This window comes from Pseudomonas sp. PF05, from assembly GCF_056521845.1.
On record NZ_JBWLPW010000005.1, the window covers coordinates 167,086 to 282,428 of the forward strand.

A 115,343-nucleotide genomic window follows, 5' to 3' on the forward strand; every position below is an offset into this window, starting at 1 on the left:
GCCCTGTAGGAGCTGTCGAGTGCAACGAGGCTGCGATCTTTCTCCCGACACCTGAGTTTCAAGCGAAAGACCAAAGGATCGCAGCCTTCGGCAGCTCCTACAAAAGCTCAGTGGGGCAGTGAGATATTTCGCTAAATCAGCTCGTCACAGTAATTCAGTTGTTTGCGTTGGTGGCAGGGTGCCACAATCGTTTTTTTGGTCGCGTCATAAACCAGGTGGTTCAAATGGATGGCCCAAGACTGCGCAATGGCCAGGATTTTGTCATAGCCGAACAGGTGCGAACCGACCGACTGCAGCAACTGTTCCGCCAATCCGTTTCTGCGGTTTTAGGTAGTTACCTGGCTGCCATCATGCTGATTTGGCTGTGTTGGGATCGGTTTGAGCACAGCGCTATTTTTTGGTGGCTGGCCATCCTGACCGCATCGACGCTGGTGCGTATCGCGATGTTCGTTGCCTATTTCCGCAGCGACGAAAGTCAGCGCACACCTGAACATTGGGAGCGCAAATACTGGGTCACGCTGGTGCTATCCGCCAGCATCTGGGGCGGTGGGGCGTTTGTGCTCATGCCGGCGGACGATCTGTTGTCGCAGGCGTTGGTCATGCTCTTTACGGTTGGTATGTCCGTCAGCGCCGTGTCCTGCTACTCGGCCTATCGCGATATGACATTGGTCTCCATCGGCGTGGTGTTGCTGCCGTGCACCGTCTGGCTGCTGTTTCAACCGTCTGCGATTCAAGTCGGCATGGCACTTTCGATTTTGGTGTTCATGGCATTTGCGGCCCGTGCCACGCACAAAATGTCCCAGGCACTGGAAATCGCCTTTCGACTCACCCGTGAAATGGAACAGGCGAACAGCATTTCAACCCGCGCCGCACAAACCGATGAACTGACCGGCCTGAAGAGTCGACGAGCATTTTTCGAGCATGCCCAGCAGCTTTACAACGAATGCAAGGCCAAGCGGCAAGGGTTGTGCGCGGTCATGTTGGACATGGATCACTTCAAGCACATCAACGACACCTACGGCCATCAGGTGGGCGATCAGGTATTGCGCCAGATGGGGGCAGTCATCAGTTCATCGTTTCGGACAACGGATATCCTCGGTCGGCTCGGTGGTGAAGAGTTCGCCATTTTGCTTCCGGACACGTCCATTGAGGTTGCCACCCAGATAGCGGAACGGCTCATCGATACCATCGCGGGTTTGATGATCGAGCCTGTTCACCATATCTCAGCCAGCCTTGGCGTCGCATCGACGCAGGCTTGTAATAAGGATCTTCACAGCTTGATGAATGATGCGGATAAAGCCCTGTATCGAGCGAAGGCGCAGGGGCGTAATCGGGTGGCTGTTGCTTAGTCGGGTTGGCTTTGCCCAGCGCGAAACCAAAAAAAACGCCAATTCGGCGGTTTTTTTGTATCAGCAGAAAATCAGGTTCTGGCACCAGCCATTCGGCCAACGGGCTCAAGCTCCTTACCTTTGGCGAGGCTTACCGACAAGAATTGGCGCTCTATAGTGGTCGCGCAGCCAGCCAGACGGCGAGCTTCCGCTTGGTACTGAGCTGCAAGCAATGGCTTTGGAGTATGCTTGGAAGCCTTCATAGAAAACTCACAATAGAATTGGGGCTCATGTTATGCCTCGTTCACCGCTATAACAAGGCGCCGCTGGTCGTCGAAATCGAAGCCCAGATACTGGTACCACTGGACAGCGCCAGGGTCAGGCTCAAAAATCTCAATCTCCCGAAGCTTCAGCATTCGCGCATATCGGCTGATCGCGATCAAGACTAAACCGGCCACTTCGCCCTTTAAAGGGTGAGTGGCGTCAGGCTTGCCCTCCAAGAGGACAACCTTGATTGACAAGGTGCTTGATTTTGGCGTGGAAAAGCAAAGCCCACATAACTCTTGGTCATACCACAGAGAAAGGTCAAACGCTTTCCCGTCGCGATTCTTCCAGACAGGTATTTCCTCCCATGGATAAAGTTGGGCTTCTGAGCCCCATAGATTGCATTGGTCGAGTGCCTCTTGGGTTATCGGCTCGTATCTTATCCGCTCAGCATCGATACCTTTCTCTGATAGTGCCTTAGGATCATCCACCAAAAATTCTTTAGCGAGCTGCATTGCGGTCGAGCGGAACACCTGATGCTTGAAGTTGCTAATGCGTGGTCGTTTCATGTGGTGGATACGATGATGGACAGGGCGAAAAAACAATAGAGTCCGGGGGCGAGGCACACAAGCAGGTGGGTTCTGGTGTGGTTGTAGGCAAAGGCGCAAGGATGTGTGGGCTGGCGGAGGCGTAGTGTTCTGCTTATGAATTTCCCTCTCTTTGAAGGCCTGCAATTGCGCTGGTCCTGCTGATCCCCCCTAGCACCTCCTTCCCCTGGCTCACCTCGCAGCTCACCCGGGCTGGCGACATTGCAAATGCCTAAAAATAAATTTCCTTTTAGATCAATTAGTTAATTCGCAATCAGTAAATTTCTCAAAATTTATCTTGCGCGCTAACTATTCATCCGTTAACTTTATCGCAACTGGTTAGTGCGCAAACATTTAGCGCAACCAATCTCGATCCAACCCATCAGCAATAGAGGAAACACCATGAACGTTCTCTACACCGCAGTCGCAACCTCCACCGGTGGCCGTGATGGCCGTGCTGTTTCCAGCGACAAGATTCTCGACGTGAAACTGGCCACTCCAAAAGCCTTGGGCGGTGCGGGTGGTGAAGCCACCAACCCCGAGCAGTTGTTCGCTGCCGGCTACTCCGCCTGCTTCATTGGCGCATTGAAGTTTGTCGCCAGCCAAAGCAAACGCAGCATTCCTGCCGACGCCTCAATCACGGCACACGTTGGCATCGGCCAGATCCCTGGTGGTTTCGGTCTGGACATTGATCTGCACATCAACCTGCCAGGTCTGGATCAAGCCGATGCCCAAGCGCTGGTCGACGCGGCTCACCAGGTTTGCCCGTATTCCAACGCGACACGCGGCAACGTCGACGTCCGTTTGCACGTCACCGTCTAACTCACTTTATCTACGAATAAAAAGGATCAGGACATGAACACGCTCAGCAAAACGCTCATTGGCTCGCTTCTGGCACTGTCGCTCGGTAATGCGTTCGCGACTTCTTCTGTTCAACCTACGTTCGCCGAGGGTGGTTCGGATCGCCTGATCGAAAGCCGCGTAGCCGAAGGCGGCTCGGATCGACTCATCGAAAACCGCGTAGCCGAAGGCGGCTCGGATCGACTCATCGAAAACCGCGTAGCTGAAGGCGGCTCCGATCGACTCATCGAAAACCGCGTAGCTGAAGGCGGTTCGGATCGCCTGATGGAAAACAGGGTGGGCTGAACAATCCCTTCACCACTCCGTAAGCCGGTCGAATCAACCTATGTTGCTTCCAAAACAAAAAATGCCGCTTATCTCTCATGAGGAAGCGGCTTTTTTGCAACGTGTCACGGATCCTAAACGATGCAAAGTGTTCCCCCTCGGTCGCATACTTTTCTGCCGTGCAAACCATGGCCGACTTTTCAACAGAATCGGCAAAACAGCTGACATCAGCCCATCAACTGCATGATATTTCTCCGAACATTATTTTCACGAAAACAGCACCTCATTGTGTCGAGAAGATAAATAGCTTTTAGCCATCAACCGCTAATAGCCAATGACTCTAAGAACTGCATAGCATATTTTTTAAAGCTAACTAATCTCGTAATCGCGCAACGGATGAAGGACGTATCGCGCACCTACTATGATGGATCTATTAAAGGACTATCCCATGGAAAGCTTCGCTATCGCAGCTTCACAAATCAACTGGAATGGCGGCCAACGAATCACTTTGAATCCGGGTGATACCGCTACCTGTACCACTTTGCGCCCTGGTCAGATTTACGGCATTTTCATATATAACTCTGCTAACAGCGACAACAATGCCGCCGTAAGTGTTGTATGGAGCAATAGCCAGCCTCCTGCAACAATTACTGTTCCAGGCACCACGGCCAATGCCGGCTTGGCCTCTCTGGGCTTTGTTTCTGGCAGTGACACTCAGACCGTTTCAGTTTCGCTACCCAGCAACAGTGGCATTGCTCAGGTCGAACTGTGGTTGGGCAGTACCAGCATGCCGACCAACACCAGCGGACTTAGCAATAACGCATTGCAGGCTAACGGAGAGCAGTACCCGTTCAACAAATATAATCGCTATTATGCGGTGCCTCCTTCGAAGTGGATGAATCTGACAATCGTCAGCAAGATCACTCAGTTTATTTCGTGCCAATTCCGAGAAGCTGCTGCTACTGTATTTGTTGTCAATGAAACATCCAACGGCCTGCTGGCTGGCCAAGTCACCAATATTGGACCTACTGCTTCGGAAAAAGGCGCAGTGACCATTGTTGCGACGCAGATTCAGAATATCAGTAACAACTTGCAAGGAGACGGTACGCAGTGGGTCTGGATGGACGCTGATAGTCAACAAGACTCTACGAGCGCCAGCATTTCTCTACAATCACTTTAAAAGGCCAGCCGGCTAAAACAGAAGAGTCACGCGGTGCGTGGCTCTTTTTATTTAATGCAGTAACTTCCTAGCGCCTGGGCGTCATTAATTGCCTTGGTTTCGCATGCTCCCACTTTTCACGATGCTCTCTGCTAAACGATGCTATCCACCACACCACCATCAGTGGCAAAGGAGCTGTTTGCGGTCAATCAACCATCAGGAAGCCGACCACACCGCCAGTTCATAGCCATCCGGGTCGATAAAGTGGAAACGTCGGCCACCCGGGAAAGCGAACACTTCACGGCTGATGGACGCCCCCGCAGCCTTGAGCCGGAGTTGGGTGCCTTCAAGGTCATCGGCATACAAGATAATCAACGGGCCGCCTGGGCGCACAGGTTCGCCGGTCGTGAAGCCACCGGTCAGGCGACCGTCGCTGAACTCGGTATAGGTCGGGCCGTAGTCGACGAAACTCCAACCGAATACGCTTGCATAAAAGGCTTTGCTGCGGGCGATGTCGTTGACATTGAACTCGATGTTATCGATCTGACGGTCTTTACCGCGAATGCCCATTGCGACTTCCTTGGCTGGTTGGGAAGAGGCGAGCTTAGGCCATTCACCCGCCACTACGCTTGGAAAAAATCGATCCGGACGGTAGGGGTTGAGCGCAGAGGAGAAACACAGCCGGCGCCGGTGCCCGAGATGCCTGAGGCATTGCGGGTGCAAAACGGCGCCGTCTCTGCCACGTCTACACTTTAAAGCGTCCTACCAGCCTTTCCAGTTCATGACCCAGCCGTGCGAGTTCGGTACTTGAAGAAGCGGTTTCCTCGCAGGTGCTTGCCGTCTGCTCGGAGATATCGCGAACGTTGATGACACTGCGATTGATTTCCTCGGCGACTGCGCTTTGCTGCTCCGCTGCGGTGGCGATTTGCTGATTCATGGCTTGAATGATCGATACTTTACTCGTGATGTTTTCCAGGGCGATCACCGCGCGATGGGTAAATTCGACGCTGCTCTCGCCCAACAGCTGGCTGCTTTCCATGCCTGAGGCAACGGCATGAGTACCACTCTGTACACCGGCCACCAGACTTTCAATTTCTTCAGTGGAACGCTGGGTGCGTAAGGCAAGACTGCGCACCTCGTCTGCTACCACCGCAAAGCCACGGCCAGCCTCGCCGGCGCGTGCGGCTTCAATGGCCGCGTTCAGCGCCAGCAGATTGGTTTGCTGGGCCACCGCCTTTATCACATCGAGTACCCCGCCGATTTTTTCACTTTGTTCCTGGAGATGGCGTACAGCATCGGCCGACTGATTGAGCTCTTCGGCCAAGCGCTTGATCTGCGCTATGGCCTCATTCACGATTTGCTCTCCCTCAGAGGCTTGCTGATCCGCGGCGGATGCGGCAGTTGAGGCCTCTTCAGCATCGCGAGCGACGTTTTGCACCGTTGCGGTCATTTCGCTCATCGCGGTGGCGACATGATCCGTTTCGGTTTTCTGATTATTGACGCCCGCATTGGTTTGCTCGGTGACCGCCGACAGCTGTTCGGCAGCACTGGCAACCTGAATGACGCCGGATCGAATGCCCTCGATCAGCTCATGAAGGTTGAGCATCATCTGCTGAAGACCTGATTGCAGCTGACCCAACTCATCACGCCGGTTGACCTGCACGGGCTCACTCAAATCCCCCCCGGCAATACGATTCACGGCCTGTAGCGTGTACTGCAGTGGGTTAACGATTTGTTGGGTAATGATCCATGCTGCAAGTGCGCCCAGTAGCAACGTCAAGGCTGCGACAAGCCCCAGCAGAACCTTGGCAGACGCGGCGTCGGCATCGCGCTTGGTATTTTGCGAATCAATGAGTTTTTGCGTCGTATCGAGCAACAGATCACCCAGCTGCCCCATACGTTTATATATGGGCGCTTGGTCAGTATTGGGTTTGGCCAGATCAAGCAGCAGTTGTCCGTATTCTCTGACGGAAGTGTTCTGTTGTTGGATCAGTTGCTGGTCAATCGGGGCAGTGAACTGGGTGTTGATGTTTTGCAAGTGGGCTGCCAGATTGTCCAGAATTTTCTGCAGCGGTTGATAGGCATCTGGTTGAGGGTTTGCACCTAGACGTAAACGACTGATTCGCAGGTCTTTGGTGTAATCGCTGATTTGAGCAATTTTCTCGATTTTAGCGCCGCGGTCGGTCAACGTCGCAATGGCGTACCAACCCGTCGAAGCGAGTAACAACGCAAGCCCCAGTACCAGGCCGAAGCCCAAGCTTAATTTCGCGCTGACACGGATGTTGCTGATCCAGCCAAACATAGAGACTCCAGTCGTAACTCAGATTGATTGAACATGGCGTCCGGAATGTCGACCATGAGCCTGAATGCTTTAGTTCTAGAGTGGCAGCAAAAGTACTCTGGAGGGCAATTAGCCTCATACGAAAAAAAATATACCGTTGTCGAGGGCTATTCGGTTAAGAGGTAGCTGAAAGGATACAGCGCCCAGCCTGCCGGCCATTCCAAGAGCAGTGCGTTCCGAAACTAACGGGGCATTTCAAACACCCCATAAACTGTCTAGTTCTTTAGTCGAATGTTCATGATCGTTCGGTTCTGCTGGGCCCATACTTATAGTGCAAGCACGAAAACAGTGCAGTGTGTGACGGAAGGTTTAAATCTCGATGGCTTGCTTCAGGTAAAAAAATAGCCGGTCTTGGCAGGCTCTGTATCGGGCTTCGAGGCCCTCGACCTCCCACATTCGAGCAAGCCATACCTCATCACATGACGCGTCAATATCATTGACGGCGACGCTCCATACAACCTGAGCGTGTTGTGTGGCACGTAGCAATTGCAATAACTCCTCAGTGATTGGAAGCGCTTTAGTCTTAACTCTTTTTAGCGACATAAACCATCCGTGATTAATTCAAGGTCGAGATTGTTTTTGCGTCGCGCACTATAAGGCTCAGTTTATGAAGGCTGTATTCGACTTATGGCTAGCAAGACAGCGCAGAAATAGGCTGCTCTTGGCAGTAGTTATTCATTGGATTTATGACGCTTTAATTACTGACTGCTTTATGGTGAGCATGAGCATGGCGGGCCTGAATTCAAGGCCGGTCGTCAACGAAACTTATTAATCTTTCACAAGAAGAGCCAGCAGCTATAGCGGGAATACACCGAATTTACGTGAGTCAAATTGAACGCGAACTAAAGTACCTCAATGATGCCCTGTCTAATGAACGAAAGGTTTTGGTCAACGCGTTCAGGAATTTGACGCTTCCTTGGCTGATTTGGGAGTAAGCGAACTTAGGCCATTCAACCCTCACTAAGCTTGGAAAAAACGATCCGGACGGCAGGGGTTGAGGGCAGAGCAAGCCTTGTCGCCGACGATCTCTTCACTGGCAAGACGACCCACAATCGCGGCCAGGGTAACGCCGGGGTGCATGACGCACACGTAGACGCCGCCGACCTGCGGAAGATAACCAATGATGGGGATGTCATCGGCAGGCAGAACCGGCGTTTGAGTGAGCACTTTCGCGCCGTTGGCCTGGTCGCCAGCGATCAGCGCATGGGTTGCTGCTACGGCGTCCAGCGCTCCTTCTTCTGCCGCATACGAAGCTTGTTGAGGAGGGTTCTTGAGGTTTGGCTCAAGTTCACGAATCTGTGATCGGGATATCCGGTTTGCCGAAGCTGTTGAACTCGGGCCGTAAGAGAGGGCGCCAGTCCATTGGATCTTCAGGCCGGGCAGTTGCGTTTCGAGTCGGCGGTATTCCTGGATGGCAGCGCCGCGCAATGGCGCAATGGGGTCGGGTTCGCCATGAGAGCTGTTGATCCAGGCGAATGAGCTGCCGGTCACGCCTGACGCGATGCCTTCGGCCTCGACCACCGTGACTTTCGCGCCTTGGGTCGTCAGATGGTAGGCCAGGGATGCGCCGACGATGCCGGCACAGATGACGATGACGTGCTTGCCTGGAGCGTTATCCATTCGGTCTCCGTCGGGTTTGCCTGGGGGAATACGTTAGCCCGGTTGGGGCTGCTGCGCAGCCCAGCGGGAGCAAGCTCCCTCGCCACGGTGGGTGGTGCAGCAGTTCAATATGCGGCGCCTGTCAGGCCGCTATCGCGAGCAAGCTCGGCTCCCACAGGGGTTCTTGGGTGTTCAAGATCAAGCATTCACCACACCCAAGCAACAGGCCTTTAGTACCACCGCGCCTCGCCCGGCGGGCGTTTCTTGAAGCGTTTCATGCTCCACATGTACTGGCTCGGATAGGCCCGTACGTAGCGCTCCACCACTTGGCTCATGGCAGCGCAGGCGGTTTCGGTGTCGGTGCTGTACATGGCCTGCGGCGCGGCTTCGAGGATGACTTTGTAGCCGGAGCCGTCCGGCAGGCGCAGGGCGTGAAGGAAGACGCCGACCGCTTTGCCGCCAGCGAGCATGTTCGGCACGAACTTGCTGGTCAGGGCCTGGGTGGCGAAGAAGGGCACGAAGATACCGGCGGATTCGGCCGGTTCCGGGTCGGCGGGGATGCCTACTTGGCCGCCCTTGCGCACTTCCTTGATGACGCTGAGGATGCCTTCCTTGGTGGATGCGGCGACTTTGTTGCCCAGTTGCACCCGCTGTTTGCGCAGCAATTCATCCACTGCCTTGAGCTTGGGCGGGCGGTAGAAAATGATCGGTTTGCACTGGCTGCAATAGAAGTGGTTGAGCACTTCCCAGTTGCCCAGGTGACTGGTGATGCCCACCACGCCTTTGCCGGAGGCCAGCGCTTCTTTTAATACTTCCAGGCCTTCGACTTCACGCACCAGGTCGATGGAGCGTTGGGCCGGCCAGATCCAGGCGCAGGCACTTTCGGTCAAGGATTTGCCGATGTCCTTGAGGCTCTGGCCCACCAGGCGTTCGCGCTCGGCCGGGTCCATCTCGGGAAAACATTTGGCGAGGTTGATCCGCACCACATCGCGGGAGCGGTTGGGCAGCTTCCACATGAACCAGCCAATGGCCGAGCCCACCGCTTGCACCGCCCGCCAGGGCAGCAGCGCAAACAACCGCAGAGCGCCGACCAGCAAGGCGCCTTTCAACTTATCCACAGGTCACTCCTGAATGTATGGGCCGTGTTGCGAGCCGGCTATTCTAACCGCCGTTTACCAACTCGGCGTAGCGGTCGCAATCCTGGGTGTGGTCCATGACCATGCCCGAGGCCTGCATCAGCGCATAACAAATGGTCGGTCCGACAAAAGTAAATCCGGCTTTCTTCAGGCCTTTGCTCATCGCCAGCGCCTCGGGCGTGATGGCCGGCACTTCGGTGCGGTCCTTGAAATGATTGATGATGGGTTTGTCGCCCACGAACGACCAGAGAAATGCCACCGGGTCTTCCAACGCCAGCCAGGCCTGGGCGTTGCGGCGGGCGGCCTTGAGCTTGAGGCGGTTGCGGATGATGCCGGGGTCGAGCATCAGCTCATCGATTTCGGCGTCGCTCATCTGCGCCACCCGCTGCACATCGAAGTCGTACAGCACCTCCCGGTAGCGCTCGCGTTTGCGCAAAACGGTGATCCAGGACAGCCCGGCCTGGAACCCTTCGAGCAAAAGCAACTCGAACAAACCCTGCGCATCGCGCAGCGCCGTGCCCCACTCCTGATCGTGATAAGCCATGTACAACGGATCGTCAGAACACCAAAAGCAGCGTGGCATAAGGCTCCAGGGGGCGTGCGCACGAACGAATCGGGTATACTCCCGCTCTTTAAATCGCAGCCCAAGAAACAGGTGAATTTCGTGAGCCAGCCTACGCCAGCCGTGCGTACCTTCCAAGACTTGATCCTCGCCCTCCAGCAATACTGGGCCGAGCAAGGTTGCGTGGTACTTCAGCCCTACGATATGGAAGTAGGCGCCGGCACTTTCCACACTGCCACGTTTCTGCGTGCCATCGGCCCGGAAACCTGGAACGCCGCTTATGTGCAGCCCAGCCGCCGCCCGACTGACGGCCGCTACGGCGAAAACCCGAACCGTCTGCAGCACTACTACCAGTTCCAGGTCGTCCTGAAGCCGAACCCGGAAAACTTCCAGGAGCTGTACCTGGGCTCGCTCAAGCACGTCGGCCTCGACCCGCTGGTGCACGACATTCGCTTCGTCGAAGACAACTGGGAATCGCCAACCCTGGGCGCCTGGGGCCTGGGCTGGGAAGTCTGGCTCAACGGCATGGAAGTGACCCAGTTCACCTACTTCCAGCAAGCGGGCGGCATCGAGTGCTACCCGGTCACCGGCGAAATTACCTACGGTCTGGAACGCCTGGCCATGTACCTGCAGGGTGTGGATTCGGTCTACGATCTGGTGTGGGCCGACGGCCCGTTCGGCAAAGTGACCTATGGCGACGTGTTCCACCAGAACGAAGTGGAACAGTCGACCTACAACTTCGAACACGCCAACGTCGAGAAGCTGTTCGAGCTGTTCGATTTCTACGAAAGCGAAGCCAAGCGCCTGATCGAGCTGGACCAGCCGCTGCCGTTGCCGAGCTATGAAATGGTGTTGAAGGCGTCCCATACCTTCAACCTGCTGGATGCACGCCGGGCGATTTCCGTGACCGCGCGCCAGCAATACATCCTGCGTGTACGCACCCTGGCGCGTTCCGTCGCGCAAGCCTACCTGCTGGCCCGTGCCAAGCTGGGCTTCCCGATGGCGACCCCGGACCTGCGTGATGAAGTGTTGGCTAAGCTGGAGGCTGCACAATGAGTGCTCAAGATTTTCTGGTTGAACTGGGCACCGAAGAACTGCCACCCAAAGCCCTGAACACCCTGGCCGATGCGTTCCTGGCCGGTATCGACAAAGGCCTGCAAGCCGCCGGCCTGAACTACGAAGCCAAACAGGTATACGCTGCGCCGCGCCGCCTGGCCGTGCTGATCACCGCCCTGGCGACCCAGCAGCCAGACCGCAGCATCAACCTCGACGGCCCGCCACGCCAGGCCGCGTTCGACGCCGACGGCAATCCGACCCAAGCCGCCCTGGGCTTCGCCAAGAAGTGCGGCGTGGACCTGAGCGAAATCGACCAGAGCGGCCCGAAGCTGCGCTATAGCCAGAGCATCAAGGGCAAGCCGACCGCCAGCCTGTTGCCGACCATCGTCGAAGACTCCCTCAATGACTTGCCGATTCCCAAGCGCATGCGCTGGGCCGCGCGCAAGGAAGAGTTCGTGCGTCCAACCCAATGGCTGGTGATGTTGCTCGGTGACCAGGTGATCGATTGCACGATCCTGGCCCAGAAGGCCGGTCGCGATTCCCGCGGTCACCGCTTCCATCATCCACAGAGCGTGCGCATCACCTCGCCGGCCAACTACCTGGCCGACCTGCGTGCCGCCTATGTGCTGGCCGACGCCAACGAGCGCCGCGAACTGATCAGCAAGCGCACCGAAGAGCTGGCCACCCTGCAGGAAGGCACCGCCATCGTGCCGGCCAACCTGCTGGACGAAGTGACCGCGTTGGTGGAATGGCCGGTGCCGCTGGTGTGCTCGTTCGAGGAACGTTTCCTTGAAGTACCACAGGAAGCACTGATCACCACCATGCAAGACAACCAGAAATACTTCTGCCTGCTGGACGCTGAAGGCAAGTTGCTGCCGCGCTTCATCACGGTCGCCAACATCGAAAGCAAGGACCCGCAGCAGATCATCGCCGGTAACGAAAAAGTCGTTCGCCCGCGCCTGACCGATGCCGAGTTCTTCTTCAAGCAAGACAAGAAACAGCCCCTGGAAAGCTTCAACGAGCGCCTGCGCAACGTGGTGTTCCAGGAAAAACTCGGCAGCGTCTACGACAAGGCCGAGCGCGTGTCGAAACTGGCGGCGTTCATCGCCCCACGCATCGGCGGCGACGCCCAGCGCGCGGCCCGTGCTGGCATCCTGTCCAAGTGCGACCTGTCCACCGAAATGGTCGGTGAGTTCCCGGAGATGCAAGGCGTCGCCGGTTACTACTACGCCCTCAACGATGGCGAGCCGCAAGACGTGGCCCTGGCACTGAACGAGCAGTACATGCCGCGCGGTGCCGGCGCTGAACTGCCAACCACCCTGACCGGTGCGGCCGTGGCCATCGCCGACAAGCTCGACACCCTGGTCGGTATCTTCGGTATCGGCATGCTGCCCACCGGCAGCAAAGACCCTTATGCCTTGCGTCGCGCGGCGCTGGGCGTGTTGCGGATCCTGATCGACAAACAGCTGGACCTGGACCTGAACGACGCCGTGGCGTTCGCCGTCAACGCGTTCGGCAGCAGGGTCAAGGCTGCCGGCCTGGCCGATGCGGTGCTGGAATTCATCTTCGACCGCCTGCGGGCACGTTATGAAGATGAAGGCGTCGACGTCGCCACCTACTTGTCGGTGCGAGCCCTGAAACCGGGTTCGGCCCTGGACTTCGACCAGCGCGTACAAGCGGTGCAGGCGTTCCGTCAACTGCCGGAAGCGGCAGCGCTGGCGGCGGTGAACAAGCGAGTATCGAACCTGCTGGGCAAGGCCGACGGCAACATCGCGGCCACCGTCGAAGCCAAGTACTTCGACAACGCCAACGAGTTTTCCCTGTATTCGGCGATCCAGCAGGCAGACCAGGCGGTCCAGCCAATGGCGGCGGCGCGTCAGTACAGCGAAACCCTGGCGCGCCTGGCTGCACTGCGCGAACCGGTGGATGCGTTTTTCGAGGCGGTGATGGTCAATGCCGAAGACGCCAAGGTACGCGCCAACCGTTACGCGTTGCTGGCGCGTCTGCGTGGGCTGTTCCTCGGCGTCGCCGATATTTCGTTGCTGGGGTAACGCTTGAAACTGCTGATTCTCGATCGGGACGGGGTGATCAATCACGACTCCGACGCTTACATCAAATCGGTGGAGGAGTGGTTGCCACTGCCCGGTTCGATCGAAGCCATCGCGCAGTTGAGCAAGGCCGGCTGGACGGTGGCGGTTGCCACCAACCAGTCGGGCATTGCCCGCGGTTATTATGACCTCGCCGTCCTGGACGCCATGCATGAGCACTTACGGGCATTGGTGGCGGAGCAGGGCGGGGAAGTCGGCTTGATCGTCTATTGCCCGCACGGGCCGGACGACGGCTGCGATTGCCGCAAACCCAAGCCAGGCATGTTGAAAACCATTGCCGCCCATTACGATGTGGGATTGGCGGGTGTGTGGTTCGTCGGTGACAGCCTCGGTGACCTGGAGGCGGCCAAGGCCGTCGATTGTCAGCCAGTTTTGGTAAAGACCGGGAAAGGCGAAAAGACTCTGGGCAAGACCCTGCCGGTGGGCACCTTGATTTTTGACGACTTGGCGGCGATTGCCGCTGAACTTATCCACAATTAGAGCTCCCAAGACAACCTGATCAAGGATTGTTCGGGAAGCGCTTGAACAGGCGGGCACTGCCCGCAACGGTAAATGCCGCTATGTCTATATTGCAGGCCATCAGAGCCTTTCTCTTTTACCTGCTGTTGGGCACCAGTTCCTTGCTGTGGTGCTCCTTGAGTTTTTTTATCGCGCCTTTCTTGCCGTTCAAGGCGCGCTACCGTTTCATCAATGTGTACTGGTGCCGCTGCGCCCTGTGGTTGAGCAAGGTGTTCCTGGGCATCCGCTATGAAGTCAAAGGTGCCGAGAACGTACCTGACCGGCCCTGCGTGATCCAGTCGAACCACCAGAGCACCTGGGAGACATTCTTTCTCTCGGCCTATTTCGAACCGTTGAGCCAAGTGCTCAAGCGTGAGCTGTTGTTCGTGCCGTTCTTCGGCTGGGCCATGGCGATGCTGCGCCCGATCGCCATCGACCGCGACAATCCCAAGGCGGCCCTCAAGCAGGTCGCGAAGAAGGGCGACGAACTGCTCAGAGATAACGTTTGGGTGCTGATCTTCCCCGAGGGCACCCGTGTCCCTTATGGAACCGTCGGCAAATTTTCCCGCAGCGGTTCGGCATTGGCCGTGAACGCCGATCTGCCCGTGCTGCCGATTGCACACAATGCCGGCAAATTCTGGCCCAAGGCTGGCTGGATCAGGACACCGGGCGTGATCACTGTAGTGATCGGCGCGCCAATGTATGCCGAAGGCACTGGGCCCCGCGCCATCGCCGAGCTCAATGACCGCGTACAAGCCTGGAATGAACAGGCACAACGGGAAATGGGCTCGCTGCCTCCCGGCCCTGTCACCGAAGTCCCCACGGAACAAGCCGCTGTTTGAGATCTGTGGATAACCTGTGTACCGTTTTATCGAAATCCGTCGCTTTTATGTTGTAGGTATTTGTTTTTAATACATATTTCCTAAACACATAAAACCGACGGTTAGGTGCATAAGTTTTTATAGCGATCTTTCAATCTGCCAATAACGCAAAGCGCAGGCTGAACGTCGTGCCTTTACCCATCACGCTGCGGCACTCGATTTTCCCCTCGTGATGGTCCACCACCGCCTTGACCATCGACAGCCCCAAGCCGATGCCATCCACGCCGTGAGCCGAGGAAAACCGTCGGTACTGACTGAACAGGTTTGGTAGCTCTTCGGCGCTGATGCCCTTGCCCTGGTCGGCGATATTGCAGATCAACCAGCCCGGGGTGCAATGAACCTGCAGCGAAATGCAGGTGTCGGGCGCGCTGTACTTGATGGCATTTTCCAGCAGATTGAACAGGGCACGGGTGAGCAACGGCTGATCCGCCCTCACCATCGCCTCTTCATCCTCTATTTCATGAATCAATTGGATGCGCTTGGCCTGGGCGATAGGCAGCGCCTGGTCGAGTACATCCAGCACCAGCATGGCGAATAGCGTCGGCTGGAATTGATACGCCTCGGATTCGGCCTTGGCCAATTGCACGAAGCCCTCGGTCAGGTCCAGGGCGCGACGTACCTGGCGCTCGATCTGGTCGAACAGCGGATTATCCCCACCTCCCTGGTATCGCTGCACATCGAGCAGGGCAAGGATCGCCGAGTGCGGAGCGCGCAAGTCATGGGAAAGGAAACGCAGCATGACGCTGCGCTGTTCTTCAGCCTCACGTTCGGCGCTCAGGTCCGTGAGGCTCAACAACCAGCCAATCGGCGCATCGCCATCAACCGGCAACAAAGCCGCCCGTTCCAGGCGCAAGCTGCGCTCGCGAATGTCGCGAAACTCCACCAGGGGCAATGTGGATAACCGGTGATGCGCCCCATGCTCCAACCCTGGATAACCCAATTGTCCGAGATGCTCCAGCACGTCGCCGCCCGCCAGGTCATGGCCGAACAGCTCGCGTGCCTTGCGATTGCCGAGCAACAGCTTGCCTTGGGGATCGCTGATCATGGTCGCCACCGGCAGGTATTCCAGGCCGTCGGCAATGAAGCGCCGGGTGTCGCGGGTTCGGCTCATGGCTTGTTCCAGGGCCATGATCTGGCCCTGCAAGCGGTCGCTGCCGGTGTAGGAGGGGCGGCGACGTTCCGGGAAGACCTTGGGCTCCGCGTCCAGGCGGGCCAGCTCCCAGCCGAAATAGGCCAATACCACGCTCAGGCGCCGCCAGTTCCAGATCAGGTAGCCGAACATGATGCCCAGCACACTCGCCATGGGTGACCACCACCAACCTCGCGCACCCAGCACGGCACTGATCAACAGGGCCAGGCTCATGCCGCCCACCGTGGTCCAAAGCGCCAGGCGCGGGCGCAACAGCAGCAAGCCCAATACACACCCCACCAGGCCCACCGACAACAACGCGGCGCCCGTACGGTTGCCCGTTGTTTGGCTGCTCAATGACAGCAAGGCTGTCAGCGGCAACAGCAACAGACTTATCCACAACCACTCCCGTACCAACTGTCGAAACAACCGCTGGACCTGGGTTGGCTCACGACTTTCACGGCGACGCTGGTTACTCATAGGCCTCCTGGCCAAACTCAAGGACTGGGGATTTGTTCACAAGCCTGCAAAGCCCACGACTATAACGGACTCGATGGGTGGCGTACTGCTGCCTTTCCCTCTGTGCCGTGAGCCGGTATTGTCGCAGCCAGCGACAGGTCAATGACAACGAATCAGCCACGGGCTGCGTTTCATTGCCACCTGAAGATGTCCGTTACTCTCGAGATCAAGGAATCGCATTTCATGCGTGTCGCCATACTGGACGATGAACCGGCCGAGCTGCGCCGGGTAGAACAGACACTGCAACAAATCCCTGGCAGGGGCGAGCAAGCGTGGACCCTGCACAGCTTTGAGCGAGGCGAAGACTTGCTGCGGCAACTGCGCCGGGAAACCTTCGACCTGTTGATCCTCGACTGGCAACTGCCGGACATCAGCGGACTTTCATTGCTGCGCTGGACCCGCGAGCACATGGATTCGCCACCGGCCGCCATCATGCTGACCAGCCGCGACGGCGAGCACGATATCGTCCAGGCCCTCAACGCCGGCGCTGACGACTATGTGAGCAAACCCTTCCGGCCCAACGAGCTCAAGGCCCGGGTCACCGCCGTGCTGCGCCGTCACAACCTGCAACGCGCGCCCGCCAGCGACGTACTGGTGTTCAACGACCTGGCGTTCGACGACGCCGAGCTGACCATCACCCGCGCCGGCATCCCCATCAGCCTGACCGAGCGGGAATACCGCCTGGCCCGGTGCCTGTTCGCCAACCTGGGCCGGCCGCTGTCCCGGGAGTATTTCTACGAACGCTTCTGGACCCACGAGGAAATGACCTCGTCCCGCCCGCTCGACACCCACATCTATCGCCTGCGCAACAAGCTCGGCCTGACGGCAGACCGGGGTTGGCAATTGCTGACGATTTATGGGTATGGGTATCGGTTGGAAAGTGTGGCGGCGGGAAGCGAAGCGTCTGTGGCGAGTTAAACAACGGTCAGTTTGGATGCATCTGTGGCGAGGGAGCTTGCTCCCGCTTGAGTGCGAAGCACTCACAAAAAGAGGGGCCGCTGCGCAGCCCAGCGGGAGCAAGCTCCCTCGCCACAATAAATATCAACCGATCGTCCGCACCAAGCTTCCCGCTTTGGCGATCCGACGGCGCTGCACCAGCAACCCGGACGCGACGACCAATACGCTGAGCAGACCGGTCGCGAGGATTTCCACACGGTGGGCTTCCTGGAACAGCATGATGGTCAAGGCTCCCACGATGAAGACGATCACCGCGTAGGTCAGGCCGGGGAACAGCCACATGCTGAAGGCGACCTTTTCACCGCGCGCCGTGCGTTGTTTGCGCATGCGCAGCTGGGAAACCGCGATGACCAGGTACACCAGCAACGCAATGGCGCCGGAGCTGGCCAGCAGGAAATCAAACACAGCAGCCGGCGCCACGTAGTTAGCGAATACCGCCAGGAAAGCCGCCCCGGTCGACAGCATCACCGCCCAGTAAGGCGTCCCGCTCTTGTTGGTGCGCTGGGAAACGGCCGGCGCATCGCCGCGCTTGCCCAACGAGAACATCATCCGCGAAGCCGTATACAACGCCGAGTTCAGGCAACTGGTGACCGCCACCAGGACGACGATATCGACGATCAGCTTGGCATTGGGAATGCCCATGCGCTCCAGCACCGTCTGATAGGAACCGACGCTGGCCAGGAGCGGATCGTTCCACGGCACCAGGGCGACAACGATGAAGATGGACACGAGATAGAACAAGCCAATCCGCCAGATAACCGAGTTGGTCGCCTTGGAAATCTGCTGGCCGGGGTTCTTCGATTCTGCGGCCGCGATGGTCACGATCTCGGTACCCATGAACGAAAACATAGTGGTCAGGATCGCCCCCAACACCGCGCCCATACCGTTGGGCAGGAAGCCCTGGGTGTCGAACAAGTGCGAAACACCGCTGACCTGGCTGGTCGGCAGCAAGCCGAAGATCGCCATCACACCCAGGCCGATGAAGCCGATGATTGCCACCACCTTGACCAAGGCGAACCAGAATTCGAACTCACCGTAATTCTTCACGCTGAACAGGTTGGTGACTGTCAGCAGCAGGGTGATGACCAAGGTGAAGGCCCAGATCGCCACGTTCGGAAACCAGGCATGCAGGATCGTCGCGGCGGCGTTGGCCTCCAGCGGAATCACCAGGACCCAGAACCACCAGTAGAGCCAGCCGATGGTGAAACCGGCCCAATGACCGATCGCGCGGTCAGCATAAGTCGAGAAGGAACCGGTGTCCGGCGACGCCACCGCCATTTCGCCCAGCATCCGCATCACCAGCACCACCAAGGCACCAGCGGCAGCGTAGGCCAGCAGCACCGCCGGACCAGCCGCTGCAATAGCGTGGCCGGAGCCAACGAAAAGGCCAGCGCCGATGACGCCGGCGATGGATAGCATCGTCACATGCCGGGGTTTGAGCCCTTGCTCCAGATGGTTGGAAGTTTGCGTACCGCTCATTGAGACTACCCTTGGTATTGGATTTATTCGTGCCACCTCGTACCCACCGCTTCCCTGTCAATTTAAAGAAACGGCGTGTAAGTTATTTAACACGCAAGTTCTGCGCCAGAAAATCTGAGGCCCCGTTATCCGGGGCTTTCACACTATTCCTAACCTATTGAACATGAAGGCTTTGTGCCAAGGTGTTACCGAGTTACCCCATTTTTAACCACAGGCCTTAAAAGGGTGCGTGGTTTTCAAACGTAAAAAAAAACCAACGCATGAGCGTTGGTTTTTTTGGAGCGGACGTTGCTGAAGGATCAGAAATCCAGGTTGGACACCGCCAACGCATTGCTCTCGATGAAGTCACGACGAGGCTCGACCGCATCACCCATCAGGGTGTTGAAGATCTGGTCCGCGCCAATGGCGTCTTCGATGGTGACTTTCAGCATCCGACGCGAACCTGGGTCCATGGTGGTTTCCCACAGCTGATCCGGGTTCATCTCACCCAGACCTTTGTATCGCTGGATGGTGTGGCGCTTGGTGCTTTCGGCCATCAGCCATTCAAGGGCTTCCTTGAACTCGGTCACGGCTTTCTTGCGTTCACCACGTTGGATGTACGCACCTTCGTCCAGCAGCGTGCTCAGTTGCGCGCCGAGGGATACGACGGTCTTGTAGTCGTTACTGCCGAAGAAGTCGCGGTTGAAGGTGACGTAGTTCGACAGACCGTGGGAGATCAGCTCGACCTCTGGCAGCCAGACGTTACGCTCACGGTCTTCGCGCAGGCTGGCTTTGTAGACCAGGCCGGATTTCTCGACAGTGCGCAGGCGTACTTCGTACTGGGCCAGCCAATCTTGCATCGCTGCGTGATCGGACAGTTGCTCCAGGCTTACCGCTGGCAGGTAGATGAAGTGCTCGGTCAGTTCCTGTGGGTACAGGCGCGACAGGCGCTTGAGGGTCTTCATCACCAGGCGGAAGTCGTTGACCAGGCGCTCGAGGGCTTCGCCGGAAATGCCCGGGGCATCTTCGTTCAGGTGCAGGCTCGCGTCTTCCAGGGCCGACTGCGTCATGTACTCTTCCATGGCATCGTCGTCTTTGATGTATTGCTCTTGCTTGCCTTTCTTGACCTTGTACAGCGGCGGTTGGGCGATGTAGATGTAGCCGCGCTCGATCAGCTCCGGCAACTGACGGAAGAAGAATGTCAGCAGCAGGGTACGGATATGCGAACCGTCGACGTCAGCATCGGTCATGATGATGATGTTGTGATAGCGCAGCTTGTCGATGTTGTACTCTTCGCGGCCAATGCCGCAGCCCAACGCCGTGATCAAGGTGCCGACCTCCTGGGAGGAAATCATCTTGTCGAAGCGCGCCTTCTCCACGTTGAGGATCTTGCCCTTGAGCGGCAGGATGGCCTGGGTGCGGCGGTTGCGGCCCTGCTTGGCGGAACCGCCAGCAGAGTCACCTTCCACCAGGTACAGTTCGGACAGGGCAGGGTCCTTTTCCTGGCAGTCAGCCAGTTTGCCCGGCAGGCCGGCGATGTCCAGCGCGCCTTTGCGGCGGGTCATCTCACGGGCCTTGCGCGCCGCTTCACGGGCACGGGCGGCGTCGATCATCTTGCCGACCACCAGCTTGGCTTCGTTCGGGTTCTCCAGCAGGAAGTCGGAGAAGTACTTGCCCATCTCCTGTTCGACTGCGGTCTTCACTTCGGAAGACACCAGCTTGTCCTTGGTTTGGGAACTGAACTTCGGATCCGGCACCTTCACCGAGATGATCGCGGTCAGGCCTTCACGGGCATCGTCACCGGTGGTGGCGACTTTATGCTTCTTCGCCAGGCCTTCCTGTTCGATGTAGTTGTTCAGGTTACGAGTCAGCGCCGAACGGAAGCCCACCAGGTGGGTGCCGCCGTCGCGCTGCGGGATGTTGTTGGTGAAGCACAACAGGTTCTCGTTGAAGCTGTCGTTCCACTGCAGGGCGATTTCCACGCCGATGCCGTCTTCACGCTGCACGTTGAAGTGGAACACTTGGTTGACCGGGGTCTTGTTGGTGTTCAGGTACTCAACGAACGCACGCAGGCCGCCTTCGTACTTGAACAGTTCTTCCTTGCCGCTGCGCTCGTCCTTGAGGACGATGCCAACACCGGAGTTTAGGAAAGACAGTTCACGAATCCGCTTGGCCAGAATGTCCCAGCTGAAGTGGATGTTCTTGAAGGTTTCGCTCGAAGCCTTGAAGTGGATCTGGGTGCCGGTGGTCTCGCTGTCGCCAACGATCGCCATGGGTGCCTGGGGAACACCGTGGATGTAGGTCTGTTCCCAGATCTTGCCGCTGCGGCGAACGGTCAGGACCAGTTCTTCGGACAGTGCGTTCACTACCGAGACACCTACGCCGTGCAGACCGCCGGAGACCTTGTAAGAGTTGTCGTCGAACTTACCGCCAGCATGGAGGACGGTCATGATGACCTCGGCAGCGGAAACGCCTTCCTCTTTATGCACGTCTACCGGGATGCCACGGCCGTTATCACGAACGGTGATGGACTCATCCGGGTGGATGATGATGCTGATGTCATCGCAATGGCCGGCGAGGGCTTCGTCGATGGAGTTGTCGACCACCTCGAACACCATGTGGTGCAGGCCGCTACCATCGTCGGTGTCACCAATGTACATACCGGGACGTTTGCGTACGGCATCCAGGCCTTTCAGCACTTTAATGCTCGTTGAGTCGTACGTATTTTCTTCGCTCAATGCCTTCACTCCCGATGGTCGTGGGTCTGGGTGATACGGCCCTGTTCCACGTGGAACAGGGCGACTGGCGTTTCCGTCTGCCAGCCTTCCCTCAATAATTCGAGATCTACACAGGTGATAAACACCTGGCAGCGTAAGTCTTCCAGCAAGCGGCATAGCGCGCGGCGGTGGGCTTCGTCCAGCTCGGACGGCAAGTCATCCACCAGATAAATACACTGACCGCGGCGGGCCTGGCTGACCAGATGCCCTTGGGCTATGCGCAAGGCACACACCACCAACTTCTGCTGCCCCCGGGACAAGATGTCCGCGGCGTTATGTGCGCCCAATCTGAGACGCAAGTCAGCACGTTGTGGTCCGGCCTGGGTATGGCCCATCTGCTGGTCCCGCTGCAGCGAGCCAGCCAACACGGTGCTCAGTTCCCGGTCTTTGTCCCAGCCTCGGTAATAGCTGAGCGTCAGGCCCTCAAGCTCAACCAGTTCGCTCAAGGTCTGCTCGAAGACCGGTTTCAAGGCTTTGATGTAAGCGCGGCGGTATTCATCGATTTCAGCGCTGGCCTGGCACAGTTCCCTGTCCCAAACCGCTTGCGAAACGGCGTCAAGTGTACCATGTCGCAGCCAAGAGTTTCGCTGGCGCAGCGCCTTCTGCAGGCGCTGCCAAGTCGTCATGAAGCGCGGTTCCACGTGGAACACGCCCCAGTCGAGAAATTGCCGGCGAATCTTCGGTGCGCCCTCCAGCAGACGGAAGCTGTCCGGGTTGATCAACTGCAATGGCAGGATCTCGGCCAGCTGTGCCGCGCTACGAGCGTTCTGCCCATCGATGCGGATCTGGAACTCGCCTTGCCGGTCCCGCGATATCCCCAGGGCGCTATGGCCACCTTCTGCCAGTTCCACCTGCCCGAACACCGTGCACGCCAGTTGATCGTACTGGATGACCGGTAACAGGCGGGTGCTGCGAAACGAACGGGCAAGCCCGAGCAGGTGCACGGCTTCCAGGACGCTGGTTTTGCCGCTGCCGTTGGCGCCGTAAAGGATATTGATGCGGGGGGAAGGGGAGAAGGTCACCGGGTGCAGATTGCGCACCGCGGTGACCGAGACGCGACTTAAGGACATCTAGCTTTTGCTTGGCATGATTACAGACGCATCGGCATGACAACGTAAGCCGAATCGTCGTTATCGGACTCTTGCACCAGCGCACTGCTGTTGGAGTCAGACAGGATCAGACGCACTTGCTCGGTGGTCATCACGCCCAGCACGTCGAGCAGGTAGCTGACGTTGAAGCCGATTTCCAGGGAGCCCCCGTTGTATTCAACGCCCACTTCTTCTTCCGCCTCTTCCTGCTCCGGGTTGTTCGCCTGGATTTTCAGCTGACCATTGGCCAGTTGCAGGCGGATGCCACGGTACTTCTCGTTGGAGAGAATCGCGGTGCGGCTGAAGGCTTCGCGCAGTGCCTGGCGATCGCCCAGTACCAGCTTGTCGCCACCTTTTGGCAGCACGCGCTCGTAGTCAGGGAATTTGCCGTCCACCAGCTTCGACGTGAAGGTGAACTCGCCGGTCGTGGCGCGGATGTGGTGCTGGCCCAGCACAATGCTGACGTTGCCGTCCGGCTCGGTCAGCAGACGGGCCAACTCCAGGATACCTTTGCGCGGCACGATCACCTGGTGGCGATCCGGCTGACCGATATCGGCCTGCATCGAGCACATGGCCAGGCGATGCCCGTCGGTGGCGACGGCGCGGATGACGCCGGCAGACACTTCCAGGAGCATGCCGTTGAGGTAATAACGAACGTCCTGCTGGGCCATGGCGAAACTGGTGCGTTCGATCAGGCGACGCAATTTACTCTGGTCCAGGCTGCAGGTCAGCGAACCCGGGCCTTCTTCAACAGTCGGGAAATCGTTGGCTGGCAGCGTGGACAAGGTGAAACGGCTGCGACCGGCCTTGACCACGAGCTTCTGCTCATCGACCTTGATGTCGATCAGCGCGTCGTTTGGCAGGCTCTTGCAGATGTCCATCAGCTTGCGCGCCGGCACGGTGATTGAACCCGGATCGGCCGGTTCTTCAAGTTGCACACGACCGACCAGCTCGACTTCCAGGTCGGTACCGGTCAGCGACAGTTGCTGGCCTTCGACAACCAGCAGCACGTTGGAAAGTACCGGCAAGGTCTGGCGGCGTTCGACGACGCCTGCGACCAGTTGCAGGGGTTTCAACAGGGCTTCGCGTTGAATGGTGAAATGCATGGTCTAGTCCCTTGCCTTAATAAGCTGCGCTGGTGGTCATCAAGTGGTCAGTGTACGCAGCAGGTTCTTGTAGTCCTCGCGGATGTCCGCGTCGGATTCCTTAAGTTCGTTGATCTTGCGGCAGGCGTGCAGCACGGTGGTGTGGTCGCGTCCACCAAACACATCACCGATTTCCGGCAGGCTGTGGTTGGTCAGTTCCTTGGACAGGGCCATGGCCACCTGACGCGGACGTGCCACCGAACGCGAACGGCGTTTGGACAGCAGGTCGGAAATCTTGATTTTGTAGTATTCAGCAACCGTTCGCTGAATGTTATCCACAGATACCAATTTATCCTGAAGCGCCAACAGGTCCTTCAGGGATTCGCGAATCAACTCGATGGTGATGTCGCGGCCCATGAAGTGCGAGTGAGCGATCACCCGCTTGAGGGCACCTTCGAGTTCACGCACGTTGGAGCGGATACGCTGGGCGATGAAGAACGCGGCGTCGTGAGGCAGCTCGACCTTGGCCTGGTCGGCTTTCTTCATCAAGATCGCCACACGGGTTTCCAGCTCGGGCGGCTCGACGGCCACCGTCAAGCCCCAGCCGAAACGCGACTTGAGGCGTTCTTCAAGGCCCTCGATCTCTTTCGGGTAGCGGTCACTGGTGAGAATGACCTGCTGCCCACCTTCAAGCAATGCGTTGAAGGTGTGGAAAAACTCTTCCTGGGAACGTTCCTTGCGGGCGAAGAACTGGATATCGTCGATCAGCAAGGCGTCCACCGAACGGTAGAAACGCTTGAACTCGTTGATCGCGTTCAGTTGCAGCGCCTTGACCATATCGGCCACGAAACGCTCGGAATGCAGGTACACGACCTTGGCATTCGGGTTCTTCTTTAATAGATGGTTGCCCACCGCGTGCATCAAGTGGGTCTTACCCAAGCCTACGCCACCATAAAGGAAGAGCGGGTTATAGCCATGCTTGGGGTTGTCCGCGACCTGCCAGGCCGCCGCGCGGGCCAGTTGGTTGGATTTACCTTCGACGAAATTCTCGAAGGTAAAGGTCCGGTTCAGATAGCTGGTGTGCTTGAGCGCACCTTCGACCTGGACGGTGCGCTGTTCGGCACGCACCGGAGCCTGTTGGGAGCTGGCGCCGGCCATCGGGTCGAAGCTGTCCCGGGAGGGCTCTTCGCTGACCTCGGCGACCTTTTGCGCATTGCGTTTGCTCGGGGCAGGCGCGGGTGCCGGGGCGGCATGATTGTTAACCGGTGCCGTTACAGCCTGCTGGGCCTGTGACGCGGCGGCTGCCAGCGGCGCGTTGGGTGCGGCGCGCGGTGCCGAGCTGCGCTTGCTGCCTATTAATAAGGACAACGCAGGCGCCATGCCATTGCCATGCTCGTCGAGCAGCTCCATGACCCGGCCCAGGTACTTTTCGTTGACCCAGTCGAGAACGAAACGATTCGGTGCATAGACACGCAACTCGTCGCCTTCGGCTTCGACCTGTAGTGGACGGATCCAAGTGTTGAATTGTTGGGCAGGCAGCTCATCGCGCAAAAGCTCTACGCACTGCTGCCAAAGTTCCACTGACACGGATATCCCCTAAGTTGAAAGCCGGTGAGGCAAAAACAAGCGGCCATTGTAGCGAGCAGACGTCCACTTATCCACATGCAGCTTGCTGATCGCCCATGATTTATCAATGCGTTAAACGCGAGAAAGACGACGGGCGGTCAGTGGATAAGCCCTGTGGATAACCGGGCCTGAGGTCGTTGCACAAGTGGGGGCGAAAGTCGGTGGATAACTGGGCTGTGGATAACATGCCATTCCACGCACAGCTTATCCGACAGCGCAGCACAGGCTGGCCACTGCTTTCCCCTGTAGTTGTCATTCTCTGTACATGGCGGATTACAAGGCCTGAGCGTGGTTATCCACAGAGAGGTGGCTGCCTTGCTTTTATAAGCTTTACAGAAAAGCTTTAAATAATTCCCTTCTTTATTTCTATATCTAGCGCTGTGTGATGAATCCGCCCAAGTGCCTGGATATCTATTTAAAGGAAACGCTGGTTGGAAATTGACCTAGAGGCTTGCTTTCTCTAGAATCCCCGGTCTCTTAAAACGGGGGCCATTCCGGCCCGTTGTGGACGAACCAGGTAACACGACATGAAACGTACTTTCCAACCAAGCACTATCAAACGCGCTCGTACCCACGGTTTCCGTGCTCGCATGGCTACCAAGAACGGTCGTGCCGTCCTGTCGCGTCGTCGCGCCAAAGGTCGTGCGCGTCTGGCAGTTTGATAATCCGGCACTGGAGGTGAGTCAGGACTTCAGTCGGGAAAAGCGTTTGCTTACACCCCGGCATTTCAAGGCAGTCTTTGACTCCCCTACCGGCAAGGTTCCGGGGAAAAATCTCCTGCTCCTTGCGCGCAGTAACGATCTCGATCACCCCCGACTCGGGCTGGTTATCGGGAAAAAGAGCGTCAAGCTCTCCGTTCAGCGCAATCGCCTCAAACGTCTGATGCGCGAATCGTTTCGCCTGAACCAGGATTCACTGGTTGGATGGGACATCGTTATCGTCGCGCGCAAAGGTTTGGGTGACGTAGAAAACCCCGAACTGATTCAGCATTTCGGCAAGCTCTGGAAGCGTCTGGCACGCAACAAGCCAGTACCAGCAGTCAACACCGAAACTGTAGGGGTAGACAGTCCCGATGCGTAAACTGGCACTCGTTCCGATCCAGTTTTACCGCTATGCCATTAGTCCTTTGATGGCCAGTCACTGTCGTTTCTACCCCAGTTGTTCCTGCTACGCGTATGAAGCCATAGAAAATCATGGCCTACTGCGCGGTGGCTGGCTGACCTTTCGTCGTTTAGGTCGCTGTCATCCGTGGAATCCCGGCGGTTATGACCCGGTTCCGCCTATCCCTACCTCCCGTTCTTCTTCGATGGCCGAGTAATCATGGATATCAAACGCACGATCCTGATCGTCGCCCTGGCAATCGTGTCCTACGTCATGGTCCTTAAATGGAACCAGGACTATGGCCAGGCTGCCCTGCCGACTCAGAATGTTGCAGCCAGCAATACCGCACCGAGCCTGCCGGATGTCCCTGTTGGCAACAACGCTGCCAGCAATGACGACATCCCGCGCGCGGCAAGCGATACCAGCGCTCCCGCCGAAGCCCCTGTGGCCGTAAGCAAAGATCTCATCCAGATCAAGACGGACGTGCTTGAGCTGGCAATCGATCCACAAGGTGGTGACGTTGCCCAGCTGAAACTGCCGCTGTACCCGCGTCGCCAGGATCATCCGGAAATCCCGTTCCAGTTGTTCGACAACGGTAACGAGCGGACCTATCTGGCCCAAAGTGGCCTGATCGGTACGAACGGCCCGGATTCGAACCCGGCCGGTCGCCCGATCTACTCCGCCGAGAAGAAGAGTTATCAACTGGCTGACGGTCAGGACCAACTGGTCGTAGACCTGAAGTACAGCAAGGATGGCGTCAACTACATCAAGCGTTTCACCTTGAAACGTGGCCTGTATGACGTAACCGTCTCTTACCTGATCGACAACCAGAGCGCACAGCCCTGGTCCGGTGCGATGTTCGCGCAGTTGAAGCGTGACGCCAGCTCCGATCCGTCTTCGAGCACTGCCACCGGCACCGCGACTTACCTGGGCGCCGCCCTGTGGACAAGTTCGGAGCCGTACAAAAAAGTGTCCATGAAGGACATGGACAAGGGCCAGCTCAAGGAAACCGTCCAAGGTGGCTGGGTTGCCTGGCTGCAGCACTACTTTGTAACCGCCTGGATTGCGCAGAAGGGCGAAAACAATATCGTCCAGACGCGCAAGGACAGCAAAGGCAACTACATCATCGGTTACACCGGCCCGACATTGACTGCCGCGCCAGGTGCGAAAGCCGAAACCAGCGCCATTCTGTATGCCGGTCCTAAAAGCCAGGCTGTGCTGAAAGAGTTGTCCCCAGGCCTGGAGCTGACTGTGGACTACGGCTTCCTGTGGTTCATTGCCCAGCCGATCTTCTGGCTGCTGCAACATATCCACAGCATCGTCGGTAACTGGGGCTGGTCGATCATTTTCCTGACCATGCTGATCAAGGGTCTGTTCTTCCCATTGTCGGCCGCCAGCTACAAATCCATGGCCCGCATGCGCGCCGTGGCCCCGAAACTGGCCGCGCTGAAAGAGCAACATGGCGACGACCGGCAGAAAATGTCCCAGGCCATGATGGAGCTGTACAAGAAAGAGAAGATCAACCCGCTGGGTGGATGCTTGCCGATTCTTGTGCAGATGCCAGTGTTCCTGTCGTTGTACTGGGTGCTGTTGGAAAGCGTGGAGATGCGCCAGGCGCCGTTCATGCTGTGGATCACTGACCTGTCGATCAAGGATCCGTTCTTCATCCTGCCGATCATCATGGGCGCGACCATGTTCATCCAGCAGCAGTTGAACCCAACACCTCCGGATCCAATGCAGGCGAAGGTCATGAAAATGATGCCAATCATCTTCACCTTCTTCTTCCTGTGGTTCCCTGCAGGTCTTGTGCTGTACTGGGTTGTGAACAACGTGTTGTCCATTACTCAGCAGTGGTACATCACGCGTAAGATCGAAGCGGCTACGAAAAAAGCCGAGGCGTAACTTGCTCTGTGGATAACCACACAAAACGCCCCCTAGTGGGGCGTTTTGCTATCTGCCACTTTTGTCTGGATACCGGTTTATGAGCGCACCGCGTGAAACCATTGCCGCCGTTGCCACCGCCCAAGGTCGCGGTGGTGTCGGCATCGTCCGTATTTCGGGACCCTTGGCCAGTGTCGCGGCCAAGGCAATCAGCGGTCGTGAACTCAAGCCGCGGTTTGCTCATTACGGCCCGTTTTTCAGTGATGACCAGCAGGTGCTCGACGAGGGGCTGGCGTTGTATTTCCCGGGGCCGAATTCGTTCACCGGCGAAGACGTACTGGAACTGCAGGGGCACGGCGGCCCCATCGTGCTGGACATGCTGCTCAAGCGTTGCCTGGAACTGGGCTGTCGCCTGGCCCGGCCGGGTGAGTTCAGTGAACGGGCATTCCTCAACGACAAACTCGACCTGGCCCAGGCCGAGGCGATTGCCGATTTGATCGAAGCCAGTTCTGCACAGGCGGCACGCAACGCATTGCGTTCGTTGCAGGGCGCGTTTTCCCAGCGTGTGCATAACCTCACCGAACAATTGATCGGCCTGCGGATCTACGTCGAAGCCGCGATTGATTTCCCGGAAGAGGAAATCGATTTTCTTGCCGATGGCCATGTGTTGAGCATGTTGGATAAAGTGCGCGATGAGTTATCCACAGTACTGCGCGAAGCCGGGCAGGGCGCCTTGTTGCGCGATGGGATGACCGTGGTGATCGCTGGGCGGCCGAATGCCGGCAAGTCCAGCCTGTTGAATGCCTTGGCCGGCCGTGAGGCGGCGATTGTCACCGAGATCGCCGGCACCACCCGGGACATCCTGCGTGAACATATCCACATCGATGGCATGCCACTGCATGTGGTGGATACCGCAGGTTTGCGCGACACCGAGGACCAGGTGGAAAAAATCGGCGTTGAACGGGCACTCAAGGCCATCGGTGAAGCCGATCGGGTCCTGCTGGTGGTGGATGCCACCGCACCGGAAGCGGACGATCCATTTGCCTTGTGGCCTGAATTCCTCGAAGTCCGCCCAGATCCGGCAAAAGTCACCTTGATCCGCAACAAGGCCGACCTGACCGGGGAAGCGATTGTCCTTGAAGTCAGCAACGACGGCCATGTGACCATCAGTCTGAGCGCGAAGGCGGCGGGCGAAGGCCTGGAATTGCTGCGTGAACACCTCAAGGCCTGCATGGGCTATGAGCAGACCTCGGAAAGCAGCTTCAGCGCCCGCCGGCGACATCTTGAAGCCTTGCGCCATGCCAGCGCCGCCCTGGAGCACGGTCGCGCGCAGCTGACCTTGGCGGGGGCGGGTGAGTTGTTGGCCGAAGACCTTCGCCAGGCCCAACATGCCCTTGGGGAAATTACCGGCGCCTTCAGCTCCGATGACCTGTTGGGGCGGATCTTTTCCAGCTTCTGCATCGGTAAATAACTCTGCTTTTCAAACCGGGTTTGCCCTCGAAGCCTCTCGAGTCCAACGCAAACCCGGTTCTTCCCCTCTGTTTTTGAAACGATTGCCCTTGATGGCGGCTTGCCTGTGGACGCTGCGGCTGTCCATCGCGGCGGTTTTCTGTGGATTAAGCCCTGTGAATAACTGCCATTGAGGTCGGTTGATAAACCCCCTTCAAATCTGGAGATAACCGCTCCTGTGGATAACAGGCCCATTCATCCACAGGCTTACACCGGTTATCCAAACCCCTCATGGCCACCTGACCACAGGGTTTTGAATCTCTGTACACATTGAAAATAAAGGCCTGTGTAACGTTATCCACAGATAATTGGCTCAGTAAGAATAAACATAAAAACAAAGGTTTTATAAATTTCTTTCTTTTTAATTTCTTTAACCGCGAGTTTTCCACAGCTGGTTAAATTTTGTGCAAAGGGTTCTTTAGGAAAGGGGAAGTCCCTATACTTGCCGACCTGGCTCGAAAAACGCTCTGGCCAGGCTCAAGACCTATTTCCGAATTACCTGAATTAAGCAGGCACGAGGTGCGTGGTGGATTTCCCTTCCCGTTTTGAAGTGATCGTCATCGGCGGCGGTCATGCCGGTACCGAGGCAGCACTTGCATCAGCACGCATGGGGGCAAAAACCCTGTTGCTGACGCATAACGTGGAAACCCTCGGTGCCATGAGTTGCAACCCTGCCATTGGTGGGATCGGCAAAAGCCACCTGGTCAAGGAAATCGATGCCCTTGGGGGCGCGATGGCCATGGCCACCGATAAAGGCGGTATCCAGTTTCGCGTATTGAACAGCCGCAAAGGCCCAGCCGTGCGCGCGACTCGCGCCCAGGCCGACCGAGTCCTGTACAAGGCCGCTGTCCGCGAAATTCTGGAAAACCAGCCGAACCTGTGGATATTTCAACAAGCGGCCGATGACCTGATCGTCGAACAGGACCAGGTACGCGGCGTCGTCACGCAAATGGGTCTGCGTTTCTTCGCCGATTCCGTGGTGTTGACCACCGGGACGTTCCTCGGCGGACTTATCCACATCGGTTTGCAGAATTTTTCCGGCGGTCGCGCCGGTGATCCGCCGTCGATTGCTCTGGCTCACCGCCTGCGTGAGTTGCCATTGCGTGTCGGGCGCCTGAAAACCGGTACGCCACCTCGCATCGACGGCAAGTCCGTGGATTTCTCGGTGATGACCGAGCAGCCTGGCGATACGCCGATCCCGGTGATGTCGTTCATGGGCAACAAGGAACAGCATCCACGGCAAGTCAGTTGCTGGATCACCCACACCAACGCCCGCACCCACGAAATCATCGCGGCGAACCTCGATCGTTCGCCGATGTATTCAGCTGCCGGTGAAATCGAAGGTGTCGGCCCGCGCTATTGCCCGTCGATTGAAGACAAGATCCATCGCTTTGCCGACAAGGAAAGCCATCAGGTGTTCATCGAACCGGAAGGTTTGACCACCCATGAGTTGTATCCGAACGGGATATCCACAAGTCTGCCGTTCGACGTGCAATTGCAGATCGTGCAATCGATCCGTGGCATGGAGAACGCGCACATCGTGCGTCCGGGTTATGCGATCGAGTACGACTACTTCGATCCGCGCGATTTGAAGTACAGCCTGGAAACCAAAGCTATCGGCGGTCTGTTCTTCGCCGGGCAGATCAACGGCACCACCGGCTACGAAGAAGCTGGTGCCCAGGGTTTGCTCGCCGGAGCCAACGCCGCATTGCTCGCCAAGGGCAAAGAAGCCTGGTGCCCGCGCCGCGATGAGGCGTACATCGGTGTGCTGGTGGACGACCTGATTACCCTGGGTACCCAGGAACCGTATCGGATGTTCACGTCTCGCGCCGAATACCGCCTGATCCTGCGTGAAGACAACGCCGACCTGCGCTTGACCGAGAAAGGTCGCGAACTGGGGTTGGTGGATGACGTGCGCTGGGCTGCGTTCTGCAAGAAACGCGAGAGCATCGAGCTGGAAGAGCAGCGCCTGAAAAGCACCTGGGTTCGTCCCGGTACCGAGCAGGGCGATGCTATCGCGGCGAAATTCGGCACGCCGCTGACCCACGAATACAACCTGCTGAACCTGTTGAGCCGCCCGGAAATCGATTATGCCGGGTTGGTGGAAGTGACCGGCCAGGGCGCGGAAGATCCACAAGTGGCCGAACAGGTCGAGATCAAGACCAAATACGCCGGTTACATCGACCGCCAGCAGGACGAAATCGCCCGTCTGCGCGCCAGTGAAGACACCAAGTTGCCTGTGGATATCGATTACACCGGCATTTCCGGGTTGTCGAAAGAAATCCAGGGCAAGCTCGGTGCGACCCGTCCGCAAACCCTGGGCCAGGCCTCGCGCATTCCAGGCGTCACGCCAGCGGCGATCTCGCTGTTGATGATTCATTTGAAAAAACGCGGCGCCGGCCGCCAGTTGGAGCAAAGCGCTTGAGTTCGATGGTCACCTCGCAACACGCTGAAGAGTTATCCACAGGTGCCCGTCAGCTCGGCGTCAGCCTGACCGAAGCCCAGCACGCGCAATTGCTAGGTTATCTGGCGTTGTTGATCAAATGGAACAAGGCCTACAACCTGACCGCCGTGCGCGATCCGGACGAAATGGTCTCGCGCCATTTGCTCGACAGCCTCAGCGTCATGTCCTTCATCGAAGACGGTCGCTGGCTGGATGTCGGCAGCGGCGGAGGCATGCCGGGCATCCCGCTGGCGATCCTGTTTCCCGACTCGCAAGTGACCTGCCTGGACAGCAACGGTAAGAAAACCCGCTTCCTGACCCAGGTCAAACTCGAACTCAAACTGGATAACTTGCAAGTTATCCACAGCCGCGTCGAAGCGTTCCAACCTGCCGAGCCGTTCAACGGGATCATCTCCCGGGCGTTCAGCAGCATGGAGAACTTCAGCAACTGGACTCGCCACCTGGGCGACGCCGATACGCGCTGGCTGGCAATGAAGGGCGTTCATCCGGCCGATGAGCTGGTAGCATTGCCGGCAGACTTCCACCTCGATAGCGAACACGCCTTGGCCGTACCCGGTTGCCAAGGCCAACGCCATCTGCTGATACTGCGCCGCACGGCATGATTGGGAACACAAGCAAGAATGGCTAAGGTATTCGCGATAGCGAACCAGAAAGGTGGTGTGGGCAAGACCACCACCTGTATCAACCTCGCAGCATCCCTGGTCGCGACCAAGCGCCGGGTGCTGTTGATCGATCTCGATCCACAGGGCAACGCTACCATGGGCAGCGGTGTGGATAAGCATGGCCTGGAAAACTCCATCTACGACGTCCTGATCGGCGAGTGCGATCTGGGCCAGGCCATGCACTTTTCCGAACATGGCGGTTATCAACTGCTGCCGGCCAACCGTGACCTGACGGCGGCCGAAGTGGTGCTGCTGGAAATGCAGATGAAGGAAAGCCGTCTGCGCAGCGCCTTGGCGCCGATCCGGGAAAACTACGATTACATCCTGATCGATTGCCCACCGTCGCTGTCGATGCTGACCCTCAACGCCCTGGTGGCGGCCGATGGGGTCATTATCCCCATGCAGTGCGAATATTTCGCATTGGAAGGGTTGAGCGACCTTGTGGATAACATCAAGCGCATCGCCGAACTGCTGAACCCGGACCTGAAGGTCGAAGGCCTGTTGCGGACCATGTACGACCCGCGCCTGAGCCTGATGAACGACGTTTCGGCCCAGCTCAAGGAGCACTTCGGCGAGCAACTCTACGACACCGTCATCCCGCGTAACATCCGCCTGGCCGAAGCGCCGAGCTACGGGATGCCGGCCCTGGCCTACGACAAACAATCCCGTGGTGCGCTGGCTTACCTGGCCCTGGCGGGCGAGATGGTTCGCCGTCAGCGCCGCAACCCTCGCACCGCTGCAGCCCAGCCAACTTAAGGAAACCCCATGGCCGTCAAGAAACGAGGTCTCGGACGTGGACTGGATGCACTGCTCAGCGGTCCCACTGTCAGCTCGCTGGAAGAACAGGCTGTCCAGGTCGATCAGCGTGAGTTGCAGCATTTGCCGCTGGACCTGATCCAGCGCGGCAAATACCAGCCGCGCCGGGACATGGACCCACAGGCGCTGGAAGAACTGGCCCAGTCGATCAAGAGCCAGGGTGTGATGCAGCCGATCGTGGTCCGGCCGATCGCCAATGGGCGCTTCGAGATCATTGCCGGCGAACGTCGCTGGCGCGCCAGCCAGCAGGCCGGCCAGGAAACCATCCCGGCAATGGTCCGCGATGTGCCGGATGAAACGGCTATCGCCATGGCGCTGATCGAGAACATCCAGCGTGAAGACCTCAACCCGATCGAGGAAGCCGTGGCCCTGCAGCGCTTGCAGCAGGAATTCCAATTGACCCAGCAACAAGTTGCCGAGGCGGTGGGCAAGTCCCGTGTGACCGTGGCCAACCTGCTGCGCCTGATTGCCTTGCCGGAAGTCATCAAGACCATGCTGTCCCATGGCGACCTGGAAATGGGTCATGCCCGGGCATTGCTCGGTTTGCCGGAAAATCAACAGGTTGAAGGGGCGCGACATGTTGTCGCACGAGGCCTGACTGTGCGCCAAACCGAGGCACTGGTTCGCCAGTGGCTGAGCGGCAAACCGGCCCCTGTCGAAGCCCCCAAAACCGATCCTGATATCGCTCGCCTGGAACAGCGCCTGGCCGAGCGCCTGGGCTCTGCGGTACAGATCCGCCACGGTAAGAAGGGTAAAGGGCAATTGGTGATCGGTTATAACTCCCTCGATGAGCTGCAAGGTGTCCTTGCGCACATTCGCTGAAACAATTGCTCTTGTAGCGCGCAGTCGGAAATCACTACCTGACAGTTGAATAGGGGCAGAACCGCCCCTATACTCTGCGCGCATTTTGTCGGCACAAATTATGCCAAGTTATTGAATTATGGCGGCCGATCATTGGAGAGCAAAAGCGATGGAAACCCGCACGCCAAACCGCTTGCCGTTCCATCGCCTGGCAGTTTTCCCGGTTTTGATGGCTCAATTTACCGTCGTACTGATCGCCACACTGGCGCTCTGGCAATGGAAAGGAGTCGTCACCGGATACTCAGGGCTTTGCGGAGGCCTGATAGCCTTGCTTCCCAATATTTACTTCGCTCACAGGGCCTTTCGGTTTTCCGGCGCCCGAGCAGCCCAGGCTATCGTCCGGTCTTTTTATGCCGGCGAGGCGGGGAAACTGATTTTGACGGCAGTGCTGTTTGCATTGACGTTCGCAGGTGTGAAGCCACTGGCGCCGCTGGCTGTATTCAGCGTCTTCGTGCTGACCCAACTGGTTAGCTGGTTCGCTCCCCTGCTAATGAGAACAAGACTTTCGAGACCTTAGGGCGTTTGAGGCAACCATGGCAGAGACAACCGCTTCGGGCTATATCCAGCACCACTTGCAGAACCTGACTTTCGGTCAGCTACCCAACGGCGGCTGGGGCTTTGCCCACACCGCAGCAGAAGCCAAGGAAATGGGCTTCTGGGCTTTCCACGTCGATACTCTCGGCTGGTCGGTCGCTTTGGGTCTGATCTTCGTTCTTCTTTTCCGCATGGCGGCAAAGAAGGCGACTTCCGGTCAGCCTGGTGCACTGCAGAACTTCGTTGAAGTATTGGTCGAATTCGTCGATGGCAGCGTGAAAGACAGCTTCCATGGCCGTAGCCCGGTGATCGCACCGCTGGCACTGACCATCTTCGTCTGGGTGTTCCTGATGAACGCCGTCGACCTGGTACCGGTCGACTGGATTCCTCAGTTGGCCATCCTGATCTCCGGCGACCAGCACATCCCATTCCGCGCCGTGTCGACCACCGACCCGAACGCGACCCTGGGCATGGCCTTCTCGGTCTTCGCACTGATCATTTTCTATAGCATCAAGGTCAAGGGCATCGGCGGCTTCATCGGCGAACTGACCCTGCACCCGTTCGGCAGCAAGAACATCCTGGTTCAAGCCCTGCTGATCCCGGTGAACTTCCTGCTCGAATTCGTGACCCTGATCGCCAAGCCGATTTCTCTGGCACTGCGTCTGTTCGGCAACATGTATGCCGGCGAACTGGTGTTCATCCTGATCGCTGTGATGTTCGGCAGCGGCCTGCTGTGGCTCAGCGGCCTGGGTGTAGTTCTGCAGTGGGCGTGGGCTGTGTTCCACATCCTGATCATCACCCTGCAGGCGTTCATCTTCATGATGCTGACCATCGTCTACCTGTCGATGGCGCACGAAGAAAACCATTAAGGCCAGTCTCGACTAGTCTGATGTCCTTCCCGGTCAAACGGGAAGGAGCCCGAACCGGGCTGAGAAACGATTTGTTTTACCGCTTTAATCTAAAAAACCTAAACCATACGACGTAAAAGTCGGGAGGAAAGATGGAAACTGTAGTTGGTCTAACCGCTATCGCTGTTGCACTGTTGATCGGCCTGGGCGCACTGGGTACCGCAATTGGTTTCGGCCTGTTGGGCGGCAAGTTCCTGGAAGGCGCAGCGCGTCAGCCAGAAATGGTTCCAATGCTGCAAGTCAAAATGTTCATCGTGGCCGGTCTGCTCGACGCCGTGACCATGATCGGTGTTGGTATCGCGCTGTTCTTCACCTTTGCGAACCCGTTCGTTGGTCAAATCGCTGGCTAATTACTCGGATGTCTCGAGTAGATTGGTGTGATGGACAACGTAACTGCGAGGTGTTGGCGTGAACATTAATGCGACCCTGATTGGCCAGTCCGTTGCGTTCCTGATTTTTGTACTGTTCTGCATGAAGTTCGTATGGCCTCCGGTCATTGCGGCATTGCACGAACGTCAAAAGAAGATCGCTGATGGTCTGGACGCTGCCAGCCGTGCAGCTCGCGACCTGGAGTTGGCCCAAGAGAAAGTGGGTCATCAACTGCGCGAAGCGAAAGCTCAGGCAGCTGAAATCATCGAGCAAGCCAAGAAACGCGGTACCCAGATTGTCGACGAAGCCCGTGAACAGGCTCGCGTCGAAGCTGACCGTGTGAAGGCTCAGGCTCAAGCCGAGATCGAACAGGAACTCAACAGTGTCAAAGACGCGCTGCGTGCCCAAGTGGGTGCCCTGGCCGTTGGCGGTGCTTCTAAGATCCTGGGTGCCACAATCGATCAAAACGCGCACGCAGAGCTGGTTAACCAACTGGCTGCTGAAATCTAAGCGAGGGCGATCATGGCAGAACTGACCACGTTGGCCCGACCTTACGCTAAGGCGGCCTTCGAGCACGCTCAGGCCCACCAGCAACTGGCCAATTGGTCAGCCATGCTCGGCCTGGCTGCAGCGGTGTCGCAAGACGACACCATGCAGCGCGTGCTCAAGGCCCCGCGACTGACGAGCGCAGAAAAGGCCGCCACGTTCATTGACGTGTGCGGCGACAAGTTCGATGCCAAGGCACAGAATTTCATTCACGTCGTTGCCGAAAACGACCGTCTCCTGCTTCTGCCGGAGATCGCCACTCTTTTTGACCTGTACAAGGCCGAGCAAGAGAAGTCGGTAGACGTGGAAGTGACCAGTGCTTTTGCATTGAACCAAGAACAGCAAGACAAACTCGCCAAGGTTCTCAGTGCACGACTCAACCGGGAAGTGCGCCTGCAAGTCGAGGAAGACAAGTCCCTGATAGGGGGCGTTGTAATCCGCGCCGGCGACCTGGTTATCGATGGCTCGATTCGCGGCAAAATCGCGAAACTTGCCGAAGCATTGAAATCTTGAGTTTGAAGGGGCAGCAGAGCAATGCAGCAACTCAATCCTTCCGAAATAAGTGAAATTATCAAGGGCCGCATCGACAAGCTCGATGTGACCTCCCAAGCCCGTAACGAAGGCACTGTCGTCAGCGTATCTGACGGCATCGTGCGGATTCACGGTCTGGCCGACGTCATGTACGGCGAGATGATCGAGTTTCCGGGCGGCGTCTACGGTATGGCCCTCAACCTGGAGCAAGACTCCGTAGGTGCCGTTGTACTGGGCGCCTACCAGTCGCTGGCCGAAGGCATGAGCGCCAAGTGCACTGGCCGCATCCTCGAAGTTCCGGTTGGTAAGGAACTGCTGGGTCGCGTTGTCGACGCACTGGGCAACCCTGTCGACGGCAAAGGTCCGCTGAACAACACCGAGACCGACGCGGTCGAGAAAGTTGCTCCTGGCGTGATCTGGCGTAAGTCGGTAGACCAGCCTGTACAGACTGGCTACAAGGCTGTCGATGCCATGATCCCTGTCGGCCGTGGCCAGCGTGAGCTGATCATCGGTGACCGTCAGATCGGTAAGACCGCTCTGGCGATCGACGCGATCATCAACCAGAAGAACAGCGGCATTTTCTGCGTCTACGTAGCCATCGGTCAGAAGCAATCGACCATCGCCAACGTGGTTCGCAAGCTGGAAGAAAACGGCGCCCTGGCCAACACGATCATCGTGGCGGCCAGCGCATCGGAATCTCCAGCGCTGCAGTTCCTGGCACCGTACTCCGGTTGCACCATGGGCGAATACTTCCGCGACCGCGGTGAAGACGCGCTGATCGTTTATGACGATCTGTCCAAGCAGGCAGTGGCTTACCGCCAGATCTCCCTGCTGCTGCGCCGTCCACCAGGCCGCGAAGCCTACCCAGGCGACGTGTTCTATCTCCACTCCCGTCTGCTGGAGCGCGCATCCCGCGTTTCGGAAGAGTACGTAGAGAAGTTCACCAACGGCGCAGTGACCGGCAAAACCGGCTCCCTGACCGCGCTGCCGATCATCGAAACCCAGGCTGGCGACGTTTCCGCGTTCGTTCCGACCAACGTGATTTCCATCACCGACGGTCAGATCTTCCTGGAATCGGCCATGTTCAACTCCGGGATCCGTCCTGCTGTGAACGCCGGTGTTTCGGTATCCCGTGTGGGTGGTGCCGCTCAGACCAAGATCATCAAGAAGCTGTCCGGTGGTATCCGTACCGCCCTGGCCCAGTACCGTGAACTGGCGGCATTCGCCCAGTTCGCTTCTGACCTGGACGAAGCGACCCGTAAGCAACTTGAGCATGGTCAGCGCGTTACCGAGCTGATGAAGCAGAAGCAATACGCACCAATGTCGATCGCTGACATGGCGCTGTCGCTGTATGCCGCTGAGCGTGGGTTCCTGACTGACGTTGAAATCGCCAAGGTCGGCAGCTTTGAACAAGCGCTGATTGCTTACTTCAACCGCGATCACGCCGACTTGTTGGCCAAGATCAACGTGAAGGGTGACTTCAATGACGAAATCGACGCTGGCATGAAAGCCGGTATCGAGAAGTTCAAGGCCACCCAAACCTGGTAAGCCGCAGCGGGAGTCGCAAGGCTCCCGCTTGCTAACCTGATAGGTGTTACATGGCAGGCGCAAAAGAGATTCGCAGTAAGATTGCGAGCATCAAAAGCACGCAAAAAATTACCAGCGCCATGGAAAAAGTGGCGGTCAGCAAAATGCGCAAGGCACAAATGCGCATGGCTGCTAGCCGCCCTTATGCGGAGCGCATCCGCCAGGTTATTGGTCATCTGGCCAACGCCAACCCGGAATATCGCCACCCGTTCATGATCGACCGTGCTATCAAGCGCGTCGGTTACGTCGTGGTGAGCAGTGACCGTGGTCTGTGTGGTGGCTTGAACACCAACCTGTTCAAGGCCCTGGTCAAGGACATGGCTGTAAACCGCGAACAAGGCGTCGAGATCGATCTGTGCGTGATTGGTAGCAAGGGTGCGGCTTTCTTCCGCAACTTCGGCGGCAACGTCGTCGCTGCTATCAGCCACCTGGGTGAAGAGCCGTCGATCAATGATCTGATCGGCAGCGTCAAGGTGATGCTGGATGCTTACCTGGAAGGCCGGATTGACCGCCTGTCCGTGGTATCCAACAAGTTCATCAACACCATGACGCAGCATCCAACCGTGGAGCAGTTGATCCCACTGGTGGCGACCCCGGAACAGGAACTCAAGCACCACTGGGACTATCTCTACGAACCGGATGCCAAGGAGCTGCTTGACGGCTTGATGGTCCGCTACGTGGAGTCGCAGGTCTACCAGGCGGTGGTCGAGAACAACGCAGCTGAACAAGCAGCGCGGATGATCGCGATGAAGAACGCTACCGACAACGCCGGTGATTTGATCAGCGATTTGCAGCTGATCTACAACAAGGCGCGTCAGGCTGCGATCACCCAAGAGATCTCGGAAATCGTCGGCGGCGCTGCCGCGGTTTAACGGTTCAAATATTCAGAGGATCCAGCTATGAGTAGCGGACGTATCGTTCAAATCATCGGCGCCGTTATCGACGTGGAATTTCCACGCGACAGCGTACCGAGCATCTACAACGCGCTGAAAGTACAAGGCGCGGAAACTACCCTGGAAGTTCAGCAGCAGCTGGGCGACGGCATCGTTCGTACCATTGCGATGGGTTCTACCGAAGGCTTGAAGCGCGGTCTGGACGTTGTCGACTCTGGCGCTGCCATCTCCGTACCGGTCGGTAAAGCGACCCTGGGCCGGATCATGGACGTACTGGGTAACCCGATCGACGAAGCGGGTCCGATCGACACCGAAGAGCGCTGGGGCATTCACCGTCCTGCGCCATCCTTCGCTGAACAGGCAGGCGGCAACGACCTGCTGGAAACCGGCATCAAGGTTATCGACCTGGTTTGCCCGTTCGCCAAGGGCGGTAAAGTCGGTCTGTTCGGTGGTGCCGGTGTAGGCAAGACCGTAAACATGATGGAACTGATCCGTAACATCGCCATCGAGCACAGCGGTTATTCCGTGTTCGCCGGTGTGGGTGAGCGTACTCGTGAGGGTAACGACTTCTACCACGAGATGAAGGATTCCAACGTTCTGGACAAAGTGGCACTGGTCTACGGCCAGATGAACGAGCCGCCGGGAAACCGTCTGCGCGTAGCCCTGACCGGCCTGACCATGGCCGAGAAGTTCCGTGACGAAGGTAACGACGTTCTGCTGTTCGTCGACAACATCTACCGTTACACCCTGGCCGGTACCGAAGTATCCGCACTGCTGGGCCGTATGCCTTCGGCAGTAGGTTACCAGCCGACCCTGGCTGAAGAGATGGGCGTTCTGCAGGAACGTATCACTTCGACCAAGGAAGGTTCGATCACTTCGATCCAAGCGGTATACGTACCTGCGGATGACTTGACCGACCCGTCGCCAGCGACCACCTTCGCCCACTTGGACGCCACCGTCGTTCTGTCCCGTGATATCGCTTCCCTGGGTATCTACCCAGCGGTTGACCCACTGGACTCGACTTCGCGCCAGCTGGATCCGAACGTGATCGGCCAGGAGCACTACGACACCGCTCGCGGCGTCCAGTACGTGCTGCAGCGCTACAAAGAGCTGAAGGACATCATTGCGATCCTGGGTATGGACGAACTGTCGGAAGCCGACAAGCAGTTGGTATCCCGCGCTCGTAAGATCCAGCGCTTCTTGTCGCAGCCGTTCTTCGTGGCTGAAGTCTTCACCGGTGCCTCGGGTAAATACGTTTCCCTGAAAGACACCATTGCTGGCTTCAAAGGCATCCTCAACGGTGACTACGACCACCTGCCAGAACAAGCGTTCTACATGGTCGGCGGCATCGAAGAAGCGATCGAGAAAGCCAAGAAACTGTAATCCCGGCGCCCGGCAACGGGCGCTAATTTAGGTTGAGGCAATCAGATGGCTATGACAGTCCATTGCGATATCGTCAGTGCGGAAGGGGAAATTTTCTCCGGTCTGGTCGAGATGGTGATTGCGCATGGTGAGCTGGGTGATCTTGGTATCGCTCTGGGTCACGCACCGCTGATCACTAATCTGAAACCAGGTCCGATCCGCTTGATCAAGCAGGGCGGGGAAGCCGAGGTGTATTACATCTCCGGTGGTTTCCTCGAGGTTCAGCCGAACATGGTCAAGGTCCTTGCCGACACTGTGCAACGTGCTGCCGACCTGGACGAAGCCTCCGCTCAGGAAGCCGTCAAGGCTGCCGAGAAGGCCCTGCACGAGCGAGGCGCGGAATTCGATTACGGTTCTGCTGCTGCACGTCTGGCCGAGGCCGCAGCCCAGCTGCGCACCGTCCAGCAGATCCGCAAGAAGTTCGGCGGCTAAGCCGTCTGCTTTCTGTGTGATTGATTAAAAAGGGTAGCCTCGGCTACCCTTTTTTCTTTTCCCGACACTCATCATCTGGTCGCAGCCGCTGACCACCCAGGATTGGTAGCCAGTCATGTCTCTCGAAATCGTTATCCTCGCGGCCGGTCAAGGCACCCGCATGCGTTCGGCGCTGCCTAAGGTCTTGCACCCGGTAGCCGGCAATTCCATGCTCGGCCATGTTATCCACAGCGCCCGGCAACTTGATCCACAGCGCATTCACGTGGTGATTGGCCACGGTGCCGATGCGGTGCGCGAACGCCTGGCCGCGGATGACTTGAATTTCGTCCTGCAGGACAAACAACTGGGCACCGGCCATGCGGTGGCCCAGGCCGTGCCGTTCATCACGGCTGATACGGTACTGATTCTCTACGGCGATGTGCCGCTGATCGAAGTCGACACCTTGCAGCGTCTGCTCAAGCATGTTGCGCCACAACAGTTGGGCCTGTTGACCGTCGAGCTGGACGACCCCACCGGTTACGGTCGCATCGTGCGTAACGTTGATGGCCAAGTGACCGCCATCGTCGAGCAGAAGGACGCCAACCAGGCCCAGCGCGCGATCACTGAAGGCAACACCGGGATCCTGGCCGTGCCGGCCGAGCGCCTGGGTGACTGGATGAGTCGTCTGTCGAACAACAACGCCCAGGGCGAGTACTACCTGACCGACGTGATTGCCATGGCGGTCGGCGACGGGCTGGTGGTTGCCACCGAGCAGCCGCTGGACGCCATGGAAGTGCAGGGCGCCAACGATCGCCGGCAATTGGCCGAGCTGGAGCGCCACTATCAGTTGCGCGCCGCTCGCCGCCTGATGGCCCAAGGGGTGACCCTGCGCGACCCGGCCCGTTTCGACGTGCGCGGTGAAGTCAGCGTGGGCCGCGACGTGGTCATCGACATCAACGTCATCCTCGAAGGCAAGGTTGTGATCGAAGACGACGTGGTCATCGGCCCGAACTGCGTGATCAAGGACAGCACCCTGCGCAAAGGCGTGGTGATCAAGGCCAACAGCCATCTCGACGGTGCAGTCATGGGGGAGGGCAGCGACGCCGGCCCGTTTGCTCGCCTGCGCCCAGGCTCTGTGCTGGAAGCCCGTGCCCATGTGGGTAACTTCGTTGAACTGAAGAATGCTCACCTGGGCGAAGGCGCCAAGGCCGGGCACCTGACCTACCTCGGTGACGCTGAAATCGGCGCCCGCACCAACATTGGCGCCGGGACCATCACGTGCAACTACGATGGCGCCAACAAGTACCGGACGACCATTGGAGAAGACGTGTTCATCGGCTCCAACAACTCTCTGGTAGCTCCAGTGACTATCGGTGATGGTTCAAACACGGCCGCAGGTTCAACTATCAATCAGGATGTGGATAAGTCCCAACTGGCTGTGGCTCGCGCCCGTCAGCGCAATATTGATGGCTGGAAGCGCCCGGAGAAAATCAAGAAAAGCTAAGTTATCCACAACCCCCTGTGGAGCGGGCTTGCTCGCGAAGGGGTCGTGTCAGACGGTACAGCCTGAACTGACAGACCGCCTTCGCGAGCAAGCCCGCTCGCACACAGCGCTCATGATTTCTGAATTTTTCTTCTCCTGCCTTGACGACATCCCTTCAATAGGTTTTGATTGCTTACGTTATCTTTCGAATCGAAACTTATACCGCCATGTCGAAACGCAACACACCACAACGCCGTCACAACATCCTTGCCTTGCTCCAAGAGCAGGGTGAGGTCAGTGTGGATGCGTTGGCCAAGCGCTTCGAAACCTCGGAAGTTACGATTCGCAAGGATCTCGCCGCCCTGGAAACCAATGGCCTGTTGCTGCGTCGCTACGGTGGCGCGGTCCCGATGCCGCAGGAGTTGGTGGCCGATAACGGGCAAAGCGTCTCCAAGTACAAACTCGCCATTGCCCGGGCCGCGGTGAAGCGGATCCGCGAACATGCGCGCATCATCATCGACAGCGGCAGCACCACGGCGGCCATGATTCCGCAACTCGGCCAACAGCCGGGCCTGGTGGTGATGACCAATTCCCTGCACGTCGCCAATGCCTTGAGCGAATTGGAGCACGAGCCGGTGCTGTTGATGACCGGCGGCACCTGGGACCCTCATTCCGAGTCGTTCCAGGGCCAGGTCGCCGAGCAGGTCCTGCGTTCCTACGACTTCGACCAGTTGTTCATCGGTGCCGACGGCATCGATCTGGTTCGAGGTACCACCACCTTCAACGAACTGCTGGGCTTGAGCCGTGTGATGGCTGAGGTTGCCCGCGAAGTGATCGTGATGGTGGAGGCCGACAAGATCGGCCGCAAGATCCCCAACCTGGAGCTGCCGTGGAGCAGCGTCCATACCCTCATTACCGATGATCGCCTGCCCGTAGAGGCCCGCGATCAGATTCAGGCCCGCGGCATCACCGTGATCTGCGCGCCTGTCAGCCAGGAGAAATAGCATGTGTGGAATTGTCGGCGCCGTTGCTGAACGCAACATCACAGCAATCTTGCTCGAAGGCCTCAAGCGCCTGGAATACCGCGGCTACGACAGCGCTGGCGTGGCGGTGTTAACCAATGAACGGAGGCTCGAACGCATGCGTCGTCCGGGCAAGGTCAGCGAGCTTGCGCAGGCGTTGGAAGCCGAACCGTTGCTCGGTCGCCTGGGCATCGCTCACACCCGTTGGGCCACCCATGGCGCACCCTGCGAGCGTAACGCTCACCCGCATTTTTCCGGCGACCTGGCGGTGGTGCACAACGGCATCATCGAAAACCACGAAGCCCTGCGTGAACAGCTCAAGGCGCTCGGCTACGTGTTCACCTCGGACACCGACACTGAAGTCATCGCCCATTTGCTCAATCACAAGCTCAAGGACCTGGTGGACCTGACCGTCGCCCTCAAGGCCACCGTCAAGGAACTGCACGGAGCCTATGGCCTGGCGGTCATCAGCACGAAACAACCTGATCGCCTGGTGGCGGCCCGTAGCGGTAGCCCATTGGTGATCGGCCTGGGCCTGGGGGAAAACTTCCTCGCGTCCGATCAGTTGGCATTGCGCCAGGTTACCGACCGCTTCATGTACCTGGAAGAAGGCGATATCGCCGAAATTCGCCGCGACAGCGTGCAGATCTGGGACCTCGACGGCAAAGAAGTGGAACGTGAGACCGTCCAGTACCGCGACGGTGCCGAAGCCGCCGACAAGGGCGAGTTCCGCCACTTCATGCTCAAGGAAATCCACGAACAACCGGCCGTGGTGCAACGCACCCTGGAAGGCCGCATGAGCCAGAACCAGGTGCTGGTCCAGGCGTTCGGTCCACAGGCGGCCGAGTTGTTCGCCAAGGTCCGCAACGTGCAGATCGTGGCCTGCGGCACCAGTTATCACGCCGGCATGGTCGCTCGTTACTGGCTGGAAGAACTGGCCGGTATTCCGTGCCAGGTAGAAGTCGCCAGCGAGTTCCGCTATCGCAAAGTGGTGGTGCAACCCGATTCGCTGTTCGTCACCATCTCCCAGTCCGGTGAAACCGCTGACACCCTGGCCGCCCTGCGCAACGCCAAGGAGTTGGGTTTCCTCGCCAGCCTGGCGATCTGCAACGTGGGCATCAGCTCGCTGGTGCGCGAATCCGACCTGACCCTGCTGACCCAGGCTGGCCGTGAGATCGGCGTAGCGTCGACCAAGGCGTTCACCACGCAACTGGTGGGGTTGCTGTTGCTGACGCTGGCCCTGGGCCAAGTGCGCGGCACGCTGGGCAAGGGCGTCGAGGCCGAACTGGTGGAAGAACTGCGTTGCCTGCCGGCCCGCCTGGGCGAAGCCTTGGCCATGGACAGCACTGTGGAAAAAATCGCCGAGCTGTTCGCCGAGAAAAACCACACCCTGTTCCTGGGCCGTGGCGCGCAGTTCCCGGTGGCGATGGAAGGGGCCCTCAAGCTCAAGGAGATTTCCTACATCCACGCCGAGGCCTATCCGGCCGGCGAACTCAAGCACGGCCCGCTGGCGCTTGTGGATAACGACATGCCCGTTGTCACCGTCGCGCCGAACAACGAGCTGCTGGAAAAGCTCAAGTCCAACCTGCAGGAAGTGCGCGCCCGTGGCGGCCAGTTGATTGTCTTCGCTGATGAGAAGGCTGGCATGACCAATGGCGAAGGCACCCACGTGGTGCACATGCCGCACATCCACGACATCCTGTCGCCGATTCTCTACACCATCCCATTGCAGTTGTTGTCGTACTACGTGGCAGTGCTCAAGGGCACCGACGTGGATCAGCCGCGTAACCTGGCGAAATCGGTCACGGTTGAGTAAGGATGTAGCGGATCCTGCCTGCTGGCTCGACTCCGAAACGCTGATAGAAACCAACCCCCTGATTCAGGGGGTTTTTTTTTAGGGGCGACTAGACTTCATGCCGGGTCAGGCTGGGAACCGAGCTCATTCGCGCCTGGGTCGGCCGGCCCTGTTCGTCGTATTCAGGGCAAGCCGCCGAACAACTGCATTGACAACACGGGACAGAGGTGATGAGATCAAGTCATACGACAACGTATGACATAGAAAATAATAAAAACGAAAGGCGCAGTCATGTCTTCTACATCTACCGCCCAGCGATTTTGCAGGTCACCGGTCCCACGCGTTATCGCAGGGCGCCAGCTACCTTTCTCTCTTTGCAAAAAGCCCCAAGCCGGCTCCCAACTGCTATCCAATTCCCCGATCCCAACGTTCAGGCCCGCACGCTTGCCTCGTCAGGCGTTAGCGCTGGGCGTGCTCGTTTCTTGCGCAACTTCAAACCCACAATGAATGGCAGCACCTGGAGAACAATAATGAAGAAAACACTCTGCGCCTCTTTGATCGCCTCTTTTCTGAGCCTGACCGCTGGCACGGCAATGGCCACCGACGCCAGCGACTGGCCAAGCCGTCCGGTGCAGGTGGTGGTGATTGCCAACGCCGGCGGTGACACCGATTTCAACGCACGGATGATGGCCAAGTACTTCACCAAGCTCACCGGCAAATCCATGGTGGTGACCAATATGGCCGGCGGGGGTGGGACGATTGCCGCCGATGCGGTCAAAAACGCGGCGCCGGATGGCAATACCATCTTGTTCACCCATACCGGCCAGCTGATCGTCAACGAGGTCGCGGGGCTGTCGGAGGACCGCTTCGATGCGCTTGATATCTCCTGCATCGCTGGCGTCGACAAAGGCGCGGTGTTCGTCTCGGCGAAAAGCTCGGGCATCGACAGCCTTGACCAACTGATCAAACAAGCCAAGGCCAAGCCCGGCACCATCACCTACGGCACCGAGATGGGCAACTTCTCTCACCTGCAAGGCTTGATGTTCGAGAAGCTCGCCGGCGTGAAACTGAAAATGGTCGACAGCGGCACGGTGTCCGAAAAAATCGTTGCCTTGCTGGGCAAGCGCATCGACCTGGGCGCCATCAGCTACGGCTCGGTCCAGGATTACATTGCCAGCGGCAAGATGACTGCCCTTGGCCAACCCAACGCCGAGCGCAACGCGTTGCTGGGCGATGTGAAGACCTTCAAGGAACAAGGCGTGGATCTGATTCTGGACAAGCCTTATGTCGTCGCTTTCCCGAAAGGCACGGACCCGGCCATCGTCAAGAAAATGGCCGACACCATGAAGAAAATCACCGAAGAGCCGGAATACGCCGAAGAGCTGAAAAAATCCTTCAAGCAGCCGGTCAGCTTCCAGGGCACCGAAGAAGCTATTGCCACCTTGAGCAAGACCCGCGACAGCTTCATGGAGTTCAAGGACGAGATGCGTAAAGGGAAGTAATTTTGCGTAACGGGGGTCGGGTGTGCGCCGCGTGGGCGGCAAGCACCTGACGCCCAGTCCTTTCCAATAAGAGGAGCCGGTATGGATTCCTATAAAAGAAACGAGCTGCTAACCGGCCTGGCCATGCTCGGCGCCGGCGTGGCTTATCTGGTGTTGACCTTGAACCTGCCGCGTCGTGGTTTCGTCGATGCCGCGTTCGTGCCTTGGTTACTTGCTGTCGCGTTGTGCCTGTTGGGTGCGTTGCAATTGTGGGCGTGGCGAAAGCTGCCGGACAAAACGGCCGAGCCCGCCGAAAAGCCCGAGTCGATTGACTATCCAACGGTCATCAAATCCCTGGCCTTGGTGCTGGTTTTTACAGCGTTGCTGGAGACCGTGGGTTTCGTGATCATGACCGTGCTTTTTCTCTACGCTCAGTTCATCGTTTTGACCCCCGCTGACCAGAAGGTCAAGCATCCCCTGTACGCGCTGATATCGATCATTTCCGCGGTCTTGATTTTTTACATTTTTCGCCATGGCTTCGACTTGCTCCTGCCGGTCGGTTTATTGGATTTCTAGGGGACGGCCATGATTGAACTTATGCAGCAAGGCTTCGGTGCCGTTCTCACCCCCTACGTCTTTGTCCTCATTGCCCTTGGCGTGGCGGTGGGTATTGTTTTTGGTGCGGTGCCCGGCCTCTCGGCCACCATGGCTATCGCACTCTGTTTGCCGCTGACTTATTCGATGGGCCCTGGCCCTGGCCTGGCGCTGCTGGTCGCGCTGTTTGTCGGTGCCACCTCGGGAGGGTTGATATCGGCGATATTGCTCAACATACCGGGAACGCCGGCCTCCATCGCCACGACATTCGATGGTTGGCCGCTGATGAAGAAGGGCCTGGGCGTCAAGGCCTTGGGCGTTGGTGTGGTGTTTTCTTTCCTGGGGACGATTTTCAGCATCGCCGCGCTGATGTTCATCGCCCCGATCCTGGCTGAACTGGCCCTGAGCTTTGGTCCGCACGAATACTTTTCCATTGCGATTTTCTCGCTGACGTTGATCGCCACGCTGTCCACCGGCTCGCTGGTCAAAGGCTTGTTTGCCGGTGTCCTGGGCTTTGCCTTCTCCACTGTGGGGATCGCCCCGGTCGAAGCCATTCGCCGCTTCACCTTTGATCTGCCGAGCCTCAATGGCGGCTTCGCCATGCTCACCGTCATGATCGGTATGTTCGCAGTCGCCGAAGTGCTGAAGTTCGCTGAAAGCGCGCGCCTGAGTCACCGGGCCAAACCGCAGAACGTCAGTATGAAAGGCGTAAAAGGTTTTGGTTTCTCGATGAAGGAATTTGTCGGCCAACTCCCGAACGCCACCCGTTCATCGCTGATTGGCCTGGGCATCGGCATCCTGCCGGGCATCGGTGCCGGTACGTCGAATATCGTCTCTTACATCGCAGCCAAGAAACGATCGAAGCATCCGGAGGAATTCGGCAAAGGTACGATCGATGGCGTGGTTGCCAGTGAAACGGCAAACAACGCCGGTATCGGCGGCGCGATGATCCCGCTGCTGACCCTGGGTATTCCTGGTGATACCACCACGGCTGTCCTGTTGGGCGGTTTCATGATCCATGGCATCCAGCCCGGCCCCCTGCTGTTTATCAGCCAGGCGCCGCTGGTCTACACAATCTTTGCTGCGCTGATCCTGGCTTCGGTGTTCATGCTGGTACTCGAGTTCTACGGCCTGCGCATGTTCATCAAATTGCTGGCGGTGCCCAAGCACATCCTGCTGCCCATCATCCTGGTGTTGTGCGTGGTCGGGGCTTTTGGCTTGAACAGCCGGATCTTCGATGTCTGGGCGGTATTGCTGTTTGGCTTGCTGGGCTACGGATTCGTCAAAAGCGGTCTGCCAATTGCACCGTTCATCATCGGCTTCATCCTGGGGCCGATGGCGGAAACCAACCTGCGACGCGGCCTTATGCTGTCCGATGGCAACTTCAGCGGTTTCCTGACCACTCCCATCTCGGCCGCTTTCCTGGCCCTCGCCGCGGTGTCTGTCTCCTGGCACCTGGTGACCGTGATCCGTCACAAGAAGAGCGCTGCCATTGAACTGATGCGCAGCTGATTCAGCTCAACCCATGGTTTTGGCCGGCGCAATGCAATCTTGCATTGCGCCGGTCGAACCGGAGGACTGCCATGTCAAGCCCGACCCCTCTTCCGTCAGCCGACGACGACCGCATCAGTTGGCTGCGCATAGCGTCGGTATTTCTGCCGCTGGCCAATCCCATCAGCGATGCCAAGGTGCTGACCGGTCGGCAAAAGCCAATGACCGAAATCGCCATGTTGTTCGTGGAAATTGAAACCAGAGACGGCCACCGCGGCCTGGGTTTCAGTTATTCCAAGCGCGCCGGTGGGCCTGGGCAATTTGCCCACGCCCAGGAAATCGCCCCCACGCTCATCGGTGAAAACCCCAGCGATATTTCAAAGCTCTGGGACAAGCTCTGCTGGGCCGGCGCCTCGGTGGGGCGCAGCGGCCTGGCAACACAAGCCATCGGCGCATTCGATGTCGCCCTGTGGGACCTGAAGGCCAAGCGGGCCAATCTGTCCCTGGCCCGTCTGCTCGGCGCCCATCGTGATTCGGTCCAGTGCTACAACACCTCCGGCGGGTTCCTGCACACGCCGCTCGATCAGTTGATGATCAATACCGATATCTCCCGAGAGAAGGGCATCGGTGGGATCAAGCTCAAGGTCGGCCAGCCAGACCAGGCGCTGGATCTGCACCGTGTCAGCAGTATTCGCAAACACCTGGGCGATGCCTTTCCGCTGATGGTCGACGCCAACCAGCAATGGGATCGGCCCACGGCGCAGCGCATGTGCCGCCAGCTGGAACAGTACAACCTGGTCTGGATCGAGGAACCGCTCGATTGCTATGACGCCGAAGGACATGCCGCGCTGGCGCTGCAATTCGATACACCGATCGCGACCGGTGAAATGCTCACCAGCGTTGCCGAGCACTGGGAGTTCATCAAGCTGCGCGCGGCCGATTACCTGATGCCCGACGCGCCCCGTGTTGGCGGCATTACCCCTTACCTCAAGGTCCAGGCATTGGCCGAGCAAGCGGGGCTGATGATCGCGCCGCATTTCGCCATGGAGTTGCACATCCATTTGGCTGCCACCTATAGCCGCGAGCCCTGGGTCGAGCATTTCGAATGGTTGGAGCCGCTGTTCAACGAGCGTATGCAAACCCGGGACGGACGCATGCTCGTGCCGACCCGGCCAGGGCTTGGCCTGTCGCTCAGCGACCAAGTCGCCGGTTGGACTGCGCAACAGGTCGAGATTGGCCAGCGTGCGTGAGGAGGTACGATGTCGTCGCTGTTGAGTCAGGAGTTGATCGAAAATATCGAGCGTTTGGTCGGTCCCGCCGGGCTGGTGCGCGATCCCGAACTCATGCAGGGCTACCTGACCGATTGGCGCAACGCTTATCAAGGCTTGGCCGCGTTGGTGGTGCGTCCTGGCAGCACCGAGGAAGTGGCGGCGGTGGTGCGGCTCTGCCATGACGCCGGGGTGGCGCTGGTGCCCCAAGGGGGCAACACCGGGTTGTGCGGCGGATCGATTCCGGACGCTTCCGGTCGACAGGTGGTGCTGTCCTTGAGCCGGATGAAGCGCATCCGTGAACTCGACCTGGCCAATGAAACCATCACGGTGGAGGCCGGGGTGATACTGCAGCAGCTACAGGATGCTGCCAGTCAGGCCGGACGCCTGTTCCCTCTATCGCTGGGGGCCGAGGGCAGCTGCACGGTGGGCGGCAACCTGGCGACCAATGCCGGCGGCACGGCTGTGTTGCGCTACGGCAACATGCGTGAGCTGACCCTCGGCCTGGAAGTGGTGCTGCCTGACGGGCGCGTCTGGAACGGTTTGCGGGGCTTGCGTAAAGACAACACCGGCTACGATCTCAAGCATCTGTTTATCGGCTCGGAGGGCACGCTCGGCATCATCACCGCTGCGGTGCTGAAACTGTTTCCGGCGACCCACAGCACGGCGACTGCTTGGGTCGCGCTGCCTTCGCCGCAGGCCGCGGTGGACTTGATCGGTCATGTTCGCAGCTTGTGCGCCGACCGCCTGACGGGCTTCGAGATGATGTCGCGCCAGAGCCTGGACTTTGTCCTGGACCATGTGACCGGCTGCACTGATCCGCTGGAAACGAAGCACCCTTGGTACGCCTTGATCGAGCTGCGCGACACGGTGCCCGACGCGCCCTTGACGCTGTTGCTTGAAAACGGCCTGGCCCAGGCCTTCGAGCACGGTTGGGTCATCGATGCGGTATTGGCCAGCAGCCAGGCACAGGCCGCGGCGCTATGGGCGCTGCGCGAAGGTATTTCCGAGGCGCAGAATCATGAAGGCCCCAGCCTCAAGCACGACATCAGCGTGCCTGTGAGTCGGATCCCGGAATTCATTGAACGCACCGACAAGGCCCTGCAACAGGATTTCCCGGGCGTGCGCATCGTTTCCTATGGCCACATGGGCGACGGCAACCTGCACTACAACATCAGCAAGCCGGTCGGCGATGCGGACGCATCGTTCAAGGCCCGCGAACACGCGATCATGCAAGTCATCTACCGGATGACGAGCACCTTCAACGGCAGCATCAGTGCCGAACATGGGCTGGGGCAGGCCAAACCGGGCGCGGCGGTGCGCTTCAAGGACCCTCTGGAGATGGAGCTGATGCGTGCCATCAAGCGCACGCTGGACCCGGCCGGGCTGATGAACCCCGGCAAGGTTTTCAGCGTCGGGCTGGAGTGACTGGAGGTATTTCTCGATTATTCTCGCAATTATGAAAAAATATTTTCATATGATGATCTGACCGACATTCACCAAAAGCTGGAAACCGCTAGAAAACAACAGCATTCATTGCAACTGGTGGCCGATGGCTGGCAGCGTTACCAAGCCTTGCAAGAGCAATTACATGAATTGAAGCGACAACGCTGCAACCGTCAACAGCTTTCGGGATCGGAAAAACTAGCGCTGGGCAGGTTCAGGGTGATCGGTCTATAGTCCCTCTATAATTGGCTATAAATTGCCAATGAGAACTCGGCGTCTCTTAAAAATAATTGATCTATAGTCGCTCTATAATTTTCTATAGAATCCCGCCAGAGGTTCCCAATGGTCGAGATCGTTTACCACCGTCCCGTTTTGGCTGCCCGCCTATCAAAACTGATCATGCAGGTTGCCATTGGTAGCGCTGCCAGTTCGGGCGTCTTTCTGGCTGCTCCTCGGCGTACGGGAAAGTCCACCTTCGCTCGAGAAGATTTGCGGCCAGCATTGGAGGCAGCAGGAGCGATCGTACTGTATGCCGATCTTTGGAAAGACCTGACGAAAGATCCTGGCTTGGTCATCGTAGAGGCTGTCCGAGAAGCCTTTGGCCAGAGCGAAGGATTCGTAACCCGTCTGGCGAAAAGTGCTGGTATGGAGAAGGTGACGGTCGGCGGCCTGAGTTTCAGTCTGGACAAGATTGGGCTGGGCAAGGACATCGACTTGACCACCGCGCTTGCGGCGCTTTCGGATGAGTCGAAGAAGATCATCGTCCTGATGATCGACGAAGCTCAACATGCGATCACCACGGATGAAGGCGTTGCTGCGCTTTTCGCACTGAAAGCGGCAAGGGATGAACTCAACAGTTCGAAGCACCATGGTCTGCGCATCGTGTGCACCGGATCGAACCGGGACAAGCTCGCCATGCTCCGAAACAGTAAGGACCAAGCTTTCTTTGGGGCCTCCATGGTTCAATTTCCAACCCTGGATCAAGAGTTCATCAACTGGTTCTGCGCGAATATCGACCTCGCCCATCCGCTCGATCCCTCTAATGTGTTCGAGTTGTTCAGGGAGAGTGGTTATCGACCTGAGTTGCTAGGTGCCGCCGCAGATGAGATCAGGTTCGATTTTGCGTTGGACCCTGCAACCATCCCCGAGCGATTCGCATTGTTGGTTCGGGCGCAAGCTGATGAGCTCAACGCAAACTTTAAGAAAGTTATTCATAGCCTGACCCCTATTCAGTCCGCCGTTATCCGCGTCATGAGTGCCAAAGGCGGTAACTATGCGCCCTTCGAGGCACCTACCATGGAGCTCTACGCGAAAGCGATGGAGCAGGCCGGTATCGCAGAGCGCGATATAAAGGTCGAAGTGCCGGGTGTTCAGCAAGCACTCATAGCCCTTCAGGAAAAGAAGCTGGTCTGGAAAGCCTCTCGTGGTGTCTACGCGGTTGATGAGCATGTCATCGTGGACCTGCTGGGTGAGGCCGGATTGCTCGAAGGCCTCTCCTAAGCTGTTCTCGAATCCGGCAGAGCCCCTAGCCTTTGGGGTCGGGGTCAGGAAGATGTGCTGGCCGCACGCACAAGTCACTCCAGAAAACAACGATCAAAAAGATAAACGCTGGTCGGCTTGAGATTCTCCACCGTGCGTTGCGGCCGGCCGCCTTCGCCGCTTTTTTTGCGACCGGTTTCTTGCAAATAACCCGCCTCGGTCATCTTCAGCAAACGCTGGCGCATGCTGGTCTTGAGCACCGGACGATCGAGCACCACGGAGAAAATGCTCACCGCTTGCGGCGCGCTGAATTCCGGGCCCAGGAACATCAGCGGCAGGCTGCTGTAGAGGGCTTTGGACAACAACCGCTCCTGTACAGCAGCCACCAGACTGTTGTGGTCGAAAGGGAGTTTGATCGAGGCGTCGGCCACATCCTTGAGCGGAAAAAACCCTTGGTGTTCGGCGAGCTGGACCGCATCGCTGACAATCGCCAGGTAGAACGTCGAGGAGGACCAGCAGCGCGGATCGCGGAACGCGTCGCCGACGGTACCGACCTGTTCGATCCAGGCCAGCGGCATGCCTACCTTGTTTGAGTTGCGCAAACGCTCCACGGCGTCGTTCAGCGTGAGATCTTCGACGTCACCATTGACCACGATCCCGGGCAGCGCCCAATGGCCGGCGAACGGCTCGGCTTCCCGTCGGTTCAGGAGGATTTCCAGCGCCTGGGTTTCCCGGCAGAAGCGCAGCACACAGAGATCGATGGTGTGCAGATAACCGCGCGCTGGGGCTGTGCTAGTGGGCATGTCGATTTCCGTGGGTAGCGTAAAGGTCATAGTTTAACGGGTTCATGCCGGGTGCCATCCAGTCGCTGGGAATCGGCTTGCCCAAGGCCAGTCGGTCGCGAACCACCGTGCTGCGCACGTGGATCTTTTCCTCCACGCAAAGAATGGAAAAACGCTCCAGTAATTCCTGGCCGCGGTAGAAGGTCGGCAGCCGATCCGCGACATCCTGGCCCACCACCAACGCAATCCGCTTGCCGTCCAGGGCCAGGCTGTCGGCGAGATGGGCGAGCAGGGTGTAGCTGTAGATTGCGCCTTCAACGCCACGGGCCACGACCTGTTCCACCCGGCTTGCACGCACTTCGGCGCAGCACAGTGGCTGCACCTTTTCGACGATCGATTCCAGCCAGTTCAGGCGAACGTCATAGTCGACCATTTGCTTGCCGTAGGGATGCTGCAAGCTGGGGACCACCAGCACACGTCTGGCCAGGCGTGAGGCCTCGATCATTACCTGGGCGTGACCGGCGTGCGGGGGATTGAAGGCGCCGCCATAAAGGGCAATCTCGAACATGGCTCATCCTATTTGGTACATGAGATGTACTCTAACGGCAAAGTCTTTTTGATGAAAACCTACGTTCTGACTAACCGTTTGATAAGGACATAAAAGGCTTATCGAAAATATTCTCTCGGCGTGGCTTGTTACGAAAGTACATATTATGTACTTTAGTAGCCATGAAGAGGAGAAACCCAGCATGAACAGCCTGACCCGCAAAACCGCTTCCTTCGATGTCGATGCGCAAAAGAGCTTTACGCCGCTATGCCCTGATGAGCTTCCAGTGCCGGGCGGTGACCAGATTGCCGGTGAGCTGAATTTCATTGCCTCCCTGGCCAGCCTTCGCATCGGCAGCAAGGACGCCCATTCGCCCCTGGCCCCGTGGGTCGTCGCCGATCACGCACAGATGTTCGTGCCGACCGGGCTCGAGCATGCCGACATCACCTGGGTCAGCCACTGCGTTCCCGGCACCGAAGGTTTCGCTTTGCTGGATCACCTGCCGACTCCCTACGACTACGACTATTTCGTCTGGAAGGGCGTCGAGCCGGATTTGCACCCCTACGGCGCGTGCTACCACGACCTGCACGGCAAGCTGTCCACCGGGGTGATCGAGTACCTGAACGGCCTGGGTGTGCAGCAAGTGATTGTTGGTGGGCTGGCGCTGGACTTCTGCGTCAAGACCACCGCTCTGCAACTGGCCGCCGCCGGCTTCAAGGTGATCATTCACCTCCCGGCCTGCCGGGCCATCAGTGAGGAGGGGGCCAATCAAGCCATTCAAGACATGCGGCAAGCGGGCGTCTCGGTTGCCGCGACGCGCGAAGCAACCATTCGCCTGGCAAACGCATAAGGAAGCGCCATGGACAGTGCATTCGATTCAACCAGCGGCACCATCCAGAGTCTTCTGGATACCGACTATTACACCTTCACCATGATGCAGGCGGTCTTGCACCAACACCCGAATGTCGAGGTGGAATACCAGTTCATCGTGCGTTCCAAGGAGCGGCTCGGTCACCTGATCCCGGACATTCGTGTAGAGCTTGAGAAGCTCGCTGGGCTGCAACTGCGCGAGGGAGAGCAGCGGTTTCTGTTCAACAAGCGTTTCCGCGAGTACCTGACACCAGACTTCGAACAGTTTCTCGGCCTGTTTCGCTTCAATTTGCGCTACATACACGTTTCGCAAGTCGACGGCCAACTGCACATCCGCGTCCGTGGGCCGATGCTGCACTGCATCATGTTCGAGCAACCGGTATTGGCGATGGTCAGCGAACTGCGCAACCGCGAGAAATACCCCGAAGTCGAGTTGGCCGACGTCACCCGCAAGCTGTACCAGAAGTTCGAATGGCTGGAGAAAAACGCCAGCCGTGAAGAACTCGCCGAGTTTCGCGTTTCAGACTTCTCCACCCGGCGACGGCTGTCGTTCAGGGCCCAGCGTGAAGTGGTGAATGTCATGCGCAACGATTTTCCTGGCGTGTTTGTCGGCACCAGCAACGCTCACTTGGCTTATGAGTTCAATCTGCCCCTGATCGGCACAATGGCTCACCAATGGCTGATGGTGCATCAACAACTCGGGCGCTTGCGCGAGAGCCAGAACGCGGCGCTGGAAAACTGGGTGCGCGAGTATCGCGGCCGCCTCGGTATCGCCCTGACGGACTGCATCAGCACCGACTTCTTCCTCAAGGATTTCGACCTGTACTTTGCCAAGCTCTATGACGGCCTGCGCCAGGATTCCGGTGATCCGATCGTCTGGGCGGACAAGGTGCTGGAGCGTTACCAGGAACTGGGCATCGACCCGCGCACCAAGGACCTGATGTTCTCCGATGGCCTCAATTTCGAAAAGTGCCTGCCGATCCTGCGTCATGTTCGCGGCAAGGCCAGATTCGGTTTTGGCATGGGCACCAGTCTGGCCTGCGATGTCGACGGTGTCGAACCGCTGAGTATCGTCATGAAACTGGTGCGGGTTCACGGTGAGCCGGTCGTGAAGTTCTCCGACGACCCGATCAAGAACGTCTGCGAGGATGCGTCGTTTCTGCGGTACGCCGCCCAAGTGTTCAACGTTGCCCTGATCAATCCACAGCTGGGAGCCTGATATGACTACGCTCGTGCAAGAACGCATTGCCCGGGAGCTGGGCATCGACCGTCAACTCACACGGGGTGGCGAAGCAAGCGAGATTGCCCGCCGCATCGAATTCATCAAGCAGATCTTGCGCGAGTCGGGCTGCCAGTCCCTGGTACTGGGGATCAGTGGCGGCGTCGATTCTCTTACCGCCGGCCGCCTATGCCAGTTGGCAGTGGAGCAATTGCGGGATGAAGACTACGCGGCGCGTTTTATCGCCGTCCGGTTGCCCTACAAGGCCCAGGCCGACGAGCCAGACGCCCAGGCTTGCCTGGACTTCATCCGGCCGGACTCGATCACCACCAGCAACATCGCCGCTTGTGTTGACGGGTTGATGAGCCAAATCGCAATCGATGGTTTGCAGCCTGGCGCCGAGCTCATCGACTTCGCCAAAGGCAACGCCAAGGCCCGGGCACGGATGCTGGCGCAATACGCCATTGCCAATCTGAGCGACGGGTTGGTGGTTGGCACCGATCATGGGGCGGAGGCGGTGATGGGGTTTTTCACCAAGTTCGGCGACGGCGCGTGCGACCTGGCCCCGCTGTCCGGGTTGACGAAGACTCAGGTGAGATCATTGGCCGATGCGATGGGCGCCCCCGGCTATCTGGTGCACAAGGCTCCGACCGCTGATTTGGAAGACCTGGTACCCGGTAAGCTGGATGAAGCGGCGTATGGCTGCAGCTACGAGGAAATCGATGGGTATCTGATGGGCGAAGAGGTGTCGCCGCAAGCGCGACAGATCATTGAACGCGCCTACCTCAAGACGGCCCACAAACGAGCCTTGCCCCGCGTTCCGGTATCGTTGTAATAGCGGGTGCATTTTTCGTCGGCGAATACTTCGACGAAGACAAGCAGCACGAAGGCGGTGGCCTGGAAGCCGAGGGCGAAGAGATCGAAGTGCTGGAGCTGCCCCTCGACCAGGCCTTGGGCATGATCGAGACCGGGGAGATTTGCGACGGCAAGACCATCACGCTGTTGCAGTACGCCAAGCTGCATCGGTTGCTGGATTAGCCGCGTTTTTCGCTCAGCTGGATTGGGCCTCGCTGTCTTCCTGTATATCGTCCAGGTATTGCGGCTGGTCTGCCGGTTCCGGCAGTTCGGTCACGACGCTGAAGTCGCTGATCTCGATGGCGCCGACGCCATGACCGAGCAAATGGAAGGAAAACGCCTTGCGCTGCTGCGGGTTTTCGAAACGGATGTTCATCACCAGCGGCTGGTCGGGTGTTACCGCCACGTCTGTCGGCAGGTCCATCGGCACATCCTGCTCGAACTCCTTGGCCTTGAGGGAAATGTAGGCGGCATGCTCATCCACGGCGCGGATGGTCAGGCTGACGCGGGTCTGTGAGCCCTTGGGCATTTCCAGGTATTGGGCACCGATCAGGTTGTCGGTCCAGTCGTTGGTGACCTGGGCCGGCAGCGGGATTTTATCCGCGCTGCCAAACTGGTATTGCTGGTTCAAGGGCGTGCGCAACAGGGTCTGGTCCAGGGCCGTGGCCCGGGCGCCGATCAGCCTGGCGCGCCGGCCGCTGTATTGCCCGCCATAGGTGGCGCGGTCGGCGATGAAGCCTGCGCTGGTGTAATAGCGGCAATGCTGGAGGAAGTCGCACTCGGTAAAGGTGCCCTTGCCGTCGTGGTAGCGCAGCTGGCCGTTGGTGAACGACATGATTTCCCGGCCCGTCGGGTAATCCCTGAACATCGAGCGGCCGGACAACGACGTGGGCACCGTAAAGCCGAAGTAATCGAGGATTGAGGCGGTCAGGTCGACGTGGCCGTAGGTGCCTGACTTGATCCGGGGCAACGGCTCCGGCGCCAGCGTCAGGTTGAATCCCCAGGACGAGGCCAGCCGCACGTCGTCGATGCCATGGGATTCGTCCGAGGTGATGACCACCAGGGTGTTGTCCAGGATGCCCTGGCGTTCCAGGCCCGCGAGGAAGTTCTCCAAGGCGTCGTCCAGGTAACCCACGGCCGCCTGCTTGGCGGTGTCGTAGCGTTGCAGGTAGTCATCCGGGGCCGAGTAGGGTTGGTGCGTGCCGACGGTCAGCAGGGTCAGCATCCAGGGTTTGTCCGCCTGCTGCAGTTGCCCGACGTAGTCCAGCGCGCCTTCGAAGAAGGTCTTGTCGTCCTTGCCCCAAGGGAATTCCAGGTAGGCGGGGCGAGTGAACCACTCCATGCCCAGGGTCGTGTCGAAGCCGATGTGCGGCATGATCCGGTCCTTGGCCATGAACCGCAGGCCGGCGCCCTGCAGGAAGTGCGTGGAAAAGCCGTTCTGGCGCAGTTGAGCCGGCAGGCAGGCCTGGTTGCGCTGGGTCTGGTTGAGTATTTCGACGCCTTTGGGCGTGCCGTTGTCGAGCTTGTCGTAGTCGCCACACAGCATCGCGTAGAGGCCGCGGATGGTCTGGTGGCTGTGCAGGACGTAATCGGGTGTGTTCATGCCGCGCTCGGCCCAGGCACTGAGGTGCGGCATCAGGTTTTCCTGGTAGCTGCTTTTCAAGGCCTGGCGGTTGGCGCCCACGTAGGCGCCGGGAATGCCCTCTAGGGCGATGATCAGGACGTTGCGCGCACGCCCCGGTTCGGCCAGCAATCTGTTGCCATCGAGATCCAGGCGGGTCAGCCCCTCCATCGACGGGGCTGGGTCCACCGTATCGCCGTCGAGCCATTGTCGGGCGTGGTCCTGCCCGGCGGCGATACCCGCCGTGACGAGTTGGTGAGGCAGGTTGAATACGTTCCATTGGTCCGCCTCGCTCGGGCGCCAGGTTTGCAGCGCGCCATGGCTCAGCAGGAGCACAACGGGCACGGCCCAGGCGTGGCGAGGCAAGCGTGGCGCCTGGCGTGGGCGGCTGGTCCACTGGGTCACCAGCCAGAGCGCCAGGGCGGCCAACTGGACTGCGGCCAGCCAGGGATGGGCGAAGCCGCCGCTGGTGGAATTTTCAACGAACTGCGGGTCGGTCAGGTAATGAATGTCCGAAGGGTTGGGCATCCGCCCGACTGCGCTGACCAGCTCGGTGCTGGCCAGCGTCAACGCGCTCCAAGCCAGCAATACCGGGAAAGCCAACCACCCGGGGCGGCGATGGAGCAGCACGATCAGCAACCCGCCGATACCCAGGTCCGAGAGATAGCCCAGTGGGTCGGACCAGCCCAGGGCGAGACGCAGGCCCATGGGGACGAGTAGTACGCAGCCAATCAGGGCGATGAGGGTGGCGCGGGGGTGGGCTGAAGCGCGACGAAGAAAATTCACAAAAAGCAGGCCTTTCGTTGAAGCCAATCCATTGAACAACACACCTACCCTGTGGGAGCGAGCTTGCTCGCGATAGCGTCAGTCAGTCGCACGCCATATGGACTGATACACCGCTATCGCGAGCAAGCTCGCTCCCACAGAGGGTTCTTCATTCGGTCATGAAATTGTCATGATGGGCGGGATGGTATCAAGGGTATTCGCGCCTGGCCGAGCCAATGTCCCGGTGTCTGGCTGCGCTACGCTGTGGTTCACTGGCCCAGGCCTCTACAATGGCCGCGTAGCGCTGCTTTGAGACGCGCAGAAAACTTGTATCAGGATTTCTCATCGGGGGATGGATGGACAGGTTCCAGGAAATGCAGGTTTTCCTTGCCGTGGCCCAGGCATCGGGGTTTTCGGCGGCGGCGCGGCGCCTGGGGTTGTCGGCGGCCAGCGTGACGCGGGCGGTGGCGGCGTTGGAGCAACGGATCGGCACGCCATTGCTGGTGCGCACCACCCGCAATGTGTACTTGAGCGAGGCCGGCCAGCGTTTTCTCGAGGACTGTCGGCGGATCCTGAGCGATCTGCAGGAAGCCGAGGATTCGGCGGCCGGCAGCCATGTCCAGCCCCGTGGGCAGTTGACGATTACCGCGCCAGTGCTGTTCGGTCAGTTGTTCGTCACGCCGCTGCTGGTGGATTACTTGCACCAGTTCCCCGAGGTCAGCATTAACGCCTTGTTGTTGGACCGCACGGTCAGCCTGGTGGAGGAGGGCATCGACGTTGCCCTGCGCATTGGCGAGCTGCCGGACAGCAATCTGCATGCCGTGCGTGTCGGTGAAGTGCGACGGGTGGTGTGCGGCGCCCCTGATTTCTTCTCCCGTCACGGGCGACCCCGGCATCCGGAGGATTTGGAGCGAATGCCGGTGGTGGCGTCATCGGCCATCGGTCAGGTCAAAAGCTGGACCTTCATCGATTCAGGCCAGCCGTTGACCGTCCGGCCCGTGCCTCGGCTGGTGGTGACAGCCAACCAGGCCGCGATCACGGCCGCCTGTCAGGGATTGGGGATGACGCGGGTCCTGTCTTACCAAGTGGCAGGCAACGTGGCGGCTGGGGAACTGGAAATCGTCCTGGCCGATTTCGAATTGCCGCCTCTGCCGATCCATGTGGTGTACCAGGGCGGGCGCAATGCGCCGGCGCGGGTGCGCAGTTTTGTCGATTTCGTCGTCAGTGCACTGCGCGAACATCCGGCCTTGAGCGGTTGAAGCATTGTTTCTCAGGCTGAAACAATGGATTGCATATCTGGGTGATTCTCTTGTTTTTGCCTGGAGCGGAAGATGACCCCATCGACGCCGTTGTGCTGATGGCGTCACTTGCAGCGGAGTCGACCATGAACCCTATCAAGCACTATCACTTCCCGCTTTCCGGCCATTCCCATCGCGTTCAACTGATGCTTTCGTTGCTCGGGCTGCCTGTCGAAGAGGTCTTCGTCGACTTGGCCAAGGGCGCGCACAAACAGGCGGATTTCCTGGCGCTCAATGCGTTTGGCCAGGTGCCGGTCATTGACGATGACGGCGTGGTGCTGGCGGACTCCAACGCGATCCTGGTGTACCTGGCGCACAAATATGGCAAGGGCCGCTGGCTGCCGACCGACCCAGTCGGCGCCGCCCGGGTGCAGCGCTGGTTGTCGGCGGCGGCCGGCCCGATTCATGCCGGCCCGGCCACGGCACGGCTGATCACGGTGTTTGGCGCAGCCTACAACGCCGAGGACGTAATTGCCCGTTCCCACAACGTGCTGAAAGTCATTGATCAAGAATTGAGCAGCCGCGCTTATCTGGCGGGTGACACTGCGACCATCGCGGACATCGCTGGCTACAGCTACATCGCCCACGCACCGGAAGGCAATGTGTCATTGGAGGACTATGCCAATGTGCGGGCCTGGCTGGCGCGGATCGAAGCCTTGCCCGGGTTCGTGGGCATGCCGCGTACGGTTGTCGGGTTGCAAAGGTATTCATGAGCAGTTGAATCGAGGTAGCTGCTCTCGCTGGGTTGCACTGTAGGAGCTGCCGGAGGCTGCGATTTTGATTTTGATCTTTTCGCTCAAGATTCAAGTGTTTGGGGAAAGATCGCAGCCTCGTTGCACTCGACAGCTCCTACTCAGATCCTACAGGCTCGGTGGGAGCAGGTTCCCTTTTCACTGAGATCAGGCGTAGGAAAGCACCTTTTCCTCCAGCAGTTCCTCGTATAGCCGCACCCACTTGTGGCCCATTTCTTCAGACGTGAACAACTGTCGGTAACGGGCTTCGGCCCTGGCACCCATCGCCTGGGCCTGGGCCGGGTTGTCCCACAGGGTGCGCATCGCCTCGCGGAAAGCTTCGGGATCGCTCGGTGGCACCACCAGGCCGGTTTCGTCATGGATGTTGATGTAGCTGGTGCCGGTGCCGATTTCGCTGGAGATCATCGGCTTGCCGAACATCGCGCCTTCGAGCAGGGAGATACCAAAGGCTTCGGAGCGCAAGTGCGAAGGGAATACGATGGCATAACTCAGTTCCAGCAGCGCGACCTTGTCTTCATCCCCCAGGCGCCCGAGGAAATGCAGGTTGCGCAGGCCTAATGCCGCTGCCTGGGCGTGCAGTTGTTTTTCCAGCGGGCCGGCGCCCACGATGACCACGGGGTAGTCCACGCCTTTGAGAGCGTCGAGCAGAATGTGCAGGCCTTTGTAGTAACGCATCACCCCCACGAACAAAAAGAAACGCTCGCCCAGTTCTGCCTTCCACCCTGCCATGCGCGCGGCATCAGGCTGTGGATAACTGGTCTTGTTCAGGCCGTAGGTGATGATTCGGGTCTTGGCGGGGTATTCCTTGAGCACATCGCTGGTATGAACATAGTTCGGCGACGCCGCGACGATGCGCTCGGCGCCGTCCAGAAAGCGTCGCATCAGGGGGCGATAGAGCCTGAGCAGGTGCCGCTGGCGAACGATGTCCGAGTGGTAGGTTACGACGTAGGGTTTTTTCACGGAGGTGAAAAAATGCACCAGGTCCATGAACGGCCAGGGGAAGTGGTAGTTGATCACGTCCGCTTCGGCGGCCAGCTCACGGAATTTCTTGAACACACTGTAGGAGAAGCCGGTGGACGCCAGTTGGAAATCCATTCGCGCCTGATGAACGACATGTTGTCGAATCTTGATCGGTTCGGGCGCTGGCTGCCTGCTCAGGGCCAGCACGGTGTTATCGATACTTAACCGGTCAGTGCTGTCGCACAGCTGGAAAATGACCTGTTCGATGCCGCCCATGGAGTCTGGCAAATAGGTTTTGTAAAAGTGCAGGACTCGCATTCAACCTCCCAAGACCTGGCGATACGCTTGGGCGGTGACCTTCGCACAGCGTTCCCAGGAAAAAAGCGCCGCTTGTTGCAACCCCGCCTCGCGACATGCGTGCCAGTGCGGGTGATCTTCCAACAACCGATCCATGGCTTCGCGCATGCCTTGGGCATCGTCCGGCTCGCAATAATTGCCGGCCGGTCCTGCCACCTCAGGCATCGCCGAGCAACGGGTGGTAATCACCGGTGTGCCGCTGGCCATGGCTTCAAGCACCGGCAAGCCAAAGCCTTCGTAATAAGACGGGAAAATCAGTGCCCGTGCCCCCGCCAACAGTTGGGCGACCTGTTCGTCGGGTAGATAACCCGCCAGACAAACATGACCGCCAGCCAGGGCGTCTTTCAACTCATCATTGAGCTGTGCCTGTTGCCATCCGCTCATTCCTACGATGAACAAAGGAAATGTCTGACGTACGGATTCAGGAAGTCCGGCATGGGCGCGCAGGGCCAGGGACAGGTTCTTGCGCGGTTCCAGGGTGCCGACACACAGGAAATAACGACCCGCCTCCAGGCCATGGGCTTTGAGCACGGCGTCGATGGCTGCGGGTTCGCGCGGGTGGAAACGCGCCGATACCCCCAACGGAGCGACCCGCAGGCGCTCGGCGGGGAGGCCGAAATACTGTTGGGCTTCATCGGCGATGAACTGCGAGTCGGTCAGAATCAGCTGTGCCTGTTCCACCGCGCGGCCGAGACGTCGCTCGATTTCCTTCAGGCGTGCCGGTGGTTGCGTCTCTGGGTAGCGCAGGTGAGTGAGGTCATGAAGGGTTATTACCGTCGGCCCTTCGAAGGCCAGCGGCCAAAGGCTGGGTTCGTGATAAAGGTCGATAGCCTTTGAACGGCCTTGGTCGAAGCGCTTCTGTTCCAGCCAGCGTCGCGCCTGATAGGCGCCCGGAACTCGCCGCAGCAAGGGGCTTAGCGTTGAATAGCCAGGCTTGGCTGCTTGCGGCAACTGCGAGCTCCAGCCCCAGCCATGGAACAGTGACAGCTTTATGTCCGGCTCCCGGGCCAAGGCAGTAGCCAGTTCCGCTACGTAGTGGCCGATGCCGGTGCGTGGCGCCTGGAGGATGCGCGCGTTGAGGGCTATCCGCATGCTGTTTCCCGGTCGACGATGACTTCGTTAACGTGGGCCTCGATCCGTTCGACCAGTTGCGCACTGGCCTCGCGCCAGCTCAGCCATTGCCATTGATCCAGATTGCGCTTGGCCGGGAATACGCCGGTGTGTTCCATGTCGGTGACCAGGTTCGCCAGGCTTTGGGGTTCGTCGAGATCGAAATAGGCCATGAAATCACCGCCGATTTCCCGAAACACTTCAATGTCGCTGCCCATTGCCGGCAAGCCGCGCTGCATGGCTTCCACCAGCGGCAGGCCGAAACCTTCCACATAGGACGGGAATACCAGCGCGGTGGCGTGTCGATAGGCGTGTTCCAGGCTTTGGTCCGAGAGGTTGTTGAACATGAATAAACGGCTGTTGAGTTGTGGATGACGCCGGATACGTTCGATCAAAGCCTCGCACTTCCAACCGATCTTCCCGACGATGCACAGCCGCGCCTGGGAACCTGCGGCCCACGCTCGCTCGAATGCATCGAGCAAGTAAACATGGTTTTTGCGCGGCTCGATGGTGCTGACCATCAGGAACACCGGTTCGGAGCGCTTGAACAGCCGCTGCAGATTCGGATCGACGACGTGGGTGGCATCAATCAGGTCCAGCTCGCTGCCCAAATGGAAATAGTCGAACCAGCGTCCTTGTACCTGCTGCTCGCCAATGCGCCGGACCATTTCCTGGCGAAGCTGGTCCCGGATGGTCGTGGAGATGGCAATGTAGCCGTCGGCGGTGCGGGCAATCCAATCGAACCATCGGTTGAACACCTTGACCAGCCCGGCGTCGCAGAATTGTGGATGGGTCAGGGGAATCAGGTCGTAGACGACCGAGATGATCCCGACGCCGTCACGCTTGAGCTGTTCGGCCAAGGGAAAGAAGTCCGCGTGCCAGGAGGAGTCCAGTAACACCAGTTGGTCACCGGCCCGGTGTTCCAGCGGCACGATGCGCGCCGGGACTTGCCGGCGTCTGAGAAGCAGGTTGAGCAGACGAATCGGGATGCTCAGGCAGCCAAACACGAACAGCCGACAGCCGATGTACAACAGCCGGCGAGCCCAGACCGATTGGCTGAAGGGGCGTCGCGATTCCAGCGTCCGATACCTGAGCCAGAACAGATTGGCCGTTTGTTCCAGCCATGCGCGCAGGCTGACCAGGTCCCATGCTTTCTTGAGCGCAGGTGCCAGGCTTTTTACCTCATAAAGCTTGCCTTGCAACATCGCGACGGCAATGCACTCGCGCTCCGGGTCCTTGGCCGGCAGCTCTCGGATAACATTACGTACGACTCTCTGGATCCCGGAGTTGGCCTTCGGGTTTTCATAGACATAGGTGCATTCCACCAACAGACGGCTCATGGCAACTCCTTTTGCGGCAACCCTTCGACGACAGGCTGGCTCGAGCGCTGGATGCAGGTCTCGGCCTGGAGCCAGGAACAGCCGACGAAATCTTCCTGGCGATTATTGATCACGTGAAACACCAGCCCGTAGTCGCGCCATTCGAAATTACGGTCCAGGTGCGAATCCAGCCGCGACAGGCTGAGCGCGACGGAGTAATTGCCCTTGCCCAGGCGCATGTCGAAACTGAAGCGGAAGGTGATCCGTTCGCCGGCCTTGAGGTCGGTCACGGCTTTATCCTGGCGATGAGTATTGATGCCGTACATGGGCTGGCCAAGACGGTCCTTGATCAGGAAGCCCAGTACCAGCCGCTCGATGTCCTGGCGGATTTCAACCCGCACTTGCAACACCATCGGCTGGCCGATCTCGACCACTTCCACCGACTGCCCCTGACTGTTGAGCAGTTGTACATCGATGATGCCTGCTTCGCCGGTGCCGGAAATCGTGCGCACCTGGCCGTTGGCGAGCATCTCCTGGCGGACCACCTGGCCCTCGCGCTGGGCCAGCATCGCGTTGTAGTAATCCATCACTTCTTCGGGCTTGCCGCGCATAGCCATGCGCCCATGCTCCAGCAGGATGGCGGTGTCGCAGATCGACTGGATCGCCGAGCGATCATGGGACACGATCAGCAGCGTGGTGCCGGACTTGCGGAAGCTGCGGATGCGCTCGAAGCTCTTGTGCTGAAAGTAGGCGTCGCCCACCGACAGCGCCTCGTCGACGATCAGGATGTCCGGACGCCGGGCGGTGGCGACGCTGAAGGCCAGGCGCATCTGCATGCCGCTGGAATAGGTGCGTACCGGCTGGTCGATGGCCTCGCCGATTTCGGCGAACCCCTCGATCTGGGGCATCAAGGCTTCGATTTCTTCCACCTGCATGCCCAGCAACTGACCGGCCATGAACGCGTTCTGGCGACCGGTGAAGTCCGGATGAAAGCCCATGCCCAATTCCAGCAAGGCGGCGACGCGGCCTTGCAACTGGATGTGGCCGCAGGTGGGTTGGGTGGTGCCGGTGATCATCTTGAGCAACGTGCTTTTGCCGGCACCGTTGACCCCGACGATGCCGACCGCTTCCCCGGGCTGGATCTCGAAATCCACACCCTGCAGTATCCAGTGCAACTGATGGCGCTGGCGAGAAAAGGGGATCAACCATTCGAACAGCCGGCTCCAGCGGTTCGGATACTGCTTGTAGGCCTTGCCCAGGCCACTGACGCGCAAATGTCCCATCAGAGTTCGTCCACCATTTCACCGCCGCGCCGACGAAACATGCGCAAGCCCAAGGTGCATAACAGCAGGCCGACCACCAGCAATGGCACCAGCGAGCTCCAGACCGGCCATTGGTTGTAGAGAAACAGGTTCTGGTAGCTCTGCATCAGGGCGGTCATGGGATTGAAGGCGAGCAGTTGCTGGATCGGCGGCGGCAGGATTGTCATCGGGTAAACGATCGGCGTGAGCCAGAACCAGAATTGCAGGCAAATACCGAACAACTGCCCGACATCACGGAAAAACACATTGAGGATCCCCAGCAGCATGCCCAGCCCGGCGGCGAACATCACTTGCAGGGCCAGCAATGGAACCAGGGCCAGCAAAGCCATGCCCGGCCAGCGCCCGGTGAGCAGCAGGAAACCGAGAAACAGCCCGAGGATGATCGCGAAGTTGATCCCGGCGTTGAACAACACGATCACCGGCAGGCAGATCCGAGGGAAGCTGATCTTTTTCAGCAGGTTAGCGTTTTCCAGGAACATGCCCTGGCTGCGGGTGGTGATTTCCGCGAACAGGCCCCAGGTCAGCAGACCGGCGCAGAGATAGACGCTGTAGGCCATGCCATCTTCGACGCCGGGCAGGCGGGCACGCATGATGTGGGAAAAAATCACCGTGTAGACAAGGATCATCGACAGCGGGTTGAGCACCGTCCACAACGCGCCGAACAACGAGTTGCGATACCGCGCCTGGAACTCGCGCTTGACGCTGCCAAGGATGAAGCCACGGTAGCTCCACAGCGTGCGTTGCAAGGCCAGCAGCATCAGACGGCCCTGCCATAGTGGTCTTCGAAACGGACGATGTCGTCTTCCCCCAGGTATTCGCCGCTTTGCACTTCGATGATTACCAGATCGATCACGCCGGGATTTTCCAGGCGGTGCTTGTGGCCGGCGGGGATAAAAGTCGATTCGTTCTTGGCGACCAGGTGCGAACCCGAGCCGTTGTTGGTGACCTTGGCCATGCCTTCGACCACCACCCAGTGTTCGTTGCGATGGTGGTGCATTTGCAGCGACAGCGATGCGCCAGGCTTGACCACGATGCGCTTGATCTTGAAGCGTGGGCCCTCTTCGAGCACGGTATAACTGCCCCATGGACGGCTGACCGTACGGTGCAGGCGATAGGCTTCGTGTTCCTTGTCCTTGAGTTGCCGGGCAACGCGGCGCACATCCTGGGCACGGTCGGCATGGGCCACCAGCACGGCGTCGGCAGTGTCGATGATGATCAGGTTTTCCACGCCCAGGGCGGCCACCAGGCGGCCGTCGCTCTGGACGAAGTTGTTCTGGCTGTCGATAAACAGGGCTTCACCGGTCGCACGGTTGTTCTGCGTGTCGGCGGGTACCAGGTCGGCGATGGCGCTCCAGGAGCCGATATCGCTCCAGTCGAATGCGGCCGGGATCACCACGACATTGGCGGAGCGTTCCATCAGGGCATAGTCGATGGAAATGTCCGGCATTTCGGCGAAGTGCGCCGCGGACAATTCCTGCTGCACACACCCTGAGGTTTCCACTGCGGTACTGGCCGTGACACAGGCGCGCGCCTGGTCCAGCAGCTCGGGGGCGTGGGTTTGCAGCTCCGCCAGCAGGGCCTTGACCGAGAAGCAGAACATCCCCGAATTCCACAGGAAACGGCCGCTTTCCAGATACTGCGTGGCGGTCTGCAGGTCGGGCTTTTCGACGAAGCGCACGACTTTGGCCGCGCCCTTGGTGTCCAGGGGCTGGCCCCGTTCGATATAGCCGAAGCCGGTTTCTGGCGCCGAGGGCAGTACGCCGAAGGTCACCAGGTGGCCGTTTTTGGCCAGTTCCACGGCGTGCGCCACGGATGCCTGGAAAGCGGCCTCGTCCTGGATCAGATGGTCGGCAGGCATGACCACCAGGATCGCGTCGTCCCCGTGCAGGGCCTGTACCGCGAGGGTGGCCGTGGCGATGGCCGGCGCGGTGTTGCGGCCCGTCGGTTCGAGTACGAAGTGAGCGCGATAACGCTCCAGATGGGCGCCTTGGTAGTGGTCGCGGCTCTGGAAGTAGTACTCGCGATTGGTGACGGTGACGATGTCGCCCCGGCCGTCGAACAATCCCGCGGCGCGCCGATAGGTCTTGCCCAGCAGCGACTGGCCGTCGGGCAAGAGCATGAAGGGCTTGGGATGACCCTCGCGGGATACCGGCCACAACCTCGTCCCGGCACCGCCGGAAAGAATCACGGGAATGAGCATGGCCTACTCCTTGGCGACGCGTTTCATGTCCGCATCCATCATCATGCGGATCAGGGTGTCGAGGTCGGTCCGGGGCTTCCAGCCCAGGACGCGTTGTGCTTTGGCCGGGTTACCGAGCAACACATCGACTTCGGCCGGACGGAAAAACGCCGGGTCGATCTTGACGAAGTCACGGTAGTCCAGGCCCACGTGTTCGAAGGCAACCCTGCACATCTCGCGCACAGTGGTGGTGACACCCGTGGCCACCACGTAATCGTCTGGGGTGTCCTGTTGCAACATCAGCCACATGGCCTCGACGTAATCGCCGGCAAAGCCCCAGTCGCGTTTTGCGTCGATATTGCCTAGGCGCAACTCCTGTTGCTTGCCTTGCTTGATGCGCGCAGCGGCATCGGTGACCTTGCGGGTCACGAACTCGATGCCACGCAGTGGCGATTCGTGGTTGAACAGAATGCCGCTGCTGGCATGCAGGCCGAAGCTTTCCCGGTAGTTGACGGTGATCCAATGGCCGTACAGTTTTGCCACGCCATAGGGGCTGCGTGGGTAAAACGGGGTGTGCTCGTCCTGTTTTTCGGCCTGGATCAGACCGAACATTTCGCTGGTGGACGCCTGGTAGAAGCGGGTATGCGGGCTGAACTGGCGAATGGCTTCGAGCAGGTGGGTGACCCCCAGCCCGTCGACGATGCCAGTGGTCACCGGCTGATCCCAGGAGGCCGCGACGAAACTTTGCGCGGCCAGGTTATACACCTCGTCCGGCGCCGACTTGATCACCGCCCGTTGCACCGAGCAGGCGTCGGCCATGTCACCGTCCAGGTAAACGATGTCCTGTTCGATGCCCATCTCTCGCAGTCGCCAGCGCGAGTCGCTGCTGCGTCGCGCCACCAGGCCGTGGACTTTGTAACCCTTGTCGAGCAGCAACTTGGCCAGATACGCGCCGTCCTGGCCGGTTATCCCTGTGATCAATGCACTTTTCATTCTTGTTGTACCCGTATCTCCCAGTCGGACAGGATCGCCCGCAAGGATTGTTGTGTTGTTGTTTCAGGCGTCCATCCGGTGGCCTGTCGTAGCTTGGCTGGGCTACCACAGACACGACGCTGTTCTGCGCGGCGAAGACGCGCAGGATCCTGGATCAGTTGCACGTCGACCTGGGCGTTATCGCCCAGTTGTTCGATCAGGCTGCGAATGCTCTGCTCGCGACCCGAGCAGATGTTGTAGATCTGCCCCGGGGTGCCTTTGTCCAGCAGGGCCAGGTAGGCCGAAATCACGTCGTCGACATCGAGGAAGTCGCGCGTCACATCGATATCGCCCACTTGCAACCGGGCCGGTTGCAGGCCCAGTTTGATCCGGCTGATTTGCCGGGCGGCGCTGGCGATGACGAAGCTGTCCTTCTGCCCGGGACCGATGTGATTGAACGGGCGGGCCACCAGCACCGGCCACCCCTCGCTCATGCCCCATTGCAAGCTCAGCAGTTCGGCCGACAGCTTGCTTACGGCATACGGGTTGCGCGGGGAGGGCAGTTGCAGTTCGGTAATCGGCAATCGGTCTTCGCTGACCTGGCCATAGACATCACCGGAGCTGACGTACAGGAATGTGCCGGTGAAACCCCGGGCCTTGAGGGCCTGGAGCAGGTTCAAGGTGCCCAGCAGGTTGATGTGCAGGGTGCGCGCCGGATCGCGGAAGGCTTCAGGGACAAAGGTCTGGCCCGCCAGGTGGATCACGGCGTCGGGAATCTCGGGCCAGAGGCCTTCCAGGGTCTTGGCGTCCGTCAGGTCGTAGCGGGCAGCGACAGGCATGACTTGCCACGCCGAATCATGACCGATCAGTCGAGATTTGAGGTGACGTCCAACGAAACCGCTGAGGCCTGTAACGAACAGACGTTTTTTCAAGCACCAGTCTCCTTGACGGTTGCTTCGTCTATCGCGAACTGAGTGGGAAATTTCCGTAAGATCGGGGAAAAGTCACTCAATGATCAGTCTAGAGAAGCATTTGTTGTAATTGTTTGGTTGCCAATCTGTGCCAATTTCAACGCAATTTCAACAGCGCAAACCGTGACCGGTCAGTTCTCATATTTATAGCGGGTTTATTCGCGCCGAGCGGTTCACGAACCCTTGGTGGATGTGTTTAGAATGCCCCTCGTCACGATGCCTCTGGCGCCGATTTTCGTCTCCAACCGCAGGGGCCGGACCACAAAAAAACAAGAACGAGACGGGTAGCAAGACGAACGACGCGTGGCGGCCCCGGGCCGGCTCGATGCGTGAATCGACCGTCATGAAGTGGGGCTGCCGGGATGGCGGCGCCATGATGGGATGCCATGAATTTCATTCTTTACTCGGACGTAAACGATCACTCCATCAGCCAGAGCCTCGGTCGCCCTGAGTACAGCTATTACTTCGTGCTCAAGGCTTATCGTCCCGTGCTGGAAAACCTGGGGCCGGTGCATGTGGTGTCGTCGGTCGCCGAGGTCGATCCGCTTTATCAAACATTGCAGCAGGCCGGGCAGGACTGCCTGTTCCTTTCGTTTTCACCTCCGCACAAGACGCCGCTCGACCTGCTTTGTCCGATGGTGTGCGTGGTGGCCTGGGAGTTCGATTCGATCCCGGCCGAACATTGGGATGATGACCTGCGGCATGACTGGAGTCGCACGCTGGCCCGTCACGGCCGGGTGATTACCCTGTCCAGCCACACGGCCGAGGCGATCCGTCGGACCTTGGGCGAGGACTTCCCGGTGTTGGTGTTGCCCACGCCGCTGTGGGAGCGTTTCGCGGCGGTTCGCGAACAATACCCAAGCCTGCCGGTCAACCCGGGAACGACCTTGCAGATCAAAGGTTGCATCATCGATAGCCGGCCCCTCGGACTTTCGGCGGACGGCTTGATCGCGCCGATCATCGAAGAGGCGCCGGAGCCAGAACCTGCGCCCGAACCAGAACCGGAACCCATCATCGAGCCGCCGCCCCTGACTTGGCGGCGGCGGGCATTCATTTCCCGCCATTACCTGCGTGAAATGATTCGCGCGTTTACTGGCAAGACCGAACAGGGCCCTGTGTGGCTGTTCAAGCACAACCTGTTGTACTTGTATCGCGAAGCGGTTCGCGACTTGATACCGGTGCCGATACGCGTTGCGGTCAGCAGGATCCTGAGGGGACCGGCACCGCCGCCGGTGATCGTCGAGACCGTTCCAGAGCCTGTTCCTGCACCCATTCCAGAGCCCGCGCCACCGGAACATCCCCAGGCCCTCCTGCCGGACACCAGCCAGGTGGTGGAGACCGACGTCAGTGGGGTGGTGTACGTCAGCGTGTTCAACCCCGATGACGGTCGCAAGAACTGGCATCACTTGATCACCGCATTCTGTTGGGCCCTGCGCGACGTCGAGGACGCCACGCTGGTGCTGAAAATGACCCAGAATGACCTGTCGACCTATTACGTCGAGCTGCTGACGCTGCTGTCCCAACTATCGCCGTTCAGTTGCCGCGTGGTGGTGATGCACGGTTACCTGGAGGACGAACAATTCGCCCGGCTGTATGGCGCGGCGAGCTTCTACGTCAATGCGTCCCGCTGCGAAGGCCTGTGCCTGCCGTTGATGGAGTTCATGTCCTGCGCCCGCCCCGTCATCGCACCGGACCACACGGCGATGCGCGATTACATCGATGCCGACGTGGCTTTCATCGTCAAGTCCAGCCGCGAACCGACCATCTGGCCGGAAGACTCGCGCATCTTGTATCGCACCCTGCGCCATCGGCCCGATTGGGGCTCATTGAAACTCGCCTACCAGCAGAGCTACACCATGGCGAAAAACCAGCCGCAGGCCTACCAGGCCATGGCCGTTGCCGCGAATGAGCGGATGCGCCGCTATTGTGGCTTCGCCCCGGTGCGGCAGCGCCTGATGGATTTCCTGGCTACGCCCGGCTGTGACGAAGGGCTGCCGCTGGTGCTCCAGGCAGGTACCGCCTCATGTTGATCATCATTTATTCGGAAACCAACCAGAGCAACATTCTGGAGAACCTCGGCAAGCCCGAGTACAGCTATTACTTCGTGCTCAAGGAGTTTCGCCCGGTGCTGGAGCGGTTGGGGCGGGTCGTCGAAGTGACTCGGCCTGACGACGAGGTCGATCAGCTGTACGCCGATTGCCTGGGACGTGGCGAGGATTGCGTGTTTCTGTCGTTCTCCCCCCCTCATCGCACCGCTGCCCACTACGCTTGCCCGACAATTGCGGTGTTCGCTTGGGAATTCAGCACCATTCCTACCGAAAGCTGGCAGGGCGAGCCCCGGCATGACTGGCGGGTGGTCCTGGGCGCAATCGGCATGGCGATTACCCACTCCAGCTTCACCGTTAAAACCGTCCGCGAAGTGATGGGGGCGGATTTTCCCATCGCCGCTATTGCGGCGCCGGTGTGGGACCGCTTTGCCGCACGCGGCGCGGTGCTGGCCCAGCGGCCGACGGTGGATCACATGCGCTTGCAATTGCGTGGCCTGTTGATCGACAGCCGCACCACCGACCTGCGGCCTTATGGCCCGCCGGCGCATCAGGCCGGTACGCCGCTGGTGCTGGACGGCCCGGCCCAGGATTGTGAGTTGCTCCTGGACGGCGTGATCTATACCTCCGTGTTCAACCCTTACGACGGCCGCAAGAACTGGAAGGACATGATCAGCGCATTTTGCACGACGTTCCGCGACGTTCCCGACGCGACCCTGGTGCTTAAGCTGACCCATCACGATGTCACCGCCGCGCTCACCGACATGCTCCATCATGTCTACAAGAACCACTCGTACCGCTGCCGCATCGTGCTGATACATGGCTACTTGGCGGATGCGGATTACGAGCGGCTGGTGGAAGCTACCCGATATGTGGTCAACAGTTCCTATGGCGAAGGGCAGTGCTTGCCGTTGATGGAGTTCATGTCCTGCGGCCGTCCGGCGATTGCGCCGCTGAACACGGCGATGGCCGACTACATCGACCACGACAATGCGTTCGTGGTGGATTCGACCGAGGAATTGACCGCCTGGCCCCACGACCCCCGTGCCGCGTACCGGGCCCTGCGTTATGTCACCGACTGGGACTCACTGTGCTCGGCCTATCGAGCCAGTTATGACGTGGCAAAAAACGACCCCGAGCGTTATCGCCGCATGTCGGCCCATGCCGTACGCAGCCTGGAGAAGTTCTGCAGCCAGGCCAACGCCGAGCGGCATTTGCGGGCGTTGTTCGAACAGCTATCCGAGCGTCGCCGGAACGCACAGCAGCCATGATCCGGCGGTGGCTTGCCGGGCTCAGGCCAGCAGTGGAACCTTCGCCTGCGTCGTCGGCGTCCGTTTCGCCCCGTGATGCCGGCCTCTACGACGCGATGCTCGACGGCTGGTTTCGCAGTGAAACCGGCGAGTTGCTCAAAGGCTTTGCCATCACCGCTGACGATACCTTGCTGGACGTCGGGTGCGGGGAAGGCGTGGCGACGCTGTTTGCAATGCGCCAGGGGGCGTCGGTGATCTTCACTGACAGCGAACAGGCCAAGGTGCGCGATCTGGCTCGCCAGGTCGAGGCGCAGACCGCCGCACCGTTTTTGGGCCTGGTCAGCAATAGCTTGCCGCTGCCCCTGGCCGATGGCTGTGCGAACAAGATCGTCTGCATGGAAGTGCTCGAGCATGTCCATGAGCCAGAGCCGTTCATGGCTGAACTGGTGCGCATGGGCCGGCCAGGGGCGCAGTATTTGCTCAGCGTGCCGGCATCGGTGGGTGAGTATTTGCAGCAAGGCATCGCGCCGTCGGGCTACTTTCAAGCGCCCAACCATGTGCAGATTTTCAGTGCCGAACGATTTGCCGCGCTGGTGGAGGAGGCCGGGCTGGTGATCGAGCATCGCCAGGCCAGCGGGTTTTTCTGGGTCATGGGCATGATCTTTTTCTGGGCCAGCGAACAGGCGGCGGGCCGGGATCTCGAGGGTGCTGTGCGCGACCGCATCCAGGCGCCGTATCCACCGTTGATGGAGCGCTGGGCGAGCCTCTGGCAGGATTTGCTGACGCAACCCGACGGCTTGGCGATCAAGCAGGTGCTCGACCGGTTCATGCCCAAGAGTCAGGTCATCATTGCCCGCAAACCCGATCCTTTCTCCGGGAGCACTCCATGAGCAGCAAGCGGATCATGGACATCGAGTTGCTGCGTGCCGTTGCGGTGATGGGCGTGCTGTTTCATCACCTGCAGGGCATGCCGTTTCCTGGCGGATGGCCGCGCCTGGCAGCCCTGGCCGAGAGTTTCCAATTGTGGTGGGGCGTGGATCTGTTCTTCGCGATATCCGGGTTTGTCATTGGACGCAGTCTGATCCCGCAATTGAGTCGCTGCGACAGCCCTCGGCAATTCTGGGCCGTTACTCGGGAATTCTGGATTCGCCGGGCGTTTCGGCTGTTGCCGTCGGCCTGGCTCTGGCTGCTGCTGGTGCTGTTCGCGGTGTTCTTCCTGAACCGTTCCGGCGCGTTCGGCAGCGTGCAGGCCAACCTGCAGGCGACCCTGGCCGGTTTTCTGCAGTTCGCCAATCTGCGTTTTGCCGATGCGTTCATGCATTATGAATACGGCGCAAGCTTCGTGTACTGGACGCTTTCCCTGGAAGAGCAGTTCTATTTGATCCTGCCGTTGCTGGTGTTCGTCTCGCGCCGCTATCTGGTGTGGGTGCTGTTGGCGGTGGTGCTGGTGCAGTTCTTTACTTGGCGGGCGCTGTGGCTGTCGGTGATCCGCACCGATGCCTTGGCGCTTGGTGTGTTGTTGTCGATCTGGAGTCTGCGGCCCAGCTACTGGCGCTTCGAGCCCACATGGTTGCGCCGCCCGCCCTTGGGTGTGCTATTGGTGGTAGGCCTTGGCAGCGTGATGGCCTGGATCGCGACCGAGCACTTCAATTTGTCGTTCTACCGCCTCGGGGTCATTGCAGTGCTCAGTGCCGTGCTGGTCTGGGTGGCCTCGTATGATCGGGATTACCTGTTCCCTCGCAGCCGGTTTAAAACAGTGTTGACCTGGGTGGGGAGTCGCTCCTATGGAATCTACCTGATCCACATCCCGGTGTTTTTTCTGTTGCGCGAGTTGTGGTTTCGTTTCGCACCCTTGGGCTCGCCGGACCCGGCAAGCCACCCCTGGCTGGCCCTGGCCTGTGCCTTGTCGCTGATCGGGCTGTTGAGTGAACTCAACTACCGCTGGGTCGAAATGCCCATGCGCAATCGTGGCGCTCAACTGGTTGAACGCCTGGCCGCCGCCCGAACCGTCCTTCCTGTCCCTGGAGCCCCGTCATGCTGAGCCTTTTGAAGAAACTCACCACGGGCACGCCTGCGCCCGCTGAGCCGGTCGCCGACAAGGTCGACCCGTATATGCTCGGGCTGCACGATGCGGTGCTCAGCGGCTGGTTCAACCAGCAAACCGGCGAACTGTTCACAGGTTTCCCGGTGACCTCTGAGGATACGCTTCTGGACGTGGGCTGCGGCGATGGCGGCAACGTGCATTTTTGTGCGATGCGTGGGGCGAAGATCATCATCGCCGACATCGACGCGGCCAAGGTCGAGGCCACTCGCCAACGCCTGAGCGATACTCCCGCGCGGGAAGTCGAGTGCCACGTGACCGACTGCAACCCGCTGCCCATTGCCGATGCCACGGCCACGCGGGTGGTCTCCACCGAAGTCATCGAGCATGTCGACGACCCGGCGCAGTTCCTCGCCGAACTGGTACGGGTTGGCCAGCCCGGTGCGCTGTATCTGTTGAGCGTGCCGCACCCCAGCTCCGAAGACCTGCAGAAGGACATCGCTGCGCCGGAGTACTTCCGCAAGCCCAACCACATTCGCATCATCAGCGAAGAGCAGTTCAAGGCGATGGTCAGCGATGCGGGGCTTACGGTGTTGAGCCACAGCCAATATGGTTTTTACTGGTCGCTGTGGATGCTGTTGTTCTGGGAGGCCAAGGTCGATTTCAGCAACCCCGACCACCCATTGCTCAATCATTGGGCCGATACCTGGCAAGCCGTGCTGAATTCACCGCGCGGCGCGCAAATCAAGCAGGCGCTGGACGCGGTGGTGGCCAAGAGTCAGGTGATTATTGCGCGTAAGCCTTGATGGGCTGTCAGTGGCAGCGAGCAAGCTCCCACAAATGTGTGCACGGCGTTAATCTGCACATTTTTTGCGGGCGGTAAGGCCTCATGACAGTTCTTTTCCGGCTATCCCTGGCCCTCGCCGTGCTGCTTTCAGGGGGCTGCGAACAGCCCCCGGCCCCGGCCCTCGATCAGCAGCTTTATATCTGGCAACGCCAATGGACACCGGCCCACGAGCTGGCGTTGCGCCAGAGTCATGACGACTTTTCCAGCCTACGGGTGCTGGCGTTGCAGGCTTTTCCCGGGGCGGGCTGGAGCCGTGCGCGGGTCGATCCGGCCTTGCTCAAGGCTGACGGCCGTCCGCTGATCGCCGTGATTCGCCTGGACGGTCAGCTCAAGGCCTTGGACCAGGACGAGGTGATCGCGCAGATCCAACAAGTGCTGGGCGATTGGCAAGCCCAAGGCCTGACCCCGGTAGGTGTGGAGATCGATCACGATGCGGGTAATGCACGGTTGCCGGCCTATGGAAAATTCCTCGGCCAACTGCGCCACGTCCTGCCCCCCAACCTGCGGCTGAGTATTACCGCGCTGCCGGCCTGGCTCGACAGCCCAGCATTGCCGGGGTTGTTGGAAGCGGTGGACAGCAGCGTGCTGCAGGTCCACGCGGTGAGCGATCCACGGCAGGGATTGTTCGATCCGAAACAGGCCCGGCAGTGGGCGCAACGCTGGAGCGACGTCACCACACGGCCGTTTTATCTGGCCCTGCCGGCGTACGGCGTGGCGCTGTTGACCCAGGAGAGCGGCGTGCCGGTGGTGGAAAGCGAGGTGCCGATCGATCGCGGCGGTGAGCGTCGGGAGCTGCTGGCCGATCCGCAACAAGTGGCCGGGCTTGCGGCAGATTTGCGTGCCGATCCGCCGAAACATCTCGCTGGGTTGATCTGGTTTCGCCTGCCGCTGGCCGGCGACCGACGGGCGTGGAGCCTGACCACGCTCGGCGCCGTCGCGCGGGGAGAAAACCTGGACAGTCGCTTGGCACTGCAGTGGGAGCAGCAGGGCGGTTTGTACGATATCCGCCTGGTTAACCAGGGCAATCTCGACAGCCCTTGGCCCCAGCGCCTGACGCTGGCTGTTGGCGCGTGTGACGGCGTCGATGCCTTGGCCGGTTATACGTTGCAACAAACCCCCGGACTGCTTACCTTCACCCGCATTCAGGAAGGCCGCCTGGCTGCCGGCAGCCAACGGGCAATCGGCTGGGCGCGCTGTACGAAAATTGACCAAGGAGGTTTCAATGTTTATCCGTAGGTGGCCTCGTCACTTGCTGTGTCTGAGCCTGTGCCTGCCCCTGGGCCCGGCGCTGGCCTGCGGGCCGGATTTCCCGATGCGCTTGCTGGATAACCGCGCCCAGTCGTTGGCCGAATTGCCCGAAGGCAGTTTTCGCTTCGAGGTCAGCCGCCTTGGCCAGGCGATTGCCGGGCTCAAGCCGGCCACCGAGGCGACGCGCAACCCGAACTACAGCTATGACGACCTGCCTTCCTACGTGGAACAACGCAACCAGGCCGAGCAGATCGGCCTGACCCCGCCGCAGCAAGCGGTGGTGGAGCGCCTGCGGGCCCTCACCGATGTCGACCAGGTGGCAGCCGAGGCGGCCAATCTGCCTGATGAGCTGCGCTTGTATGCGATTGGTGCGGCGGCTTTTCACGTTGGTGAGCATCAGCGCGCCGTGGAAGCATTCCAGCAATTGCTGGCGTTACCGGGTGAGCAACGTCGGTTGCGCAGCACCTGGGCCGCGTACTCTCTGGGGCGGGCCTTGTTCGCCGTGAGCACCGAGGCCGGCAGCGGCGACCCCGTGGTTTTGCGGGACCAGGCGCGAGCGGCGTTTCGCCAGGCCCGCGAGTTGAGCATTGCCGGCTTCAGCGATCCGCTGGAACTGGGCATCGCCAGCCTTGGCGAAGAAGCCCGGGTGGCCTACACCGCTGACGACTGGGACAGTGCCATCGGCCTGTATGCGATCCAGAACCTGCAAGGATCTGCGGTCGGCTACAGCTCGTTGTTGCAATTGGCCGGTGATTTGAGCGTCCAACCGGATGAACGTTTGAGCGAATTGCTCAAAACCAGGGCGGTGCAGCGATTGGTCACCGCCTACCTGCTCAGCCGCGTCGGCTGGTGGGACGGTGAAGAACCCTCGGGTGAGAAAAGGCTCGTCCAACTGTTGCAAGCCAACGCCCGGGACAGCCTCGACGATGCCGACCGTTTGGCAGCGGTGAGTTACCAGCACGGCGATTACGCCAGCGCCCAGGCGTTTGTGCAAAAGGCCTCCGACACGGGGCTGGCCTGGTGGGTGCGCGCCAAGCTGGCCCTGCGCGACGGCGACAAGGTTGCCGCGGCGGCGGCTTATGCCAAGGCCGCCCAGGCGTTTCCGAGCGATGAATCCTGGGGCAGCCGGCGGACACCGGATTGGAACTTCGAGTCGGTGCAGCCCAAGTGCCGGGTCGAAGGTGAAAGTGCGATCCTGGCCTTGCAGCGCGGCGATTACCTGCAAGCCTTCGATCAGCTTTATCGCAGCCAGAGCAACTATTGGTACGACGCTGCCGCAGTCGCCGAGCGTGTGCTCACGGTGGATGAACTCAAGCAGTACGTCGACGCTCAAGTCCCGGCGCCACCGGCGTTGAGCCAGGAGGATCGGGATAACTACGTGCCGCTGCCGGTGGCTGCGAGTTTGCGCAACCTGCTGGGCCGGCGTTTGCTGAGGGAAGGGCGCTTTGATGAGGCGCCGGCTTATTTCGATAACGCGGACCTGCAGGACAAGGCCCGCGCCTATGGGCAATTGCGCCAGGACGCGGAGTCCAAATGGTGGCCAACCCGACGGGCCGAGGCGTATTTCAATGCGTCCTGGATGGCGCGCAAATGGGGCATGGAGTTGCTTGGCTATGAGATGGCGCCGGATTACGCCAGCCTGGGCGGCAACTACAGCCTGGAACCGGTTGAGCTGAAGGTCGGACCGCTGGTGGCCGAAGGCGAAGTGCAACGCCAGCAGGCCAGCGCGGCGAAGCCTGAGGTGCGTTACCACTATCGGTTTGTTGCCACTGCGTTGGCGAGTCAGGCGGCGGATCAATTGCCGCATACCAGCCAGGCGTTTGCGGCGGTGCTGTGCAAAGCGGTGGGGTACAACTCCAGCCTCGAGGATCAAAGCGCGCTGTATCAACGGTACGTGAAGGAAGGTCCGTATGTGGATTGGGCCGAGGATTTCGGTCATCAATGCCAGGAACCGGACTTTGGCACGGCGAACAAACGCTACGTGACCCAGGCCTTGGACCCGATCCGCTCGATGCTGCGACCTTACAAAGGTTGGCTGCAAATGGGTGGTTTGGTGCTGGTAGTGGCGGTGGGGTTGGGATTGATCAGTCGCCGCCGGCGCAAGGCGCGGATGGCGGCCAATTAAGTTGAATGTGGCCAGAGCTTGGCGCTGGCTCGGCTCTGTAGGAACTGGCGAAGGCTCGGGCCGCGTTCGGACGATCTTTTGATCTTTCGCTTGAGACTCAAGTGTCTGGGGAAAGATCGCAGCCTCGTTTCACTCGTCAGCTCCTACGGGCGCGGTCCGGAGGGAGCAATCTCTGGCCACAAAGATTGTTCACCCTGGCTTTGCGTTGTTCCTACATCTGCGTCGCCATCCCCTCCACATTCATGGCCGCCTGGCGCAACGCCTCCGAGCGGGTAGGGTGTGGGTGACAGGTCAGGGCGATGTCCTCGGCCGAGGCACTGAACTCCATGGCCACACAGTATTCACCGATCATCTCACTGACGCTCGGGCCCACCAGGTGTACGCCAAGGATCTCATCGGTGCGTTCATCGGCCAGGACCTTGGCGAACCCTTCGGTCTCGTGGTTGATCTTGGCCCGGCTGTTGGCCGTGAAGGGAAACTTGCCAACTTTGTAGACGCGGCCTTCAGCCTTGAGCTGTTCCTCGGTCTTGCCGACACTGGCCAGTTCCGGACGGGTGTAGATGACGCTGGGAATCAGCGCATAGTTGACCTCGGCGGCCTTGCCGGCGATCTGTTCGATGCAGACCATGGCTTCGTCTTCGGCCTTGTGGGCGAGCATCGGTCCGGACGTCACATCACCGATAACCCAGACGCCGGGTGCTTCGGTGCGTTGATGCTGGTTGGCGAGCATGCCGCGCGGGTCAATGCTCAGCCCGACGTTCTCCAGCCCCAACCCTTGCGTGTAAGGTCGACGGCCGATGGCGACCAGCACGTAGTCGGCGTCCAGGGCCTGTGCTTCGCCGCCCGCCGCCGGCTCGATCTGCAATTGCACGCCGCTGGCTGAAGTAATGGCACCCGTGACCTTCGAACTCAACTTGAACTGGATGCCTTGTTTACCCAGGGCCCGTTGCAGGGTCTTGCCGGCTTCTGCGTCCACCCCCGGGCAGATGCGATCGAGGTATTCCACCACGGTCACCTGGGCACCCAGGCGTCGCCAGACCGAACCCAGTTCGAGGCCGATGACACCGGCGCCGATCACCACCAGATGCCGGGGCACCTCACTCAGGGACAAGGCGCCGGTGGAGTCGAGGATGCGCTGGTTATCGATGACCACCCCTGGCAGCGGCATGGGTTCGGAGCCGGTGGCGATGACGATGTCCTTGGCGCTGAGTTCGGTCTTGGCGCCATCATTGCCGGTAACGGTCACCTTGCCCGGCCCGTCGATGTGGCCCCAGCCTTTGATCCAGTCGACCTTGTTCTTGCGAAACAGAAACTCTATGCCCTTGGTCAGGCCGGCCACGCTTTCGTCCTTCTGCTTCATCATCTGCGCAAGGTTGAGGGTGGGGCTGACTTCAATGCCCAGGTTGGCGAATTCCCTTCCCGTGGCGGCTTCGTACAGTTCCGAGGCGTGGAGCAAGGCCTTGGAGGGCATGCAGCCGACGTTCAGGCAGGTGCCGCCCAAGGTGGCGCGACCTTCGACACAGGCGGCTTTCAACCCCAACTGCCCGGCCCGAATCGCTGCGTTATACCCGCCGGGTCCACCGCCCAGAATGATCACGTCGTAGTTGCTCATCGCTGTTCTCCCGCTTGCCCTGATAAAAAATTATGATCGTAATATGAGCGTTTCCAGCGATTTCGGTCAAGGCTTAAGTCAATAGGTCGGCACTGGCCTTGGCATGAAGAATTCAAAACGGAAATTTCACAGTAATGGTTATAAGGTAACGGCATGTAACGAAGCGTCGGTGGCGTCTGTCCACGGGCCCGGATTTTGAGCGCCACGAGTGCTGGGGTGGTATGCAAGTCGATCTTGATGTCGAAGGGGCACAGGTGGCCCAATGGCCGCGTTTTCAGCGCGCGTCGTTTCAGGGACGCCGCTTGAAGCAGATTGCTTTCGGTCTGGGAAGCGTGGCGGGCGTGGGCCTGTTACTGGCGTTTTTTATCGGGGTGTTTTCGCCGCAATCGTTGTGGCCGGTGCTGCTGGTCAGCCAAGTTGCGGGACTGCTGGTGCTGGTGGCAGGTCTGCAATCGGCCTGGTGGGTCACGCAATGGCGTAGCAGGGCGCTGCTGCCGGCTGTGGATAACCTGCCGACGGAAAACGAGCCTGTTGATAACTTGGGTTGGTATGAGCGGCTGCTGGAGCGAATGGGGGCTCGCGGGGTCGGTCTGCTGAAGCAAATCGGTGCGCCTGCGTTGTGGCTGGCGGGTTGGTCAGTGTTGGTATTGCTGGGCCTGGAACAAGCCTGGAACTTGCAACTGCCGGCTGCCGCCCTCGGTGGCTCGGCCAGTGTGGGGGCGGTGTTGTCGTTGTTGTTGGCGTTCGGGCTGTTGGTGTTCGAGCGGCAATTGGCCCAGCAATCTCCCGTGGAATGGCCGGAAGCGCCGCCGCTGGCGCAACTGACGCGGGTGGCGATCATCGTGCTGGTGCTTGGCGCTTTGTGCTTGTTGTTCGGCGCAGAAACGTCCCTCTGGCCGACGCGCCTGGCAGTCCTGATGGGGTTGCTGCCGGGGCTGGTGGCGGCAGAGTTGTTGTTGCGCGCGGTGCTGTCGTTATTCATCCCACGCCGGGACGCCCTGGAACCGACGCTGCTGGGCCGCAGCGTCATCGCCGATCTGCTGCGCTGGCCGCCGCAACCGTGGCTGGCCTTGCAACATGAACTGCACAACCGTTTTGGCATCGACCTGCGCCAGATCTGGGCCTTCAGTTACATGCGCCGGGCTTTTTTGCCGGTGTTGGCGCTGGTGGTGCTGGTGGGCTGGTTGCTGACGGGCGTGCACGAAGTGCCGCTGCAGGGGCGTGGCATCTATGAGCGTTTCGGCAAACCGGTAGAGGTATTCGGCCCGGGCTTGCATGTCGCGTTGCCTTGGCCGTGGGGCAGGGTGCTCAACGTCGAGAATGGCGTTGTGCATGAACTGGCCACCAGCGTCGCGGAGAGTCGGGCAGTGGTCGAGGCTGAACCGGCGGAGGGACCCGCACCGGCAATCGCCAATCGGTTGTGGGACGCCAGCCATGTGAATGACAAGTCCCAGGTCATTGCCAGTCGTCGTGCCGACCAGCAGAGCTTCCAGATCGTCAACATGGACGTGCGCTTCGTCTACCGCATCGGCTTGACGGACGCCGCGGCGTTGGCGGCGACCTACAACAGCGCCGATGTGCCGACGCTGATTCGCAGCACCGCCAGCCGCATCCTGGTGCATGAGTTCGCGTCGCGCACGCTGGACGGTTTGTTGGGAGCGGACCGTGTCAGCCTCGCCGACGAAATCGGTCGCGCCGTCCAGGCTGACTTGCAATCGCTCGACAGCGGCGTGGAAATCCTGGCAACGGTCGTGGAGGCGATTCATCCACCGGCCGGAGCGGCCAACGCCTACCACGGCGTGCAGGCGGCGCAGATCGGCGCGCAGGCATTGATCGCTCGAGAGCGCGGCGCGGCGGCGGAACAGACGAACCAGGCGAAATTGCAAGCCAGCGTCGCCCATGACCAGGCCACGGCCACCGCCCGGGAAATCAACGCAACTGCCCAGGCCGCCGACTTGCGCTTCAATGCCGACCGCAAAGCCTACGCCACGGCGGGGCACGCTTTTGTGCTGGAACACTACCTGGGTCAACTGAGCCAGGGCCTCGCCAATGCCCGGTTGCTGATTCTCGACCATCGCCTGGGCGGCAACGGCAACGGGCCGACCATCGACTTGCGTACCTTCACGCTGCCGGCAGACCCCGCGTCGCCGCGTAACCCTGTCCCGCCAGGAGCTGCCCATTGAGCCAGTCCTCTTCACACGATCACCACGACCACGCTGGTCACGATCACGGCCATTCCGGTCATCACCATGGCCATCATCATCACCACCATCATGGCGATCCGCAGCAAGCCGGTCCGTTCCCGTGGCGACGGATGGGTTGGGCGGCGCTGTTGGTGGCGTTTGCCGTTGCGGCCGCAAGCCTGGTGCAAGTGCGTTCGGGGGAGGCCACGGTCATCACCCGTTTCGGCAATCCAGCGCGGGTGTTGCTGCAACCTGGCTTGGGTTGGCGCTGGCCGGCGCCGTTCGAGGCGGCGATCCCGGTAGATTTGCGACTGCGCACTACATCCAGTGGCCTGCAGGATGTCGGCACCCGTGATGGGCTGCGGATCATCGTCCAGGCCTACGTGGCTTGGCAGGTGCAGGGAGACCCGGACAACGTGCAGCGTTTCATGCGTGCGGTGCAGAACCAACCGGACGAAGCCGCACGGCAGATTCGTACATTCGTCGGCTCGGCGCTGGAAACCACGGCCGCCAGTTTTGACCTGGCGAACCTGGTCAACACCGATGCCAGCCAAGTGCGCATCGCCGATTTCGAAGCCCAGCTGCGTCAGCAGATCGATCAACAGTTGCTCACCACTTATGGCGTGCGCGTGTTGCAAGTCGGCGTCGAACGCCTGACCTTGCCCTCGGTGACACTGACGGCGACGGTGGATCGCATGCGCGCCGAGCGTGAGACCATCGCCACCGAACGCACAGCCATCGGCAAGCGCGAAGCGGCGCAGATTCGCTCCGCCGCGGAGCGTGATGCGCGAGTCATGCAAGCCGATGCCACGGTGAAGGCCGCGGATATCGAAGCCCAGTCGCGAGTAGAAGCGGCCCAGATCTATGGCCGTGCGTACGCAGGTTCCCCGCAGCTCTACAACCTGCTCCGTTCGTTGGACACCTTGGGCACGATCGTCAGCCCAGGCACGAAGTTGATTCTGCGCACCGATGCGGCGCCATTCCGTGTGCTGGTGGACGGTCCTGTTTCCGTGGAAGGCAAAGGTGGAACACAACCATGAGTTTGGTTCCACGTGGAACAAATGAGTTATCCAGTCCGTGGATCCAGGCCGGACGCCTGGCATTTCTTGCCCTTTACGTCGTCACGGTGTTGGCAGCGTTGGCCTGGGTTTTTTCCAACGTGCGGCAGATCGATCCGCAGAATCGTGCGGTGGTGCTGCACTTTGGAGCCTTGGATCGAATCCAGAATGCCGGCCTCTTGTTGGCGTGGCCTCGTCCTGTGGAACAAGTGATCTTGTTGCCGGCGGCGGATCGGGTGCTGGAGCGGCGGGTGGAAAATCTGCTGCGCTCGGATGCGGCCTTGCAGGCTGATCGTGTTGCCAGTTTCGCCACGCCGGTCAGCGATGCGTTGGCCGGTTCTGGTTATTTATTGACCGGTGATGCCGGCGTCGTGCAACTCGATGTGCGAGTGTTCTACAAAGTCACCGACCCTTACGCGTTCGTCTTGCAAGGTGAGCATGTCCTGCCGGCACTGGACCGGCTGGCGACCCGCAGTGCCGTGGCCCTGACCGCAGCTCGGGACCTGGACACCATTCTGGTGGCGCGCCCCGAACTGATGGGCAGCGATAACCAGGCGGCCGAACGTCGCGAACGCTTGCGTGGCGATCTGGTGCAGGGGCTTAACCGACGCCTGGCTGACCTAGCGTCGACGGGGCAGGGGTTGGGGATCGAAGTGGTGCGGGTCGATGTGCAATCGAGTCTGCCGGGGCCGGCGGTCAGCGCCTTCAACGCGGTACTGACGGCCAGCCAGCAAGCCGATAAAGCTGTGGCCAACGCGCGCACCGAAGCCGAAAAGCTCACCCAGGCCGCCCGCCAGGACGCCGACCGTGCCGTGCAAGTCGCCCATGCCCAGGCCAGCGAACGACTCGCCAAGGCTTCGGCCGACACCGCCACGGTGCTCGGCCTGGCGAAGACCCAAGGCAGCGATCCGCAAATGCTGCTGCGTCTGTATCGCGAACGCATGCCTGCCATCCTTCGCCAGGCCGGTTCAGTGACCACGGTCGACCCGAAAGACGATGCCCGCCTGATCATCCAGGGAGCCGGACAATGACCGCCCAAACCAGCGCTGCACCGATGTTGTCCTCGACGGAACAACGCATCGCCGCCCGGCAACTGACTTTGGCAATGCTCGCCCTCGGCTTGCTCGCATTGGGCCTGGTATGGCGCGCCTGGTCGCCGGAGCAGAGCGGAGTCAGCCAACTGCTGTTGGGGTTCGCCTCGCTGTTGGTGGCGGTGCCGGTGATGCGTTCGGCCTGGTACAGCTTGCGCTATCCAAGCCTGCACGGGATTACTGACCAACTCATCGCCCTGGCGATGCTCGGTGCCTGGGCCACTGGCGACTTGCTGACGGCGGCATTGTTGCCGATCATCATGATCTTCGGGCATGTGCTGGAAGAGCGCAGCGTCATTGGCTCCCAGGAGGCGATCCATGCCCTTGGCCAACTGACCCGCAGCCAAGGTCGCAAGGTACAGGCCGACGGTTCGATCATTGATGTCGACAACGCGACGCTTCACCCCGGCGATGTCGTGGAGGTGCGCGCTGGCGACCGGGTGCCGGCCGATGGTCTGGTGTTGTCCGGCCAGGCCAGCCTCGACACCGCGCCCATCACGGGTGAGTCGGTGCCGTTGGAGGCCGTGATCGGCACTGAAGTCTTTGGTGGCGCGATCAATCTGGATGGCTTGCTACGCCTGGAAGTGACCCGCACCGGCGAAGAATCCACCTTGGGCAAGGTCATCGCCCTGATGCAAAACGCCGAACGCTCCAAGCCGCCCATCACTCGCTTGCTGGAACGCTACGCCGGCAGTTACCTGGTACTGGTGTTGTTGCTGGCGGCGGTGACCTGGTTCGTGACCAACGATGCCCAGGCGATGCTGGCGGTGTTGGTTGCCGCCTGTCCTTGTGCGTTGGTGCTGTCGGCGCCGGCCACCGCCATTGCCGGGATCGCGGTGGCAGCGCGCCACGGGATCCTGATCCGCAGCTCGGCCTTCCTGGAAGAACTGGCGGACCTGACGTCGTTGGTGGTCGATAAGACCGGTACTCTGACCTTCGGCGTCCTGCGCCTGCAATCCATCGAACATGCCCAGGATGCTCCTCTATCGTTGCTGCCTTTGGCTGCCAGCCTCGGTTCGGCCAGCAGTCATCCGGTCAGTCGAGCGTTGGCAGGACTGGTGGAAAAGGAAAACTGCCTGGCGCTGACGGACATCCATGAGCGCCAAGGGTTGGGCGTGGTCGCGATGACCGACCAGGGCGAAGCGGCGCTTGGGCGGCCGGAGTTGTTTGCACAGTTGGGTATTCAAACCTCAACGATCCCTGAGCACGATGGCCCGATTGCCGGCCTGGCCCTGAACGGGCAATTCCTCGCCTGGCTGTTGTTGGCCGACAGTGTCAAGCCGGAGGCACGGGTTGCCATGGCCGAGCTGCGCGAGCTGGGCCTGGGGCGGCAGTTGCTGTTGACCGGCGACCGCCAGAGTGTGGCCACGACCTTGGCCAGGGATGTCGGCATTGGCGATTTGCAAGCCCAGGCCCTGCCGGAAGACAAACTCAAGCGGGTCATGGCTGAAATCGACCATGGGTTCCGCCCTATGGTGGTGGGCGATGGCATCAACGATTCCCTGGCGCTAAAGGCTGGGGTGGTGGGTGTCGCCATGGGAGCCGGCGGTGCAGACATTGCCCTGGCGTCGGCAGACATCGTGCTGATCGGCAGCGACCTGCGGCGCCTCGGCACCTGTGTGCGATTGAGTCGTCAATGCAGGCGCACGTTGCAGGTCAACGTGATCATTGGCCTGGGCTGGACGCTGGCAATCGTCGCGTTTGCCGCCTTCGGTTGGCTCGGCGCGGCGGGGGCGATGATCGCTGCGCTGCTGCACAATCTCAGTACCCTGCTAGTGTTAGGTAATGCAGGGCGATTGCTGCGGTTCCAGGAGCCACTCCTGAAAATCCAAGCGAAGGGAACCGTTGGATAAACCCTTGGCGAACTGTGCGTCACCCTTGCAGTCTCTGTTGGAGAGGGCGTACCCATACTGGCAGTACCCGGCACAAGGAGTGAATTTGGGGCAGTGATAGATAAAGGCTATAAATTCGATAGCCTGCTATTTTTCTATGATGGTCTACCCTCATTTCAGACGTCTGAAACAAGGGGGTTTATTCATGCTCGCGCAACTTCCACCGGCCTTACAGAATCTGCACCTTCCGCTTCGGTTACGGCTCTGGGATGGCCATGAATTTTCACTGGGTGACGACCCCAGTGTCACGATCGTGGTCAAGGACCCACAAATGGTCGCGCAATTCACCCATCCCAGCCTTGATGCGCTGGGGGCCGCCTTCGTAGAGGGAAAACTGGAGCTCGAAGGTTCGATTCACGAAGTCATTCGTGTCTGCGATGAATGGAGCCAGGCATTGCTCGAGGATGACGCCGACAACCTGCCGGTGCGATCGCTCCACGACAAGGAAACCGACGCCAAGGCGATCTCCTATCACTACGATCTTTCCAACGCGTTTTATCAGCTGTGGCTCGACAGTGACATGGCCTATTCCTGCGCCTATTTCGAGACGGGCAGTGAAACCCTCGAACAGGCCCAGCAAGCCAAATTCCGCCATTTGTGCCGCAAGCTGCGATTGCAGCCGGGTGACTATCTGCTGGATGTCGGTTGCGGCTGGGGTGGTCTGGCGCGTTACGCTGCGCGCGAGTTCGGTGCCAAGGTCTTCGGTATTACCCTGAGCAAGGCGCAGCTGACGTTGGCTCAGGAACGGGTCAAGGCAGAGGGCCTGGAGGATCTGGTCGAGTTGCAATTACTGGATTATCGCGACCTGCCGCAGGACGGTCGCTTCGACAAAGTGGTCAGTGTGGGGATGTTCGAGCACGTCGGCCACGCCAACCTCGAGCAGTACTGCAAGACGCTGTTCGGCGCCGTGCGCGAGGGCGGGTTGGTGATGAACCATGGCATCACCGCCAAGCACACCGACGGTCGTCCGGTCGGTCGTGGCGCAGGCGATTTCATCGAGAAATATGTGTTCCCCAACGGCGAGCTGCCGCACCTGTCGATGATTTCCGCCCAGATCAGCGAAGCGGGGCTGGAGATCGTCGACGTGGAAAGCCTGCGCCTGCATTACGCGCGCACGCTCGATCACTGGAGTGAACGCCTGGAGGACAACCTCGAGGCTGCGTCGAAGGAGGTGTCGGAGCAGGCATTGCGGATCTGGCGTCTGTACCTGGCCGGCTGCGCCTACGCGTTCGCCAAGGGCTGGATCAATCTGCACCAGATCCTGGCGGTGAAGGCCCACGCCGACGGTAGCCATGATTTGCCCTGGACCCGCGACGACATCTACACCCCTTAAAGAATCGGGGAAATGAGCCGGGCGATTCGCATGCCGACCTTCTGCAGGCGGTGGGTCTCCCGGCTTTCCTGTTTGTCGATTTCCACGGCTTGGGCGAAGTCCTGCTCAAGCATCTGCTCGACCTCGGTGGCGAACCGGATATCCACCGTGAGCAGCATGACTTCGAAATTCAAGCGGAACGAACGGTTGTCCAGGTTCGCACTGCCGATGGCGCTGATTTCCCGGTCGATCAGCACCACCTTCTGATGCAGGAAGCCCGGCGTGTAACGGAACATCCGCACACCGGCCCGCACCGCCTCAAACGCATACAGGCTGGATGCGGCGTAGACGATCTTGTGGTCCGGCCGCGAGGGCAGCAGGATGCGCACATCCACCCCGCGCAGTACCGCCAGGCGCAAGGCTGCGAACACCGCTTCGTCGGGGATGAAGTAAGGCGTTGTGATCCAGACTCGCTCGCTGGCCGCATGGATTGCTTCGACGAAAAACAGCGAGCAGGTTTCGTAGGCATCGGCCGGGCCGCTGGTCAGCAACTGGCAGAGCACACCGTCGTCCGGGTAGGTGTCTGGCAGGATCAGCGGGGGCAGCGAACGGGCCGCCCAGAACCAGTCCTCGGCAAACGACTCCTGCATGCTCCCCACCACCGGACCGCGGACTTCGACATGGGTGTCGCGCCACGGCGCCAGGGGGGGCTTTTCGCCCATGTATTCATCGCCCACGTTGTGCCCGCCGACGAAGCCTAGAACGCCATCCACCGCCACGATCTTGCGGTGGTTGCGAAAGTTGACCTGGAACCGGTTGAGCCAGCCACTGCGGGTGGCGAAGGCTTTCACGTGGACACCACCGTCGCGCAGCGCCTGGACGTAGCGGTGGGGCAGGGAGTGGCTGCCAATGCGGTCATAAAGCAGATACACCGCCACGCCTTCGGCGGCCTTTTTCAGGAGCAGTGCCTGCAGGCGTAAGCCAAGGCGATCATCGTGGATGATGAAAAATTGAATCAGCACGGCCTGCCGGGCGTTATCGATGGCCTGGAAGATCGCCTCGAACGTGGCCTGGCCATTGACGAGCAAGCGCACCTGATTGTTCGCAAGGCACGGTGTGCGCCCCAGCTGGGGCATGGCCCGCAACGAGTCGTAGGCCTGGGAAGCGCGGGCGGTCAGGGCCTCTTCGACCCACGGTCGCCAGTTGAGCTCGGAGATCGCCTTGCGCATCTCTTCATTGGCTTGTCGGCGCGCCTTGATGTAGCCATCAAAGGTACTGCGTCCGAAAACCAGGTAAGGAATCAAGGTCAGGTAGGGTATGAACAGCAACGACAGGGCCCAGGCAATCGAGCCTTGGGCCGTGCGCACCGTCAAGACGGCGTGGACGGCGGCAATGGAACCCAGGGTGTGGAGCAGCGCGATCAGGTAACCGAAAACATGCGGGCCGAAATAATCCATGGGGCATTCTTGCTCCGGAGGTTTCAATGCTTAACAGACCATGTTCCATGGCGAATGTCGCGATTTAATTCACTCGTCCCAAGCCTGAACCGAAGCCTGTGGGCGGCGTCTAACGGCCACCTGTCCTTTGGAGTTTATGCAATGAATGTTCGTCTGCTGGGTGTGGTCTTGGCAATGGGGTTGTCGGTTCCGATGGCGGCTCAGGCGCAGATGCTCCAGCCGGGTTTATGGGAGCTGACCACCAGTAACATGAAGGTCGATAACCAGAACCTGCCGGACCTGCAGCTAATCCTGGGCCAGGTGCAGAACCAGATGACGCCGGAGCAGCGAGCGATGCTGGAGAAGCAGGGCATCACCATGGGCGGTAAAGGTATTCGTGTCTGCCTGACCCCGGCGCAGGTGCAAACCAACGACATTCCGCTGCAAGACCCGCAATCGGGTTGCAAGCAACAGATCACCGAGCGTACCGGCAATCAGTGGAAGTTTCGCTTCAGTTGCCCGAAAGCCCAGGGTAATGGCGTCGCGACGTTCCAGAGCGATCGTGAATTCACCACCAAGGTCAACGGCACTTTCAATGCCACCGGCATCCAGCAGAACGGCAGCCTCGACACTCGCGCGGTGTGGTTGGGGCAGGATTGCGGAACGGTCAAGCCGAGGGCTTGAAGCGGGTATGAAGTAATCGTTTGCAGAATCTGTGGGAGCAAGGCTTGCATCGCGATGCAGACAACTCGGTGCATCGCCCGCGGGCAAGCCTTGCTCCCACAAATGTTCTATCAAGGCCGACTTAGCGCCTCATACAACGTATTGAGGTTGTATTCGAACAGACCCGTAAAGGTACTGGCCGGTCCGCTAGCCGCGAGTGCATCGGAGTACAGCGTGCCGCCGATGTGCGCACCGCTCTCGTCGGCGATTTGCTTGAGCAGGCGTGCGTCCTTGATGTTTTCCATGAACACCGCTTTGACCTTAGCCTGGCGGATCTGGGTAATCAGCGCCGCGACTTCTGCCGCCGATGGTTCACGCTCTGTGGATAAACCCTGAGGCGCCATGAACTCGATGCCATAGGCCTGGCCCAGGTAACCGAATGCGTCGTGGGAGGTCACGATCTTGCGATTGCCTGGTGGCAACGCACCGAGCTTGGCCTTGGCTTCGGCGAGCAAGGCATAGATTTTCTTCAGATACGCCTGGCTGTTGCGTTCGTAGTCGGCCTTGTTGGCCGGGTCGGCAGCTTCCAATGCTTTGGTGATATTGCTGACATAAAGCTCGGCGTTCGCCAGGTTGTGCCATGCGTGCGGGTCGGGGATGGTCTCGCCATCCTCATCCAGTGAGCGCGGAATGACGCCATGGCTGGCGCTGATCACCGGAGCCGTGGTTTCAGTGCTGGTTACCAGGCGATCCAACCAGGGCTCGAAGCCCAGTCCATTCTTGATGATCAATTTTGCCTTGAGCAATGCCTTGGCGTCGTCTGGAGTGGGTTCGTAGGTGTGTGCATCGGCGTCCGGCCCGACCATGTTGGTGATGTGGATATGCGCACCGCCGACCTGTCGGGTCATGTCGGCGAGGATGCTGAAGCTGGTCACCACCTGAAGCTTTTCGGCGGCGGACAGAGACATGGACAGCATCAGAGTGAACAGCACGAGCAGAACGCGCATTGGGAAACACCTCATTGGGATGTGAGCAAAGGCGGGCGGCGCAGCAAACCGTGCACCGGACCGAATACCACCGAAAGCAGGTACAACGCGCCCGCCACCAGCACGATGGACGGCCCGCTGGGCAGTGAGTAATAGAAGGACAACAACAGGCCAAGCCACACCGAGAGGCAACCAAGCAGCCCCGCGATCAGCATCAGCAGCGGCAAGCGACGGCTCCAGAATCGCGACGCGGCGGCCGGCAACATCATCAGGCCAACCACCATCAACGCACCGATGGCTTGGAAGCCGATCACCAGGTTCAACACCACCAGGGTCAGGAACACGCCATGGGCCAACGGGCCGAGACGACTGACGGTTTGCAGGAACAGTGGGTCCAGGGTATCGAGCAGCAACGGTCGGTAAATCAATGCCATCGCCACCAGGCTGGCACCGGAAACCCAGAGCATGCCGGTGAGTGTCGGACCGTCTACCGCCAGGGCCGAGCCGAACAGCAGATGAAGCAAGTCCAGGCGTTTACCGGCCATGCCGAGAATCAACACGCCGGCCGCCAGGGAAATCGGATAAATCGCCGCGAGGCTGGCGTCCTCTCTTAGACCGGTACGCCGGGTAATCCAGGCGGCGAGCCCGGCCATGCTCAGGCCCGCGCCCAGGCCGCCAACAGTCAGGGCGGGCAGGCTCAGCCCGGCAAACCAGAAGCCGAGGGCGGCGCCAGGCAGAATACCGTGCGCCACGGCGTCGCCGATCAAACTCATGCGCCGAAGAATCAGGAACACACCCAACGGCGCCGTGCTGCACGCCAGCACCAGGCCGCCAAGCAAGGCCCTGCGCATGAAGACAAACTCTTGAAACGGTTGCCAGAGATGAGTGACCGCAAGCATCAGGCCACCCACGTCAGAGGTTGTTGGGCGATCAAGTCGACACTGCGGCCTAGTACGCAGCCAGTGCTGCTGATCAGCAGCGTATGGGGAATATGTTGGCGGACCGCTGCCAGATCATGGCACACCACCACCACGGTTCTGCCCGCGGCATGCCATTGATGAATGTGTTTCCACAGCAGCGCCTGGCCTTGTTCGTCGAGGGCGGCGTGGGGTTCGTCGAGCAACAGCAGTGGCGCTTCGGCCAAGCTCAGGCGAGCAAGCAGGGCGCGTTGCAGTTCGCCTCCAGACAACGCCATTAATGGACGATGCTCCAGGCCGGTCAACGCCCAGTCGGCCAGTACGGTCTGGAGCAATTGCCTTCGCATGGCTGGCGTGTGTCGATTACCCCAGGAACCGGCGGCCACCAACTCTTGCAAACTGATGGGGAATTGCCGATCCAGATGCTGTTGCTGCGGCATGAACGAAACCCCTCCGCGGCGTGGAACCTCCAGGGTGACTTTGCCGGAGAGCGGTTTTTGCAGCCCCGCGAGCACTTTCAACAGGCTGCTTTTGCCCGAGCCGTTGGCACCGATGATGGCGGTGAGGCTGCCGGCAGGTCGCTGTATGGCGAGCGGCGGCGTGAGGGGTTGTCCGGGGGCGCCCCAGCACAGCGCTTGGCAGTTGATCATGACGCGTCCCGGGTCCAGCAGCTTTGCGCCACGGCGTCATGGGCGTGCAGGCTTTCGGCATGAACGACGCGCACATTCAGCGCAACGATATCGGGTGACCGACTCAGGGCTGTGCTTAATCGCCGCGCGGCGTCTTCGCAGAACATCAGGTTTTGGCCGTTGGCGAGGGCGAAGGCCTGTTCATCGGCACGTTTGACGGCGGTCTGCACAGCGGTGCCGAGGGCTGCTTCGGCTTCGTTGATGAACGACTGCAGCGGCAAATCGTCGGCATCGGCGTTCAGGCGTAGGCTCAGGGTCGCCGTACTGCGTTGGCTATGAGGGGTGGCGACAATGCCGTTCGATGAACCTAGCCAGGCCAGGATTTCGGCATGCTCAAGTTTCTTGTTAGCGAAGTCGTCGACGAATTGCTGTTGGATCAATTGCCGAGCAAGTGCGGCCGAACAAGGGCAGGTGGAGGAATAGGGGATCTGAATGTTCAGTTCCACGTGGAACACTGCGTTTTTCAAGTGGGCTTCGATGCTCACTGGATAGCGTTTCCAACCCATCAATGGGCTGATAAGTGCCGGACGCTTGAGCAGCAGATCGGTATGCACACTGAGCGATGCCGCGTGGGACAAGCCTTCATGACTATCGAGAAACTGCTGCAGGATTCGGCGCAACAACGCTGGCGACAGCGTCGTCTCTTCAAGCAGCTCTAGCGCCAGGTATAAACGTGACATGTGAATGCCGCGCGCCTCAGCGTCATCAAGGCTGACACCCGCGTCGGCCATTGCACTGAGACGCTGGCCGTCAATCAGCACCGGCGTTGCGATGCCACACATGCCCACCCAATCAAGGGGCAGGGTTTGACGTGAAGCCTGCGCAGCGACGTCGGGCAGTGTTAACGCGTTCATGGTCAAGGTCCATCGAAGGTTCAAAATTAGATGTTATAGTATAACAATGAATTTAAAGAAACCTTTTCCATGAAAGGAGTTTCATCTCCCTAAACGTTCACGTTCCACGTGAAACATCAGCGCGATGAGTCCTGACACCCGTTCATGCGTCCGCATACAAATGCGCCCGCGCTACCGCCAGAACTCGAGAAACGATTGAGAGTCGTCCAGCCCACACGCCGGCTATATCCGACCCAGCTTTCTCCATCCGATGCCAAGCCAGTAAAGAATGTGAGCTGACCGTAACGACTGTTCGTTTGCGCCCAATAACGACGACTGGCCGCTTCAAAACCCCGTAAATAAATAGTGTTTCCCGCGGTCGCAACGCTGTAGGCATTGCCTTGGAGATCCACGCACGCCAGCAAATTTGCACTTCGGGTGCAATTAGCCAAGAGCGAGCTTTGGGCTGAAGCGCTTAATACCCACAGCAACAACGCGCTCGCCAATACGAATTTCAAATGATTGCGCATGGAGTGATCTCAGACCAATGGGGGACGGTGGGGGCTGGTTGAATTGCGTTGTTATACTATAACATGAAATGCCGTGACCCTGACCCCAGCCAAACCTGGAAACGAGCCGTAGTCGAAGCGGCCGCCCGATGAGGATATACCTGATGCCCAATCGTCTTCCCGTAACCGTCCTTTCTGGATTCCTCGGTGCCGGCAAAAGCACACTGCTCAACCACGTCCTGCGTAATCGCGACAATTTGCGAGTTGCGGTGATCGTCAACGATATGAGCGAGATCAACATCGATGGCAGCGAAGTCCAGCGAGATGTCACCCTGAGTCGTTCCGAAGAAAAACTGGTGGAAATGAGCAACGGCTGCATCTGCTGCACGTTGCGCGAAGACTTGCTCGAAGAAGTCGGGCAACTCGCCAGGGAAGGGCGTTTCGATTATCTGTTGATCGAATCCACGGGCATTTCAGAACCGTTGCCCGTGGCAGAAACCTTCACGTTTCGTGACGAAGAAGGTCGAAGCCTGGCCGATGTGGCGCGGCTCGACACCATGGTGACGGTGGTCGATGGTGTGAATTTCCTGCTCGATTACCAAGCCGCCGAAAGCCTTGCGTCACGGGGTGAAACCCTGGGTGAGGAGGATGAACGCTCGATCACCGACCTGCTGATCGAACAGATCGAGTTTGCCGACGTGATTCTGATCAGCAAGATCGATCTGATCAGCCAGCATGAGCGAGAAGAATTGAGCGCAATTCTGCGGCGCCTCAACGCCCAGGCGCAGATCCTCCCCATGGTCATGGGGCAGGTGCCGTTGGGCAGGATTCTCGACACAGGCCTTTTCGACTTCGAACGCGCCGCCCAGGCCCCTGGCTGGCTACAGGAGCTGCGTGGCGAGCACGTGCCGGAAACCGAGGAATATGGCATCGCCTCGACCGCCTATCGGGCTCGCCGGCCGTTTCATCCCGAGCGGTTCTTCAATTTTATCGACCGTCCGTGGCCCAATGGCCAACTGCTGCGCTCCAAGGGGTTCTTCTGGCTGGCCAGCAAACCTGAGGAGGCGGGCAGTTGGTCCCAGGCCGGTGGCTTGATGCGGCATGGCTTCGCCGGGCGCTGGTGGCGGTTCGTGCCGAAAAACCAATGGCCGCAGGATGAAGAAAGTACAGCCGCGATCATGAAGAACTGGCTTGCTGCCACAGGCGATTGCCGCCAGGAGCTGGTCTTCATTGGCCAGGATATCGATTTTGGCCAACTCGCCGCTGAACTGGACGCTTGCCTGCTCACTGACGCGGAAATGGCCCTCGGTGTTGAAAGTTGGCGCCTGTTGCCGGATCCGTTCGGCCCGTGGCATGAAGAGGTCGCGGCATGATGCTGGCGCCTAGTCTGAAAAGGGCGGTGCGGGTACGGCAGGTCCAAGAGGATACGCCAGGGATATTCACGCAGATCCTGGACGACGGCACCAACCTGGCGGTCTGGCAGCGTCAGCTTCCTGCACATATCAGCGATTTTGCGGCCATGGTGCTGGCGATGGACCAGCCGCTGGCCGAATCACGGGTGCTCGAGTTGCCGCAGGAAGACACCCCGCCAGCGCTGCTGGGCCTGGCCGCGGGTTTCAGAGACTTGCAAGGCTATGAAGGTTTTATCGCCGATGTTGCCTGGCTGGTCAGTGCATTTGCCTGCCTGTTGGGTGCGCAACGTGTCGGCCTGCGCCTGCGCACACTGGACAAGGCCATGTGCCCGCGCTTTCACGTTGACCATGTGCCGGTGCGGCTGCTGACCACCTATGCGGGTGTCGGCAGCCAGTGGCTCAAGGAAGGCGCCATGGACCGGCGACGCCTTGCCGAGCCTGAGGCTGAGCCCAGTGATCCGAGCGTGATCCAGCAGTTTCGTTGCGGTGATGTGGGTTTGCTTAAAGGCGAAAAGTGGCACGGTAACGAAGGGCTTGGCCTGATCCATCGCTCTCCGGATCCCGCGCCGGGAGAGCGTCGATTGATTCTCACGCTGGATTGGCTGGCTTAAGGCTTGAGCCAGGTGCCCTGGCTCTGCCCTTCGCAAAATGGCTGCAGGTAAGCGGCATCGGTCGCCACGCCGTAATAGTGAATATCCTGGCGGTAAGGCATATTGGCGACCTGGGCGTTGCTGCAAACGCCGAACGCGCCGCCAGGGCACTGATCGACGTATTGCACCTCGACCTTCTGGCCGGCAAGGTTTGGCTGGCAGAAACCGTCGGCAAACAGCTTCTGCGGGATGTTGCGGTTCTGCTGGCAGACTTTCACATCCAGCCGTTCCGCCTGGCTGCGGACCACGCAAGCCTGGGCCAATGCCTGGTTCGACGTCAGTGCCAGTAACAACCAGCCGATCATTCGCATATTCACCTCCATCGAAAGCCGCCGATTATGTTGCAGCACATTCCCACCCATGTCATCGCCGGTCCTTTGGGCGCCGGCAAGACCAGCCTGATCAGGCATCTGCTGGCGCAGCGCCCGGCCGATGAGCGCTGGGCGGTGCTGATCAATGAATTCGGTCAGATCGGCCTGGATGCCGCGTTGCTGACCCAGGCCGGCGATGGTATCGCACTGGGCGAAGTGGCCGGCGGTTGCTTGTGCTGCGTCAACGGCACGCCGTTTCAGATCGGTCTTGGGCGTTTGCTGCGCAAGGCCCGGCCGGATCGGCTGTTCATCGAACCCTCGGGCCTGGGCCATCCGGTGCAGTTGATGCGACAACTGAATGAAGCACCATGGCTCGGCGTGCTGGCGGTGCAACCCTGCGTGCTGGTGCTGGATGCCCAGGCGATGGCAGACGGCAAGCCTTTGCCCGACGCGCAGCGACAAACCCTGGCGGAGGCCGGACTGCTGGTGCTGAACAAGTCCGAGACCCTCACCCAAGCCGATCGCGAACGGCTGACGGCGCAACTGCCTGGGCGTGCGTTGTACTGGACGCAGCAGGCTGCGCTGCCGATCGAGCGATTGCCAGGGCTTGCGGCTCGGGGCAGTGGGGCTGTGGCTATCTTGAATCTGCCGAAGAGCTTGGGCCAGTTACCGGCTATTTGGTCCGACCCCACGCTGCCGATCTGCCTGTATCAGCAGCAGGACGGTGGCTGGAGTATTGGTTGGCGCTGGCACCCCAGCCAGCAATTCGATGCAGCGGCACTGACGCGATGGCTGCAAGAGCAAGACTGGAAGCGGGCGAAAATGGTTATCCACAGTGTCGACGGTTGGGTTTCAGCCAACGCACTGGAGGGGACGACGCTGGGCTGGCAAGCCAGTGAGTGGCGCCAGGATTCTCGAATCGAGCTGATTTTCGATCAGCCGCAGGACGTTGATGGCCTGCAAGCCGGGCTGGCGAGTTGTCGGTGTCGCTGAGTCAGCCCTGTCTCAAGGCTTCCATTTGTTGTGTTCCTGGCGCCACTGGCTCAACTCGATGACTTCAGCCCTGGGCCTGGTGTGGGCCGGTTCAATCGGCGTTGGCGGTGTTTCTTCGAAGGGCATCGGGTAGGGCGCCAGCTCGATGTGCGCGCTGTGGGCGCCAAACTGGGTGATGGTGCCCGAATGGCGGCTTTCGCCGGTGACGGTGAACTCGAAGGTGTAGACGCGAGCCAGGCGTCGTCGTCCGTTGGCGTCTTTCACGAAACCGATTTTTTTCAGTGCCACATTGCCGTCCAGCAACTCGATCTTGAGGTTGGCGCAATGCTGCATGACCCTCGCCAACGCCCGTTCGCGCAAGCCATGGTTGTGCCACAGCCAGGCGCCGCCGGTAGCCAGCAGCATCAGCACGAAAATGTTTCCAAGGGTCAGCATGAACGAAGCGCTCCAACAAGTTGCTGCCAGCTTAACTGTCTCGCCGGTCTGTCGTACAGGCTGTGTTTAGTCGCATACTGCGCGGCTTGAATTTCAATCGTTTTACGGAAACTTCCCGCATGAAACGTACGCCTCATCTGCTTGCCATTCAGTCCCACGTGGTGTTCGGTCACGCCGGCAATAGTGCCGCGGTGTTTGCGATGCAGCGGGTCGGGGCGAACGTCTGGCCGCTCAATACCGTGCAATTTTCCAATCACACCCAATACGGCCAATGGACCGGGGAGGTGCTTGCACCGGAGCAGATACCGGCATTGGTGGAAGGCATTGCGGCCATCGGTGAGCTGGGTCAGTGCGATGCGGTGTTGTCCGGTTACCTGGGCAGTGCGGCTCAGGGGCGGGCGATTCTGACGGGCGTGGCGCGGATCAAGGCCGCCAATCCAAAGGCGCTGTACCTGTGTGATCCGGTCATGGGACATCCAGAGAAAGGCTGCATCGTGGCGCCCGAGGTGAGTGAATTTCTCCTGGAAGAAGCCGCTGCCGTGGCGGACCTCATGTGCCCGAACCAACTGGAGCTGGACAGTTTTTCGGGACGCAAGGCGCAGTCTTTGCTGGACTGCCTGGCCATGGCCCGGGCGTTGCTGGCCCGTGGACCGAAGGCGGTACTGGTCAAGCACCTGGTCTATCCCGGCAAACCCGATGACAGCTTCGAAATGCTACTGGTGACTGCCGACGGTAGCTGGCACCTGCGCCGTCCACTGCTGGCTTTCCCACGTCAGCCGGTGGGCGTGGGTGACTTGACCTCGGGGTTGTTCCTGGCGCGGATACTGCTGGGGGACAGTCTGGTGGCGGCGCTCGAGTTCACCGCCGCAGCGGTGCATGAAGTGCTGCTGGAAACCCAGGCCTGCACCAGCTATGAACTGGAACTGGTCCGCGCCCAGGACCGGATCGCCCATCCACGGGTGCGGTTCGAGGCTGTGCCGATCAGTATTTGATCAAACAGCGCCAATCCATGTGGGAGCTAGCCCGCTCGCGATAGCGGTGTGACAGGCAATATCCATGTTGGATTTGATGCCGTCATCGCGAGCGGGCTCGCCCCCACATTTGTTTCAGTGGCTGTTTATGGCCCGTCCGCCTTGATCTCCTGGTAGCGCCTCTCCAATTCCTGGCGGATCTGCCGGCGTTGCTGGGCTTGTTCGTAGCGGCGTTTTTCTTCGCTGTTGTGCGGCTGCAAGGGCGGCACGGTGGCGGGTTTACGCTGATCATCCACCGCAACCATAGTGAAGAAGCAACTGTTGGTGTGGCGCACTGAGCGTTCGCGAATATTTTCGGTCACGACTTTGATACCCACTTCCATCGACGTGTTGCCGGTGTAGTTCACCGAGGCCAGGAAGGTCACCAGCTCGCCGACATGAATCGGCTCACGAAAGATGACCTGGTCAACCGACAGGGTCACCACGTAGCGCCCGGCGTAGCGGCTGGCGCAGGCGTAGGCGACTTCGTCGAGGTATTTGAGCAAGGTGCCGCCATGGACATTGCCAGAGAAGTTGGCCATATCGGGGGTCATCAACACCGTCATCGACAGCTGGGCGTTTCCGGGTTCCATAACGTACTCACGGTTCAAGGCAGTCATTCGGGAGTGCACCTCTGCGGATGCTGGTGCGTGGCCTGCTAACAGGTCACCAGGTTTTAAAAACCAACGATATCGGGACGCTGCGCCTGTGGTTGCCGTCACGCGCCAAGGGATCTGTTTCCATATATTGCACCGTATTTTCGTCGGAAGTCGCGGTGTTACCCTTCAAAAGCCCGTTGCGAGGGCAATTCCTACAGAGGAAACGGATTTCTCCAGCTCTGCAGTGCGTCATTAGAACAGGGAGCCCCGACATGCATGCCATCAGTTTCATTCAAGACTTGGCGATCATCATGATGGCTGCGGGGCTGGTAACCGTACTCTTTCATCGTTTCAAGCAACCGGTGGTACTGGGCTACATCGTGGCCGGCTTCATCATTGGCCCGCATACGCCGCCGTTCGGTTTTATCCACGACGAAGACACGATCAGGACCCTGGCCGAGCTCGGGGTGATTTTCCTGATGTTTTGCCTGGGCCTGGAATTCAGCCTGCGCAAACTGTTCAAGGTCGGGGCCACGGCCTTCATCGCGGCGTTCCTCGAAATCGTGCTGATGATCTGGATCGGTTATGAAATCGGCCGCTGGTTCGAGTGGAGCACCATGGACTCGCTGTTCCTCGGCGCGATCTTGGCCATTTCCTCCACTACCATCATCGTCAAGGCCCTCAACGACCTGAAGATGAAGAACGAGCGCTTCGCGCAGCTGATTTTCGGGGTGTTGATCGTCGAGGACATCCTGGGCATTGGCATCATCGCCTTGCTGTCGAGCATTGCCGTCAGCGGCACCGTAAGCTCCGGCGAAGTGTTCTCCACGGTAGGCAAGTTGTCGCTGTTCATGATCGTCGCTTTGGTCATCGGTATTTTGCTGGTGCCGAGGGTGCTGGCCTACGTGGCGAAGTTCGACAGCAACGAAATGCTACTGATTACCGTGCTGGGCCTGTGTTTCGGCTTCTGTCTGCTGGTGGTGAAGCTGGAATACAGCATGGTGCTTGGGGCGTTCCTGATCGGTGCGATCATGGCCGAGTCCCGGCAACTGCTGAAAATCGAGCGGCTGGTGGAGCCGGTGCGGGATCTGTTCAGCGCGATCTTCTTTGTCGCCATCGGGCTGATGCTCGACCCGGCGATATTGCTGCAATACGCCTGGCCGATTGCGGTAATTACCGGCGCAGTGGTGCTCGGCAAGATGTTGTCCTGCGGCGTCGGGGCCTTTATCGCCGGCAACGACGGACGCACCTCGCTGCGAGTTGGGATGGGGCTTTCGCAGATCGGCGAATTTTCTTTCATCATTGCGTCGTTGGGGATGACCCTGCAGGTCACCAGCGATTTCCTCTATCCGGTCGCGGTTGCCGTCTCGGTATTGACCACACTGCTGACGCCGTACCTGATCCGGGCCGCTGACCCGTTGTCCGTCAAGTTGGCGACGTTCATGCCGCAACGGCTGACGCGGGTGCTTGGGATGTATGGCGAATGGCTGCGCAGTATCCAGCCCCATGGTGAAGGTGCGATGGTGGCGTCGATGATCCGGCGGATTTTGCTGCAGGTTGGGGTCAACCTGGCGTTGGTGATCGCGATCTTTGTTTCGGGCGGTTATTTCGCCGAGCGAATGTCGGCTTACCTGCAAGCGTGGATCAGCGACCCGAGCTGGCAGAAGGCCTTGATTTGGGGCGGTGCGTTGCTGCTGTCGCTACCCTTCCTGATCGCCGCCTATCGCAAGCTCAAGGCGCTGTCGATGCTGCTGGCAGAGATGGGTGTGAAACCGGAAATGGCTGGCCGCCACACCCAGCGAGTGCGTCGGGTGATCGCCGAAGTGATCCCGATTCTCTCGCTGCTGGTGATTTTCCTGCTATTGGCAGCCTTGTCGGCCAGCATTCTGCCGACCAACAAGTTGCTCGTACTGATCGCCGTGGTGGCGACTGCCGTGGCGGCACTGCTCTGGCGCTGGTTCATCCGCCTGCATACGCGAATGCAGGTGGCCTTGCTTGAAACCCTGGACAACCACAAGGACTCGTCCGGGCATTGACCGGCGGTGGGCTCAGCTTTCCAGCCAGACATCCCGGGCCCAGTGCCAGACCGATTCCCAGGTCTCTTCGGCGATCAGTTCTTCTTCGGCCTGCCAGAGCACCACAGTGCCGTCTTCCTCGACGCAATAATAATCGTCGCCGTCCTGGCAGATCGGGATCAGGCTGCGGTCGACGCCGGCATCCCAGGCATTGGCGGCCACATCTGGCAGGTAGGTGTGGGATTGTGGATCGGTGACGGTCACCGGTTCCAGGCTGCCATAGACGACATCGCTGACGGTCAGCAAAAACTCCCTGAAGACGAATGGGATATCGATGAACAGCTGCTCTTCGATCTCTACCAGCAAGTCTTCGTCGGGCAACTCCAGCGGGACCGGTACGGGCTCGTTGGCTTCACGCAATTGTTCGATGATTTCTTCCACGTCCGGGGATCCTCTTTCTCGATGGCGCGGTTTTATATGGAGCGGTTTATACAGTAGCTCGCTATAGATGCAACCGCGAAATAGAAAACCCCGGCCTGAGCCGGGGTTCTTTTATTTCAACATGCAAAACGGGCAAAGGTTCAACCGTTCTGGCGGATACCGGCCACCAGCCAAGGCTGGTCATCGCCCTGGGCACGTTCCATGTTCCAGCTTTCGCTGAACGCTTCGCCCTTGTCGAAGCGAGAATCCTTCGACACACCGCTGAAGGTCAGGGTGGCGATGGTCTTGTCGGCGCGATCGTCGACGCCATCCAGTTGTACGGTCAGATTGTCGATGTAGGTGGACTGGAAGCCATCGCCCAGTTCGGCCCGCTCGCGCTTGAGGAACTCCAGCAATTGCGGGGTCACGAACTCAGAGATCTTGTCCATTTCGTTCGCGTCCCAATGTTGCTGAAGGGACATGAAGTGGCTGCGCGCAGCTTCGATGAAGCGTTGCTCGTTGAACCAGGCCGGCGCATTGATGACCGGACGGGCGGTCACAGGCGCTGCCGAACCACCGAAGATCGAACCACTGGCCGGCTGCTGGTTGAACACTTCACGCTGCATCGGCGCGTGGCCGGCCGGAGCGAATTGCTCCTGCTGCTTGCGACGACGGGCGGCAATGAAGCGGAAGACCAGGAAGGCGATGACCGCCATGATCAGGATGTCGAAGATCTGCATGCCCTGGAACCCGTCGCCCATGAACATGGAGGCGAGCAGGCCACCGGCGGCGATGCCGGCCAGGGGGCCGAGCCAGCGCGAAGCACCGCTGGCCTTGGTGGCAGCACCTGCGGCACCGGCAGCGCCTGCGGTGGCAGCGGTAGAGCCAGCGGCAGAAGACGGTGCCATCTGGCTGGTTTGGTGAGTCGGGGCAGCGCCCGAGCTTTTACCACCGCCAAAGCGCTTGGCGGCATTGGCGTCGATGGCCATCGTCAGGCCAATGCACAGCGCCATGGCGATGCTAAGAAAACGTTTCATATAAAGGCATTCCCATTTGTGGATAGCACGCGCGCCATGTTGCACAGCTGAACTGTTGCTGGCTAGCGACAGAGTGTTTCGGGCTTTTGCGTGACAGCTGAGGTTCAGCTTCGGCTGTGCAAGAAGGCTTGTTCGCTTTGGGCTGTAGGAAAAGGAAATAAGGTCGGTCGGAAACTAATGTGGGGGAGACATCAGTGGGAGCAAGGCTTGCCCGCGATAGCGATCTGTCTGACACATCTCTGTCAAATGCGCCACCGCCTCGCGGGCAAGCCTTGCTCCCACAGCAAGGTGCTTCTTACGAAATCCCTAGATCGCTTCGAGCTTGGCATACCCCAGCATCAGCCACTTGCTGCCTTCGCTGAAGTTCACCTGCACCCGGGCCTGGGCGCCGGCGCCCTCGAAGTTGAGGATCACGCCGTCGCCGAATACCGAATGCCGTACGGTCTGGCCGAGGCTGAAGCCGGTTTCCGGGATGTCGCTGCCGCCGAACAGGCTGCTGGTGCTTTGCTGCTGGCCGCCACCGAACGGACGGCTGACGCTGTTGGACAGCCGCACTTCCTGGATCAGCCCCTTCGGGACTTCACGTACGAAGCGCGACACCTTGTTGTAGGTCTCGCTGCCATACAAACGCCGGGTTTCGGCGTAGGTCAGTACCAGATTCTGCATGGCGCGGGTGATACCGACATAGGCCAGGCGCCGCTCTTCTTCCAAGCGTCCCGGTTCTTCCAGGCTCATTTTGTGAGGGAACAGGCCTTCTTCCATGCCCACGAGGAACACGTAGGGGAATTCCAAGCCCTTGGCGCTGTGCAGGGTCATCAGCTGGATGCTGTCTTCGTGTTCGTCGGCCTGGGTGTCACCGGCCTCCAGGGAAGCGTGACCCAGGAAGGCCGACAGCGGCGACAGGTCTGCGTCTTCTTCGCTGCTCTCGAAGTTGCGCGCGGCGCTGACCAGTTCCTCAAGGTTTTCCACCCGGGCCTGGCCTTTCTCGCCTTTTTCCGCTTCGTGATAGGCGATCAGGCCGGACTGCTCGATGACGGTCTGGGTCATCAAGTGCAGGGGCATTTCCCCGCACTTGGCAGCCAGGTCTTCGATCAGGTCCATGAAGGCCTTCAGGGCGCCAGCGGCGCGACCGGTCATGCCTTTGTTGGCGACCAGTTGGTGCATGGCTTCCCACATGGATACGTGGCTGTGGCGCGCGTGATCGCGAATCGCTTCGACGGTTTTCTCACCAATGCCACGCGTTGGCACGTTGATCACCCGTTCCAGGGCCGCATCGTTGCCGCGACCTTCGATCAGGCGCAGGTAGGCCATGGCGTTCTTGATTTCAGCACGTTCGAAGAAGCGCTGGCCGCCGTAGATGCGGTAGGGGATTCGCTCGCGCAGCAAGGCCTCTTCCAGCACCCGCGACTGGGCGTTGGAACGGTACAGGATGGCGATGTCACTGCGGGCCAGGCCAGTTTTCAGCGCGCTTTCGATGGTTTCCACCACGTAGCGGGCTTCGTCGTGCTCGTTGAAGGCGGCATAGAGGTTGATTGCCTCGCCTTCGCCGCCGTCGGTCCACAACTCCTTGCCCAGACGCCCGGTGTTGTTGGCGATCAGGGCGTTGGCGGCCTTGAGGATACCGGCGGTGGAGCGGTAGTTCTGTTCCAGGCGGATGACTTCGGCGTCGGGAAAGTCCGCCGAGTACTGGTGAATATTCTCGATCTTGGCGCCGCGCCAGCCGTAGATCGACTGGTCATCGTCACCCACCACCATCAGGCTGTCGCCGCCCTTGGCGAGCAGGCGCAACCAGGCGTATTGCACGGCGTTGGTGTCCTGGAATTCGTCCACCAGTACATGCCGGAAGCGCTTTTGGTAGTGGGCCAGCAGGCCAGGGTGGTCGCGCCACAGGTCCAGCGCCCGTAGCAGCAACTCGGAAAAGTCGATGACCCCGGCACGCTGGCACGCCGCCTCGTAGGCTTCGTAGATGCTGCGCATGGTCGCCAGGAACAGATCGCCGCTGGCCTGGATGTGCTGCGGGCGCAGGCCTTCGTCTTTCTGGCCGTTGATGAACCACTGGGCCTGGCGGGCGGGCCAGCGTTGCTCGTCCAGGCCCAGCTCGCGGATCACCCGCTTGACCAGGCGCTGCTGGTCGTCGCTGTCCAGGATCTGGAAGGTCTGGCTCAGCCCGGCCTCCTGCCAATGCGCCCGCAGCAAGCGGTGCGCCAGGCCGTGGAACGTGCCGACCCACATGCCGGCAGGGTTGATGCCCATCAGTTGCTCGATGCGATGGCGCATCTCGGCTGCGGCCTTGTTGGTGAACGTCACCGACAGGATCGAATGGGGCGAGGCGTTCTCGACCTGGATCAACCAGGCGATACGGTGCACCAGCACTCGGGTTTTACCGGAGCCGGCACCGGCCAGGACCAACTGACGACCCACGGAGGCTGCTACGGCCTGACGTTGGGCATCGTTGAGGGAGTTCAGCAGAAGGGAGAGATCATCGCGCATCGGGGCATTCTAGGGTGCGGCGTCAGCCCGGGCAAACCGAGCTTTGCATCAGCCGATAAAAGACCGCTTGATGATGACTGGTTGGTCATGGGCTACAGGCGTTGGCGGGACTCGCTCGGGAGGGTCGCCACCCAATGAAATAGCGACTTTTTTCAGTATTTTTATGAGCTGGGGCAGTGTGGGATGGCCCATGGCTTGTGTATGCTCGGTGCTTGTTTCGGGTTCTCCACGCTCTACTGAATAAGAACAAGAACAGTGCCAATGCCCCTCAAATCCGATCCCTCGGGCCCCTGTGTGGAACCGCGGGTCATCTGCAAGCAGTACGCCACGGAGATGGCGGTCGAACGCACACGTCTGCTGTATCAAGGCTCGCTGCTGCCTACGCTGTTCATGTTGCTCAACGGTCTGGTCTGCGCCGTACTGCTATGGGAGCCGCGGCGCTATTTCCTGGTCAGCGTCTGGCTCGTCTGGTTGTTGTCGCTGGTGGCGTTGCGGGTGATCCAGGTGGCGGCTTTCGATTCGGCGATGCCAAGCCGCCAGGCACACCCGGTCTGGTTGCGTATGTTTTTGCTGGGTTCAGCGCTGACTGGCCTGACACTGGCCGGGGCCGGCATCGCACTGGTCCCGGCCGATAGCTTCCAGCAGCAGGCCTGGGTGTTCGGCCTGATTGGCGCTGCCACCCTGTCGGCCAGCGTGGCTTATGCGGTAAGCCTTCCTGCGTTCCTGTCCTTTACCCTGCCGTGCCTGTTACCGGCCATCGGCTATCTCTTCTGGGGCGGCGATGAGCAGCAACGTGGGTGGGGCTGGCTTGGGCTGATTGTGCTGGTCTCGCTGAGCGTGGTGGCCTGGCAGGTCAACCGCTTGATCCAAAGCAGCCTGCTGCGACGCTTCCAGAACCAGGCGCTGATCGAGCATCTGCAGCAAGCACAATCCCGCAGCGCTCAGCTCAACGACGCGCTGGCCCGGGAGGTCGAGCAACGCCGCAGCGCCGAGGAAAAATTGCGGGCGGCCCAGGTTGGCCTGGAGGCGCGGGTAGCACAGCGCAGCCTTGAACTGGAGGCCGCCAGCCAGGCCTTGAGCAAGAGTGAGGCGCGCCTGGCCCTGGCGCTCAAGGCCAGTGAGTTGGGGTTGTGGGATTGGAACTTGCTGACTGACGAAGTGCACCACACTCAACTCAAGGAGCTCTTTGGCCTTGAGCCCGAATACATCACGGCGATGCTCACTCACCTCACTCCGCGCCTGCACCCGCAAGACCTGCCGGCGCTCAAGCGGGCCCTGGTCGAACACCTCAAGGGCCGCAGCGAGGATTACCAGATCGAATACCGCGTGCGTCACGGCGATGGTCACTGGGTCTGGATCGAAGACCGCGGTCGGGCCGTGGAACGCAGCGTGAGCGGACGGGTGCTGCGCATGGTCGGCACCCGGCGAGACATCAGCGCCAGCAAGGAACTCGAGCAGCAGCGGCAATTGGCGGCCACGGTGTTCGAAGCCGCCAGCGAAGGTATCGTGATTTTCGACCCTCACTACGTGCTACTCGCCGCCAACCAGGCATTTACGCGGGTCACCGGTTTCAATATCGATGACATGCTCGGGTGTAACGTGGTGGACCTGCCGTGCAGTCGCGATGCGCGCCGGCACTACCCCATCATTCGCCAATCGCTCAAGCAGCACGGCACCTGGCAGGGGGAGCTGGTGGAGGCGAGGGCCAACGGCGAGCTGTATCCACAGTGGCTCCAATTGAACGTCGTGCGCGATGCTCGGGGAAATGTCAGCCATATCGTGGGCTTCTTCGCCGATCTTTCGGCGCGACGCGAATCCGAAGAGCGGATGCGCTACCTGACCCATTACGATGAATTGACCGGGCTGGCTAATCGCTCGCTGTTTCGCGAGCGCCTGCACGAAGCTCATCAGCGTGTGCGCCAGGGCGGACGGCGCAGCCTGGCGTTGCTGCATATCAACCTGGACCGCTTCAAGTTGCTCAACGACAGCCTCGGTCATGACATCGCCGACCAGTTGTTGCAGAAAATGGCACGACGCCTGATCAATGCGCTGCCCGAGGCGGACACCATCGCCCGGCTATCGGGCGATGAGTTTGCGGTGTTGTTCGATGCCTATGGCAACCTTTCGAGTCTGGCGCGGGTGGCAACCCGGCTGGCCGCCAAGCTGCGTGTGCCGCTGACCATCGAAGGCCATGAACTGGTGCTCAGTGCCTCCATCGGCATCACCCTGTTGCCCGACAACACACGGGAAGTTGCCACGCTGGTCAGCCAGGCGAACATGGCCATGCAGCATGCCAAGCATTTGGGGGGCAACAATTTCCAGTTCTACACCGACAGTCTCCAGGCCAGCACGCTGGAGCGCCTGCAACTGGAAAATCAGCTGCGCAAGGCCTTGGAAGAGCAGCAACTGAAGGTTTTTTATCAGCCAAAACTGTGCCTGGCGACCGGTCGCCTGAACGCCGCCGAAGCGTTGGTGCGTTGGGATCATCCGGCCATGGGGCGGGTACCGCCGGGGGATTTCATCGGCCTGGCCGAAGAGACCGGGTTGATCGGGCCGATTGGCGAATTCGTATTGCGCCAGGCTTGTTGGCAGGCATGCGAATGGCAGCGCCAGGGGCTCGCGCCGATCAGGGTGTCAGTCAATCTGTCGGTGCACCAATTGCGCCAGGGCAAGCTGGTCAGCCTGGTGCGGCAAGTGTTGGAGGAAACCGGCCTGGCCCCGCAATACCTGGAGCTGGAACTGACCGAGAGCCAGTTGCTCGACAGCGTTGAACACATCATTGCCACGTTCCAGCAATTGCGCGACCTGGGGGTCAAGTTGGCCATCGACGATTTCGGCACCGGCTACTCATCCCTGAGTTACCTCAAGCGTATTCCAGTGGATTACGTGAAGATCGACCAGGCGTTCATTCGCGGGTTGGGTGAGGGCAGCGTGGATGCGGCAATTACTCGGGCAATCATTGCAATGGCCCATGGGTTGTCGCTCAAGGTAGTGGCCGAAGGCGTTGAGCGGCAGGAGCAGCTCGAATTCCTCAGGCGCGAAGGTTGCGATGAAGTTCAAGGGTATCTGATCAGCCGGCCGGTGGGGGCCGAGGGACTGGCTGCATTGTTACGGGCGCAACACCTGGTTGAATGAGCCTGAAGCACGACGATAACTTCCCGTCAGGCAACGAATTCGTCTGACGGGAAGTCATGGGAGCAAGTTACTGGGTGATTGGCTAATGACCAATAGACGATTTTCCCCCGAGTTGGAAGCTCAGGACGGGCTTGGAAATCAGCGGATCGGCAGCGTTGAAGGTTTGCGCTACGGCACAAGCTGCTACATCGGGGGATCCTCGGCCAAAACAGAGGGCCGGCGAGGCAATCCAGTTACGTTTTGGACGGGCAAAAAGCCAATTCTTGTAGTATAACTACAAGCTTGCTACATCCCGGCATCTGCCCATAACAAGAGTCCAGCCCCTTGAACCTGTTGCAACACATCGCCCAGTCACGCCACTTGCTACGCAAGTCGGAGCTGAAAGTCGCCGATCACGTACTACTTGATCCTGCGGCCGTGATGCATAGCTCCATGGCCGATCTTGCCCACAGCGTCGGTATCAGCGAACCGACCATCGTGCGTTTCTGCCGGGCCATCGGTTGCTCGGGTTTCCAGGACCTGAAACTCAAGCTGGCGCAAAGCCTGGCCGCCGGCGCGAGCTTTGGCCAGTTTGCGATCCATGAAGACGACTCCGTTGCTGACTACAGCCTGAAAATTTTCGACACGACCCTGCATACCCTGATGGAGGTTCGCGAGAAGCTCGACCCGGTGGCGTTGCAAAAAGCCGTCACGGCCATGTCCCAGGCCCAGCGTGTCGAGTTTTATGGCTTTGGCGCCTCGGGCGCAGTGGCGGCCGATGCCCAGCACAAGTTCTTCCGGTTGCTGCTGACGGCTGCGGCCTATTCCGACCCGCATATGCAGGCCATGTCAGCGGTGACCTTGAAGCCCACCGATGTCGCGATCTGCATTTCCCAGTCGGGGCGTTCCAAGGACCTGCTGATCACCGCGAACCTGGTGCGCGAGAGCGGTGCCTCACTGATCACCCTGTGCCCGAGCCAGACGCCATTGGCGGAACTGTCCACGGTGAACCTGGCCATCGACGTGCATGAAGACACCGAGATCTACACGCCGTTGACCTCGCGTATCGCCCATCTGGTGGTAATCGACGTGCTGGCAATGGGTGTCGCCATGGCGCGAGGCCCAAGCCTGGTCAACCACCTCAAGAGCGTGAAGCGCAGCCTTCGCAGCCTGCGGCTGTCGCCCAAGTCGGTGAAGGCGCTGGACGACTGAGTCGGTCTTGACGTGCCGGGCTCCCGCTGGGCTCTGTAGGAGCTGGCGAAGCCTGCGATCTTTTGATCTTTTGATCTTTTGATCTTTTGATCTTTCGCTTGAGATTCAAGTGATTGGGGAAAGATCGCAGCCTCGTTGCACTCGACAGCTCCTACACAGCTCCTACACAGCTCCTACATAGCTCCTATGGTCCTGCGGGAGCGAGCTTCCTCGCCAAAGTGGCACCTTTCCAAATTCATCGTCTTGTAATCTGCGCGCCGCCAAACCGTCATCCCGCGTCGTCATCGTAAAGCTCCCGTATACGTCTTGGGAGTCTCGACATGACCCAGTCCTACGAAGAACGCAGCGCCGTCAAAACCCGTCGTCAGCAGGAAGACCAGCGCCGCATGGCGTTCCGTCGTGCCATCGAAGACCGCTATGAACAGCGCCAGCTCCTGGCCGAAATCAGCGAATTTCCTGACGCGACAGAATTCAACTACTGGCAGGCAGCGCCGGCGGTTTCCCGTCGAAACGCTCAACCAGGCCGATGATCTGAGCGCGCTCACCGCGAACGAATGCCAGGAAGGCGTGAGCCACCGGTGACAGGCGCTTGGCCCTGGCCTGCACCAGGCACCAGCTGCGGTACAGCGGCAATTCCTCCACCGGCAACTCGATGAGTGCGCCGGACGACAGTTCCCGGCTCACGGCGTGGCGCGTCAACAGCGCCACGCCCAGCCCGGCCACCACGCACTCGCGTTGGGCCTCCGCCGACGCCACCTCCAGTGTCTGGGTGAAATGCACCCGTTTCTCCTTGAAATACTCCTCGCAGGCCAATCGCGTGCCCGAGCCCGGTTCGCGCAACAGCAACGTATAGGGCTCCAGGTCCTGCAAGCGCAGCGGGCCCATGTGGCACAGCGGATGATCGGGCGGTGCCACGGCGACGATCGGATTGTTGAGAAAGGGCAGGAATTCCAGGCCCATGTCCTGGGGCACCATGGACATGATCACCAGGTCGTCACGGTTGTCCGAAAGCCGTCGAATGACCTGCCCGCGGTTGACCACCGTGAGGTTGAGGTTGACCTCCGGGTGCTGGCGCTTGAACGCGGCGAACAGGTGCGGGACGAAGTACTTGGCGCTGGACTCCACCGCCAGCTTCAATTGGCCTTGCAGCGAACCCTGCATGTCCGAGAGCTGCATATCGAGGTTTTCCAAGCGTCCGAAGATGTCCCGGCTGGCACGTTGCAGGGCTTCGGCGGCTTCGGTCATGTAGAGTTTTTTACCGACATACTCGAACAATGGCTGGCCAATCAGCTCTTCCAGGGAACGAATCTGTAGGCTAACGGCCGGTTGTGTGAGAGACATTTCGTCGGCTGCACGGCTGTAGGACCTCAGGTCGCACACTTCATTGAAAATCTGCAATTGACGCAATGTCATACGCATCAATGACTTACGCATTTTCTAAGCACTCTGGAGCGGGGCGGGAAGCGCAACTATAAGTCTTTACTTATGCATCACCCAATAATTATTCATTTTTGTTAATCCCCAGCCAGGACTAGTGTGGAGCTGCGACCAATTGTTACATCTGGTCACGCGTCGGCCTGAACCCCCAGGCCGTGGTATCACCGGCTCAAGGGAACCTCCAATTGATAACAAAGATCTTGATCGCCAACCGTGGTGAGATTGCCGTCCGCATTGTGCGCGCTTGCGCCGAGATGGGCATTCGCTCGGTCGCGGTCTACTCCGACGCGGACCGCCATGCGTTGCATGTCAAGCGTGCGGACGAGGCCCACAGCATCGGCGCCGATCCGCTGGCCGGCTATCTGAACCCGCGCAAACTGGTGAACCTGGCGGTGGAAACCGGTTGTGATGCCTTGCACCCCGGCTATGGTTTCCTCTCGGAAAACGCCGAACTGGCAGACATCTGCGCCGAACGCGGAATCAAATTCATCGGCCCCTCGGCAGAAGTCATTCGCCGCATGGGCGATAAGACCGAGGCGCGCCGCAGCATGATCAAGGCCGGTGTGCCGGTCACGCCAGGCACCGAAGGCAACGTAGCGGGCATCGAAGAAGCGCTGACCGAAGGTGATCGGATCGGCTACCCGGTCATGCTCAAGGCTACGTCTGGTGGTGGCGGTCGGGGTATTCGTCGCTGCAACAGCCGCGAAGAACTCGAACAGGCCTTCCCTCGGGTCATTTCCGAAGCCACCAAGGCGTTCGGTTCGGCGGAAGTGTTCCTGGAAAAGTGCATCGTCAATCCCAAGCACATCGAAGCGCAGATCCTGGGCGACAGTTTCGGCAACGTGGTGCACCTGTTCGAGCGTGACTGCTCGATCCAGCGCCGCAACCAGAAGCTGATCGAAATTGCCCCGAGCCCGCAGCTGACCCCCGAGCAGCGCGCCTACATCGGCGACCTGTCGGTGCGCGCCGCCAAGGCCGTGGGCTACGAGAATGCCGGCACCGTGGAGTTCCTGCTCGCCGAAGGCGAGGTGTACTTCATGGAGATGAACACTCGGGTGCAGGTGGAGCACACCATCACCGAAGAAATCACCGGTATCGACATTGTTCGTGAACAGATCCGCATCGCCTCCGGGCTGCCGCTGTCGGTCAAGCAGGAAGACATCCAGCACCGTGGTTTTGCGTTGCAGTTCCGCATCAACGCCGAGGACCCGAAAAACAACTTCCTGCCCAGCTTCGGCAAGATCACCCGCTACTATGCCCCTGGCGGCCCGGGTGTGCGCACCGACACGGCGATCTACACCGGCTACACCATTCCGCCGTTCTACGATTCGATGTGCCTCAAGCTGGTGGTCTGGGCGTTGACTTGGGAAGAAGCGATGGACCGTGGCCTGCGGGCCCTGGATGACATGCGCCTGCAGGGGGTCAAGACCACCGCCGCGTATTACCAGGAGATTCTGCGCAATCCGGAATTCCGCAGCGGCCAGTTCAATACCAGCTTCGTTGAAAGCCACCCTGAACTGACCAACTACTCGATCAAGCGCAAACCCGAAGAGCTGGCCCTGGCCATCGCCGCCGCCATTGCCGCCCACGCAGGCCTGTAAGGAAGTATGACCATGTCCAAGAAGATCTTTGTTACCGACACAATCCTGCGCGACGCCCACCAATCGCTGCTCGCCACCCGCATGCGCACCGAAGACATGCTGCCGATCTGCGACAAGCTCGACAAAGTCGGCTA

Annotated in this window: 101 protein-coding genes and 2 pseudogenes (2 of these 103 only partly in view); 65 read left to right on the forward strand and 38 right to left on the reverse strand. The window is 59.7% G+C overall.

Annotated features, from left to right (window positions below; translation table 11 throughout):
* Positions 1-62, reverse strand: partial view of a DUF6124 family protein gene (locus tag AC09SL_RS11300; RefSeq protein WP_133247231.1) — the 5' portion only. 208 nt of this gene lie to the left of the window's left edge; the window shows 62 of its 270 coding nt (coding positions 1-62); it begins with the start codon at positions 60-62; the stop codon falls past the left edge of the window.
* 162 nt (positions 63-224) lie between these two features.
* On the opposite strand from AC09SL_RS11300, the gene AC09SL_RS11305 reads away from it, so the two are divergent.
* Positions 225-1,349 (forward strand): GGDEF domain-containing protein, encoded by a 1,125-nt coding sequence (locus AC09SL_RS11305; RefSeq protein WP_058544806.1) that lies wholly within the window; start codon positions 225-227, stop codon positions 1,347-1,349.
* Positions 1,350-1,621: 272 nt separating this feature from the next.
* On the opposite strand, the gene AC09SL_RS11310 is transcribed toward AC09SL_RS11305, so the two are convergent.
* Positions 1,622-2,161 (reverse strand): hypothetical protein, encoded by a 540-nt coding sequence (locus AC09SL_RS11310; protein ID WP_058544805.1) that lies wholly within the window; start codon positions 2,159-2,161, stop codon positions 1,622-1,624.
* A 420-nt stretch (positions 2,162-2,581) separates the two neighbouring features.
* Between AC09SL_RS11310 and AC09SL_RS11315 the strand changes: the two genes are divergently transcribed.
* The 3 genes and pseudogenes from AC09SL_RS11315 (at position 2,582) to AC09SL_RS11325 (ending at position 4,484) form a co-directional block, all read left to right on the forward strand.
* Positions 2,582-3,001: an organic hydroperoxide resistance protein gene (locus AC09SL_RS11315; protein ID WP_003196182.1), complete on the forward strand. Its 420-nt coding sequence runs from the start codon at positions 2,582-2,584 to the stop codon at positions 2,999-3,001.
* Between the two features lie 33 nt (positions 3,002-3,034).
* Positions 3,035-3,319, forward strand: a pseudogene (locus tag AC09SL_RS11320) (hypothetical protein); the annotation flags it as partial.
* Positions 3,320-3,752: 433 nt separating this feature from the next.
* Positions 3,753-4,484 (forward strand): hypothetical protein, encoded by a 732-nt coding sequence (locus tag AC09SL_RS11325; RefSeq protein ID WP_058544855.1) that lies wholly within the window; start codon positions 3,753-3,755, stop codon positions 4,482-4,484.
* A gap of 195 nt (positions 4,485-4,679) precedes the next feature.
* On the opposite strand, the gene AC09SL_RS11330 is transcribed toward AC09SL_RS11325, so the two are convergent.
* The 5 genes from AC09SL_RS11330 to AC09SL_RS11350 form a co-directional block, all read right to left on the reverse strand.
* On the reverse strand, positions 4,680-5,033 hold the full coding sequence (locus tag AC09SL_RS11330; protein ID WP_058544804.1) for a VOC family protein: 354 nt from the start codon (positions 5,031-5,033) through the stop codon (positions 4,680-4,682).
* 175 nt (positions 5,034-5,208) lie between these two features.
* Positions 5,209-6,765 (reverse strand): methyl-accepting chemotaxis protein, encoded by a 1,557-nt coding sequence (locus AC09SL_RS11335; RefSeq protein WP_058544803.1) that lies wholly within the window; start codon positions 6,763-6,765, stop codon positions 5,209-5,211.
* A 999-nt stretch (positions 6,766-7,764) separates the two neighbouring features.
* Positions 7,765-8,424, reverse strand: a complete 660-nt coding sequence (locus AC09SL_RS11340; RefSeq protein WP_058544801.1) for an NAD(P)/FAD-dependent oxidoreductase — start codon at positions 8,422-8,424, stop codon at positions 7,765-7,767.
* A 209-nt stretch (positions 8,425-8,633) separates the two neighbouring features.
* Positions 8,634-9,521, reverse strand: a complete 888-nt coding sequence (locus AC09SL_RS11345; RefSeq protein ID WP_058544800.1) for a lysophospholipid acyltransferase — start codon at positions 9,519-9,521, stop codon at positions 8,634-8,636.
* A gap of 43 nt (positions 9,522-9,564) precedes the next feature.
* Positions 9,565-10,122 carry a DNA-3-methyladenine glycosylase I gene (locus AC09SL_RS11350; RefSeq protein WP_058544799.1) on the reverse strand — a complete coding sequence of 186 codons (558 nt, stop codon included), beginning with the start codon at positions 10,120-10,122 and terminating at the stop codon, positions 9,565-9,567.
* An 81-nt stretch (positions 10,123-10,203) separates the two neighbouring features.
* On the opposite strand from AC09SL_RS11350, the gene glyQ reads away from it, so the two are divergent.
* The 4 genes from glyQ to AC09SL_RS11370 all read left to right on the forward strand — a co-directional run bounded on the left by glyQ (position 10,204) and on the right by AC09SL_RS11370 (position 14,605).
* Positions 10,204-11,157 carry a glycine--tRNA ligase subunit alpha gene (gene glyQ, locus AC09SL_RS11355; protein WP_003177094.1) on the forward strand — a complete coding sequence of 318 codons (954 nt, stop codon included), beginning with the start codon at positions 10,204-10,206 and terminating at the stop codon, positions 11,155-11,157.
* Positions 11,154-13,208, forward strand: coding sequence for a glycine--tRNA ligase subunit beta (gene glyS, locus AC09SL_RS11360; RefSeq protein ID WP_058544798.1), 2,055 nt, complete (start codon positions 11,154-11,156; stop codon positions 13,206-13,208). The genes glyQ and glyS overlap by 4 nt, the downstream gene beginning before the upstream one ends.
* Positions 13,209-13,211: 3 nt before the next feature.
* Positions 13,212-13,745: a D-glycero-beta-D-manno-heptose 1,7-bisphosphate 7-phosphatase gene (gene gmhB, locus AC09SL_RS11365; protein ID WP_058544797.1), complete on the forward strand. Its 534-nt coding sequence runs from the start codon at positions 13,212-13,214 to the stop codon at positions 13,743-13,745.
* A gap of 80 nt (positions 13,746-13,825) precedes the next feature.
* Positions 13,826-14,605, forward strand: a complete 780-nt coding sequence (locus AC09SL_RS11370; RefSeq protein ID WP_058544796.1) for a lysophospholipid acyltransferase family protein — start codon at positions 13,826-13,828, stop codon at positions 14,603-14,605.
* 130 nt (positions 14,606-14,735) lie between these two features.
* Here AC09SL_RS11370 and AC09SL_RS11375 read toward each other — a convergent pair whose 3' ends face one another.
* Positions 14,736-16,253 (reverse strand): sensor histidine kinase, encoded by a 1,518-nt coding sequence (locus tag AC09SL_RS11375; RefSeq protein ID WP_058544795.1) that lies wholly within the window; start codon positions 16,251-16,253, stop codon positions 14,736-14,738.
* Between the two features lie 222 nt (positions 16,254-16,475).
* On the opposite strand from AC09SL_RS11375, the gene AC09SL_RS11380 reads away from it, so the two are divergent.
* A complete protein-coding gene (locus AC09SL_RS11380; RefSeq protein WP_014335791.1) occupies positions 16,476-17,210 on the forward strand; it encodes a response regulator transcription factor in 735 nt (244 codons plus the stop codon).
* Positions 17,211-17,333: 123 nt separating this feature from the next.
* On the opposite strand, the gene gabP is transcribed toward AC09SL_RS11380, so the two are convergent.
* The 5 genes from gabP to dnaA form a co-directional block, all read right to left on the reverse strand.
* Positions 17,334-18,728: a GABA permease gene (gene gabP, locus AC09SL_RS11385; RefSeq protein WP_058544794.1), complete on the reverse strand. Its 1,395-nt coding sequence runs from the start codon at positions 18,726-18,728 to the stop codon at positions 17,334-17,336.
* Between the two features lie 299 nt (positions 18,729-19,027).
* Positions 19,028-21,445: a DNA topoisomerase (ATP-hydrolyzing) subunit B gene (gyrB, locus tag AC09SL_RS11390; protein WP_058544854.1), complete on the reverse strand. Its 2,418-nt coding sequence runs from the start codon at positions 21,443-21,445 to the stop codon at positions 19,028-19,030.
* Between the two features lie 5 nt (positions 21,446-21,450).
* The gene (recF, locus tag AC09SL_RS11395) at positions 21,451-22,554 is read right to left on the reverse strand and encodes a DNA replication/repair protein RecF (RefSeq protein WP_058544793.1); all 1,104 of its coding nucleotides are present in this window, start codon (positions 22,552-22,554) and stop codon (positions 21,451-21,453) included.
* Between the two features lie 20 nt (positions 22,555-22,574).
* The gene (dnaN, locus tag AC09SL_RS11400; protein WP_003196145.1) at positions 22,575-23,678 is read right to left on the reverse strand and encodes a DNA polymerase III subunit beta; all 1,104 of its coding nucleotides are present in this window, start codon (positions 23,676-23,678) and stop codon (positions 22,575-22,577) included.
* Positions 23,679-23,717: 39 nt separating this feature from the next.
* Complete coding sequence (dnaA, locus tag AC09SL_RS11405; protein WP_058544792.1) at positions 23,718-25,244, reverse strand: chromosomal replication initiator protein DnaA; 1,527 nt, start codon at positions 25,242-25,244, stop codon at positions 23,718-23,720.
* A gap of 566 nt (positions 25,245-25,810) precedes the next feature.
* On the opposite strand from dnaA, the gene rpmH reads away from it, so the two are divergent.
* The 27 genes from rpmH (at position 25,811) to AC09SL_RS11540 (ending at position 53,858) form a co-directional block, all read left to right on the forward strand.
* Positions 25,811-25,945 (forward strand): 50S ribosomal protein L34, encoded by a 135-nt coding sequence (rpmH, locus tag AC09SL_RS11410; protein WP_003213577.1) that lies wholly within the window; start codon positions 25,811-25,813, stop codon positions 25,943-25,945.
* 16 nt (positions 25,946-25,961) lie between these two features.
* Entirely contained in the window at positions 25,962-26,363 is a 402-nt protein-coding gene (rnpA, locus tag AC09SL_RS11415) for a ribonuclease P protein component (protein ID WP_003207107.1), read from the forward strand.
* The gene (gene yidD / locus AC09SL_RS11420) at positions 26,356-26,601 is read left to right on the forward strand and encodes a membrane protein insertion efficiency factor YidD (protein WP_010465488.1); all 246 of its coding nucleotides are present in this window, start codon (positions 26,356-26,358) and stop codon (positions 26,599-26,601) included. The genes rnpA and yidD overlap by 8 nt, the downstream gene beginning before the upstream one ends.
* Positions 26,602-26,603: 2 nt before the next feature.
* A complete protein-coding gene (gene yidC / locus AC09SL_RS11425) occupies positions 26,604-28,286 on the forward strand; it encodes a membrane protein insertase YidC (protein ID WP_058544791.1) in 1,683 nt (560 codons plus the stop codon).
* Between the two features lie 79 nt (positions 28,287-28,365).
* A complete protein-coding gene (mnmE, locus tag AC09SL_RS11430; RefSeq protein WP_058544790.1) occupies positions 28,366-29,736 on the forward strand; it encodes a tRNA uridine-5-carboxymethylaminomethyl(34) synthesis GTPase MnmE in 1,371 nt (456 codons plus the stop codon).
* A 564-nt stretch (positions 29,737-30,300) separates the two neighbouring features.
* Positions 30,301-32,199 (forward strand): tRNA uridine-5-carboxymethylaminomethyl(34) synthesis enzyme MnmG, encoded by a 1,899-nt coding sequence (mnmG, locus tag AC09SL_RS11435; RefSeq protein WP_058542467.1) that lies wholly within the window; start codon positions 30,301-30,303, stop codon positions 32,197-32,199.
* A gap of 5 nt (positions 32,200-32,204) precedes the next feature.
* Positions 32,205-32,840 (forward strand): 16S rRNA (guanine(527)-N(7))-methyltransferase RsmG, encoded by a 636-nt coding sequence (rsmG, locus tag AC09SL_RS11440; RefSeq protein ID WP_193034321.1) that lies wholly within the window; start codon positions 32,205-32,207, stop codon positions 32,838-32,840.
* Between the two features lie 18 nt (positions 32,841-32,858).
* A complete protein-coding gene (locus tag AC09SL_RS11445; protein WP_003207100.1) occupies positions 32,859-33,656 on the forward strand; it encodes a ParA family protein in 798 nt (265 codons plus the stop codon).
* 9 nt (positions 33,657-33,665) lie between these two features.
* Entirely contained in the window at positions 33,666-34,538 is an 873-nt protein-coding gene (locus AC09SL_RS11450) for a ParB/RepB/Spo0J family partition protein (protein WP_003207098.1), read from the forward strand.
* Positions 34,539-34,686: 148 nt separating this feature from the next.
* On the forward strand, positions 34,687-35,094 hold the full coding sequence (locus tag AC09SL_RS11455; RefSeq protein ID WP_058542465.1) for a F0F1 ATP synthase subunit I: 408 nt from the start codon (positions 34,687-34,689) through the stop codon (positions 35,092-35,094).
* Between the two features lie 16 nt (positions 35,095-35,110).
* Complete coding sequence (gene atpB, locus AC09SL_RS11460; RefSeq protein WP_058542464.1) at positions 35,111-35,980, forward strand: F0F1 ATP synthase subunit A; 870 nt, start codon at positions 35,111-35,113, stop codon at positions 35,978-35,980.
* Positions 35,981-36,111: 131 nt separating this feature from the next.
* Positions 36,112-36,369: a F0F1 ATP synthase subunit C gene (atpE, locus tag AC09SL_RS11465; RefSeq protein ID WP_003097235.1), complete on the forward strand. Its 258-nt coding sequence runs from the start codon at positions 36,112-36,114 to the stop codon at positions 36,367-36,369.
* Between the two features lie 58 nt (positions 36,370-36,427).
* Positions 36,428-36,898 carry a F0F1 ATP synthase subunit B gene (locus AC09SL_RS11470; RefSeq protein WP_058542463.1) on the forward strand — a complete coding sequence of 157 codons (471 nt, stop codon included), beginning with the start codon at positions 36,428-36,430 and terminating at the stop codon, positions 36,896-36,898.
* Positions 36,899-36,910: 12 nt separating this feature from the next.
* Positions 36,911-37,447, forward strand: a complete 537-nt coding sequence (locus tag AC09SL_RS11475; protein WP_003207094.1) for a F0F1 ATP synthase subunit delta — start codon at positions 36,911-36,913, stop codon at positions 37,445-37,447.
* A gap of 21 nt (positions 37,448-37,468) precedes the next feature.
* Positions 37,469-39,013, forward strand: a complete 1,545-nt coding sequence (gene atpA / locus AC09SL_RS11480; RefSeq protein WP_058542462.1) for a F0F1 ATP synthase subunit alpha — start codon at positions 37,469-37,471, stop codon at positions 39,011-39,013.
* A gap of 50 nt (positions 39,014-39,063) precedes the next feature.
* Positions 39,064-39,924, forward strand: coding sequence for a F0F1 ATP synthase subunit gamma (gene atpG, locus AC09SL_RS11485; RefSeq protein WP_058542461.1), 861 nt, complete (start codon positions 39,064-39,066; stop codon positions 39,922-39,924).
* Between the two features lie 27 nt (positions 39,925-39,951).
* Positions 39,952-41,328, forward strand: a complete 1,377-nt coding sequence (gene atpD / locus AC09SL_RS11490) for a F0F1 ATP synthase subunit beta (protein WP_014340987.1) — start codon at positions 39,952-39,954, stop codon at positions 41,326-41,328.
* A 45-nt stretch (positions 41,329-41,373) separates the two neighbouring features.
* The gene (locus tag AC09SL_RS11495; RefSeq protein ID WP_003207087.1) at positions 41,374-41,799 is read left to right on the forward strand and encodes a F0F1 ATP synthase subunit epsilon; all 426 of its coding nucleotides are present in this window, start codon (positions 41,374-41,376) and stop codon (positions 41,797-41,799) included.
* Positions 41,800-41,914: 115 nt separating this feature from the next.
* A complete protein-coding gene (gene glmU, locus AC09SL_RS11500) occupies positions 41,915-43,282 on the forward strand; it encodes a bifunctional UDP-N-acetylglucosamine diphosphorylase/glucosamine-1-phosphate N-acetyltransferase GlmU (protein WP_058542460.1) in 1,368 nt (455 codons plus the stop codon).
* A 206-nt stretch (positions 43,283-43,488) separates the two neighbouring features.
* A complete protein-coding gene (locus AC09SL_RS11505) occupies positions 43,489-44,265 on the forward strand; it encodes a DeoR/GlpR family DNA-binding transcription regulator (RefSeq protein WP_058542459.1) in 777 nt (258 codons plus the stop codon).
* A gap of 1 nt (position 44,266) precedes the next feature.
* Entirely contained in the window at positions 44,267-46,099 is a 1,833-nt protein-coding gene (glmS, locus tag AC09SL_RS11510) for a glutamine--fructose-6-phosphate transaminase (isomerizing) (RefSeq protein ID WP_058542458.1), read from the forward strand.
* 509 nt (positions 46,100-46,608) lie between these two features.
* Positions 46,609-47,580 carry a tripartite tricarboxylate transporter substrate binding protein gene (locus AC09SL_RS11515; RefSeq protein ID WP_058542457.1) on the forward strand — a complete coding sequence of 324 codons (972 nt, stop codon included), beginning with the start codon at positions 46,609-46,611 and terminating at the stop codon, positions 47,578-47,580.
* An 81-nt stretch (positions 47,581-47,661) separates the two neighbouring features.
* Complete coding sequence (locus AC09SL_RS11520; protein WP_058542456.1) at positions 47,662-48,135, forward strand: tripartite tricarboxylate transporter TctB family protein; 474 nt, start codon at positions 47,662-47,664, stop codon at positions 48,133-48,135.
* 9 nt (positions 48,136-48,144) lie between these two features.
* Complete coding sequence (locus tag AC09SL_RS11525) at positions 48,145-49,665, forward strand: tripartite tricarboxylate transporter permease (RefSeq protein ID WP_058542455.1); 1,521 nt, start codon at positions 48,145-48,147, stop codon at positions 49,663-49,665.
* A 71-nt stretch (positions 49,666-49,736) separates the two neighbouring features.
* A complete protein-coding gene (locus tag AC09SL_RS11530; RefSeq protein ID WP_058542454.1) occupies positions 49,737-50,894 on the forward strand; it encodes an L-talarate/galactarate dehydratase in 1,158 nt (385 codons plus the stop codon).
* A 9-nt stretch (positions 50,895-50,903) separates the two neighbouring features.
* Positions 50,904-52,340: an FAD-binding oxidoreductase gene (locus AC09SL_RS11535; protein ID WP_058542453.1), complete on the forward strand. Its 1,437-nt coding sequence runs from the start codon at positions 50,904-50,906 to the stop codon at positions 52,338-52,340.
* Positions 52,341-52,700: 360 nt separating this feature from the next.
* Entirely contained in the window at positions 52,701-53,858 is a 1,158-nt protein-coding gene (locus tag AC09SL_RS11540; RefSeq protein ID WP_058542452.1) for a hypothetical protein, read from the forward strand.
* Between the two features lie 74 nt (positions 53,859-53,932).
* Here the strand turns inward: AC09SL_RS11540 and AC09SL_RS11545 are convergent, their stop codons facing one another.
* Positions 53,933-54,640 carry an NUDIX hydrolase gene (locus AC09SL_RS11545; RefSeq protein ID WP_058542451.1) on the reverse strand — a complete coding sequence of 236 codons (708 nt, stop codon included), beginning with the start codon at positions 54,638-54,640 and terminating at the stop codon, positions 53,933-53,935.
* Positions 54,630-55,187, reverse strand: coding sequence for an adenylyltransferase/cytidyltransferase family protein (locus AC09SL_RS11550; RefSeq protein ID WP_058542450.1), 558 nt, complete (start codon positions 55,185-55,187; stop codon positions 54,630-54,632). Before AC09SL_RS11550 ends, AC09SL_RS11545 begins: the two co-directional genes overlap by 11 nt.
* A gap of 181 nt (positions 55,188-55,368) precedes the next feature.
* Between AC09SL_RS11550 and AC09SL_RS11555 the strand changes: the two genes are divergently transcribed.
* From AC09SL_RS11555 to AC09SL_RS11570, 4 genes and pseudogenes are all read left to right on the forward strand, one after another.
* Positions 55,369-56,016: a nicotinamidase gene (locus tag AC09SL_RS11555; protein ID WP_058542449.1), complete on the forward strand. Its 648-nt coding sequence runs from the start codon at positions 55,369-55,371 to the stop codon at positions 56,014-56,016.
* Between the two features lie 9 nt (positions 56,017-56,025).
* Positions 56,026-57,255 carry a nicotinate phosphoribosyltransferase gene (gene pncB / locus AC09SL_RS11560; protein WP_058542448.1) on the forward strand — a complete coding sequence of 410 codons (1,230 nt, stop codon included), beginning with the start codon at positions 56,026-56,028 and terminating at the stop codon, positions 57,253-57,255.
* A 1-nt stretch (position 57,256) separates the two neighbouring features.
* Positions 57,257-58,090, forward strand: a complete 834-nt coding sequence (nadE, locus tag AC09SL_RS11565) for an ammonia-dependent NAD(+) synthetase (RefSeq protein WP_058542447.1) — start codon at positions 57,257-57,259, stop codon at positions 58,088-58,090.
* An 11-nt stretch (positions 58,091-58,101) separates the two neighbouring features.
* Positions 58,102-58,293 (forward strand): annotated as a pseudogene (locus AC09SL_RS11570) (NUDIX hydrolase); the annotation flags it as partial.
* A gap of 13 nt (positions 58,294-58,306) precedes the next feature.
* Here the strand turns inward: AC09SL_RS11570 and AC09SL_RS11575 are convergent.
* Positions 58,307-60,517, reverse strand: a complete 2,211-nt coding sequence (locus AC09SL_RS11575) for an LTA synthase family protein (RefSeq protein WP_081264423.1) — start codon at positions 60,515-60,517, stop codon at positions 58,307-58,309.
* 335 nt (positions 60,518-60,852) lie between these two features.
* On the opposite strand from AC09SL_RS11575, the gene AC09SL_RS11580 reads away from it, so the two are divergent.
* Entirely contained in the window at positions 60,853-61,755 is a 903-nt protein-coding gene (locus AC09SL_RS11580) for a LysR family transcriptional regulator (protein ID WP_058542445.1), read from the forward strand.
* A 125-nt stretch (positions 61,756-61,880) separates the two neighbouring features.
* Complete coding sequence (locus AC09SL_RS11585; protein WP_064106856.1) at positions 61,881-62,507, forward strand: glutathione S-transferase family protein; 627 nt, start codon at positions 61,881-61,883, stop codon at positions 62,505-62,507.
* 186 nt (positions 62,508-62,693) lie between these two features.
* Here AC09SL_RS11585 and AC09SL_RS11590 read toward each other — a convergent pair whose 3' ends face one another.
* Genes AC09SL_RS11590 through AC09SL_RS11625 form a run of 8 tightly spaced genes read right to left on the reverse strand, consistent with a single transcriptional unit; the run spans position 62,694 to position 71,697 of the window.
* Positions 62,694-63,824: a glycosyltransferase family 4 protein gene (locus AC09SL_RS11590; RefSeq protein ID WP_058546453.1), complete on the reverse strand. Its 1,131-nt coding sequence runs from the start codon at positions 63,822-63,824 to the stop codon at positions 62,694-62,696.
* A complete protein-coding gene (locus AC09SL_RS11595; protein ID WP_058546454.1) occupies positions 63,825-64,955 on the reverse strand; it encodes a glycosyltransferase family 4 protein in 1,131 nt (376 codons plus the stop codon). It abuts the gene before it with no gap.
* Positions 64,946-66,313 (reverse strand): glycosyltransferase family 4 protein, encoded by a 1,368-nt coding sequence (locus AC09SL_RS11600; RefSeq protein WP_058546455.1) that lies wholly within the window; start codon positions 66,311-66,313, stop codon positions 64,946-64,948. Before AC09SL_RS11600 ends, AC09SL_RS11595 begins: the two co-directional genes overlap by 10 nt.
* On the reverse strand, positions 66,310-67,575 hold the full coding sequence (locus AC09SL_RS11605; protein WP_058546456.1) for an ABC transporter ATP-binding protein: 1,266 nt from the start codon (positions 67,573-67,575) through the stop codon (positions 66,310-66,312). The genes AC09SL_RS11600 and AC09SL_RS11605 overlap by 4 nt, the downstream gene beginning before the upstream one ends.
* On the reverse strand, positions 67,575-68,372 hold the full coding sequence (locus AC09SL_RS11610; protein WP_058546457.1) for an ABC transporter permease: 798 nt from the start codon (positions 68,370-68,372) through the stop codon (positions 67,575-67,577). The genes AC09SL_RS11605 and AC09SL_RS11610 overlap by 1 nt, the downstream gene beginning before the upstream one ends.
* Entirely contained in the window at positions 68,372-69,814 is a 1,443-nt protein-coding gene (locus AC09SL_RS11615) for a mannose-1-phosphate guanylyltransferase/mannose-6-phosphate isomerase (RefSeq protein WP_058546458.1), read from the reverse strand. Before AC09SL_RS11615 ends, AC09SL_RS11610 begins: the two co-directional genes overlap by 1 nt.
* A 3-nt stretch (positions 69,815-69,817) precedes the next feature.
* A complete protein-coding gene (gene gmd / locus AC09SL_RS11620; RefSeq protein ID WP_058546459.1) occupies positions 69,818-70,786 on the reverse strand; it encodes a GDP-mannose 4,6-dehydratase in 969 nt (322 codons plus the stop codon).
* A complete protein-coding gene (locus AC09SL_RS11625; RefSeq protein WP_058546460.1) occupies positions 70,783-71,697 on the reverse strand; it encodes a GDP-mannose 4,6-dehydratase in 915 nt (304 codons plus the stop codon). The genes gmd and AC09SL_RS11625 overlap by 4 nt, the downstream gene beginning before the upstream one ends.
* Positions 71,698-72,122: 425 nt before the next feature.
* Here AC09SL_RS11625 and AC09SL_RS11630 point away from each other — a divergent pair, with 425 nt between their 5' ends.
* The 7 genes from AC09SL_RS11630 to AC09SL_RS11660 all read left to right on the forward strand — a co-directional run bounded on the left by AC09SL_RS11630 (position 72,123) and on the right by AC09SL_RS11660 (position 81,292).
* Positions 72,123-73,766 (forward strand): glycosyltransferase, encoded by a 1,644-nt coding sequence (locus tag AC09SL_RS11630; protein ID WP_058546461.1) that lies wholly within the window; start codon positions 72,123-72,125, stop codon positions 73,764-73,766.
* Entirely contained in the window at positions 73,760-75,052 is a 1,293-nt protein-coding gene (locus AC09SL_RS11635) for a glycosyltransferase (protein ID WP_058546462.1), read from the forward strand. Before AC09SL_RS11630 ends, AC09SL_RS11635 begins: the two co-directional genes overlap by 7 nt.
* Positions 75,049-75,921 carry a class I SAM-dependent methyltransferase gene (locus tag AC09SL_RS11640; protein WP_058546463.1) on the forward strand — a complete coding sequence of 291 codons (873 nt, stop codon included), beginning with the start codon at positions 75,049-75,051 and terminating at the stop codon, positions 75,919-75,921. The genes AC09SL_RS11635 and AC09SL_RS11640 overlap by 4 nt, the downstream gene beginning before the upstream one ends.
* Positions 75,918-77,072, forward strand: coding sequence for an acyltransferase family protein (locus tag AC09SL_RS11645; protein ID WP_058546464.1), 1,155 nt, complete (start codon positions 75,918-75,920; stop codon positions 77,070-77,072). Before AC09SL_RS11640 ends, AC09SL_RS11645 begins: the two co-directional genes overlap by 4 nt.
* Complete coding sequence (locus AC09SL_RS11650; RefSeq protein WP_058546465.1) at positions 77,066-77,878, forward strand: class I SAM-dependent methyltransferase; 813 nt, start codon at positions 77,066-77,068, stop codon at positions 77,876-77,878. The genes AC09SL_RS11645 and AC09SL_RS11650 overlap by 7 nt, the downstream gene beginning before the upstream one ends.
* Before the next feature lie 83 nt (positions 77,879-77,961).
* Positions 77,962-79,155: a DUF3142 domain-containing protein gene (locus AC09SL_RS11655; protein ID WP_058546466.1), complete on the forward strand. Its 1,194-nt coding sequence runs from the start codon at positions 77,962-77,964 to the stop codon at positions 79,153-79,155.
* A complete protein-coding gene (locus AC09SL_RS11660) occupies positions 79,142-81,292 on the forward strand; it encodes a hypothetical protein (protein ID WP_058546467.1) in 2,151 nt (716 codons plus the stop codon). The genes AC09SL_RS11655 and AC09SL_RS11660 overlap by 14 nt, the downstream gene beginning before the upstream one ends.
* Before the next feature lie 211 nt (positions 81,293-81,503).
* Here AC09SL_RS11660 and lpdA read toward each other — a convergent pair whose 3' ends face one another.
* A complete protein-coding gene (gene lpdA / locus AC09SL_RS11665; protein ID WP_058546468.1) occupies positions 81,504-82,904 on the reverse strand; it encodes a dihydrolipoyl dehydrogenase in 1,401 nt (466 codons plus the stop codon).
* A 221-nt stretch (positions 82,905-83,125) separates the two neighbouring features.
* Here lpdA and AC09SL_RS11670 point away from each other — a divergent pair, with 221 nt between their 5' ends.
* The 5 genes from AC09SL_RS11670 to cfaB all read left to right on the forward strand — a co-directional run bounded on the left by AC09SL_RS11670 (position 83,126) and on the right by cfaB (position 90,461).
* Positions 83,126-85,087 carry a protease modulator HflK gene (locus AC09SL_RS11670; RefSeq protein WP_058546469.1) on the forward strand — a complete coding sequence of 654 codons (1,962 nt, stop codon included), beginning with the start codon at positions 83,126-83,128 and terminating at the stop codon, positions 85,085-85,087.
* Positions 85,084-86,127, forward strand: coding sequence for a protease modulator HflC (gene hflC, locus AC09SL_RS11675; RefSeq protein ID WP_058546470.1), 1,044 nt, complete (start codon positions 85,084-85,086; stop codon positions 86,125-86,127). The genes AC09SL_RS11670 and hflC overlap by 4 nt, the downstream gene beginning before the upstream one ends.
* Positions 86,124-87,176 (forward strand): protease modulator HflK, encoded by a 1,053-nt coding sequence (gene hflK / locus AC09SL_RS11680; protein ID WP_058546471.1) that lies wholly within the window; start codon positions 86,124-86,126, stop codon positions 87,174-87,176. The genes hflC and hflK overlap by 4 nt, the downstream gene beginning before the upstream one ends.
* Positions 87,173-89,089 carry a heavy metal translocating P-type ATPase gene (locus tag AC09SL_RS11685; RefSeq protein WP_058546472.1) on the forward strand — a complete coding sequence of 639 codons (1,917 nt, stop codon included), beginning with the start codon at positions 87,173-87,175 and terminating at the stop codon, positions 89,087-89,089. The genes hflK and AC09SL_RS11685 overlap by 4 nt, the downstream gene beginning before the upstream one ends.
* A gap of 184 nt (positions 89,090-89,273) precedes the next feature.
* A complete protein-coding gene (gene cfaB / locus AC09SL_RS11690; protein WP_058546473.1) occupies positions 89,274-90,461 on the forward strand; it encodes a C17 cyclopropane fatty acid synthase CfaB in 1,188 nt (395 codons plus the stop codon).
* On the opposite strand, the gene cls is transcribed toward cfaB, so the two are convergent.
* Entirely contained in the window at positions 90,458-91,897 is a 1,440-nt protein-coding gene (gene cls / locus AC09SL_RS11695; protein WP_058546474.1) for a cardiolipin synthase, read from the reverse strand. The two genes, cfaB and cls, sit on opposite strands and share 4 nt — an antisense overlap.
* Before the next feature lie 141 nt (positions 91,898-92,038).
* On the opposite strand from cls, the gene AC09SL_RS11700 reads away from it, so the two are divergent.
* Positions 92,039-92,560 carry a DUF3617 domain-containing protein gene (locus AC09SL_RS11700; protein ID WP_058546475.1) on the forward strand — a complete coding sequence of 174 codons (522 nt, stop codon included), beginning with the start codon at positions 92,039-92,041 and terminating at the stop codon, positions 92,558-92,560.
* Positions 92,561-92,670: 110 nt separating this feature from the next.
* Here AC09SL_RS11700 and AC09SL_RS11705 read toward each other — a convergent pair whose 3' ends face one another.
* The 5 genes from AC09SL_RS11705 to AC09SL_RS11725 form a co-directional block, all read right to left on the reverse strand.
* Complete coding sequence (locus tag AC09SL_RS11705) at positions 92,671-93,546, reverse strand: metal ABC transporter substrate-binding protein (protein ID WP_058546476.1); 876 nt, start codon at positions 93,544-93,546, stop codon at positions 92,671-92,673.
* 11 nt (positions 93,547-93,557) lie between these two features.
* On the reverse strand, positions 93,558-94,424 hold the full coding sequence (locus AC09SL_RS11710; protein WP_058546477.1) for a metal ABC transporter permease: 867 nt from the start codon (positions 94,422-94,424) through the stop codon (positions 93,558-93,560).
* The gene (locus AC09SL_RS11715) at positions 94,424-95,092 is read right to left on the reverse strand and encodes a metal ABC transporter ATP-binding protein (protein WP_058546478.1); all 669 of its coding nucleotides are present in this window, start codon (positions 95,090-95,092) and stop codon (positions 94,424-94,426) included. The genes AC09SL_RS11710 and AC09SL_RS11715 overlap by 1 nt, the downstream gene beginning before the upstream one ends.
* Entirely contained in the window at positions 95,089-95,985 is an 897-nt protein-coding gene (gene folE2, locus AC09SL_RS11720; protein ID WP_058546479.1) for a GTP cyclohydrolase FolE2, read from the reverse strand. Before folE2 ends, AC09SL_RS11715 begins: the two co-directional genes overlap by 4 nt.
* Before the next feature lie 116 nt (positions 95,986-96,101).
* A complete protein-coding gene (locus AC09SL_RS11725; RefSeq protein WP_081264424.1) occupies positions 96,102-96,494 on the reverse strand; it encodes a glutamine synthetase in 393 nt (130 codons plus the stop codon).
* Positions 96,495-96,637: 143 nt separating this feature from the next.
* Between AC09SL_RS11725 and zigA the strand changes: the two genes are divergently transcribed.
* Complete coding sequence (gene zigA, locus AC09SL_RS11730; RefSeq protein ID WP_058546480.1) at positions 96,638-97,846, forward strand: zinc metallochaperone GTPase ZigA; 1,209 nt, start codon at positions 96,638-96,640, stop codon at positions 97,844-97,846.
* Complete coding sequence (locus AC09SL_RS11735; RefSeq protein WP_058546489.1) at positions 97,846-98,496, forward strand: DUF1826 domain-containing protein; 651 nt, start codon at positions 97,846-97,848, stop codon at positions 98,494-98,496. The genes zigA and AC09SL_RS11735 overlap by 1 nt, the downstream gene beginning before the upstream one ends.
* On the opposite strand, the gene AC09SL_RS11740 is transcribed toward AC09SL_RS11735, so the two are convergent.
* A complete protein-coding gene (locus tag AC09SL_RS11740) occupies positions 98,493-98,846 on the reverse strand; it encodes a hypothetical protein (protein ID WP_058546481.1) in 354 nt (117 codons plus the stop codon). The genes AC09SL_RS11735 and AC09SL_RS11740 overlap by 4 nt on opposite strands.
* A 27-nt stretch (positions 98,847-98,873) precedes the next feature.
* Between AC09SL_RS11740 and AC09SL_RS11745 the strand changes: the two genes are divergently transcribed.
* Positions 98,874-99,839: a CobW family GTP-binding protein gene (locus AC09SL_RS11745; RefSeq protein ID WP_058546482.1), complete on the forward strand. Its 966-nt coding sequence runs from the start codon at positions 98,874-98,876 to the stop codon at positions 99,837-99,839.
* Positions 99,840-99,851: 12 nt separating this feature from the next.
* Here the strand turns inward: AC09SL_RS11745 and AC09SL_RS11750 are convergent, their stop codons facing one another.
* The gene (locus AC09SL_RS11750; RefSeq protein ID WP_058546483.1) at positions 99,852-100,274 is read right to left on the reverse strand and encodes a DUF3301 domain-containing protein; all 423 of its coding nucleotides are present in this window, start codon (positions 100,272-100,274) and stop codon (positions 99,852-99,854) included.
* 119 nt (positions 100,275-100,393) lie between these two features.
* Between AC09SL_RS11750 and pdxY the strand changes: the two genes are divergently transcribed.
* The gene (gene pdxY, locus AC09SL_RS11755; RefSeq protein ID WP_058546484.1) at positions 100,394-101,266 is read left to right on the forward strand and encodes a pyridoxal kinase PdxY; all 873 of its coding nucleotides are present in this window, start codon (positions 100,394-100,396) and stop codon (positions 101,264-101,266) included.
* Positions 101,267-101,391: 125 nt separating this feature from the next.
* Here the strand turns inward: pdxY and AC09SL_RS11760 are convergent, their stop codons facing one another.
* Entirely contained in the window at positions 101,392-101,877 is a 486-nt protein-coding gene (locus tag AC09SL_RS11760) for an acyl-CoA thioesterase (protein WP_058546485.1), read from the reverse strand.
* Between the two features lie 278 nt (positions 101,878-102,155).
* Here AC09SL_RS11760 and AC09SL_RS11765 point away from each other — a divergent pair, with 278 nt between their 5' ends.
* Positions 102,156-103,919, forward strand: a complete 1,764-nt coding sequence (locus AC09SL_RS11765) for a cation:proton antiporter (protein ID WP_058546486.1) — start codon at positions 102,156-102,158, stop codon at positions 103,917-103,919.
* Positions 103,920-103,931: 12 nt separating this feature from the next.
* On the opposite strand, the gene AC09SL_RS11770 is transcribed toward AC09SL_RS11765, so the two are convergent.
* The 3 genes from AC09SL_RS11770 to uvrD all read right to left on the reverse strand — a co-directional run bounded on the left by AC09SL_RS11770 (position 103,932) and on the right by uvrD (position 107,845).
* Complete coding sequence (locus AC09SL_RS11770) at positions 103,932-104,339, reverse strand: SMI1/KNR4 family protein (protein ID WP_003187120.1); 408 nt, start codon at positions 104,337-104,339, stop codon at positions 103,932-103,934.
* Positions 104,340-104,479: 140 nt separating this feature from the next.
* Positions 104,480-105,355 carry a Tim44 domain-containing protein gene (locus AC09SL_RS11775; protein WP_058546487.1) on the reverse strand — a complete coding sequence of 292 codons (876 nt, stop codon included), beginning with the start codon at positions 105,353-105,355 and terminating at the stop codon, positions 104,480-104,482.
* 306 nt (positions 105,356-105,661) lie between these two features.
* Positions 105,662-107,845, reverse strand: a complete 2,184-nt coding sequence (gene uvrD / locus AC09SL_RS11780; RefSeq protein WP_064106857.1) for a DNA helicase II — start codon at positions 107,843-107,845, stop codon at positions 105,662-105,664.
* 261 nt (positions 107,846-108,106) lie between these two features.
* Between uvrD and AC09SL_RS11785 the strand changes: the two genes are divergently transcribed.
* From AC09SL_RS11785 to AC09SL_RS11795, 3 genes are all read left to right on the forward strand, one after another.
* Positions 108,107-110,980: a putative bifunctional diguanylate cyclase/phosphodiesterase gene (locus tag AC09SL_RS11785; RefSeq protein WP_058544326.1), complete on the forward strand. Its 2,874-nt coding sequence runs from the start codon at positions 108,107-108,109 to the stop codon at positions 110,978-110,980.
* Positions 110,981-111,304: 324 nt separating this feature from the next.
* Positions 111,305-112,171, forward strand: a complete 867-nt coding sequence (gene hexR, locus AC09SL_RS11790; RefSeq protein WP_003187110.1) for a transcriptional regulator HexR — start codon at positions 111,305-111,307, stop codon at positions 112,169-112,171.
* Positions 112,172-112,491: 320 nt separating this feature from the next.
* Entirely contained in the window at positions 112,492-112,701 is a 210-nt protein-coding gene (locus tag AC09SL_RS11795) for a PA3496 family putative envelope integrity protein (protein ID WP_058544327.1), read from the forward strand.
* On the opposite strand, the gene AC09SL_RS11800 is transcribed toward AC09SL_RS11795, so the two are convergent.
* Positions 112,643-113,605, reverse strand: coding sequence for a LysR family transcriptional regulator (locus tag AC09SL_RS11800; protein ID WP_058544328.1), 963 nt, complete (start codon positions 113,603-113,605; stop codon positions 112,643-112,645). The genes AC09SL_RS11795 and AC09SL_RS11800 overlap by 59 nt on opposite strands.
* A gap of 188 nt (positions 113,606-113,793) precedes the next feature.
* Here AC09SL_RS11800 and AC09SL_RS11805 point away from each other — a divergent pair, with 188 nt between their 5' ends.
* Both AC09SL_RS11805 and oadA read left to right on the forward strand, forming a co-directional pair.
* Positions 113,794-115,209, forward strand: coding sequence for an acetyl-CoA carboxylase biotin carboxylase subunit (locus tag AC09SL_RS11805; RefSeq protein WP_003187105.1), 1,416 nt, complete (start codon positions 113,794-113,796; stop codon positions 115,207-115,209).
* Positions 115,210-115,221: 12 nt separating this feature from the next.
* Positions 115,222-115,343, forward strand: the 5' portion of a protein-coding gene (gene oadA / locus AC09SL_RS11810) for a sodium-extruding oxaloacetate decarboxylase subunit alpha (RefSeq protein WP_058544329.1). Its footprint extends 1,687 nt past the window's final position; the window shows 122 of its 1,809 coding nt (coding positions 1-122); its start codon is at positions 115,222-115,224; its stop codon lies off the right edge, out of view.

What these genes read in the sequence shown, in the direction of transcription:
- AC09SL_RS11580 (WP_058542445.1), top strand. Translation starts at nt 60,853, where the DNA reads ATGGACAGGTTCCAGGAAATGCAGGTTTTCCTTGCCGTGGCCCAGGCA.
- AC09SL_RS11740 (WP_058546481.1), bottom strand. Translation starts at nt 98,846, where the DNA reads ATGCGAATGATCGGCTGGTTGTTACTGGCACTGACGTCGAACCAGGCA.
- AC09SL_RS11525 (WP_058542455.1), top strand. Translation starts at nt 48,145, where the DNA reads ATGATTGAACTTATGCAGCAAGGCTTCGGTGCCGTTCTCACCCCCTAC.
- AC09SL_RS11335 (WP_058544803.1), bottom strand. Translation starts at nt 6,765, where the DNA reads ATGTTTGGCTGGATCAGCAACATCCGTGTCAGCGCGAAATTAAGCTTG.
- cfaB (WP_058546473.1), top strand. Translation starts at nt 89,274, where the DNA reads ATGCTCGCGCAACTTCCACCGGCCTTACAGAATCTGCACCTTCCGCTT.
- AC09SL_RS11700 (WP_058546475.1), top strand. Translation starts at nt 92,039, where the DNA reads ATGAATGTTCGTCTGCTGGGTGTGGTCTTGGCAATGGGGTTGTCGGTT.
- atpE (WP_003097235.1), top strand. Translation starts at nt 36,112, where the DNA reads ATGGAAACTGTAGTTGGTCTAACCGCTATCGCTGTTGCACTGTTGATC.
- AC09SL_RS11380 (WP_014335791.1), top strand. Translation starts at nt 16,476, where the DNA reads ATGCGTGTCGCCATACTGGACGATGAACCGGCCGAGCTGCGCCGGGTA.
- AC09SL_RS11610 (WP_058546457.1), bottom strand. Translation starts at nt 68,372, where the DNA reads ATGCTGCTGGCCTTGCAACGCACGCTGTGGAGCTACCGTGGCTTCATC.
- AC09SL_RS11585 (WP_064106856.1), top strand. Translation starts at nt 61,881, where the DNA reads ATGAACCCTATCAAGCACTATCACTTCCCGCTTTCCGGCCATTCCCAT.
- AC09SL_RS11640 (WP_058546463.1), top strand. Translation starts at nt 75,049, where the DNA reads ATGATCCGGCGGTGGCTTGCCGGGCTCAGGCCAGCAGTGGAACCTTCG.
- atpG (WP_058542461.1), top strand. Translation starts at nt 39,064, where the DNA reads ATGGCAGGCGCAAAAGAGATTCGCAGTAAGATTGCGAGCATCAAAAGC.
- AC09SL_RS11315 (WP_003196182.1), top strand. Translation starts at nt 2,582, where the DNA reads ATGAACGTTCTCTACACCGCAGTCGCAACCTCCACCGGTGGCCGTGAT.
- AC09SL_RS11735 (WP_058546489.1), top strand. Translation starts at nt 97,846, where the DNA reads ATGCTGGCGCCTAGTCTGAAAAGGGCGGTGCGGGTACGGCAGGTCCAA.
- AC09SL_RS11635 (WP_058546462.1), top strand. Translation starts at nt 73,760, where the DNA reads ATGTTGATCATCATTTATTCGGAAACCAACCAGAGCAACATTCTGGAG.
- AC09SL_RS11605 (WP_058546456.1), bottom strand. Translation starts at nt 67,575, where the DNA reads ATGGGACATTTGCGCGTCAGTGGCCTGGGCAAGGCCTACAAGCAGTAT.
- AC09SL_RS11545 (WP_058542451.1), bottom strand. Translation starts at nt 54,640, where the DNA reads ATGCCCACTAGCACAGCCCCAGCGCGCGGTTATCTGCACACCATCGAT.
- rpmH (WP_003213577.1), top strand. Translation starts at nt 25,811, where the DNA reads ATGAAACGTACTTTCCAACCAAGCACTATCAAACGCGCTCGTACCCAC.
- AC09SL_RS11325 (WP_058544855.1), top strand. Translation starts at nt 3,753, where the DNA reads ATGGAAAGCTTCGCTATCGCAGCTTCACAAATCAACTGGAATGGCGGC.
- AC09SL_RS11495 (WP_003207087.1), top strand. Translation starts at nt 41,374, where the DNA reads ATGGCTATGACAGTCCATTGCGATATCGTCAGTGCGGAAGGGGAAATT.
- pdxY (WP_058546484.1), top strand. Translation starts at nt 100,394, where the DNA reads ATGAAACGTACGCCTCATCTGCTTGCCATTCAGTCCCACGTGGTGTTC.
- AC09SL_RS11705 (WP_058546476.1), bottom strand. Translation starts at nt 93,546, where the DNA reads ATGCGCGTTCTGCTCGTGCTGTTCACTCTGATGCTGTCCATGTCTCTG.
- AC09SL_RS11630 (WP_058546461.1), top strand. Translation starts at nt 72,123, where the DNA reads ATGAATTTCATTCTTTACTCGGACGTAAACGATCACTCCATCAGCCAG.
- AC09SL_RS11775 (WP_058546487.1), bottom strand. Translation starts at nt 105,355, where the DNA reads ATGAAACGTTTTCTTAGCATCGCCATGGCGCTGTGCATTGGCCTGACG.
- AC09SL_RS11375 (WP_058544795.1), bottom strand. Translation starts at nt 16,253, where the DNA reads ATGAGTAACCAGCGTCGCCGTGAAAGTCGTGAGCCAACCCAGGTCCAG.
- AC09SL_RS11650 (WP_058546465.1), top strand. Translation starts at nt 77,066, where the DNA reads ATGCTGAGCCTTTTGAAGAAACTCACCACGGGCACGCCTGCGCCCGCT.
- AC09SL_RS11760 (WP_058546485.1), bottom strand. Translation starts at nt 101,877, where the DNA reads ATGGAACCCGGAAACGCCCAGCTGTCGATGACGGTGTTGATGACCCCC.
- lpdA (WP_058546468.1), bottom strand. Translation starts at nt 82,904, where the DNA reads ATGAGCAACTACGACGTGATCATTCTGGGCGGTGGACCCGGCGGGTAT.
- AC09SL_RS11670 (WP_058546469.1), top strand. Translation starts at nt 83,126, where the DNA reads ATGCAAGTCGATCTTGATGTCGAAGGGGCACAGGTGGCCCAATGGCCG.
- folE2 (WP_058546479.1), bottom strand. Translation starts at nt 95,985, where the DNA reads ATGAACGCGTTAACACTGCCCGACGTCGCTGCGCAGGCTTCACGTCAA.
- AC09SL_RS11655 (WP_058546466.1), top strand. Translation starts at nt 77,962, where the DNA reads ATGACAGTTCTTTTCCGGCTATCCCTGGCCCTCGCCGTGCTGCTTTCA.
- AC09SL_RS11455 (WP_058542465.1), top strand. Translation starts at nt 34,687, where the DNA reads ATGGAAACCCGCACGCCAAACCGCTTGCCGTTCCATCGCCTGGCAGTT.
- AC09SL_RS11745 (WP_058546482.1), top strand. Translation starts at nt 98,874, where the DNA reads ATGTTGCAGCACATTCCCACCCATGTCATCGCCGGTCCTTTGGGCGCC.
- AC09SL_RS11590 (WP_058546453.1), bottom strand. Translation starts at nt 63,824, where the DNA reads ATGCGAGTCCTGCACTTTTACAAAACCTATTTGCCAGACTCCATGGGC.
- AC09SL_RS11550 (WP_058542450.1), bottom strand. Translation starts at nt 55,187, where the DNA reads ATGTTCGAGATTGCCCTTTATGGCGGCGCCTTCAATCCCCCGCACGCC.
- hflK (WP_058546471.1), top strand. Translation starts at nt 86,124, where the DNA reads ATGAGTTTGGTTCCACGTGGAACAAATGAGTTATCCAGTCCGTGGATC.
- AC09SL_RS11530 (WP_058542454.1), top strand. Translation starts at nt 49,737, where the DNA reads ATGTCAAGCCCGACCCCTCTTCCGTCAGCCGACGACGACCGCATCAGT.
- AC09SL_RS11505 (WP_058542459.1), top strand. Translation starts at nt 43,489, where the DNA reads ATGTCGAAACGCAACACACCACAACGCCGTCACAACATCCTTGCCTTG.
- yidD (WP_010465488.1), top strand. Translation starts at nt 26,356, where the DNA reads ATGCGTAAACTGGCACTCGTTCCGATCCAGTTTTACCGCTATGCCATT.
- AC09SL_RS11725 (WP_081264424.1), bottom strand. Translation starts at nt 96,494, where the DNA reads ATGCGCAATCATTTGAAATTCGTATTGGCGAGCGCGTTGTTGCTGTGG.
- AC09SL_RS11340 (WP_058544801.1), bottom strand. Translation starts at nt 8,424, where the DNA reads ATGGATAACGCTCCAGGCAAGCACGTCATCGTCATCTGTGCCGGCATC.
- glyS (WP_058544798.1), top strand. Translation starts at nt 11,154, where the DNA reads ATGAGTGCTCAAGATTTTCTGGTTGAACTGGGCACCGAAGAACTGCCA.
- AC09SL_RS11765 (WP_058546486.1), top strand. Translation starts at nt 102,156, where the DNA reads ATGCATGCCATCAGTTTCATTCAAGACTTGGCGATCATCATGATGGCT.
- AC09SL_RS11350 (WP_058544799.1), bottom strand. Translation starts at nt 10,122, where the DNA reads ATGCCACGCTGCTTTTGGTGTTCTGACGATCCGTTGTACATGGCTTAT.
- AC09SL_RS11785 (WP_058544326.1), top strand. Translation starts at nt 108,107, where the DNA reads ATGCCCCTCAAATCCGATCCCTCGGGCCCCTGTGTGGAACCGCGGGTC.
- AC09SL_RS11645 (WP_058546464.1), top strand. Translation starts at nt 75,918, where the DNA reads ATGAGCAGCAAGCGGATCATGGACATCGAGTTGCTGCGTGCCGTTGCG.
- AC09SL_RS11555 (WP_058542449.1), top strand. Translation starts at nt 55,369, where the DNA reads ATGAACAGCCTGACCCGCAAAACCGCTTCCTTCGATGTCGATGCGCAA.
- AC09SL_RS11715 (WP_058546478.1), bottom strand. Translation starts at nt 95,092, where the DNA reads ATGATCAACTGCCAAGCGCTGTGCTGGGGCGCCCCCGGACAACCCCTC.
- cls (WP_058546474.1), bottom strand. Translation starts at nt 91,897, where the DNA reads ATGGATTATTTCGGCCCGCATGTTTTCGGTTACCTGATCGCGCTGCTC.
- AC09SL_RS11660 (WP_058546467.1), top strand. Translation starts at nt 79,142, where the DNA reads ATGTTTATCCGTAGGTGGCCTCGTCACTTGCTGTGTCTGAGCCTGTGC.
- uvrD (WP_064106857.1), bottom strand. Translation starts at nt 107,845, where the DNA reads ATGCGCGATGATCTCTCCCTTCTGCTGAACTCCCTCAACGATGCCCAA.
- mnmE (WP_058544790.1), top strand. Translation starts at nt 28,366, where the DNA reads ATGAGCGCACCGCGTGAAACCATTGCCGCCGTTGCCACCGCCCAAGGT.
- glmS (WP_058542458.1), top strand. Translation starts at nt 44,267, where the DNA reads ATGTGTGGAATTGTCGGCGCCGTTGCTGAACGCAACATCACAGCAATC.
- AC09SL_RS11515 (WP_058542457.1), top strand. Translation starts at nt 46,609, where the DNA reads ATGAAGAAAACACTCTGCGCCTCTTTGATCGCCTCTTTTCTGAGCCTG.
- AC09SL_RS11305 (WP_058544806.1), top strand. Translation starts at nt 225, where the DNA reads ATGGATGGCCCAAGACTGCGCAATGGCCAGGATTTTGTCATAGCCGAA.
- AC09SL_RS11520 (WP_058542456.1), top strand. Translation starts at nt 47,662, where the DNA reads ATGGATTCCTATAAAAGAAACGAGCTGCTAACCGGCCTGGCCATGCTC.
- AC09SL_RS11330 (WP_058544804.1), bottom strand. Translation starts at nt 5,033, where the DNA reads ATGGGCATTCGCGGTAAAGACCGTCAGATCGATAACATCGAGTTCAAT.
- yidC (WP_058544791.1), top strand. Translation starts at nt 26,604, where the DNA reads ATGGATATCAAACGCACGATCCTGATCGTCGCCCTGGCAATCGTGTCC.
- AC09SL_RS11535 (WP_058542453.1), top strand. Translation starts at nt 50,904, where the DNA reads ATGTCGTCGCTGTTGAGTCAGGAGTTGATCGAAAATATCGAGCGTTTG.
- AC09SL_RS11595 (WP_058546454.1), bottom strand. Translation starts at nt 64,955, where the DNA reads ATGCGGATAGCCCTCAACGCGCGCATCCTCCAGGCGCCACGCACCGGC.
- AC09SL_RS11310 (WP_058544805.1), bottom strand. Translation starts at nt 2,161, where the DNA reads ATGAAACGACCACGCATTAGCAACTTCAAGCATCAGGTGTTCCGCTCG.
- glmU (WP_058542460.1), top strand. Translation starts at nt 41,915, where the DNA reads ATGTCTCTCGAAATCGTTATCCTCGCGGCCGGTCAAGGCACCCGCATG.
- nadE (WP_058542447.1), top strand. Translation starts at nt 57,257, where the DNA reads ATGACTACGCTCGTGCAAGAACGCATTGCCCGGGAGCTGGGCATCGAC.
- atpD (WP_014340987.1), top strand. Translation starts at nt 39,952, where the DNA reads ATGAGTAGCGGACGTATCGTTCAAATCATCGGCGCCGTTATCGACGTG.
- recF (WP_058544793.1), bottom strand. Translation starts at nt 22,554, where the DNA reads ATGTCCTTAAGTCGCGTCTCGGTCACCGCGGTGCGCAATCTGCACCCG.
- atpA (WP_058542462.1), top strand. Translation starts at nt 37,469, where the DNA reads ATGCAGCAACTCAATCCTTCCGAAATAAGTGAAATTATCAAGGGCCGC.
- gmd (WP_058546459.1), bottom strand. Translation starts at nt 70,786, where the DNA reads ATGAAAAGTGCATTGATCACAGGGATAACCGGCCAGGACGGCGCGTAT.
- zigA (WP_058546480.1), top strand. Translation starts at nt 96,638, where the DNA reads ATGCCCAATCGTCTTCCCGTAACCGTCCTTTCTGGATTCCTCGGTGCC.
- AC09SL_RS11685 (WP_058546472.1), top strand. Translation starts at nt 87,173, where the DNA reads ATGACCGCCCAAACCAGCGCTGCACCGATGTTGTCCTCGACGGAACAA.
- dnaN (WP_003196145.1), bottom strand. Translation starts at nt 23,678, where the DNA reads ATGCATTTCACCATTCAACGCGAAGCCCTGTTGAAACCCCTGCAACTG.
- AC09SL_RS11475 (WP_003207094.1), top strand. Translation starts at nt 36,911, where the DNA reads ATGGCAGAACTGACCACGTTGGCCCGACCTTACGCTAAGGCGGCCTTC.
- rsmG (WP_193034321.1), top strand. Translation starts at nt 32,205, where the DNA reads ATGGTCACCTCGCAACACGCTGAAGAGTTATCCACAGGTGCCCGTCAG.
- AC09SL_RS11795 (WP_058544327.1), top strand. Translation starts at nt 112,492, where the DNA reads ATGACCCAGTCCTACGAAGAACGCAGCGCCGTCAAAACCCGTCGTCAG.
- pncB (WP_058542448.1), top strand. Translation starts at nt 56,026, where the DNA reads ATGGACAGTGCATTCGATTCAACCAGCGGCACCATCCAGAGTCTTCTG.
- AC09SL_RS11800 (WP_058544328.1), bottom strand. Translation starts at nt 113,605, where the DNA reads ATGCGTAAGTCATTGATGCGTATGACATTGCGTCAATTGCAGATTTTC.
- AC09SL_RS11600 (WP_058546455.1), bottom strand. Translation starts at nt 66,313, where the DNA reads ATGAGCCGTCTGTTGGTGGAATGCACCTATGTCTATGAAAACCCGAAG.
- AC09SL_RS11450 (WP_003207098.1), top strand. Translation starts at nt 33,666, where the DNA reads ATGGCCGTCAAGAAACGAGGTCTCGGACGTGGACTGGATGCACTGCTC.
- AC09SL_RS11445 (WP_003207100.1), top strand. Translation starts at nt 32,859, where the DNA reads ATGGCTAAGGTATTCGCGATAGCGAACCAGAAAGGTGGTGTGGGCAAG.
- AC09SL_RS11540 (WP_058542452.1), top strand. Translation starts at nt 52,701, where the DNA reads ATGGTCGAGATCGTTTACCACCGTCCCGTTTTGGCTGCCCGCCTATCA.
- atpB (WP_058542464.1), top strand. Translation starts at nt 35,111, where the DNA reads ATGGCAGAGACAACCGCTTCGGGCTATATCCAGCACCACTTGCAGAAC.
- AC09SL_RS11750 (WP_058546483.1), bottom strand. Translation starts at nt 100,274, where the DNA reads ATGCTGACCCTTGGAAACATTTTCGTGCTGATGCTGCTGGCTACCGGC.
- AC09SL_RS11370 (WP_058544796.1), top strand. Translation starts at nt 13,826, where the DNA reads ATGTCTATATTGCAGGCCATCAGAGCCTTTCTCTTTTACCTGCTGTTG.
- gabP (WP_058544794.1), bottom strand. Translation starts at nt 18,728, where the DNA reads ATGAGCGGTACGCAAACTTCCAACCATCTGGAGCAAGGGCTCAAACCC.
- AC09SL_RS11710 (WP_058546477.1), bottom strand. Translation starts at nt 94,424, where the DNA reads ATGCTTGCGGTCACTCATCTCTGGCAACCGTTTCAAGAGTTTGTCTTC.
- AC09SL_RS11615 (WP_058546458.1), bottom strand. Translation starts at nt 69,814, where the DNA reads ATGCTCATTCCCGTGATTCTTTCCGGCGGTGCCGGGACGAGGTTGTGG.